104 protein-coding genes and 4 tRNA genes (2 of these 108 only partly in view) are annotated in these 115,343 nt (G+C 33.1%); 58 read left to right on the top strand and 50 right to left on the bottom strand.

Translation table 11 applies throughout. From position 1 onward, the window contains the following. A protein-coding gene (locus tag OLM51_RS01700; protein ID WP_264552697.1) for a polysaccharide lyase family 1 protein crosses the window boundary here: on the top strand, nucleotides 1-1,101 show its 3' portion. 141 nt of this gene lie to the left of the window's left edge; the window shows 1,101 of its 1,242 coding nt (coding positions 142-1,242); its start codon lies beyond the left edge, outside the window; it ends in the stop codon at nucleotides 1,099-1,101. Nucleotides 1,102-1,285: 184 nt separating this feature from the next. On the opposite strand, the gene OLM51_RS01705 is transcribed toward OLM51_RS01700, so the two are convergent. Continuing rightward, nucleotides 1,286-1,417, bottom strand: coding sequence for a hypothetical protein (locus OLM51_RS01705; protein ID WP_264552698.1), 132 nt, complete (start codon nucleotides 1,415-1,417; stop codon nucleotides 1,286-1,288). A 79-nt stretch (nucleotides 1,418-1,496) separates the two neighbouring features. Here OLM51_RS01705 and OLM51_RS01710 point away from each other — a divergent pair, with 79 nt between their 5' ends. Beyond that, nucleotides 1,497-2,252, top strand: coding sequence for a T9SS type A sorting domain-containing protein (locus OLM51_RS01710; protein WP_264552699.1), 756 nt, complete (start codon nucleotides 1,497-1,499; stop codon nucleotides 2,250-2,252). Between the two features lie 66 nt (nucleotides 2,253-2,318). On the opposite strand, the gene OLM51_RS01715 is transcribed toward OLM51_RS01710, so the two are convergent. Together OLM51_RS01715 and OLM51_RS01720 are read right to left on the bottom strand one after the other, a co-directional pair. Next, nucleotides 2,319-3,062 (bottom strand): hypothetical protein, encoded by a 744-nt coding sequence (locus tag OLM51_RS01715; RefSeq protein WP_264552700.1) that lies wholly within the window; start codon nucleotides 3,060-3,062, stop codon nucleotides 2,319-2,321. 113 nt (nucleotides 3,063-3,175) lie between these two features. After that, nucleotides 3,176-4,729, bottom strand: coding sequence for an aldehyde dehydrogenase family protein (locus OLM51_RS01720; protein ID WP_264552701.1), 1,554 nt, complete (start codon nucleotides 4,727-4,729; stop codon nucleotides 3,176-3,178). A gap of 182 nt (nucleotides 4,730-4,911) precedes the next feature. On the opposite strand from OLM51_RS01720, the gene OLM51_RS01725 reads away from it, so the two are divergent. Beyond that, nucleotides 4,912-5,871, top strand: a complete 960-nt coding sequence (locus tag OLM51_RS01725) for an MBL fold metallo-hydrolase (RefSeq protein WP_264552702.1) — start codon at nucleotides 4,912-4,914, stop codon at nucleotides 5,869-5,871. A gap of 132 nt (nucleotides 5,872-6,003) precedes the next feature. Here the strand turns inward: OLM51_RS01725 and OLM51_RS01730 are convergent, their stop codons facing one another. Continuing rightward, the gene (locus OLM51_RS01730; protein ID WP_264552703.1) at nucleotides 6,004-6,543 is read right to left on the bottom strand and encodes a 3-hydroxyanthranilate 3,4-dioxygenase; all 540 of its coding nucleotides are present in this window, start codon (nucleotides 6,541-6,543) and stop codon (nucleotides 6,004-6,006) included. 72 nt (nucleotides 6,544-6,615) lie between these two features. Further along, complete coding sequence (locus OLM51_RS01735) at nucleotides 6,616-7,707, bottom strand: endonuclease/exonuclease/phosphatase family protein (protein ID WP_264554262.1); 1,092 nt, start codon at nucleotides 7,705-7,707, stop codon at nucleotides 6,616-6,618. A gap of 217 nt (nucleotides 7,708-7,924) precedes the next feature. On the opposite strand from OLM51_RS01735, the gene OLM51_RS01740 reads away from it, so the two are divergent. From OLM51_RS01740 to OLM51_RS01750, 3 genes are all read left to right on the top strand, one after another. Then, nucleotides 7,925-8,824: a S66 peptidase family protein gene (locus tag OLM51_RS01740; RefSeq protein ID WP_264552704.1), complete on the top strand. Its 900-nt coding sequence runs from the start codon at nucleotides 7,925-7,927 to the stop codon at nucleotides 8,822-8,824. 162 nt (nucleotides 8,825-8,986) lie between these two features. Continuing rightward, the gene (locus OLM51_RS01745) at nucleotides 8,987-9,358 is read left to right on the top strand and encodes a YraN family protein (protein ID WP_264552705.1); all 372 of its coding nucleotides are present in this window, start codon (nucleotides 8,987-8,989) and stop codon (nucleotides 9,356-9,358) included. Nucleotides 9,359-9,477: 119 nt separating this feature from the next. Next, complete coding sequence (locus tag OLM51_RS01750; protein ID WP_155101600.1) at nucleotides 9,478-10,134, top strand: aspartate kinase; 657 nt, start codon at nucleotides 9,478-9,480, stop codon at nucleotides 10,132-10,134. Between the two features lie 126 nt (nucleotides 10,135-10,260). Here the strand turns inward: OLM51_RS01750 and OLM51_RS01755 are convergent, their stop codons facing one another. The 3 genes from OLM51_RS01755 to OLM51_RS01765 form a co-directional block, all read right to left on the bottom strand. Beyond that, nucleotides 10,261-10,815 (bottom strand): DUF5683 domain-containing protein, encoded by a 555-nt coding sequence (locus tag OLM51_RS01755; RefSeq protein ID WP_264552706.1) that lies wholly within the window; start codon nucleotides 10,813-10,815, stop codon nucleotides 10,261-10,263. 234 nt (nucleotides 10,816-11,049) lie between these two features. After that, nucleotides 11,050-14,412: a transcription-repair coupling factor gene (gene mfd, locus OLM51_RS01760; RefSeq protein ID WP_264552707.1), complete on the bottom strand. Its 3,363-nt coding sequence runs from the start codon at nucleotides 14,410-14,412 to the stop codon at nucleotides 11,050-11,052. Next, on the bottom strand, nucleotides 14,405-15,031 hold the full coding sequence (locus tag OLM51_RS01765; protein WP_264552708.1) for a hypothetical protein: 627 nt from the start codon (nucleotides 15,029-15,031) through the stop codon (nucleotides 14,405-14,407). The genes mfd and OLM51_RS01765 overlap by 8 nt, the downstream gene beginning before the upstream one ends. A 386-nt stretch (nucleotides 15,032-15,417) precedes the next feature. On the opposite strand from OLM51_RS01765, the gene OLM51_RS01770 reads away from it, so the two are divergent. Continuing rightward, nucleotides 15,418-16,356, top strand: coding sequence for an L-threonine 3-dehydrogenase (locus OLM51_RS01770; RefSeq protein ID WP_264552709.1), 939 nt, complete (start codon nucleotides 15,418-15,420; stop codon nucleotides 16,354-16,356). Between the two features lie 244 nt (nucleotides 16,357-16,600). On the opposite strand, the gene OLM51_RS01775 is transcribed toward OLM51_RS01770, so the two are convergent. Then, on the bottom strand, nucleotides 16,601-18,481 hold the full coding sequence (locus OLM51_RS01775; protein ID WP_264552710.1) for a M1 family metallopeptidase: 1,881 nt from the start codon (nucleotides 18,479-18,481) through the stop codon (nucleotides 16,601-16,603). Nucleotides 18,482-18,544: 63 nt separating this feature from the next. Beyond that, nucleotides 18,545-20,176: a S8 family peptidase gene (locus tag OLM51_RS01780; RefSeq protein ID WP_264552711.1), complete on the bottom strand. Its 1,632-nt coding sequence runs from the start codon at nucleotides 20,174-20,176 to the stop codon at nucleotides 18,545-18,547. A 301-nt stretch (nucleotides 20,177-20,477) separates the two neighbouring features. On the opposite strand from OLM51_RS01780, the gene OLM51_RS01785 reads away from it, so the two are divergent. From OLM51_RS01785 to OLM51_RS01800, 4 genes are all read left to right on the top strand, one after another. Next, nucleotides 20,478-24,746, top strand: coding sequence for a T9SS type A sorting domain-containing protein (locus tag OLM51_RS01785; RefSeq protein WP_264552712.1), 4,269 nt, complete (start codon nucleotides 20,478-20,480; stop codon nucleotides 24,744-24,746). 2 nt (nucleotides 24,747-24,748) lie between these two features. Next, nucleotides 24,749-25,441, top strand: a complete 693-nt coding sequence (locus OLM51_RS01790) for a hypothetical protein (RefSeq protein ID WP_264552713.1) — start codon at nucleotides 24,749-24,751, stop codon at nucleotides 25,439-25,441. Nucleotides 25,442-25,606: 165 nt separating this feature from the next. After that, a complete protein-coding gene (locus OLM51_RS01795; RefSeq protein WP_264552714.1) occupies nucleotides 25,607-26,956 on the top strand; it encodes a T9SS type A sorting domain-containing protein in 1,350 nt (449 codons plus the stop codon). Nucleotides 26,957-27,115: 159 nt separating this feature from the next. After that, nucleotides 27,116-29,491: a LamG-like jellyroll fold domain-containing protein gene (locus OLM51_RS01800; RefSeq protein WP_264552715.1), complete on the top strand. Its 2,376-nt coding sequence runs from the start codon at nucleotides 27,116-27,118 to the stop codon at nucleotides 29,489-29,491. 75 nt (nucleotides 29,492-29,566) lie between these two features. Here the strand turns inward: OLM51_RS01800 and OLM51_RS01805 are convergent, their stop codons facing one another. Both OLM51_RS01805 and OLM51_RS01810 read right to left on the bottom strand, forming a co-directional pair. After that, nucleotides 29,567-30,424, bottom strand: coding sequence for an MBL fold metallo-hydrolase (locus OLM51_RS01805; RefSeq protein WP_264552716.1), 858 nt, complete (start codon nucleotides 30,422-30,424; stop codon nucleotides 29,567-29,569). A gap of 81 nt (nucleotides 30,425-30,505) precedes the next feature. Beyond that, nucleotides 30,506-31,432 carry a hypothetical protein gene (locus tag OLM51_RS01810; protein ID WP_264552717.1) on the bottom strand — a complete coding sequence of 309 codons (927 nt, stop codon included), beginning with the start codon at nucleotides 31,430-31,432 and terminating at the stop codon, nucleotides 30,506-30,508. A 367-nt stretch (nucleotides 31,433-31,799) separates the two neighbouring features. On the opposite strand from OLM51_RS01810, the gene OLM51_RS01815 reads away from it, so the two are divergent. The 6 genes from OLM51_RS01815 (at nucleotide 31,800) to sufD (ending at nucleotide 36,766) form a co-directional block, all read left to right on the top strand. Continuing rightward, entirely contained in the window at nucleotides 31,800-32,129 is a 330-nt protein-coding gene (locus OLM51_RS01815; RefSeq protein WP_264552718.1) for a HesB/IscA family protein, read from the top strand. An 84-nt stretch (nucleotides 32,130-32,213) separates the two neighbouring features. Further along, the gene (gene sufB, locus OLM51_RS01820) at nucleotides 32,214-33,662 is read left to right on the top strand and encodes a Fe-S cluster assembly protein SufB (protein ID WP_264552719.1); all 1,449 of its coding nucleotides are present in this window, start codon (nucleotides 32,214-32,216) and stop codon (nucleotides 33,660-33,662) included. A 7-nt stretch (nucleotides 33,663-33,669) separates the two neighbouring features. Continuing rightward, nucleotides 33,670-34,158, top strand: coding sequence for a flavodoxin family protein (locus OLM51_RS01825; RefSeq protein WP_264552720.1), 489 nt, complete (start codon nucleotides 33,670-33,672; stop codon nucleotides 34,156-34,158). An 11-nt stretch (nucleotides 34,159-34,169) separates the two neighbouring features. After that, complete coding sequence (gene sufC / locus OLM51_RS01830; RefSeq protein WP_008466070.1) at nucleotides 34,170-34,916, top strand: Fe-S cluster assembly ATPase SufC; 747 nt, start codon at nucleotides 34,170-34,172, stop codon at nucleotides 34,914-34,916. Between the two features lie 47 nt (nucleotides 34,917-34,963). Continuing rightward, a complete protein-coding gene (locus tag OLM51_RS01835; RefSeq protein ID WP_264552721.1) occupies nucleotides 34,964-35,332 on the top strand; it encodes a four helix bundle protein in 369 nt (122 codons plus the stop codon). 117 nt (nucleotides 35,333-35,449) lie between these two features. Further along, nucleotides 35,450-36,766 carry a Fe-S cluster assembly protein SufD gene (gene sufD, locus OLM51_RS01840; protein ID WP_264552722.1) on the top strand — a complete coding sequence of 439 codons (1,317 nt, stop codon included), beginning with the start codon at nucleotides 35,450-35,452 and terminating at the stop codon, nucleotides 36,764-36,766. A 105-nt stretch (nucleotides 36,767-36,871) separates the two neighbouring features. Here sufD and OLM51_RS01845 read toward each other — a convergent pair whose 3' ends face one another. Continuing rightward, nucleotides 36,872-38,221 (bottom strand): serine hydrolase domain-containing protein, encoded by a 1,350-nt coding sequence (locus OLM51_RS01845; protein ID WP_264552723.1) that lies wholly within the window; start codon nucleotides 38,219-38,221, stop codon nucleotides 36,872-36,874. Nucleotides 38,222-38,441: 220 nt separating this feature from the next. Between OLM51_RS01845 and OLM51_RS01850 the strand changes: the two genes are divergently transcribed. The 7 genes from OLM51_RS01850 to OLM51_RS01880 all read left to right on the top strand — a co-directional run bounded on the left by OLM51_RS01850 (nucleotide 38,442) and on the right by OLM51_RS01880 (nucleotide 43,130). After that, the gene (locus tag OLM51_RS01850) at nucleotides 38,442-39,656 is read left to right on the top strand and encodes an aminotransferase class V-fold PLP-dependent enzyme (RefSeq protein WP_264552724.1); all 1,215 of its coding nucleotides are present in this window, start codon (nucleotides 38,442-38,444) and stop codon (nucleotides 39,654-39,656) included. A gap of 83 nt (nucleotides 39,657-39,739) precedes the next feature. Further along, on the top strand, nucleotides 39,740-40,093 hold the full coding sequence (locus OLM51_RS01855) for a hypothetical protein (RefSeq protein WP_264552725.1): 354 nt from the start codon (nucleotides 39,740-39,742) through the stop codon (nucleotides 40,091-40,093). A gap of 2 nt (nucleotides 40,094-40,095) precedes the next feature. Then, nucleotides 40,096-40,521, top strand: coding sequence for a SufE family protein (locus OLM51_RS01860; RefSeq protein ID WP_264552726.1), 426 nt, complete (start codon nucleotides 40,096-40,098; stop codon nucleotides 40,519-40,521). A 185-nt stretch (nucleotides 40,522-40,706) separates the two neighbouring features. Further along, nucleotides 40,707-41,117 (top strand): GxxExxY protein, encoded by a 411-nt coding sequence (locus OLM51_RS01865; protein ID WP_264552727.1) that lies wholly within the window; start codon nucleotides 40,707-40,709, stop codon nucleotides 41,115-41,117. Between the two features lie 88 nt (nucleotides 41,118-41,205). Continuing rightward, nucleotides 41,206-41,529, top strand: a complete 324-nt coding sequence (locus tag OLM51_RS01870) for an SUF system Fe-S cluster assembly protein (protein ID WP_017494560.1) — start codon at nucleotides 41,206-41,208, stop codon at nucleotides 41,527-41,529. A gap of 82 nt (nucleotides 41,530-41,611) precedes the next feature. Continuing rightward, nucleotides 41,612-42,121: a DUF2480 family protein gene (locus OLM51_RS01875; RefSeq protein ID WP_264552728.1), complete on the top strand. Its 510-nt coding sequence runs from the start codon at nucleotides 41,612-41,614 to the stop codon at nucleotides 42,119-42,121. 76 nt (nucleotides 42,122-42,197) lie between these two features. Continuing rightward, nucleotides 42,198-43,130, top strand: coding sequence for a DUF3078 domain-containing protein (locus OLM51_RS01880; RefSeq protein ID WP_264552729.1), 933 nt, complete (start codon nucleotides 42,198-42,200; stop codon nucleotides 43,128-43,130). 67 nt (nucleotides 43,131-43,197) lie between these two features. Here OLM51_RS01880 and OLM51_RS01885 read toward each other — a convergent pair whose 3' ends face one another. The 6 genes from OLM51_RS01885 to OLM51_RS01910 form a co-directional block, all read right to left on the bottom strand. Continuing rightward, nucleotides 43,198-44,235, bottom strand: a complete 1,038-nt coding sequence (locus OLM51_RS01885) for a hypothetical protein (protein ID WP_264552730.1) — start codon at nucleotides 44,233-44,235, stop codon at nucleotides 43,198-43,200. Nucleotides 44,236-44,332: 97 nt separating this feature from the next. After that, a complete protein-coding gene (hflX, locus tag OLM51_RS01890) occupies nucleotides 44,333-45,562 on the bottom strand; it encodes a GTPase HflX (protein ID WP_264552731.1) in 1,230 nt (409 codons plus the stop codon). A 159-nt stretch (nucleotides 45,563-45,721) separates the two neighbouring features. Beyond that, nucleotides 45,722-46,585: a hypothetical protein gene (locus tag OLM51_RS01895; RefSeq protein WP_264552732.1), complete on the bottom strand. Its 864-nt coding sequence runs from the start codon at nucleotides 46,583-46,585 to the stop codon at nucleotides 45,722-45,724. 139 nt (nucleotides 46,586-46,724) lie between these two features. Beyond that, a complete protein-coding gene (locus OLM51_RS01900; RefSeq protein WP_264552733.1) occupies nucleotides 46,725-48,074 on the bottom strand; it encodes a DUF5689 domain-containing protein in 1,350 nt (449 codons plus the stop codon). Between the two features lie 18 nt (nucleotides 48,075-48,092). After that, nucleotides 48,093-50,909, bottom strand: coding sequence for a TonB-dependent receptor (locus OLM51_RS01905; protein ID WP_264552734.1), 2,817 nt, complete (start codon nucleotides 50,907-50,909; stop codon nucleotides 48,093-48,095). Between the two features lie 194 nt (nucleotides 50,910-51,103). Next, entirely contained in the window at nucleotides 51,104-52,321 is a 1,218-nt protein-coding gene (locus tag OLM51_RS01910; protein ID WP_264552735.1) for an MFS transporter, read from the bottom strand. Between the two features lie 250 nt (nucleotides 52,322-52,571). On the opposite strand from OLM51_RS01910, the gene pth reads away from it, so the two are divergent. Next, the gene (gene pth / locus OLM51_RS01915) at nucleotides 52,572-53,198 is read left to right on the top strand and encodes an aminoacyl-tRNA hydrolase (protein ID WP_264552736.1); all 627 of its coding nucleotides are present in this window, start codon (nucleotides 52,572-52,574) and stop codon (nucleotides 53,196-53,198) included. Between the two features lie 138 nt (nucleotides 53,199-53,336). Continuing rightward, entirely contained in the window at nucleotides 53,337-53,945 is a 609-nt protein-coding gene (locus OLM51_RS01920; protein ID WP_264552737.1) for a superoxide dismutase, read from the top strand. Between the two features lie 804 nt (nucleotides 53,946-54,749). On the opposite strand, the gene OLM51_RS01925 is transcribed toward OLM51_RS01920, so the two are convergent. Together OLM51_RS01925 and OLM51_RS01930 are read right to left on the bottom strand one after the other, a co-directional pair. Next, complete coding sequence (locus OLM51_RS01925) at nucleotides 54,750-56,648, bottom strand: amidophosphoribosyltransferase (protein ID WP_264552738.1); 1,899 nt, start codon at nucleotides 56,646-56,648, stop codon at nucleotides 54,750-54,752. A 79-nt stretch (nucleotides 56,649-56,727) separates the two neighbouring features. Further along, nucleotides 56,728-57,651, bottom strand: coding sequence for a PfkB family carbohydrate kinase (locus OLM51_RS01930; protein ID WP_053472906.1), 924 nt, complete (start codon nucleotides 57,649-57,651; stop codon nucleotides 56,728-56,730). A 244-nt stretch (nucleotides 57,652-57,895) separates the two neighbouring features. Here OLM51_RS01930 and OLM51_RS01935 point away from each other — a divergent pair, with 244 nt between their 5' ends. Then, nucleotides 57,896-58,462, top strand: a complete 567-nt coding sequence (locus tag OLM51_RS01935; protein WP_264552739.1) for a hypothetical protein — start codon at nucleotides 57,896-57,898, stop codon at nucleotides 58,460-58,462. A 91-nt stretch (nucleotides 58,463-58,553) separates the two neighbouring features. Here the strand turns inward: OLM51_RS01935 and OLM51_RS01940 are convergent, their stop codons facing one another. From OLM51_RS01940 to OLM51_RS01950, 3 genes are all read right to left on the bottom strand, one after another. After that, a complete protein-coding gene (locus tag OLM51_RS01940) occupies nucleotides 58,554-59,444 on the bottom strand; it encodes an alpha/beta hydrolase family protein (protein ID WP_264552740.1) in 891 nt (296 codons plus the stop codon). Nucleotides 59,445-59,523: 79 nt separating this feature from the next. Continuing rightward, nucleotides 59,524-59,919, bottom strand: coding sequence for a hypothetical protein (locus tag OLM51_RS01945; RefSeq protein ID WP_264552741.1), 396 nt, complete (start codon nucleotides 59,917-59,919; stop codon nucleotides 59,524-59,526). Further along, nucleotides 59,903-60,490, bottom strand: a complete 588-nt coding sequence (locus tag OLM51_RS01950; RefSeq protein ID WP_264552742.1) for an RNA polymerase sigma factor — start codon at nucleotides 60,488-60,490, stop codon at nucleotides 59,903-59,905. Before OLM51_RS01950 ends, OLM51_RS01945 begins: the two co-directional genes overlap by 17 nt. Nucleotides 60,491-60,786: 296 nt before the next feature. On the opposite strand from OLM51_RS01950, the gene OLM51_RS01955 reads away from it, so the two are divergent. Beyond that, a complete protein-coding gene (locus OLM51_RS01955) occupies nucleotides 60,787-61,137 on the top strand; it encodes a DUF6249 domain-containing protein (RefSeq protein WP_264552743.1) in 351 nt (116 codons plus the stop codon). Between the two features lie 49 nt (nucleotides 61,138-61,186). Here the strand turns inward: OLM51_RS01955 and rnhA are convergent, their stop codons facing one another. Then, nucleotides 61,187-61,663 carry a ribonuclease HI gene (rnhA, locus tag OLM51_RS01960; protein ID WP_264552744.1) on the bottom strand — a complete coding sequence of 159 codons (477 nt, stop codon included), beginning with the start codon at nucleotides 61,661-61,663 and terminating at the stop codon, nucleotides 61,187-61,189. 135 nt (nucleotides 61,664-61,798) lie between these two features. Then, nucleotides 61,799-62,362, bottom strand: coding sequence for a phosphoribosylglycinamide formyltransferase (purN, locus tag OLM51_RS01965; RefSeq protein WP_264552745.1), 564 nt, complete (start codon nucleotides 62,360-62,362; stop codon nucleotides 61,799-61,801). A gap of 175 nt (nucleotides 62,363-62,537) precedes the next feature. On the opposite strand from purN, the gene OLM51_RS01970 reads away from it, so the two are divergent. The 19 genes from OLM51_RS01970 (at nucleotide 62,538) to OLM51_RS02060 (ending at nucleotide 84,758) form a co-directional block, all read left to right on the top strand. Then, on the top strand, nucleotides 62,538-62,774 hold the full coding sequence (locus OLM51_RS01970; RefSeq protein WP_007137004.1) for an acyl carrier protein: 237 nt from the start codon (nucleotides 62,538-62,540) through the stop codon (nucleotides 62,772-62,774). Nucleotides 62,775-63,019: 245 nt separating this feature from the next. Continuing rightward, complete coding sequence (gene fabF / locus OLM51_RS01975) at nucleotides 63,020-64,273, top strand: beta-ketoacyl-ACP synthase II (protein ID WP_264552746.1); 1,254 nt, start codon at nucleotides 63,020-63,022, stop codon at nucleotides 64,271-64,273. A 9-nt stretch (nucleotides 64,274-64,282) separates the two neighbouring features. After that, nucleotides 64,283-65,023 carry a ribonuclease III gene (gene rnc, locus OLM51_RS01980; protein ID WP_264552747.1) on the top strand — a complete coding sequence of 247 codons (741 nt, stop codon included), beginning with the start codon at nucleotides 64,283-64,285 and terminating at the stop codon, nucleotides 65,021-65,023. A gap of 125 nt (nucleotides 65,024-65,148) precedes the next feature. Next, nucleotides 65,149-65,637 carry an IPExxxVDY family protein gene (locus OLM51_RS01985; protein ID WP_213258526.1) on the top strand — a complete coding sequence of 163 codons (489 nt, stop codon included), beginning with the start codon at nucleotides 65,149-65,151 and terminating at the stop codon, nucleotides 65,635-65,637. A gap of 5 nt (nucleotides 65,638-65,642) precedes the next feature. Further along, nucleotides 65,643-67,076: a pyruvate kinase gene (pyk, locus tag OLM51_RS01990; protein ID WP_264552748.1), complete on the top strand. Its 1,434-nt coding sequence runs from the start codon at nucleotides 65,643-65,645 to the stop codon at nucleotides 67,074-67,076. Nucleotides 67,077-67,755: 679 nt separating this feature from the next. After that, a complete protein-coding gene (locus OLM51_RS01995) occupies nucleotides 67,756-69,426 on the top strand; it encodes an arylsulfatase (protein ID WP_264552749.1) in 1,671 nt (556 codons plus the stop codon). Nucleotides 69,427-69,493: 67 nt separating this feature from the next. Next, nucleotides 69,494-70,510 carry an HAD family hydrolase gene (locus tag OLM51_RS02000; RefSeq protein WP_264552750.1) on the top strand — a complete coding sequence of 339 codons (1,017 nt, stop codon included), beginning with the start codon at nucleotides 69,494-69,496 and terminating at the stop codon, nucleotides 70,508-70,510. Nucleotides 70,511-70,589: 79 nt separating this feature from the next. Next, nucleotides 70,590-72,212 (top strand): arylsulfatase, encoded by a 1,623-nt coding sequence (locus OLM51_RS02005; protein WP_264552751.1) that lies wholly within the window; start codon nucleotides 70,590-70,592, stop codon nucleotides 72,210-72,212. A gap of 108 nt (nucleotides 72,213-72,320) precedes the next feature. After that, the gene (locus OLM51_RS02010; RefSeq protein ID WP_264552752.1) at nucleotides 72,321-73,139 is read left to right on the top strand and encodes a hypothetical protein; all 819 of its coding nucleotides are present in this window, start codon (nucleotides 72,321-72,323) and stop codon (nucleotides 73,137-73,139) included. 91 nt (nucleotides 73,140-73,230) lie between these two features. Further along, nucleotides 73,231-74,703, top strand: a complete 1,473-nt coding sequence (locus OLM51_RS02015; RefSeq protein WP_264552753.1) for a DUF1254 domain-containing protein — start codon at nucleotides 73,231-73,233, stop codon at nucleotides 74,701-74,703. A 9-nt stretch (nucleotides 74,704-74,712) separates the two neighbouring features. Continuing rightward, nucleotides 74,713-76,113 carry a DUF2252 domain-containing protein gene (locus tag OLM51_RS02020; protein WP_264552754.1) on the top strand — a complete coding sequence of 467 codons (1,401 nt, stop codon included), beginning with the start codon at nucleotides 74,713-74,715 and terminating at the stop codon, nucleotides 76,111-76,113. Nucleotides 76,114-76,344: 231 nt separating this feature from the next. Next, nucleotides 76,345-76,929 carry a DUF4136 domain-containing protein gene (locus tag OLM51_RS02025; RefSeq protein ID WP_264552755.1) on the top strand — a complete coding sequence of 195 codons (585 nt, stop codon included), beginning with the start codon at nucleotides 76,345-76,347 and terminating at the stop codon, nucleotides 76,927-76,929. Between the two features lie 344 nt (nucleotides 76,930-77,273). Continuing rightward, on the top strand, nucleotides 77,274-78,290 hold the full coding sequence (locus OLM51_RS02030) for a helix-turn-helix domain-containing protein (protein WP_264552756.1): 1,017 nt from the start codon (nucleotides 77,274-77,276) through the stop codon (nucleotides 78,288-78,290). 68 nt (nucleotides 78,291-78,358) lie between these two features. Beyond that, nucleotides 78,359-79,324, top strand: a complete 966-nt coding sequence (locus OLM51_RS02035) for a transporter (protein ID WP_264552757.1) — start codon at nucleotides 78,359-78,361, stop codon at nucleotides 79,322-79,324. Between the two features lie 172 nt (nucleotides 79,325-79,496). Continuing rightward, nucleotides 79,497-80,573: a BamA/TamA family outer membrane protein gene (locus tag OLM51_RS02040; protein WP_264552758.1), complete on the top strand. Its 1,077-nt coding sequence runs from the start codon at nucleotides 79,497-79,499 to the stop codon at nucleotides 80,571-80,573. Nucleotides 80,574-80,848: 275 nt separating this feature from the next. Further along, a complete protein-coding gene (locus tag OLM51_RS02045; RefSeq protein WP_264552759.1) occupies nucleotides 80,849-82,045 on the top strand; it encodes an aminopeptidase C in 1,197 nt (398 codons plus the stop codon). A 662-nt stretch (nucleotides 82,046-82,707) separates the two neighbouring features. Next, the gene (locus OLM51_RS02050) at nucleotides 82,708-83,412 is read left to right on the top strand and encodes a TIGR04255 family protein (protein WP_264552760.1); all 705 of its coding nucleotides are present in this window, start codon (nucleotides 82,708-82,710) and stop codon (nucleotides 83,410-83,412) included. Nucleotides 83,413-83,416: 4 nt separating this feature from the next. Further along, a complete protein-coding gene (locus OLM51_RS02055) occupies nucleotides 83,417-84,007 on the top strand; it encodes a hypothetical protein (RefSeq protein ID WP_264552761.1) in 591 nt (196 codons plus the stop codon). 4 nt (nucleotides 84,008-84,011) lie between these two features. Further along, nucleotides 84,012-84,758 carry a hypothetical protein gene (locus tag OLM51_RS02060; RefSeq protein ID WP_264552762.1) on the top strand — a complete coding sequence of 249 codons (747 nt, stop codon included), beginning with the start codon at nucleotides 84,012-84,014 and terminating at the stop codon, nucleotides 84,756-84,758. A gap of 267 nt (nucleotides 84,759-85,025) precedes the next feature. On the opposite strand, the gene OLM51_RS02065 is transcribed toward OLM51_RS02060, so the two are convergent. Further along, nucleotides 85,026-85,415: a helix-turn-helix domain-containing protein gene (locus tag OLM51_RS02065; protein ID WP_264552763.1), complete on the bottom strand. Its 390-nt coding sequence runs from the start codon at nucleotides 85,413-85,415 to the stop codon at nucleotides 85,026-85,028. Nucleotides 85,416-85,690: 275 nt separating this feature from the next. On the opposite strand from OLM51_RS02065, the gene OLM51_RS02070 reads away from it, so the two are divergent. Then, nucleotides 85,691-86,383 (top strand): tetratricopeptide repeat protein, encoded by a 693-nt coding sequence (locus tag OLM51_RS02070; RefSeq protein WP_264552764.1) that lies wholly within the window; start codon nucleotides 85,691-85,693, stop codon nucleotides 86,381-86,383. 114 nt (nucleotides 86,384-86,497) lie between these two features. Here the strand turns inward: OLM51_RS02070 and OLM51_RS02075 are convergent, their stop codons facing one another. The 5 genes from OLM51_RS02075 to rseP all read right to left on the bottom strand — a co-directional run bounded on the left by OLM51_RS02075 (nucleotide 86,498) and on the right by rseP (nucleotide 88,939). Beyond that, nucleotides 86,498-86,794, bottom strand: a complete 297-nt coding sequence (locus OLM51_RS02075) for a GIY-YIG nuclease family protein (protein WP_264552765.1) — start codon at nucleotides 86,792-86,794, stop codon at nucleotides 86,498-86,500. A gap of 61 nt (nucleotides 86,795-86,855) precedes the next feature. Then, nucleotides 86,856-86,933, bottom strand: a tRNA-Asn gene (locus OLM51_RS02080). A gap of 393 nt (nucleotides 86,934-87,326) precedes the next feature. Further along, a tRNA-Asn gene (locus tag OLM51_RS02085) sits at nucleotides 87,327-87,400 on the bottom strand. 38 nt (nucleotides 87,401-87,438) lie between these two features. Beyond that, a tRNA-Asn gene (locus tag OLM51_RS02090) sits at nucleotides 87,439-87,512 on the bottom strand. Between the two features lie 86 nt (nucleotides 87,513-87,598). Continuing rightward, entirely contained in the window at nucleotides 87,599-88,939 is a 1,341-nt protein-coding gene (gene rseP / locus OLM51_RS02095) for an RIP metalloprotease RseP (protein ID WP_264552766.1), read from the bottom strand. Nucleotides 88,940-89,139: 200 nt separating this feature from the next. On the opposite strand from rseP, the gene OLM51_RS02100 reads away from it, so the two are divergent. Together OLM51_RS02100 and OLM51_RS02105 are read left to right on the top strand one after the other, a co-directional pair. Beyond that, nucleotides 89,140-90,210: an NADH:flavin oxidoreductase/NADH oxidase gene (locus OLM51_RS02100; protein WP_264552767.1), complete on the top strand. Its 1,071-nt coding sequence runs from the start codon at nucleotides 89,140-89,142 to the stop codon at nucleotides 90,208-90,210. A gap of 194 nt (nucleotides 90,211-90,404) precedes the next feature. Then, nucleotides 90,405-91,445, top strand: a complete 1,041-nt coding sequence (locus tag OLM51_RS02105) for a Gfo/Idh/MocA family oxidoreductase (RefSeq protein WP_264552768.1) — start codon at nucleotides 90,405-90,407, stop codon at nucleotides 91,443-91,445. A gap of 363 nt (nucleotides 91,446-91,808) precedes the next feature. On the opposite strand, the gene OLM51_RS02110 is transcribed toward OLM51_RS02105, so the two are convergent. Further along, a complete protein-coding gene (locus tag OLM51_RS02110; RefSeq protein ID WP_053472910.1) occupies nucleotides 91,809-92,420 on the bottom strand; it encodes a 50S ribosomal protein L25/general stress protein Ctc in 612 nt (203 codons plus the stop codon). Between the two features lie 123 nt (nucleotides 92,421-92,543). Beyond that, on the bottom strand, nucleotides 92,544-93,485 hold the full coding sequence (locus OLM51_RS02115) for a ribose-phosphate pyrophosphokinase (RefSeq protein ID WP_264552769.1): 942 nt from the start codon (nucleotides 93,483-93,485) through the stop codon (nucleotides 92,544-92,546). 287 nt (nucleotides 93,486-93,772) lie between these two features. Between OLM51_RS02115 and OLM51_RS02120 the strand changes: the two genes are divergently transcribed. Next, a tRNA-Leu gene (locus OLM51_RS02120) sits at nucleotides 93,773-93,852 on the top strand. Between the two features lie 508 nt (nucleotides 93,853-94,360). Here the strand turns inward: OLM51_RS02120 and OLM51_RS02125 are convergent. After that, nucleotides 94,361-94,717, bottom strand: a complete 357-nt coding sequence (locus OLM51_RS02125; protein ID WP_264552770.1) for a hypothetical protein — start codon at nucleotides 94,715-94,717, stop codon at nucleotides 94,361-94,363. A gap of 223 nt (nucleotides 94,718-94,940) precedes the next feature. Beyond that, nucleotides 94,941-95,492, bottom strand: a complete 552-nt coding sequence (locus OLM51_RS02130; RefSeq protein ID WP_264552771.1) for a hypothetical protein — start codon at nucleotides 95,490-95,492, stop codon at nucleotides 94,941-94,943. A 163-nt stretch (nucleotides 95,493-95,655) separates the two neighbouring features. Here OLM51_RS02130 and OLM51_RS02135 point away from each other — a divergent pair, with 163 nt between their 5' ends. After that, complete coding sequence (locus tag OLM51_RS02135; RefSeq protein ID WP_264552772.1) at nucleotides 95,656-95,925, top strand: helix-turn-helix domain-containing protein; 270 nt, start codon at nucleotides 95,656-95,658, stop codon at nucleotides 95,923-95,925. Nucleotides 95,926-96,332: 407 nt separating this feature from the next. Here the strand turns inward: OLM51_RS02135 and OLM51_RS02140 are convergent, their stop codons facing one another. The 12 genes from OLM51_RS02140 to OLM51_RS02195 all read right to left on the bottom strand — a co-directional run bounded on the left by OLM51_RS02140 (nucleotide 96,333) and on the right by OLM51_RS02195 (nucleotide 106,207). Continuing rightward, entirely contained in the window at nucleotides 96,333-97,031 is a 699-nt protein-coding gene (locus OLM51_RS02140) for a hypothetical protein (RefSeq protein ID WP_264552773.1), read from the bottom strand. 24 nt (nucleotides 97,032-97,055) lie between these two features. Beyond that, nucleotides 97,056-99,797 carry a hypothetical protein gene (locus tag OLM51_RS02145; protein ID WP_264552774.1) on the bottom strand — a complete coding sequence of 914 codons (2,742 nt, stop codon included), beginning with the start codon at nucleotides 99,795-99,797 and terminating at the stop codon, nucleotides 97,056-97,058. Between the two features lie 20 nt (nucleotides 99,798-99,817). After that, nucleotides 99,818-100,267: a hypothetical protein gene (locus OLM51_RS02150; protein WP_264552775.1), complete on the bottom strand. Its 450-nt coding sequence runs from the start codon at nucleotides 100,265-100,267 to the stop codon at nucleotides 99,818-99,820. Then, the gene (locus OLM51_RS02155; RefSeq protein WP_264552776.1) at nucleotides 100,264-100,536 is read right to left on the bottom strand and encodes a hypothetical protein; all 273 of its coding nucleotides are present in this window, start codon (nucleotides 100,534-100,536) and stop codon (nucleotides 100,264-100,266) included. Before OLM51_RS02155 ends, OLM51_RS02150 begins: the two co-directional genes overlap by 4 nt. Nucleotides 100,537-100,540: 4 nt before the next feature. Further along, a complete protein-coding gene (locus tag OLM51_RS02160) occupies nucleotides 100,541-100,822 on the bottom strand; it encodes a helix-turn-helix domain-containing protein (RefSeq protein WP_264552777.1) in 282 nt (93 codons plus the stop codon). A 111-nt stretch (nucleotides 100,823-100,933) separates the two neighbouring features. Further along, the gene (locus OLM51_RS02165; protein WP_264552778.1) at nucleotides 100,934-101,599 is read right to left on the bottom strand and encodes a hypothetical protein; all 666 of its coding nucleotides are present in this window, start codon (nucleotides 101,597-101,599) and stop codon (nucleotides 100,934-100,936) included. Nucleotides 101,600-101,734: 135 nt separating this feature from the next. Next, entirely contained in the window at nucleotides 101,735-101,953 is a 219-nt protein-coding gene (locus OLM51_RS02170) for a hypothetical protein (RefSeq protein ID WP_264552779.1), read from the bottom strand. 6 nt (nucleotides 101,954-101,959) lie between these two features. Next, complete coding sequence (locus tag OLM51_RS02175; RefSeq protein ID WP_264552780.1) at nucleotides 101,960-103,306, bottom strand: site-specific integrase; 1,347 nt, start codon at nucleotides 103,304-103,306, stop codon at nucleotides 101,960-101,962. A 356-nt stretch (nucleotides 103,307-103,662) separates the two neighbouring features. Further along, a complete protein-coding gene (locus tag OLM51_RS02180) occupies nucleotides 103,663-104,178 on the bottom strand; it encodes a hypothetical protein (RefSeq protein ID WP_264552781.1) in 516 nt (171 codons plus the stop codon). Then, nucleotides 104,163-104,582 (bottom strand): STAS-like domain-containing protein, encoded by a 420-nt coding sequence (locus OLM51_RS02185; RefSeq protein WP_264552782.1) that lies wholly within the window; start codon nucleotides 104,580-104,582, stop codon nucleotides 104,163-104,165. The genes OLM51_RS02180 and OLM51_RS02185 overlap by 16 nt, the downstream gene beginning before the upstream one ends. Further along, nucleotides 104,569-105,663, bottom strand: coding sequence for a hypothetical protein (locus tag OLM51_RS02190; RefSeq protein ID WP_264552783.1), 1,095 nt, complete (start codon nucleotides 105,661-105,663; stop codon nucleotides 104,569-104,571). Before OLM51_RS02190 ends, OLM51_RS02185 begins: the two co-directional genes overlap by 14 nt. Nucleotides 105,664-105,745: 82 nt before the next feature. Then, a complete protein-coding gene (locus OLM51_RS02195) occupies nucleotides 105,746-106,207 on the bottom strand; it encodes an OsmC family protein (protein ID WP_264552784.1) in 462 nt (153 codons plus the stop codon). Nucleotides 106,208-106,562: 355 nt separating this feature from the next. Between OLM51_RS02195 and OLM51_RS02200 the strand changes: the two genes are divergently transcribed. Beyond that, nucleotides 106,563-107,252 carry an NUDIX hydrolase gene (locus OLM51_RS02200; protein WP_264552785.1) on the top strand — a complete coding sequence of 230 codons (690 nt, stop codon included), beginning with the start codon at nucleotides 106,563-106,565 and terminating at the stop codon, nucleotides 107,250-107,252. A 177-nt stretch (nucleotides 107,253-107,429) separates the two neighbouring features. On the opposite strand, the gene OLM51_RS02205 is transcribed toward OLM51_RS02200, so the two are convergent. Next, the gene (locus OLM51_RS02205; RefSeq protein WP_264552786.1) at nucleotides 107,430-108,428 is read right to left on the bottom strand and encodes a GntR family transcriptional regulator; all 999 of its coding nucleotides are present in this window, start codon (nucleotides 108,426-108,428) and stop codon (nucleotides 107,430-107,432) included. 100 nt (nucleotides 108,429-108,528) lie between these two features. Between OLM51_RS02205 and OLM51_RS02210 the strand changes: the two genes are divergently transcribed. From OLM51_RS02210 to OLM51_RS02225, 4 genes are all read left to right on the top strand, one after another. Continuing rightward, nucleotides 108,529-109,581, top strand: coding sequence for an aldose epimerase family protein (locus OLM51_RS02210; RefSeq protein ID WP_264552787.1), 1,053 nt, complete (start codon nucleotides 108,529-108,531; stop codon nucleotides 109,579-109,581). Between the two features lie 47 nt (nucleotides 109,582-109,628). Next, a complete protein-coding gene (gene galK, locus OLM51_RS02215) occupies nucleotides 109,629-110,789 on the top strand; it encodes a galactokinase (RefSeq protein WP_264552788.1) in 1,161 nt (386 codons plus the stop codon). A 17-nt stretch (nucleotides 110,790-110,806) separates the two neighbouring features. Then, complete coding sequence (locus tag OLM51_RS02220; RefSeq protein ID WP_264552789.1) at nucleotides 110,807-111,856, top strand: UDP-glucose--hexose-1-phosphate uridylyltransferase; 1,050 nt, start codon at nucleotides 110,807-110,809, stop codon at nucleotides 111,854-111,856. Nucleotides 111,857-111,997: 141 nt separating this feature from the next. Continuing rightward, the gene (locus tag OLM51_RS02225) at nucleotides 111,998-113,683 is read left to right on the top strand and encodes a sodium/sugar symporter (RefSeq protein WP_264552790.1); all 1,686 of its coding nucleotides are present in this window, start codon (nucleotides 111,998-112,000) and stop codon (nucleotides 113,681-113,683) included. A gap of 110 nt (nucleotides 113,684-113,793) precedes the next feature. Here OLM51_RS02225 and OLM51_RS02230 read toward each other — a convergent pair whose 3' ends face one another. After that, on the bottom strand, nucleotides 113,794-115,044 hold the full coding sequence (locus tag OLM51_RS02230) for an NAD(P)/FAD-dependent oxidoreductase (RefSeq protein ID WP_264552791.1): 1,251 nt from the start codon (nucleotides 115,042-115,044) through the stop codon (nucleotides 113,794-113,796). Between the two features lie 101 nt (nucleotides 115,045-115,145). Here OLM51_RS02230 and OLM51_RS02235 point away from each other — a divergent pair, with 101 nt between their 5' ends. Then, nucleotides 115,146-115,343, top strand: the start of a protein-coding gene (locus OLM51_RS02235) for an HAL/PAL/TAL family ammonia-lyase (RefSeq protein ID WP_264552792.1). 1,323 nt of this gene lie beyond the right edge of the window; the window shows 198 of its 1,521 coding nt (coding positions 1-198); its start codon is at nucleotides 115,146-115,148; its stop codon lies off the right edge, out of view.

Here is a 115,343-nt window from a genome sequence, read left to right on the forward strand (position 1 = left end):
GATGTTGTAATTGAAAACACAAACAACGCATCAAGCTATGTGACTTTTGAAGGAATAGGAACCGACGCTGTAGCGAATGGCTGGGGAGTTCGTCTAAAATCGGCTTCAAATATTGAGGTAAGCAATTTAGGATTTATGAACTGCAACAGTACTGCCGGAGATAATGTTGGTATGCAACAAGATAACGATCACATCTGGGTTCACAATTGTGATTTATTCTATGGGAATGCAGGAAGCGATGCTGATCAAATAAAGGGTGATGGCGCATTAGATAATAAATCTTCAACTTATATCACTTTGTCTTATAATCACTTTTGGGATAACGGAAAAGCAAGTTTATTAGGTTTAAGCGAAGGAACTACAACTGGTTTATATATTACTTACCACCACAACTGGTTCGATCACTCAGACTCACGTCATCCACGTGTTCGTTATTACTCAGCTCACATTTATAATAATTATTATGATGGCGTTTCTAAATATGGCTCAGGATCAACGCTTGGTTCATCATTATTTGTAGAAGGAAACTATTTCAGAAACAGCAAACATCCGATGTTAACTTCCTTGCAAGGTTCTGATATTTGGGATGAAGCTAATCAGGTAAATAATGCCGGAACGATGGGAACTTTCTCTGGAGAAGCAGGTGGCTCTATAAAAGCTTATAATAATACTTTTGATGCTTCGAATGGAACAAATAATATGCGATTTGTAGCTTATAATGACCCAAATCCATTATACAATATTTCAGGAAAAATTAGTTCATCTACAGATTTTGACGCTTATGTTGCCACTTCAAGAGGTGAAACAGTAAGCAATACTATAAAATCTAAATCTGGCGCAAATACATACAATAACTTCGATACTGACGCAGCTTTATATGTAAAAAACCTGGTTATTGATCAACCGGCAACAGCTAAAACAAAAGTAACACAATATGCCGGACGTGTTTCTGGTGGGGATTTAAAATGGCTATTTGACAACAGTGTAGACGACACATCATCACTTGTAATAACAGCTCTTAAATCAGCACTTACAAATTATACTGGAGCTTTAGTTGCTATTCAAGGCGAAGGGAATCCCCAGCAAGTTCACAAACTCTAACTTCTACAGGTAATCAAAATCAAAGTGTAACAAGCGGAACAGCAATTGCTTCAATCGTATTTACCTGGGGCGGAGACGCTACAGATGCAACTGTAACCGGACTACCTGCATCAGGAATTAGCTTTGTAAAAAATACAACTGCAAAAACAATTACTATTACAGGAACTCCAACTGCTACTGTATCCTACTCTATCGCAACTACCGGAACAGGAACACCTGCAACTGCATCTGGAACTATAACGGTTACAGCAGCCGGAACACAAACTTTAACGTCAACTTCTAATAACAACCAGACTGTTACAAGTGGTACTGCCATAAATTCTATTGTTTTTACATGGGGAGGAAATGCTACAGATGCAACTGTAACTGGATTACCTGCATCTGGAATTAGTTTTGTGAAAAATACAACTGCAAAAACAATTACAATTACTGGAACTCCGACTGCTACCGTATCTTATTCGATTGCAACAACCGGAACTGGAACACCTGCAACAGGGTCAGGAACAATTACAGTAAATTCCGGAACACCAAGCGGAAACGAAATTCACAATTTTACTACTTCTGGAAAAACGAGTACTTTTTATTCGATAACAGGAAATATGAACTCTACTGATGGTTCTGTAACTTATGCCGGGTTAACTTTAACAGCACGCTTAAAAATAGAATCAAGTACATCAATTACCTATACAACAACTAGTGCATCAACATTAACTCTAGTTTTTGATTCTAATTTTACTGGTACAATAAAAGTAAATAACGTATCGTACACAGCTTCAGCCGGAATTGTTACGGCTTCAATTCCTGCAGGTTCAAACACAATTACTAAAGGATCTGTGGCAAATTTATTCTACATCGCTACTGAATATACAAGCGGAGCAACTTTAAGAATGGCACAAACAGCTGAAGTTACAGCAGAACCACAAGCTGCAAAAGCAATCCTATATCCAAACCCGGTTTCTGATATTCTATATGTTACGAAAGGAACACAAACTATAGAAAAAGTTTTGGTGTATAACATGTCGGGAACACTAGTAAAAAGTGCCGGAAAAGACCCAGAAAGCATTGATGTAAGCGGTTTAATTGCCGGGACTTACTTAGTGAAAGTTTATACCAATGATGGATCATTCAATCAAACTATTCTGAAAAAATAAAAAAACAAACTTTAATAACATTATCTCAAATGCAAAAGGCTTCCGAAAATGGAAGCCTTTTATTTTTTAAAAATTTTCTGATCCTGGCAGATTTTCTAAAACGATGTTTGGATTATCTTTTGCAAATAACATCTGCCGCTTCAATTGAAATTTTTTGATTTCATGTTTACTTGGTATGCTATCATTTAGCGTATTTGTTACTTCATGTTCAGCTACTCCTGTAACTAAATTATAATCACTGGACAAATGAGAACCTGCTCCGGCATTAAAAGTATGCATCTCTGTAAGAACTAAATCATTGTTCACATATTTGTATAATGTTTCTCTTGTACCAGCTGGCCCTCCACCACTCTGAAGCATAATGTGCAATACTTTATTCTCGATATAAATCTCCTCTGATGTATATATCTGGTAACCACTTTCTGTATATTCGGGATCAACAGCTTCCCAAGAAATATCCTGAAGTTTATACTCTCCTGTTTCCTGTTTTAAAAGAACTAAAACTGCACGAGAATCTTGATTATCATTCTCATTTTGTAATACAATCACAATGTCCTTAAGCGCATCATCATTAAGGAAGCCTTCCGCTTTCATTTTTATTATATAAGGTACACCTACAAAATCATCAGCAGTTTTTCCTGTTTTAGGAAATTCCGGGGCAGTAAATACTTCTTCATCTTCTGTTTCTGTCTCGTCAGGAATAGGCTGATATAAAGCATCCTTTTTTACTGATATCGCTTTTACATCTGTTTTTTTATTACAGCTTATAATAGTTACTGCAATAATTAAGAAAATCATTTTACATTTCATTATTAGAAATTTTTACTCAAACTTAAATAAAATCCCACAGAATTAAACTATAAAAAAAACCGCCTTTCCTAAATCAGATAGAAAAAGCGGTTTAGATTAAAAACTAAAATTATTTACAGATCAAATTTTATTCCTTGAGCTAAAGGTAAACTTGTAGTGTAATTAATGGTATTCGTTTGACGTCTCATATAGATTTTCCATGCATCAGAACCCGATTCACGTCCGCCTCCCGTTTCTTTTTCTCCACCAAAAGCACCTCCAATTTCAGCGCCTGAAGTTCCGATATTTACATTTGCAATTCCACAGTCAGAACCCGTAACCGATAAAAATCTCTCGGCTTCACGCAAATTGTTGGTCATAATTGCAGACGACAATCCTTGTGCCACTCCATTTTGAAGTTCAATAGCATTATCAACCTCTCCAGAATATTTAATTAAATATAAAACCGGAGCAAAAGTTTCGTGCTGCACAATTTCAAATGAGTTTTTAGCCTCTGCAATTGCTGGTTTTACATAACATCCGCTTTCGTAACCTTCTCCGGAAAGTACTCCTCCTTCAACGAGTATATTTCCTCCCTCGGCTACCACTTTATTTAAAGCAGTTGCATACATTTCAACTGCATGAGTATCAATTAGTGGTCCAACATGATTATTTTCGTCCAGTGGATTTCCAATGCGTAATTGCTTGTACGCAGCAACTAAAGCATCTTTTACTTTATCATAAATACTTTCGTGAATAATTAATCTTCGAGTTGAAGTACAACGCTGCCCTGCTGTTCCAACAGCACCAAAAACAGCACCAATAACGGTCATTTTAATATCAGCATCTGGCGTAACAATAATCGCATTATTTCCACCTAACTCTAATAACGATTTACCTAAACGACCTGCCACAGCCTGAGCTACAATTTTTCCCATTCTGGTAGAACCCGTTGCTGATACTAATGGAATTCGAGTATCTGCCGTCATTAATTCGCCTATTTTATAATCTCCATTAATCAAGCATGAAATTCCTTCCGGAAGATTATTTTCTTTAATAACCTGAGCAATTATATTTTGACATGCAATACCACAAAGAGGTGTTTTTTCAGAAGGTTTCCATACACATACGTCACCGGAAATCCAAGCCAAAGCGGTATTCCACGACCAAACTGCAACCGGAAAATTGAAAGCAGAAATAATACCCACAACTCCTAACGAATGATATTGTTCGTACATTCTATGTCCTGGTCTTTCAGAATGCATCGTTAATCCGTGTAACTGACGTGATAACCCAACTGCAAAATCACAGATATCGATCATTTCCTGAACTTCTCCATAACCTTCCTGCAGTGATTTCCCCATTTCATAAGAAACCAACTTACCTAAAGCTTCTTTATTCTGACGCAATTTTTCTCCAAACTGACGTACAATTTCTCCACGTTGTGGCGCAGGAATTAATCTAAAGCTTTTAAAAGCTTCTGTTGCAGATTGCATTACTTTTTCGTAATCCTGAGCTGTTGACATTTTTACCGAAGCAATTAATTTTCCGTCAACTGGTGAATAACTTTCTAAAATTTCTCCCGAAGAAAAATTCTGCAACCCAGTTGATGTTCCTTCATTTATCGATTTGATGCCCAATTTTTCCAGAGCCTCATTCATTCCAAATTGCGATGCTATTGTTGTCATTGTAACTTTTTTAGTTAAAATTGTTATATTTTTATGTAAAGATATTATTTCAAGCTGAATTTTGATCAAACCCAGCTGTTAAAATCAAAGTAAATTTAGGGTTAATAAATAGGATTAACTCTTCTTTGGCACAATTTATTCCCTGCAATTGATGAAATTTGCAGAAACAAAATTATATAATTATGAACATTTTTTCACGGTTTGCGATCTGCATCTTATTACTTTCGACAAATGCATTTTCTCAAAAAGAACAAAAAGCTTCTTTTCAGGTAGTTCCTCTGGGGATAAAAGGCGGAATCGATGAAAAAAATCTTTCGGCTTATTTAGTGGCTCCAATTAATACTAATGATTATATAAGTCTTGATGCCGGAACCATAAATGCCGGAATCGAAAAAGCTATTGAAAACAAAGTTTTTAAAGTTTCAATCAGCGAAGTTTTACGTAAATATATTAAAGGTTATTTTATTTCGCATGCCCATTTAGATCATGTTTCAGGTTTGATTATTAATTCACCCGCAGATTCATCCAAAACCGTTTATGCGACTGAAAAATGCATGCAAATGATGGAAAATCATTATTTCAATGATGAAACCTGGGCTAATTTTGGTGACAAAGGTCCCGGAAAGCCACTAAAAAAATATCATTTTCAGACTTTAAACTTTAGCGAAGAAACTCAGATAACTAATACAACAATGACGGTGAAAGCTTTTCCATTAAGCCATGTAAATCCGTTTGAGAGTACTGCTTTTTTAATTAAAAATGGAGAATCATATGTATTATACTTAGGTGATACTGGCCCTGATGCTGTCGAAAAAAGTAATAATCTAAAAGATTTATGGACGGCAGTTGCGCCTTTGGTACAAAACAAACAGCTTAAAGGCATTTTCATTGAGGTTTCTTTCCCAAACGAACAACCTGATCAGTTTTTATTTGGCCATTTGACTCCAAATTACTTAATGAAAGAACTTCATGTTTTAGAAGACCTGGCTGGAAAAGATTCTTTAAAAGGTTTTAAAATTATTGTGACTCATTTAAAACCTCCAACTAAAAATATTACAAAGCTTAAAGAACAGCTTAAAAATCAAAATGATTTGGGAGTGAAAATTATTTATCCTGAACAAGGGAAAAGGTTTGAATTGTAGTTTTTTTTAAACCACAAATTATAATTATTAAAGTGTGTAACACTATATACTTTAACTTAAAATACATCAAAAAAACAAATCCGACAGGTTTTTAAAAACCTGTCGGATTTACTATTTACAGCAAAATCAAAATTATTTTTTAGCTGTAAATCTTGGATCGGTTTCCATAACAGTTCCACAATTATTACAAGTTCTTAACTCTTCTGAATTATAGAAATGTTCAAAATGAGGAAGGAAATCTTTTTCAATATTATGCAATTCAAAATATACTTCATAAAGTTTGTGATTGCAGTTATCACAGTGCCACAGCAAGCCATCTGTGTATCCTAATCCGGCACGTTTACGTTCAATTACTAGACCTATTGAGCCTTCTGAACGAACCGGAGAATGTGGGATTTTAGCAGGATGAAGATACATATCACCCGCATTTAATTCCATTTCTTTGCGTTCGCCATCTTCCTGAATTACTACCTTGATACTTCCTTCCAGTTGATAAAAAAGCTCTTCAGTTTCATTATAGTGATAATCTTTTCGGGCATTTGGTCCCGCTACGACCATGACAATGTAATCGCCTGAATCAACATATAGATTTTTATTTCCAACAGGTGGTTTAAGTAATTGTCGGTTTTCTTCAATCCATTTTGTGAGATTGAAAGGTTTTGCTATAGCCATTTTTAAGAATGATAAATTTATGAGAAGCTAATTTAGTGAAAGTTTTCTGTAGAGACACACTGTAATACATTTCTACTTTTGATTTTCTTTTATTAAATAAATATAAACCGGAAAATGATCACTAAAACCGGCTTCAGTTAACGTATTTCTTAAGGGATATCCTTTGTATTTCCCATAAGTCTGAACCAGGTAAGATCTGTTGAAAATTCCTGCTTTCCAAAACTTAAAAGTCGAAAAATCAGATTTTATAAGCGATTCTGTCATTATAATTTGATCAAAAATATCCCATGAATCACGAAAAGCAATTGTCCCCATACCCTTATTCAGCATTTCTTCAAACGGATTAAACATTCCAAATTCCGGAACTTCTGCTTTCTTTCCCTTTGCTCCCAACACTGTTTTTATACTTTTATTAAATGGTCCATCATTTAGATCTCCCATTGTTATCACTTTTGCATTGGGGTTTATCTGTTGTAAAGAATCAATTATTTTTCTGTTTAAAGCTCCTGCAGCTTCCCTAAATTTACTTGAAGCTTTTTCTCCTCCTGATCTTGAAGGCCAGTGATTAATAATAATATGAATTTCTTCATCTTCTAAAAAACCGGTAACCAAAAGCTGATCTCTTGTAAAAACACGATCTTTATTCGTTTTCATTTCTACATCACCCAGATCTTCGTTTTTATCCACCTGAAGAACCGAATTGTTTTTGTAAATTAATAGCGGAATGTTCGAAAAAGACGTCGGTCTGAAATACTTTTTTTTGTAAAGAAGTGCAACATCAATTCCGCGCTGATCTGGTGAATCAAAATGTATAATTCCATAATCTAAATCTGCGATTTTTTCCTGCCTCACCAAATCTTCAAGTACGCCTCTGTTTTCCACTTCAGAACAACCAAGTAAAGTTGGTGAAACCGAATTCTCGGGCGTTCCAATCTCAGAAATTACCCTTGAAAGATTCTTTAATTTTTGCTCGTATTTTTCTTTTGTCCAATGCTGTGCTCCTGTCGGTGTCCACTCATCATTGTTTGTATTTGCATTATTTATAGTATCAAAAAGATTTTCGAAATTATAAAAGGCAACGGTATGAATGATATATTTTTTAGATTGCGCATTTAAAATATAAATTGCAAAAAAAACGACTAAACAAAAATGAAATTTAATAATTTACATGACTTAATTAATTTAAATCGCCAATTTAAACATATTGTAGGAAATTTCTTTTAATTTCTTGTTTTTAATATTTAAATTTGTCTCTGATTAATATTTAAACAGCTAAAAAACCATGAATAACCTACTTTATATCAAGAAACGTTTTGCATTTTGTCAAATCGCATTTCTTACTTTTGCTTTGCAAACATTCACCTGTCAATCTCAACAAAAAATGATAACACCACCTTACTTACAAAAAGGAGATACTGTAGTTCTTTTAGCAACAGCCAGAAAAAATATCGATGACAATTTAAAACCTACAATAGATTTGCTGCATAGCTGGGGTCTTGAGGCAGTAATTGGAAGTACGATTGGCCTTGATTACAATCAGCTTGCCGGAACAGACGAACAACGTGCTGCCGATTTTCAAAAACAATTGGACAACCCAAATATTAAAGCGATTTGGTGTGTACGTGGTGGCTATGGTACGGTTAGAATGATCGATTTACTTGATTTTACAAAGTTCAGGAAACATCCAAAATGGGTAATTGGTTTTAGCGATGTAACGGTTTTACACAATCACTTAAACACAATGGGCTACAAATCGATTCATGGTACAATGCCAGTGAGTGTAGCACGTAATACACCGGAAGCTATCAGCTCTCTAAAAGCAAGTTTATTTGGTGAGCCTTTATCGTATTCAGTAGCTCCGGATCCAATGAATCGTTTTGGAAAAGCAACAGGAGAATTAGTTGGCGGAAATCTTTCTATTCTATACAGCTTATTAGGTTCGCAATCTGCAATTGACTGTAAGGATAAAATATTATTCATCGAGGATTTAGATGAATATTTATATCATGTTGATCGTATGATGATGAATTTAAAACGCAATGGTTGTATCGAAAACCTTAAAGGAATTGTTATTGGTGCAATGACCAGCATGAAAGATAATGAAGTGCCGTGGGGAAAAAATGCACTCGAAATCATTGATGATGTAACTAAAAAATATAATATTCCTGTAATTTTCAACTTCCCAGCCGGTCACATTAGAGACAATAGAGCTTTAATAATGGGGAATACTGTTACAATTGATGTAAATGCTTCCGGAAGTACTCTTAGTTTCCAAAAGTAATTTTAAACTGGAATAATACAGTTTAAAAAAGCCAAAATACCACACATATATTCTCATAAAGACGCAAAGTCGCAAAGTTTTAAAGATATACTTTGCGACTTTGCGTCTTTCTATGCGTAAAAAAATGAACCTAACCTAAATCTTGACAACTTAAACAAATTTATGGCAAAACATAACGAACTCGGAAAACTTGGAGAAGATTTGGCGGCTTCATATCTTGAAGAAAATGGTTATAAAATTCGAGATCGAAACTACATTTTTCAAAAAGCCGAAATAGATATTATTGCGCAAAAAGATGATATTTTAGCCATAGTTGAAGTTAAAACAAGATCGAGTCTGGATTTTGGTTCTCCACAGGATTTTGTCAAGTCAAAAAAAATTCAGCTACTCATAAAAGCAGTAAATGCCTACATAAACGATAGGGAAAAGGATTTTGATGAAAATTTAAATATTCGTTTTGACATCGTTGCCATCCATAAAACCAAGGAAACATTTGCTATTGAACATCTTACTGACGCTTTTTATCATTTTTAACATATTTTTTCATTGTTATAATTGTAACAATTTGTTTTTTTATTTATCTTTGCAGAGATTTATAACATCAAATTAACTAAACCAACCCAATTAAGTTACAAAAAAAAAGAAAAAAAACTATGAAAACCGTTTCTTCCATCGTCGAAAATTACATTAAAACAAAACCCTTTTTACTAAATGCATTATCGCTCGGAATTATCAATTTAACTTCTTTGTCACGGAACATTATGACCGAACTGGAAAGTGAATTTGGTAAAGAGGTAAAACAAGGTGCAGTTGTAATGTCACTTAAAAGACTTACCGAAGAACTGGATTTTAAACTGAATCATAAAATCAATAAAGTAATTAAGAATATTGGTGAAATTACGGTTCGTTCTGAATTGACAGATTACACATTTTCTGCTTCAGAAACTGTTTTAAACAAACAAGCTGATTTAATTTCTGATATTAATGCTTTATCTGATATTTTTTACACCTCATCGCGTGGTGTAAATGAAACAAATATTGTGGTGAGCAGCAGTGTTAATCATCTGGTTGAAAAGCACTTTATGCGCGAAAAACTAATTCAGAAATTAGACAATTTAGCTTCAATTACTGTAAAACTTCCAAAAGAAAATATTGTAGTTCCCGGAATTTATTATTTCATTTTTCAGCGTTTAGCCTGGGAAGGAATTATTATAAACGAGGTAATTTCGACTTCAAATGAATTTACAATTCTGGTTGGAGAAGATCAGGTTGATGTTGCTTTTAAAGTTATTAAAGATTTGAAGAACTAATCTAAATTTCAAATTAAAAAATAGAATGGCGTATGAGAATTTCATACGCCATTTTTTATTTTTTCCTATCACTAATTCAGAAATTACTTCGCCTGTTCGTTTTCCTTGAGTTGTAACAATCTTTTTCTAAAAGTTATAACACAGAGTAAACCCAAAATCATTCTTTAATGTAATATCATTTTTTATCACAACAGGTTTAAATGCCAATCTTTCATCTACATTAAATTGTGATAAAGCAGCATCAACATTTGCATCGATGATATTTAAAACATAAAATCCAACAATAAACAAAGCCGATAAATCCCTGTTTCTCTGAAACTGCTTTTGAGCTGCAATCAATTGACTTTCACTTAATCCGGATAAAAAAGCTGAATGGCCAGATGTACCTTCTAGTCTGCTTTTATATTCATCTCTGTACAAATTGTATTTTTTTTGATTGTCAATATAGAAATAAGTACTCACACCAATTGCACCATAAACCAAAGGTACTTTCCAGTATTTTTTATTATAAAACTGTCCTAAACCTGGTAAAATAGCCGAATAAAATGCTGCTTTTGCAGGACGAAGGGGATCAATTGCTTCTGCTTTAAGGTTATCATTTAAAATGATTTTAGTTTTTTCCTGAGCGAAAACTGAAGTTAATCCAAAAAATAAAAATAGAAGAAGAAATTGATTCTGCATATAAAGTTGGCTTTGAAAATTTTGATCAAAGAAAACTTTTTAGTTCTAAGATTTTTCTTAAATAAATAATAAAGAAAACCTAATTTTTTATTTTGTTTGCCACGAATTACACAAATTAGCACGAATTTATTTTAAACAATTATGCCACAGATTAAAAGGATTTAAATGATTTTTTTAATCTTAATAATCCTTTTAATCTGTGGCAATAAAAATTCCTGTAATTCGTGGCAAACTTTACTCCTCAAACAACTCCATCAATTCCAACGCACGTTTGATCGATTTTACGTTTTCAAAAGTCAATAACAAACGTAATCCATTTACGGTTTGTTTTTCTTTCATTTTGCAAAGCGCATTTTGTTTTTGCACAAAATTCAAAACATTTCTAAACTTTACGGATTGGTAATAGTCTGACTGTTGATCTGAAACAAAATAACCAATCATTTTGCCTTGTTTTAAGACTAATTTCTCGATTCCGACTTTCGTAGCAATCCATTTTATTCTAATGCTGTTTAATAATGAGACTGCTTGTTTTGGCAATGGTCCGAAACGGTCAATAAGTTTTCTTTCGAATTCCTGTAAACCGGCTTCGTCTTTTATAGCGCCTAATTCGTTGTATAAAACCAAACGTTCCGATACGTTGTTGATATATTCATCTGGGAATAAAAGTTCAAAATCGGCATCAATTTGAATGTCTTTTACATACTCTTTCGTATCGATATTATTTTCTTCCGGATATAAATCCTTGAATTCGTTTTCCTTCAATTCTTCGATGGCTTCATTCATGATTTTTTGGTACGTATCAAAACCAATTTCATTGATGAAACCGCTTTGTTCGCCACCTAATAAATCTCCTGCACCACGAATTTCAAGATCTTTCATCGCAATGTTAAAACCACTTCCTAATTCGCTGAATTGTTCCAATGCCTGAATACGTTTTCTGGCATCTTCGGTCATTGATGAATACGGCGGACAGATGAAATAACAGAATGCTTTTTTGTTGCTTCGTCCCACACGTCCACGCATTTGGTGCAAATCTGATAATCCGAAATTATTAGCGTTGTTGATAAAAATAGTGTTGGCATTTGGAACGTCAAGACCACTTTCGATAATCGTTGTGGCTACCAAAACATCAAAATCTCCGTTCATGAAACCTAACATCAATTCCTCAAGTTTAGCACCGTCCATTTGTCCGTGACCAATCCCGACTCTTGCATTTGGAACCAAACGCTGAATCATTCCAGCCACTTCTTTTATATTCTCAATTCGGTTATTGATGAAGAAAACTTGTCCGTTTCGCTGAATCTCATACGAAATCGCATCACGAATAATCTCTTCATTAAAACCAACAACATTCGTTTCAATAGGATATCTGTTTGGCGGAGGTGTTGTAATTACAGATAAATCGCGCGCCGCCATTAACGAAAACTGTAGCGTTCTCGGAATTGGCGTTGCTGTTAATGTCAATGTATCAACATTTGCAGCAATAGTTTTCAGTTTATCTTTTACGTTTACACCAAACTTTTGTTCCTCGTCAACAATCAATAAACCAAGATCTTTAAAAACTACATTTTTGTTTACTAATTGATGCGTTCCAATTACGATATCAAGTTTTCCTTCGGCTAAGTCTTTTAAGGTTTGCTTTTTTTGTTTAGCAGTTCTAAATCTATTTAAGTAACCTACAGAAACCGGCATATCTTTTAACCTTTCGGTAAAAGTCCTATAATGTTGGTATGCCAAAATAGTGGTTGGCACTAAAACGGCAACTTGTTTACTATTATCAACGGCTTTAAAAGCAGCACGAATCGCAACTTCAGTTTTCCCGAAACCTACATCACCACAAACCAGACGATCCATTGGACGATCGCTTTCCATATCGGCTTTTACTTCTTGCGTTGATTTGGTTTGATCTGGTGTATCTTCGTAAATAAACGAACTCTCTAATTCGTTTTGCAAATAACTGTCCGGTGCAAACTGAAAACCTTTTTCTAAACGACGTTTTGCATATAACTGAATAAGGTTGAAGGCAATATGTTTGACACGCGCTTTGGTTTTTTGTTTTAAAATTTTCCAGGCGTTCGATCCTAGTTTATAAATTTTCGGCGGCGTTCCGTCTTTTCCGTTGTATTTTGAGATTTTATGAAGCGAGTGAATGCTTACGTAAACAATATCATTATCTGCATAAACTAGTTTTATTGCTTCCTGTGTTTTGCCTTCGACCTGAATTTTCTGCAACCCGCCAAACTTTCCAATTCCGTGATCAATGTGTGTCACATAATCGCCAACAGAAAGTGCAGTTAACTCTTTAAGCGTAATATTCTGTTTTTTAGAATATCCGTTTTTGATGTTGAATTTATGATAACGCTCAAAAATCTGGTGATCAGTATAGGCCGTTATTTGATTTTCTTCATCAATAAAACCTTGGTATAAAGGCAGTACAATAGTATGATATTGTTTTCGGATATTCTCTGAATTAGCTTCATCTAAAGATTCAAAAATATCATGAAAACGTTTTGCCTGAGTTTCATTCGAACAGAATAAATAATTCTTATATCCGTTGAAATGATTGTCGCTCAGATTATTCAGTAATAAATCAAATTGTTTGTTGAAAGACGGCTGAGGCTGAATATGAAATTCAAATTTCTTAGTCGTTTTATAAACCGGTTTTGACAATTCAACCACAGAAAAATCCAAAGATCGTTTTATAAACGAAGCCTGATTTAAAAATAATTGTTCCGGTGTGGCGTGTTTGATCTCCTTCGACAATTTCTCAAAAGCTTCTTCCGCCCTTGCAAATTGTTTGTCTAACTGACTAAAAAGCCCGTCGGTGTTTTGAATAAACAGTACTGTTTTCTCGGCAATATAATCCAAGAAACTTTCGCGATTTTCCTGAAATATCTTGTTTTCGACATTTGGGATAATCGTAATTTTTTTGTGTGTTTCGACAGATAACTGTGTTTCTACATCAAAACTTCTGATGCTGTCCACTTCGTTTCCAAAGAATTCAATTCTATACGGATGATCGTTTGAAAATGAAAAAACATCGACAATTCCTCCACGAACGGAAAATTCGCCGGGTTCTGTAATAAAATCAACTCTTTTAAATTCGTATTCAAATAAAACTTCGTTGATAAAATCAATCGAAATTTTGTCGTTTAAAGAGACTTTTAAGGTGTTTTTATCTAATTGCTGACGTGTGACTACTTTCTCAAAAAGCGCTTCCGGATAGGTAACAATTATGGCTGGTTTCTTTCTCGAATTAATTCGGTTTAAAACCTCAGCTCGAAGCAAAACATTGGCGTTGTCTGTTTCATCAACCTGATACGGACGACGAAATGAAGCGGGATAAAACAATACATCCTGCTCGCCAATCATCTGTTCGAGATCGTTTAAATAATATGCAGCTTCTTCTTTATTGTCTAAAACAACTAAAAAAGGAAGTTCTGTCTTTTTGAAAACAGAGCGGATTATAAATGAAACTGCAGATCCAAGCAATCCGCTAAGGTTCATTTTTATCTGATTTCCTTCCAGTAAACTTGTTGCAATCTGCTGTGCTTTAGGCAGATTATCATATGTAGTATATAGGGCGTTTTTACTCAACTTTAGGCAAATTTTTATCTGGATTATGCATTAGGGCCGGGTCAATATTTGTACTCTGAATTGCACGGGTGGTATCTAACATTCTCAGGAAATCTGCTTCTCCTTCTTCTTTTGGAATCTTGGCTTTTTCGACAATTTTATCCATTTGTCGTTCAAGTGAAACGATTTCTTTATTAATATCTCCAATTAAAAAGGTTACTTTTTCATCTGGAATTGCACTTAAATGAATAAACAAATCCATCATTTTAACCTTCGTTATCAAGATAGAAATTCGGCTTTTTATTGCCGGTTGATTAAGTTCTGATGGAATATTATTATTTAAAGCCATTGCTTTTTTTGAAATTGCTTTTGACTTTTTCTGGAATGCACCGATTGTTTTTCTTGGTTTATCTCCAAGTTCTTTTAAAAATTCTCTCCATTCATTCCATGAGCTTACTTTCTGTTCTGCAATCTCATTAATCGGTTCATCTATAAAAACCCAGGCTTTATTGATGTTATTAAAAATCTTTTCATTCTTTTTTGCTTCTTTTTCATTTTCAGCACGACGCTTTTCATCTTCATTTTGGCATGATTGCAATACAAAAATTAAAAGCAGAAAAAGAGATATTTTATATTTCATTTGGTAAAACATTAAGCGACAAAGTTACGAAGTAAATTTACAATTACGAATGCTGTTTTTTGCTAAAGATTCTATAAATCAGGTGAGTTTTTTTTGCCCACGGATTTAGCGGATTAAACAGATTAACACAGATTCTTTTTACTCGCCAAACTTTTTAAGTCAGTTTTTTTTGCCACAGATTAAAATGATTTTCTTTCTATATTCTGAATAGAACAATCTATAGAATTGTAATTAAATTCGTTCTTGAACTAAATTCTGCCTTAATACTCTCACAGAGAATAATCCAAAAAACAAACTTCATCCTTATTAAATTTATAATTTATGATTCTGAAAAGCAAAATTATTTGCGAAAACGTTATATTTGCGTTACTAAAAAACAACACGAAATGAATCCAAAAATATTGATCATTGGCGCTTGCGGTCAAATTGGGACAGAACTGACCCAAAAACTTCGCAAATTATACGGTACAGAAAATGTTATTGCTTCTGATATTCGAAAATTAAATACAGACGTTGTTAATTCAGGTCCGTTTGAGGTGGTCAATGCTTTAGATTTTAATCAGATTGAGCATCTTGTTGAAGTTCATAAAATTACCGACATTTATTTGATGGCGGCACTTTTATCTGCTACTGCCGAAAAAAACCCTGCATTTGCCTGGGATTTGAATATGAATTCATTATTTCACGTTTTAAATTTAGCTAAAGCAAAAAAAATTCAGAAGATTTTCTGGCCATCTAGTATTGCTGTTTTTGGTCCTACAACTCCAAAAGAAAACACTCCACAGTTTACTGTAATGGAACCTTCTACAGTTTACGGAATTAGTAAACAAGCAGGTGAAAGATGGTGTGAATATTACCACAATATTTATGGTGTTGATGTTCGAAGCATCCGTTATCCTGGTTTAATTAGCTGGTCTACGCCTCCGGGTGGCGGAACTACAGATTATGCTGTTGACATTTTTTACAAGGCTATTGCCGATAAAAAATATGAATGCTTTTTATCATCTGAAACAAAAATGCCAATGATGTATATGGATGATGCAATTGACGCAACCATTAATATCATGAAAGCTCCGGCTGAGGAAATTAAAATACATTCTTCATACAATTTAGCAGCAATGAGTTTTACTCCAACTGAAATTGCTAATGAAATTAAAAAACATATTCCTGAATTTACAATTACTTATGAGCCTGATTTCCGTCAGAAAATCGCGGACAGCTGGCCAGCAAGTATCGACGATTCTGAGGCTAGAAAAGATTGGGGTTGGAAACATACTTTTGATCTTGAAACTATGACCAAAGATATGATTGAGCATTTGAGCTAAATCAATAAGCTGATTTAGATTATAATTTAGATTTATAAAAAAATGAATAGCGTCCAACTTTAGTTGGATGGAAAAATAAATTACAACAAAAGGGCTTTAGCCAAAACTGTAAAAGGTTAGGCTAAAGCCCTTTTCATTAAAATCTAATTCCTCCAGTAAAACTGGAAGCTATCCAAAAAACTTTAAAACAAAAAAATCCCGTTTATTAATTTAAACGGGATTTTGTTATATTCATTTTTGAAGATTATTTCACTTCAAAAACATTATTTGCAGCTTTTACATCAGCCATTAATCCGCTTGGATCAATTGTGATTTTTTTGATTGCTGTTTTGTTTTTGTCAATTGTAAAACTATAGTTTTGTTGTGCCCAAGCCCAGTCTGCCAAAACTGTTCTTTTTTCGTTTGGATTCGGGTTTGGTTTGATAAAGTTCATCATTCTTAAAGGAACATAAAACGTTTCAGAAGTTCCATCAGTATACTCTACTTTCAAATCGATTGGCATTGGCATTCTTCCAATTCTTTCTAAAGTAACGGTAGTTTTTCCAGAATTATCAGCAACATCCTTAATTCCGTAATCAATTGTATTGGTTGTTTCAGCCCAGTCAATTAAATACCAATCCAATTCAGCACCAGAAACTCTTTCTGCAGTTCTCTTGATATCATTTGGAGTTGGGTGTTTGAATTTAAAATCGTTAAAATATCTTTTTAAAGTTGCATCAACATTTTCTTTCCCAATTACGTATTCTAATTGCGAAAGGAAGATACTTCCTTTTATATAAGATGAAATACTATACGGACGGTTTTCGTCATAACGATCTCCGTGAGTTGTTTGTGGTTGTTCTTTACCTGAGTTTACTAAACTGTAATAAGCAGCATAATTCCCTTTAAACGGATTTACTTCTTTCTTATCTCCTTTTAATTCATTCAAAGCACTGTCTTCGATGTAAGTTGTAAAACCTTCATCCATCCAAGGGTGTTTTGATTCATTTGAAGCCAGAATATGCTGAAACCAAGAGTGTCCTAATTCGTGTGTTGCTGTACCAAGAATTCCCTGAAGTGTTCCGTTTCCTAACATTAGAGTACACATTGCGTACTCCATTCCGCCGTCACCTCCCTGAATAAATGAATATTGTTTGTATGGATATTGTCCTACTCTGTGGTTGTAATAATCCATCACTTTTACCATTAATGGCTCTAACTGTTTCCAGTTTTCGGCCACTTTTGGGTTGTTTTTGTAAAAGAAATGCAAATCAACATCATTTGGTCCTTTTACAATATCATGTGCATATTCTTTATCTGCAGCCCATGTAAAATCATGTACATTTGGAGCGATAAAATGCCAGGTTAACGTTTTTGTTTTTTTAGGATAAACCACCGTTACACCAGCATCTTCATAACCATGTCCAATTGAATTTTTATCCTGTAAATATCCAGAACCTCCAATTGTGTAGTCTTTATCGATTGTAATTTTTACATCAAAATTTCCCCAAACGCCGTGAAACTCTCTTCCGATGTAAGGATCTGCATGCCATCCTTCAAAATCAAATTCGGCTAATTTTGGGTACCATTGTGACATTGACAATTCGATACCTTCTTTATTATTTCTTCCTGTACGACGAATTTGTTCCGGTACCTGCCCATCAAAATCTAAGGTAAATGTCGTTTTAGAATTTGGCAAAATTGGTTTAGCCAAAGTCACTTCCAGAATTGTCCCTGATGTTCTTGTTTGAGCAACAACCCCATCTTGCTTGAAGTTTGTAATCTTTAAAAAACCAATTTCATTTGGTTTTAAAGTCTCGATACGACTTTGTTTTACATCTTTTCCATCTGCATCTTTTATTTTATTCACCATTCTTCCATCTGGATCCTTTATTGTATGCAAACGAGCATCCATTTCGCTTCCAGGCTGAAATGCATTTAAAAATAAATGATAATAAACCTTTCTTAAAGTATCAGGAGAATTATTAGTATAAACTAATTCTTGTTTTCCTTTATACTGATAGTTTTTTACATCCATAGAAACCTCCATTTTATAATCAACATGTTGTTGCCAATATGGAGCACTTTGTGCAAAACCAGAGTTTAAACCTAAACTCAGAAAAGAAAATAATAAAATTTTTCGCATAGTTATTTTAATAAAAATGGAAGAGCTGCCGCTCTTCCATCGGATTACTGTTTTTTAACTTATTTATTTTTTTGACATTTTTTCAGCCATCAACAAAGCATTGTAAGCGTTGACCATTTTGGCTGTTCTTGATGATTCTACAGAAGAAACTGCCTCAGGTTTTTGATCTGGATTTGGGTTTTCACCTAAAACCACTTTTGAAGGAAGTGCAACTCCAGAGTCCATTAAAATCTGTTTTACCTGAGTCGCTTTTAATTTTGGATAATATGAAAATATCAGTGCTGCAACACCCGCCGCATTTGGAGATGCCATAGAGGTTCCTTGCAAATATTTGTATTTATTGTTTGGCACTGTTGCATAAATTTCTTCTCCAGGAGCAAAAACATCTACATTTATTTTTCCGAAATTAGAGAATCCTGCTACTACATTTTCTCCATAAGACTTATTAATTGCTCCAATTGTGATCACATTATCAGCAAATTCTTTTACGTTATCTTTTGAATCGTTCGGGTAATTGATATTTTTTGTTTCATCAATATTATAACCATCGTTTCCGGCAGCGTGAACAATTAATACATCTTTTTTTGCTGCATATTTAATAGCCTCATAAACCCAGTCTTTGTGTGGTGAAAAGCTTTTTCCAAAACTTCCGTTAATTACTTTTGCACCGTTGTCTACTGCATAACGAATGGCAAGCGCAATATCTTTATCATACTCATCTCCATCTGGAACGGCTCTTACTGTTAAGATTTCAACATTATTAGTAACACCATCTCCTCCTAAATTATTGCCGCGAACCTGAGCAATAATTCCGGCAACGTGAGTTCCGTGAAGTGCTTTTTCTTTGTCCGGACCAAAAACAACATTATTTCCATAATGATTGTCTTTAATATCTTCAGGATTATCTCCTACCACTTTTCTTCCGTCAAACTCTTTATTCAGATTATAATTAAGTTCATCATAAACCTGTTCTCTGTATTCTTCAAAATCAGCTTCGGGATCAAAAGTTGGTCCTGCATTTGTAAAAATCTGCGTCATGATTTTTTTACATTGCACAACTTTAGGATCAGTTGAAGTTACAGCACTTAAATCTTCAATTTTATAAGTCTTTTTATTAAGCTCTTTTTTGATTGTATTATGAACATCAAGTAAAAAATCTACTTGTTCTTTGTCTTTTATTGCTTTATCATATCTCTCGTTATATTGAGCTAAAGCATTTTTATATTCAGCAGAACCGTCGTCTTTCTTTTTAATAACACGTGTCATTTCAAGATTCTCGTGTACAGCCTCACCTAGAAAGTTCCATCCGTGTATATCATCTATAAAACCGTTTTTATCATCATCGATTCCGTTACCCGGAATTTCTTTTGGATTGGTCCAAATCATTCCTTTTAAATCTTCATGCTCAATGTCGACACCAGAATCTACAATACCAACGATTACCTTTTTACCGGTTTTCCCTTTCAGTAATTCAGCGTAAGCTCTGTCTACACTCATTCCCGGAATAGAATCTTTAATTAGATCTAAATGACTCCATCTCTTTAACTCATTTTCACTAACTGGAGCTTTTTTTACAACAGCAAGAGGAGCTTTTATAAAATTTTTAGAAGTTGATTCCTGTGCTTGTAAGCTTGCACTGCCTGCTAAAACTAATAAAGCAAAAGCAGATAATTTAATAGGTTTTATATAACTCATGTAATCTCGATTTAATATAAAGTTAAAGATGGGCCTAAATTATGATATTTTGTTACAAAAAACTAACTGTTAACACTGTGTTATGAAATTTATTTATCTCGAATAATCGCTAGAACGTAATCTGAAACCATTTAAAACCAAAGAACCTGGTAATTATATCTCAAAAAAAATTATCAATATGGGCTTTTCGACTTTAACACATTTATAGGAAGATTAATAAAACAACGGGGTTTACGGCTTCCCGTAAGGAATCTTCAGTTTTATTACTTACTCTTGCGCCATCTAATTTTAAACCCGTTCTATGAAAACAAAACTACTTTTGTTACTGTTTCTATTACATTTTTCTTCGTTTGCCCAGACCAACTTAGTTCCGAACGGAAACTTTGAAACCTGGTCCTCATCATCCCAACCAGACAATTGGTATCCCTATTTCAGTGGTTTAGTTTCTCAAAGCGCAGTAGCTCAGAATGGCACATCAAGCACAAATATGATGGTTGCCAGTGGAACATCTAATTTTATTAATAGCGAATATTTCCCTGTAACCGCAGGTAAAACGTATAAAGTGACTTTGTATCACAGAGCGGTAAAAGGAACATTCTCTTCTATCGATCTAAGTTTATATCATAAACCCAGTACTTTTAAGTCGGTAATAATTAAAAAATCTGATGCAACTTTTTCTACTACCGAGTGGAGAAAAATAGAATTTGAATATACACCAACTGTATCTGAAAGTATTGAAGTTGATATTTGGACTTATGGAACTCTTAATTCTGAAATTTTGGTTGATAATGTATCGGTTGTTGACATTGCAGATGTTCCTGTGCAATATACTTTGATTCCTGATATAAATTTTGAAAAAAAATTAATTGCTTTAAACATCGATTCTGGGACTCCAGATGGTAAAGTGCCGACAAACAAAATTAACAAAGTAACCAATCTTGATGTTTCTTACAGTTCAATTACTGACTTAACAGGAATTGAAGACTTTGTTGCTTTGACCAGTTTTTATACACTGCAAAATAAATTGGTTACGTTAGATGTTTCTAAAAATGTTAATTTAACAATACTACGCTGTGATAGTAACACCACTATCGAAACTTTAAATGTTTCACAAAACACAAAACTAACTCAATTGCTTTGTGGGAACAATAAAATAAAAAGCTTAAATCTATCTCAACTTACAGATTTAAGAGAGCTTTACTGTGACCAAAACCAATTAACTGCTATCGATTTATCTACCAATGCCAAATTAGAAAAACTATACATTAATGATAATCAATTAACTAAACTTGATTTAACTAAAAATCCTACTTTAAAATATTTAAACTGCAAGTACAACAGACCAATGTCTGAGCTTAATTTAAAAAATGGCAAAAACACACTGATCGATAAAAACAGTTTTTACGCTACAGAAAATACGAGCCTGACTTGTATTCTAGTCGATAATGTAGCGTATTCGAACACAAACTGGACTACCGGTAAAGATGTTTCTGTTGATTTTTCTTTGGTATGCTCTGAACCTGAATACACTCTTATTCCTGATGTAGAATTTGAGAAAAAATTAGTCTCTAACGGATTAGATCTTATACTAGACGGAAAAGTCTTAACGAGAAAAATTGCGGCGGCTCAATATTTATATTTAGAGAATGCTCCAATTACAGACCTTACAGGACTAGAGGTTTTTACCAGTTTAAAAAAATTAAGTTGCTTCAATATAAAAGCAAAAAGTATCAATGTTTCTAAGAACACTCAATTAACGGCTTTAGACTGTTCTGCTAATAATTTAGAAACAATAGATGTTACTGCTCTGGTAAATTTAAAAGAATTAAATTTATCTAGTAACAATTTGACTACAATTAATCTTTCTAAAAATCAAGCTTTAACTGACCTTTACTTAAGTAAAAATAAGTTAACAGAAATCAATTTATCAGCAAATAAAGCTTTGATCTCAATTAATTTCAACAACAATCCACTAAACCAAATTAATGTTTCAGAAAATCCTGCGTTAAAATATTTAAACTGTACAGATGTTTTAACTACAAGTCTGGATCTTACAAAAAATCCAGACCTACAATTTATCGATATTGAACGAAGTGAAATAACAAGTCTGGACCTTACAAAAAATCCAGAGCTGTCAACCTTAAACTCAAGCCAAACCTCGATAACCTCTTTAAACTTAAGCAATAACAAGAAATTAACAACATTAAAAACTTATGGAAGTTATTGGTCTTCTGGCAATGGCGGAGCTGGCTCACTAACTTCTTTAGACCTTAGTAACAATGTTTTACTTACCCATCTTGACTGTGGTGCTAATCAATTAACTAAACTAGATTTAAGTGCAAATACAAAACTAGAATACGTTCGTTGTTATGGAAATCTTATTACAGATTTAGATCTTTCTAAAAATACGGAGATAGTTGAATTATCATGCAATGACAATAAATTGAAAAGTTTGAATTTAAAAAACGGAGCTAATTCAAAAATAAAAACTATTCAATTTGCACTTAATCCTTCTTTAAGCTGTGTACAAGTTGATGACATCGCTTATTCTAGTACAAACTGGACAAAAAAAGATGTAACAGCAAATTTCAGTTCTGATTGTGCTTACACAACCCTTATTCCAGATGTTAAATTTGAAGAAAAGCTAATTGCACTGGGAATTGATACCGGAGCAAAAGATGGAAAAGTTTTAACTGCCAACATTACAAGTTTAACTTCTTTAGATGTTTCAACTTCAGGAATAACAGATCTGACCGGAATTAGTGACTTTATTAATTTAGAATCATTGACTGTAAGTGACAATAATTTAAACAAAATAGATGTTTCTAAAAACTTTAAATTAACAAGTCTAAACGTTGGAAAAAATCAATTAACTCAGGTGAATTTATCTAACAACAAAAACCTTCAGGCGTTTTATTGTAATGACAATTTACTTACGTCGTTAGATTTATCAAAGAATAAAAAACTAATTTCTGTTTCTTGTACAAACAACAAATTGATTTCACTAAATTTAAAAAATGGAAACAATATTGCTTCAGATGGCGTTGGTATTAGAAACTTTACCAGTAATCCAGACTTAAAATGTATTCAGGTTGATGATGAGACTTATGCTAACACAAAATGGGTTTCGTTTAAAGATGCTAATGCCGGCTATAGCTCAAACTGCGAATATGCTACTGCAATTCCTGATCCTAAATTTGAAGATAAATTAATCGCTCTCGGAATTGATTCGGGTGTAAAAGATGGAAAAGTTGCTACAGCTAACATTATTGATATTACATCATTAAATGTTGACAAATCTGAAATTTCAGATTTAACCGGAATTCAAGATTTTATATCTTTAAAAGCTTTATCAGCTAGAAACAATGCAATAAAAAATGTAGACGTTTCTAAAAATACTGAATTAACAAGTTTGGATGTATATGGAAATAACTTAACAACTATCGATGTCGCTAAAAATACTCTTTTGAAAAAGTTATTTACAGGCAATAATTCAATTTCCAGCATAAATATCACAAATAACATTGCTCTAACTCATTTAACATTTGAACTGACTAGGATTGAGACTATAGACCTTTCACAAAATAAAAATTTACTTTATTTAGATTGTACCAATAGTCCATTAAAGAGCTTAGATATTTCCAAAAATCCTCAGGTATATTATTTAAACTGCCAATATAATCAGTTAGAAAAATTAAATCTAAAAAATGGCAACAATACTCTAATGTCCACCAATAATGTAGCCTTCTATGGAAATTCAAAATTGTATTGCATTCTTGTTGATGATGTAAATTATGCCAACACTAATTGGTCTAATAAAAAATCTAGTATTGCAACTTTTAATACTGAATGTACAGGAGAACTAAATTTGCCTGCAAACAATTTTACAGTTGAAACGAAAGGAGAATCTTGTACAGGAGAAAATAATGGTGAGATTAGTATTGTTGGTAAAAATTCATTTGCATATGTTGCAACAATAAATGATAAATCGTACGCTTTTACAAACAACAGCTTAAAAGTTACTAGTTTAACTCCGGGAACTTATAAAATCAAGATCACTATTCCGGAGATGATTTTCGAACAAAACTTTACAGTAACTATTCCGAAAGGCGCTAACATTTCAGGAAAATCAAGCATAACTTCTAAAAATGTAGCTGTAGAAATTACCGAAGGGACTGCTCCTTTTACAGTATTTGTAGATGGAACTGAACAATTTCAAACAATAGATTCAAACTTTAATATAAACCTGGAAAAAGGTGGATTAATTGAAGTAGCAACAGCAAAAGCCTGCGAAGGTACCTTTTCTAAAAAAGTTTCTTCTGCAGAAATCGGAACAGTTCTTTCTGCGTATCCAAATCCAACATCTGATGCTATTGAAATTGAAATTCCAACAGATAAGACTGAAGTTATAATAGAATTATTCAGCTTCGGAGGCCAATTAGTTTCTCGTGGTACTTATAACATCGAAAACGGAAGAGTTGTCTTAAATCTTGCACATCAACCAGCCGGAATTTATGCCGCAAAAATCCATTTGGAAACTCTGGAATATATTAAAATTATAAAAAAATAAAAATGAAGAATCTTATATATCTTTCACTAATCAGCGCTTTGTTTATTTCTTGCGGAGGTGGTTCAGATGATCCTGAAACTCCAGCCGAAAACACGGCTCCAACTGTGCCTGCTTTAACTGCTCCGGTGGATAATAAACTTTGTGTTGATAACACTGTTTCTTTTCAATGGGACAGATCTACAGATGCAAACAATGATGCGATTACCTATCAAATTCAGGTAGCAAAAGACAATACCTTTGCCCAAATTGTAAAAACATTTGATGGAGCAGAAAACACGGCATCTTTTGTTTTAGACAAAAACACAGCTTATTACTGGAGAATAAAAGCAACAGATACAAAAGGTCTGGCAAGCGCTTATTCATCAGTTTATAAATTCTATACGTCTGGAGAAGCAGCTCTAAATCATTTACCTTTTGCTCCAGAATTGGTGTCACCAGCCTTAAACTCTGCACTAAGCACGACAACAGCTTCTTTAAAATGGAATGCTACAGATGTTGATGCTACAGATGTCTTAACTTACGATGTGTATTTTGGAACAGCAAATCCACCAACAGAAAAAGTAAGTTCAAACCTATCTGAGAAAACACTTGACGTTACAACAGTAGCCGCAAAAGAATACTTCTGGAAAATTGTTGTAAAAGACAATAAAGGAGGAGAAACGGTTGGACAGGTTTGGAAATTCAAAACCAACTAACACTTAATCATTACAATTAGTTAAACTAAAAAATCCCAATTTCATTCAGTTGAAAACGGGATTTTTTTGTAACATGCTGATTCCATATCTCTTAAATTATATCCTTCCATAAAAAAAATCTTTTAAAAATTGTATACTTGCATTAATAAATCCAAAATTAAATCTATGAGAGCAAAACTACTCTTGTTACTATTTCTATTACATTTTTCTTTATATGCCCAGACCAACTTAGTTCTGAACGGAAACTTTGAAACTTGGTCCTCATCATCCCAACCAGACAATTGGAATCGTTATCTCAGTGGTTTAGTTTCTCAAAGCTCAATAGCCCAAAATGGTACATCGAGCACAAATATGATGGTTGCTAGCGATACTTTCAATTATATTAATAGCGATTTTTTTCCTGTTACTGCAAACAAAACGTATCGCGTAACCTTGTACCACAGAATGGTAAAAGGAACATTCTCTTCAATCGATCTAAGTTTATATCATAAGCCAGGAACCTTTAAAGAAGAAATAATTAAAACATCAGATGTGACTTTTTCTACCACTGAATGGAAAAAAATCGAATTTGAATATACACCAACAGTTACTGAAAATATAGAAATTGATATCTGGACTACAGGATCTCTTAATTCTGAAATTTTAATTGATAATGTATCGGTTATTGACGTTGCCGAAGCTCCAGCACAATATACTTTGATTCCAGATGTGAATTTTGAAAAAAAGCTAATTTCTTTAGGAATTGACACAGGATTGCCAGATGGAAAAGTTTTGACTGAAACTATTGCTTCACAAACAGATTTAAATCTTTCACGTTCATCAATTAATGATTTAACTGGAATTGAAGATTTTGTATCATTAAAATTTTTAGACTTTTCTTATAACGATGTTACTTCTGTAAATCTTTCTAAAAATACAAACTTAATTACTCTAAACTGTTCTACAATTCTTCCCGCAGGTCTAGATGTTTTAGATCTTTCAAATAATACTTTACTGAAAGAATTATATTGCAGTGGAAATAACATGACCACTTTAGATCTTTCTAAAAACACTTTATTAACTAATTTAATTTGTAATAGAAGTCAAGTATTATTAAGTATTAATTTGAAAAATGGTAATAATAAAAACATGGATTTAAACAAAATTTCGTTTCCAATTCCAAGTTTAAAATGCATACAAGTTGATGATGTTATATATTCCAATGCTAACTGGTCATCTTTGAAATTGCCAACAACAACCTTTTCATTAGATTGCAATACTTTAGGTCTTGAAGATTCTGTTTTTGACAAAGTTGCTATCTATCCAAACCCAACAAGGGGCGAAGTTAGTATTAACAACATTACTTTAGACAAAGTAAATGTTTATAATGAATTAGGACAATTGGTAAAAACGTTTAGTTTAAATTCGGCAGACATTAATAATACAATCAACTTATGTGGTCTTCCAAGAGGCATTTACTATATTTATCTGATTAATCAGGACGCAGCCTCGGCCAAGAAAATAATTGTAGAGTAGTTTATAATTATTTTTAATCAAAAAATCCCATTTTCATTCAGTTGAAAGTGGGATTTTTTTTCTAACATGCTGATTCTATACTTTATGCTTTACGTCTTTCCGTAAAGAAAAATCTTTATAAAACTGTATACTTGTATTACTAAATCCAAAACTAAATCTATGAAAACAAAACTACTCTTGTTATTTTCTTTAATTTCATTATCAGGTTTTGCTCAAACTATTCCTTCATATGTTCCTACAAATGGATTAATTGCCTACTATCCTTTTGATAATAATGCAAATGATGTAAGTGGTAATCAAAACAATGGCACTGTTAACGGTGCAATACTTACCGAAGATAGAAATGCAAAACCCAATAGTGCTTATAGTTTTAATGGTATTAACAACTACATTGATGCTATTGTTACCAATATCCCAAAAAATAATGCCCCAAGAACAATTTCCGGATGGTTTAAAACGAACACTCCTAATACTGGTGAAAATCAGGATGTATGCATCTTTAATTATGGTACTTTATCAAAATTACAGAGAGTATCCCTTACCATTTATTCAAAAGCTTATCTTCAATCTGTAACTGGTCCTGATTTTACCAGTGACGATTTTTATGTAAATAACTATAATTACTTAAGTAATGACTGGTATTTTTTTACACTTACCTATAACGGAACCAAAGTATCATTATATGTAAATGGTGAATTTGTTTCAGAAAAAAATGCTGCCTTAAATACTACGAACAATCTTTTTAGAATAGGAAAACGAATTTCAGGAGATACAACTAATGAGTATTTTAAAGGTATAATTGATGATCTTGGTATCTGGAATCGTGTTTTGACTCCGGAAGAAATTTCGGCTATGTATACTCCTGGGGAGCAGCCTGCTTATACTTTAATTCCAGATCCGAATTTTGAACAAAAATTAATCAATTTAGGATTGGATAGATTTCCACTTGATGGAAAAATCCACACATCTAATATTAACACCTTAACTTCCTTAGATGTTAGTAAAAGCAATATTTCAGATTTAACAGGAATACAAGACTTCGTATCATTAACTGATTTGAATTGTAGTCAAAATTCATTAACAACATTAAATATAAGTAAAAATACCGCTCTGACTACTCTAGATTGTAATACCAATAGAATAACCTCTTTAGACGTAAGTAATAATATTGCTTTGCTTAATTTGAGCTGCTATTCGAATCAATTAACATCTTTAAATGTTAAAGCAAATACAGCGTTAACAAAATTAGATTCTGGTTCAAACCAATACACTTCTTTAGATGTAAGCTCAAATACTGCTTTAACATTTTTGGGATGTAATACCAGTCAATTAACCACTTTAGATGTAAACAATAATACCGCTTTAAAACTTCTGGATTGCCGTGAAAATAAAATAACCAGCTTGAATGTTTCTAAAATCACTGCATTAACAGAGTTGTATTGTCAGTCTAATCAATTAACAAATTTGAATATAAGCAAAAATAAAGTTTTAGAATTTGTAAACTGTTCAAAAAATCAGCTAACCACTTTAGATGTTAGCGCAAACACTACCTTAGTTGGTTTATATCCTAATTCCAATCAATTAACGAGTCTAAATTTGAAGAATGGAAACAATGATAAACTTGTATATCTAAACCTTAAAAATAATCCTGTTTTAACTTGTATTCAGGTTGATGATGTGGCTTATGCCAATACAAACTGGGAAAATAAAAAAGATACTCTCGCAAATTTCAGCTCAAACTGCCCTCAATATTCTTTAATTCCTGATGTTAATTTTGAACAAAAACTAATCGATTTAGGAATAGATACAGACGGTTTAAACGGGAAAATTACTATAGCAAATGCAAGTTCTGTTACAAATTTGGATCTTTCAAACAGTAATATAAAAGATCTAACCGGAATAGAATATTTTACTTCACTAATTACTTTGGATGTCAGCAAGAATCAATTGACATCTTTAGATTTAAGCAAGAATCTGGAATTAGAAACATTAAACGCTTCTTCAAATCAGCTTACCACATTAGATTTATCCAAAAATACTAAACTCACAATTGTATATGTAGTCAATAATCCTTTGGTTTATTTAAATCTAAGAAATGGAAACAATCGTAATTTTATTCTGCCATCAAATACTGGAAAAAAATCTGCTTCTGGATTATATACCACTTTCTTAGGACTTACTTCTCTTAGCTGTATACAAGTTGATGATGAGAATTATTCAAATACAAACTGGTCAAACATCAAAGAATCCACTACTACTTATTCTAATACTTGCAAAAGTCTAGGCATTGACAAATCTGAATTTAGTCAAGTCATTGTTTATCCAAACCCAACAAAAGGGGAAATAACGATTAATAATATTGCATTAGACAAAGCAACAGTTTACAACTCGTTAGGCAAATTAGTAAAATCTTTTATTTTAAATAATGCAAATACAAATAATACGATCGATTTATCTGACTTACCTAGAGGAGTTTATTATGTGTATCTAATCAATGGAGATGCCGCTTCTGCTAAAAAAGTTATAGTAGAATAATATCGATTAGTTAAATTAAAAAATCCCGTTTTCAGAACTTTGAAAACGGGATTTTTTATACGTAACGTATATCGTCTAAAGAATCTCTTCGCAAGTAAAAACTTCTTTTAATCGAACACCTTTTTCTGTGTGCTCAACCGTTATAATTTGATTATGCGCATCGTGTTCCAGAAATAAAAAATAATTATTGTCTGCTGCAGCGTTCAGGAATTTTGACTTTTCTGGCATTGTCAATAAAGGTCTTGTATCATACCCCATTACATAAGGCAACGGAATATGTCCTGCCGTAGCCAATAAATCTGCACAAAAAACAATGGTTTTGTCCTGATATTTAATATGTGGAATCATTTGTTTTTCGGTGTGACCGTCAACGTAATAAATTCCGAAATTCATTTCTTCAGAAAATCCAAAATCGCTGCTTGGTCTTTCAATAAAATTCAGTTGACCACTGTCCTGCATTGGCAAAATATTCTCCGATAAAAAAGAAGCTTTCTCTCGAGCATTGGGTTTTGTTGCCCATTCCCAATGATTTTCATTAGTCCAGTATTTTGCATTTTTAAAAGCCGGTTCATAACCCGTTTTATCAGAATTCCACTGAACACTTCCTCCACAATGATCAAAATGAAGATGTGTCATAAAAACATCTGTAATATCATCCCGATGAAAACCATATTTTGCCAGTGATTTATCGATAGAATGAGAACCCCAAAGTGAATAATAACCAAAAAACTTCTCTGATTGTTTATCTCCCATTCCGGTATCTATTAAAATCAGACGATTATTATCTTCAATAAGTAAACAACGTGCTGCTATATCTATTAGATTGTTAGCATCTGCCGGATTTGTTTTGTTCCAGATTGTTTTAGGAACAACACCAAACATAGCGCCTCCATCTAGTTTAAAATTTCCGGATTCAATTGGGTAAAGTTTCATAAGAATATATTTCTAGTAAGAAAACAAAACTAGGAAATACAAAACCTATATGCTAAAAATTCTTTTAAACTTTTACTGTATCTATTCTAATGTTATAGAGGAACTCCCCATGATTTCTTGTTTGTCGAAGAAATTGACAAAATAGGTTCCTTTTTTAAACTGGTTTTCATCTCCGTTCAGAACACCATAAGCATTGGTTGTTTTTCCCTGATAGTCAACTGCTACTAAAAAACTGTAAACTAAAGCTTTGTCATTTCCAAATTCTATCAATTTGTTCTCTCCTAAAACCGTATTCTTTTGGTCTAATACCTGAACATAGTACACTTTTTTCCCGGTTTTAGCAACCGAATTTCCATTTACAGAAAAACTGATCTTTAACTTTTGAGTGTTCTTTGCCTTAGCCGTTTCCAATTCCTTTCCTGAATTCTTTTCACGAAGAGCAATGACCTTAAAATTCCCCAGAGAAAGCTTTGAAGCATCTTTTAGAGTAGATTCCAGTTTTTTTTGCTTAGAAATCAACGTATCATTTTCGGCCTTTTGTTTGTACATAACCACATTCTGGCTTTCTATTTCGGTCAGTAAATTTTTATTTTGAGATTTTAACTTTTTAACTTCCACAACTTTTGCATCCAGCGAAGTTTTTAAATCTGAAAGTTGTTTACGATAAATTTTAATTTGTTCCGCCGAAGGATCTTTAGAGGCTTTAATAATTTCCATCAAATTCTCAATATTCTTTTTTTCAAGTTCTAATTCTTGCGAGAGTGCCGTTTTTTCAAAAATGGCAACATCATAAGCCAACTTTAAAGTATTTAAAGAATCGAGAATATTCTCCTGATCATGAGATGTTGTAGTAGTGGTAGGCCCTACAATTTCTAAATTATCATTTGTAGATTTGTCGATAATAAGATTTGGCTCATTGCTAAAAATAAAATATGTAGCACTAATTCCAAAAACAAAAACTACTGCAAAAAGTGCTTTAATCCAGTTATCCCTGTAATTTTTCTTCATAATTACTCATAATTTTCTGCAAAAGTACCACAAAATCATATTCAGGCACAGGTAAAAATACGGTATTTTAACTATTATGTTTGATTTATTGATAAATTAGCAGTTTTTACCTTACATTTTTGTAAGTTTCTTTTTAGTTCTTGCAGAAAAAAGAGATTTATTACAAATTTCTATCATCAAAATAACTTCTATCTATTTTAACATTTGTTATAATAATGTCAACCGTTATGGAAAAAGGTTTTTAAGTCGTATCTTTGCAAACCATTTCATTTGAACATTGATAGACAGCATTTTAAAATGTAATAATTTCATTACGGTTTTTTATAGCTCCTTAAAATGAAATAAAAAAATAAATACCATAAACACAATGATAAAAGTTTCTGATACAGCCAAAAAGAAAATCATCGATTTGATGACAGACGATGGTTTTGACGCCGCTCACGATTATGTACGTGTAGGAGTGAAAAGTGGTGGATGCTCCGGTTTGTCTTATGATTTAAAATTTGACAAAAACAAGGGAGAAGACGATAAAATATTCGTAGACAACGACATACAAATTGCAGTTGAAAAAAAATCATTTCTATATTTAGCCGGAACAATCTTAGAATTCTCTGGCGGATTAAACGGAAAAGGATTTGTATTCAACAACCCAAATGCTAGCAGAACTTGTGGCTGCGGAGAATCTTTTTCTCTTTAGTCAAAGTTCAACACTGTAAAGCCATAAAGCCTGAATTGACTTTCAATCTTTAGACTTTCAAATCTTAAGACAACATTAAATATAATGAGCAAATACACAGAAGACGATTTAAAAATCGAACTCGAAACCAAAGAATATGAGTACGGATTTTATACTAATATAGAATCTGAAACTTTCCCTATTGGCTTAAACGAAGAAATTGTAAGAGCTATTTCTCTTAAAAAAGAAGAACCTGAATGGATGACCGAATGGCGTATTGAAGCTTTCCGTGCATGGAAAGAAATGATTGAGCCAGAATGGGCAAACGTTCGTTATGAAAAACCAGATTTTCAAGCTATCTCTTACTATTCTGCTCCAAAACAAGTAGATCCAAATAAGACTTTGGATGATGTAGATCCGGAATTATTAGAGATGTACAAAAAACTTGGAATTTCTGTTGATGAACAAAAAATGATGAACAATGTCGCTATGGACATCGTTGTCGATTCTGTTTCTGTAGCAACAACTTTCAAGAAAACATTGGCTGAAAAAGGAATTATTTTCTGTCCAATTTCTGAAGCTATCAAAGAACACCCTGAATTAGTTAAAAAATATTTAGGAACTGTTGTACCACAAAAAGACAACTTCTACGCAGCATTAAACTCAGCGGTTTTCTCTGACGGAAGTTTCTGTTATATTCCAAAAGGCGTTCGTTGCCCAATGGAACTTTCAACTTATTTTAGAATCAATCAGGCAGGAACCGGACAATTCGAAAGAACGCTTGTTATTGCCGATGAAGGAAGCTACGTTTCTTACCTGGAAGGTTGTACAGCTCCAAGTCGTGACGAAAACCAATTACACGCTGCTGTGGTTGAATTAATCGCTCTTGATGATGCTGAAATTAAATATTCAACAGTTCAAAACTGGTATCCTGGAAACAAAGAAGGTAAAGGCGGTGTTTTTAATTTTGTAACCAAAAGAGGTTTATGCGAAACAAACGCTAAAATCTCATGGACACAAGTAGAAACGGGTTCTGCTGTAACTTGGAAATATCCTTCTTGTGTACTTAAAGGAGACAATTCAGTAGGAGAATTTTATTCAATTGCTGTTACCAATAATCATCAACAAGCTGATACCGGAACTAAAATGATCCATTTAGGAAAAAATACTAAATCGACTATTATTTCTAAAGGTATTTCGGCTGGTAAATCACAAAACAGTTACCGTGGATTAGTGCAAATTAGCCCTAGAGCTGAGAATGCAAGAAACTTTTCGCAATGTGATTCTCTTTTAATGGGGAACAATTGTGGAGCTCATACTTTCCCTTATATCGAAAGTAAAAATCCATCGGCAAAAATCGAACACGAAGCAACAACAAGTAAAATTGGAGAAGATCAGGTTTTCTATTGCAACCAAAGAGGTATTCCAACAGAAAAAGCGATTGCCTTAATTGTAAACGGTTTCAGTAAAGATGTATTGAATAAACTTCCGATGGAATTTGCGGTTGAAGCTCAAAAATTATTAGAGATCTCTTTAGAAGGTTCTGTAGGGTAATTTGAAGATGGAAAACAAAAAGGTAATCATTTTAGGTTCGTCCAGAAAAAATGGAAACACAACCAAAATTGTGGATGAAATTTCTAAAGATAACGGAATAGATGTGATTGATCTAAGTGATTATAATATTTCCTATTATGATTACGAAAGCAAAAACATAGAAGATGATTTTTTGCCATTAATTAAAGGAATCCTCGAAAAATACGACACTTTAATTTTTGCAACACCGGTTTACTGGTATAATATGAGTGGTATTATGAAAGTCTTTTTTGATCGTTTTTCGGATTTAATCCGAATTGAAAAAGAAACCGGAAGAAAACTAAGAGGAAAGAAGATCGGAGTAATATCAAACTCACATGAAGATGCGATTGAAGACGGTTTTTACTTTCCGTTCAAAAAATCAGCCGATTATTTAGGCATGAAATATTTAGGACACGCGCATTTTAATGCTAACATCCTAAACCAAACAACAAAAATAGAATTGACATTTATATAAAATAAAGAACAATGTTATCAATAAAAAACCTTCACGCCGCGATTGGTGATAAAGAAATCCTTAAGGGAATTAATATAGAAGTTAAAGCTGGAGAAGTTCACGCGATAATGGGACCAAACGGTTCTGGAAAAAGTACACTTTCTGCTGTTATCGCAGGAAACGAAAACTATGAAGTTACAGACGGAGAGGTTATTCTTGACGGAGAAGATCTTGCCGATTTAGCTCCGGAAGAAAGAGCACATAAAGGTGTTTTCCTTTCGTTTCAATATCCTGTAGAAATTCCCGGAGTTAGCGTAACTAACTTTATGAAAACAGCGATCAACGAAACTCGTAAAGCAAACGGACAAGAAGAAATGCCGGCAAATGAAATGCTGAAAGTAATTCGTGAAAAATCTGAATTATTAGAAATTGACCGTAAATTTTTATCTCGTTCTTTAAATGAAGGTTTTTCCGGAGGAGAGAAAAAAAGAAACGAGATTTTTCAAATGGCAATGTTAGAGCCAAAATTAGCCATCCTTGACGAAACCGATTCTGGTCTTGATATCGATGCTTTAAGAATTGTTGCAAATGGAGTTAACAAACTAAAAAGCGACAAAAACGCTATTATCGTTATCACACACTACCAACGTTTGTTAGATTATATCGTTCCTGATTTCGTTCACGTTCTTTACAACGGAAGAATCGTAAAATCTGGCGGAAAAGAATTAGCATACGAATTAGAAGAAAAAGGATACGACTGGATTAAGGCAGAGAATTAGTCAGTCATAAAGTCGAAAGTCAAAAGTCATAAAGTCGAAAATACAATATGGGTAAGTTCAAATCTTTTGAGGAAATAAATTCTTGGCAAAAATCTCGAATCTTCAATAAGAAAATATATTTGATTACTGAAAATCCTAATTTCAAAAAAGACTTTGATTTTGTTAGACAAATAAGACGTGCATCACTTTCTATATCATCAAATATTGCCGAAGGTTTTGAAAGAAATACAGACAAAGAGTTTATTTACTTTTTATATGTAGCCAAAGCTTCAGCAGGAGAAGTAAGATCTCAATTATATTTAGCTTTTGATTTAGAATATATTATAAAAGAAGAATTTGAAATGCTTTTAGAATCGGTAACAGAAATATCGAAATTATTAAGCGGTTTCATTAAATATTTGAGCCCAAAGTCATAAAGTCGAAAGTCATAAAGTCAAAAACTTTATGCTTTAATTCTTGACCTTTTGGCAAAAACAGTCGACAATCCTAAGTCTTTCGACTTTCGACTTTCGACTTTAAGACTAAACAACAAAATGGATTTAAAAGAAAAATTAGTATCGTCTTTTATGGCTTTTGAAGAGCGTGTTGATGTGCATTCAGATTTGCATGACATCCGCACAACTGCTATAAAAAACTTCGAAAATAAAGGTTTCCCAACCAAAAAAGATGAAGCCTGGAAATATACATCGCTAAATGCCATCTTAAAAAATGACTTTACGGTTTTTCCAAAGCAGGAAAATGCAATCGAGTTTAATCAGGTAAAAAAATACTTTTTACATGAAATAGACACTTATAAATTAGTTTTTATTGATGGTGTTTTCAGTTCGCATTTGTCTTCTACAACGCACGACGGAATCGATGTTTGTTTAATGTCATCGGCATTGACCAAACCAAAATATAAAATGATTATTGATAAATACTTCAATCAAATTGCAAGTAAAGATGAAAGTTTGACTTCATTGAACACTGCTTTTGCAAGCGAAGGAGCTTTTATCAATATTCCACAAAAGAAAGTAGCCGATAAGCCAATTGAAATCATGTATTTCTCAACTGGAAATGAAGCTGCATTATTGGTTCAGCCTAGAAACTTGATTATTGTGGGCGAAAATTCACATGTTCAAATTATCGAGCGTCACCAAAGTTTGAATGAAAATCCTGTTTTAACAAATTCAGTTACAGAGATTTTTGCTCAAAAACGTGCGATTGTTGACTATTACAAAATTCAAAATGATAATAGCGAAGCAAACTTAGTAGATAACACTTATGTTTCTCAACAACAAGAAAGTCATGCTTACGTTCATACATTTTCGTTTGGAGGAAATCTAACGCGTAACAACTTAAACTTTTACCATTTTGGCGAAAGGTTGACAAGTACGTTAAACGGAATTTCAATCTTAAATGACAAACAACACGTTGACCATTATACTTTAGTAAACCACGCGCAACCAAATTGTGAGAGTTTCCAGGATTACAAAGGAATTTTCTCTGATCGTTCAACAGGAGTTTTCAACGGAAAAGTTTTGGTAGAAAAAGAAGCTCAAAAAACAAATGCTTTCCAAAAAAGCAATAATATTTTATTGAGTGACAAAGCAACGATCAACGCAAAACCACAATTAGAGATTTTTGCAGATGACGTAAAATGTTCTCACGGTTGTACAGTTGGACAATTGGATGAAACAGCAATGTTCTACATGCAGTCTCGCGGAATTCCTAAAAAAGAAGCTAAAGCCTTATTGATGTACGCATTCTCAAATGCCGTTATCGAAAGCATCAAAATACCAGAATTAAAACAAAGAATTACTAAAATCATCGCTACAAAATTAGGCGTGAATTTAGGATTTGATTTGTAGTCGGGTTTTACCGCAAAGACACAAAGGTTACGCAAAGTTCGCAAAGGTTTATTACAAAACTTTGCGAACTTTGCGCTTTTTACTTAGCGCCTTTGCGGTTAAATTTTATTTTTTTACTGAAGAAATGACATCTTTCAAAAACCCATTAAAATCAAATCCTGGTTCTTCTTCCTTTACTCCCATTCTCACAATTACCATATCCAAAGACGGAATAATGGCCACCATTTGTCCTTGATATCCACTGCAGTAAAACATATCACGCGGAACATCCGGGAATTTTCCTCCAGCGTTTAGCCAAAATTGCGCTCCGTATTTTCCTTCTGAAGTATTAGTTGGCGTTGCCGTATATTTTACCCAGCTTTCGTCCAGAATTTGTTCTCCGTTCCAATTTCCTTTATGCAGATATAATAATCCAAATTTGGACCAGTCGCGTGGCGTTGCCCATCCGTATGAGGATCCAACAAAAGTTCCGCTCATATCTTGCTCTACAATCATCGAGTTCATTCCGATTTTATCGATTACGGCGCTATACCAAAAATCAAGGTATTCTTGTTGTGTTTTAAAATGCCTTCTTAAAATCAGAGATAATAAATTGGTTGTTCCAGAAGAATAATTCCAATGCGAGTTTGGTTTAAACTGAGCTGGTTTATCCAATTGTACTTTTCCCATATCTTCCGCCTGAAAAAGCATTTTTGTAGCATCACAAATGGTGCTGTAATTTTCTTCCCATTCCAAACCGGAATTCATATGTAGTAAATCATTAATTGTAATTATTTTACGCTCATCATTTTTCCACTCTGCAATTGGTGCCGGTTTATAAATATCAATTTTTCCTTGTTTTGCCAAAACGCCAAAAGCAGAACTTGTAATGCTTTTTGTCATAGACCAGCCTAAAATTTTACTGCTTTTATTAAAACCTGTATCGTATTTTTCGGCAATTAATCTGTCTTTATACAAAACCACAACAGCTCTTGTTCTTTTTGCTTTTCCACCATTTTTATCGAAAGAATCATCAACAGCTTTCTTTAATTTAGCGTAATCAACATTCGCGAAAGCGGAATCTTTTGACTCATTATTCCCATACGGAAAAGGAAGATTATTTTCTAATTTCGTTCTTTTTGGAAGCAGATACGGTTTTGAAACATCAAAATTATCATCAATCAAAGTTGCTCCCAGACCTTCTCGATAAATTGCTTTTCGTTCCTTTAATCCATAAACGGAGGCAACTGCAAACTTTCCGGCATTGTCAATTGAATTTTTAGCCAAATCAATCATATCAATATCATTGTCGGTTTTCTGAATTAAATCCAACGGTCGATTATCTAAAAAATGTCCAGAGGCAACACTTTTAGCTGAAAAACCAGAAATTAAATCCAGTTTCGGATAAGTCGTAAATCCGAAATACAAAAAGGCAAGAACCAAAACAAGCAACAGTACTTTGAGAAATTTTTTCATGATATGTCAGATATTTTTAATGCAATATAAATAATTTATCTTCACGATTTTAGAAGCCAAATTATAAATATGATTCAGATAATTCAAAAAACTCAATTGAATCTTACAGAATCAGCATTTACACTTGTAAACAATGGTATCATAAAAGGAAATTATAGAATTGCCTTATAATACAATTTTGTTTTAGTACTTTTGTAAATAGATTTTTTCTAAATAAGACATGCTAGATATTCAAAAAATAAGAGCTGATTTTCCGATACTTTCACAAACTGTAAACGGAAAGCCATTAGTATATTTCGACAACGGTGCTACTTCTCAAAAACCACAAATCGTGATTGATGCAGAAGTTAAATATTATCAGGAAATCAATGCCAATATTCATCGTGGCGTTCACACTTTAAGCCAGTTGGCCACTGATGCTTATGAGATTTCTCGTGGAAAAATAAAGGAACACATCAATGCAAAACATGCTCACGAAGTCCTTTTTACTTCTGGAACTACGCATGGAATCAACTTAGTTACAAATGGCTTTGCTTCTATCTTAAAACCTGGAGACGAAGTAATTGTTTCTTCATTAGAACATCATAGTAACATTGTGCCTTGGCAAATGTTATGTGAAAAGACCGGAGCAACCTTAAAAGTGATTCCGATGAATGAAGATGGCGAATTGATTTTATCTCATTTTGATGCTCTTCTTTCAGAAAAAACAAAAGTCGTTACGGTTAATCATATTTCAAATGCACTCGGAATCATCAATCCGATTAAATATATTATTGATAAAGCACATGCTGTTGGTGCTGCAGTTTTGATTGACGGCGCTCAGGCGGTTCCGCATTTAAAACCGAATGTTCAGGAATTAGATTGTGATTTTTATGCTTTTTCAGGACATAAAATGTGCGGTCCAACGGGAACTGGAATCCTTTACGGAAAAGAAGCGTGGTTAAACAAACTTCCTCCTTACCAAGGCGGTGGCGAAATGATCAAAGAAGTTACTTTCGAAAAAACTACTTACGCTGATCTTCCGCACAAATTTGAAGCAGGAACTCCAAATATCGCAGGCGGAATTGTACTAGGAACTGCCGTTGATTATTTAAACAACATTGGTTTCGAGAATATTCAGGCATACGAACACGAGCTTTTAGAATATGCTACAAAACGTTTGTCTGAAATTAAAGGTTTAAGAATCTACGGAACCGGAAAAGAAAAAGCTTCGGTAATTTCTTTTAATATTGATGGAATTCATCCTTACGATATTGGTTCTATTATTGACAAATTAGGAATTGCTGTTAGAACCGGACATCATTGTGCACAACCAATTATGAATTTCTTCTGTATTCCGGGAACAATTCGTGCTTCTTTTTCTTTCTATAATACTAAAGAAGAAATTGATTTAATGGTAGATGCCGTTAAAAAAGCACAAACAATGCTAAGCTAAAACATTTTTTTATGAGACTATTATCCTTACTTTTTTTGTCGATTTTTATTGTAACGGGCTGTTCAAGCCAAAAATCAACAGATATGACAAATACGAAAATTGAATATTCTGCACTTTCAAGAGGGTATTATAAAAAAATTGTAGTTCAGAATCAAACTGTTTCTGTTGTGAACGAAAGAGATCAGCAGCCAGTTGAAAGTAAGATTGATAATGCGAAATGGAAACAAATTGTAACTGAGTTTTCAAAAATTAATTTAGAAGAAATTCCAAATTTGAAAGCACCAACCGAAAAACGTTTTTATGATGGTGCAGCTATTGGAAATTTAAAAATAACTCAAAATCAAAAAACCTACGAAACTAAAGGTTTTGACAACGGTATTCCTCCAAAGGAAATTGAAAAACTAGTCAATTTACTGGTTGATTTTGTTAAAGAATAATTATGACAATAAAAGAGATACAAAACGAAATAATCGACGAATTTTCGATGTTTGATGACTGGATGCAGCGCTATGAGTACATCATCGAATTAGGAAAAAGTCTTCCTCTAATCAAAGAAGAATATAAAACTGACGAGAATTTAATCAAAGGATGTCAATCAAAAGTTTGGTTGCAAGGTGAACAAGTCGATGATAAGATTGTCTTCACTGCAGACAGTGATGCCATTTTGACTAAAGGGATAATTGCCATTTTAATTCGTGCATTCTCGAATCAAAAAGCATCAGACATCATAAATGCTGACACTGAATTTATAGACGAAATTGGATTAAAAGAACATTTATCAGCAACACGTGCCAACGGTTTGGTTTCGATGATCAAAAACATCAAAATGTACGCATTGGCTTTTGACGCAAAAAACAAAAATTAAAAAATTTTAAACCATATAAGTAATATAAGAAAATTTAAGTTTTGGTGCTTAAAATTATTGTATTGATAAACATAAGTTACATTATTAAGAGTATTTAAATGAACTTATATTACTTATATGGTGGAAAACAATAAATGTAAGTTTTATCTTTCTTTTTTATTTCTTATTATTGCTAAAAAAGGCAGATGATAACAAAGAAATATTTGACTGATTTAATTTATCAAGTTAACGGAGCAGCAATTGAAGTTCATAAAAATATTGGAGCCGGACTTTTAGAAAGTATCTATCATCAATGTATGATTAAAGAATTATCCTTAAGAGGAATTAATTTTCAATCAGAACTCAAAATACCTGTTGAATATAAAGGTCTGGAATTAGAGTCAGATTTAAGATGTGATTTATTTATTGAAAATTGCTTAGTTCTTGAACTAAAATCAGCTGATAAAATTATACCTATTCATATTGCGAAACTAATGTCTTATATGAAGCTTTTAAAGTCCCCAATAGGATTAATGATAAATTTTAATGTCACAAATATTTATCACGAAGGCCAAAAAACATACGTCAACGAATTGTATCGCTGGCTAGAAGATTAAAATATAAAAAGAAACCATAAATATTTATATAAGCATCCAATTTTAAATGAACTTATATAACTTATATGGTGAAAAAACAAAAATAACAATGGAACAAGAAATAGACACAAACGAATTAGGAGAATCAATCGTAAAAGTTTTAAAAGGAATTTACGATCCTGAGATTCCTGTTGATATTTATGAATTAGGATTAATTTACGATGTAATGGTTAATACTGATTACGAAGTAAAAATCTTAATGACACTTACTTCACCAAACTGTCCGGTTGCAGAAAGTTTACCAAGAGAAGTTGAGGAAAAAGTAAAAACAATCGAAAACATCAAAGATGTTGATGTTGAAATTACTTTTGATCCGCCTTGGAGTAAAGATTTAATGAGCGAAGAAGCAAAATTAGAATTAGGAATGCTTTAAAAATAGTCATAAAGTCCAAAGTCATAAAGTCCAAAATTTAAAAGCTTTATGACTTTCGACATTTGACTTTAAGACTTAAAGAATGGAAGAAATTATCAATAAAGTTGCCAATAGTGCTTTAGAAGTTTTTGATTTAGAGGATTATTATCCAAAAGGAATGCGAGTTCAGATTGATATTTCGCAATGGCTTTTGGAAGGTTTTTTATTGAAAGAAAAAGACTTTAGAGAACATCTTAAAAATCATGACTGGTCACAATACCAAGATCAATACGTTGCGGTAAATTGCAGTACAGATGCTATTATTCCTGCCTGGGCATTAATTTTAGTTAGTGTGCATTTGGCTCCTTTTGCCAAAAAAGTAGTTAACGGAACCATCGAAGACTTAGACGCAAGTCTTTATGAAGAAATCCTAAGTAAAATTGATTATTCTGTTTACAAAAGTAAACCCGTAATTGTAAAAGGCTGTTCCAGAAAGCCGGTTCCAATGCGCGCGTACATTTTGGCTACAACTTATTTACAACCTTTTGCAAGAAGTATTATGTATGGAGAAGCCTGTTCTGCGGTCCCTTTATATAAAGAATCTAAGAAATAACCTGCTTTTACAATCAATTAGCTCTTAATCTTTTATTGTTTTTAGTATATTTGTTTATACATCAAAACTAAAAATTATGAGAAAGCTAACCCTATTACTTTTCATTTTAGTAAACTTCACATTTGTACAAGCCCAAAATTCAGAAAAAGAGTTAATTAAGAATACTGAAAAAGCAGTAAAAAAAATTAACGACACTATAGAAGGAGAAGGCTGGAAAACAAAAGGAATTGTCTCTCTTTTATTAAATCAGTCCAGCTTTAATAACTGGATTGCCGGAGGTGAAGACAGCTTTTCCGGAACATTAGGAATCAATTATGATTTCAATTACAAAAAAGATGACGTGACCTGGGACAACAAACTTCTGGCATCTTACGGATTACTACAAACCAAAAATGCAGATTTCGAAAAGAAAACAGATGACCGATTCGAATTTAATTCTATTGTTGGAAAAAAGGCATTTGGACAATGGTATTACTCTTATTTCCTAAATTTCAGAACACAATTTACAACAGGCTATCTTTATGGTCAGGATGCAAACGGAAAAGAAATAAGGACTGAAAACACTAAGTTTATGTCTCCTGGATACCTTACAACTGGTCCTGGTATATATTGGACAAAAGATGACAACTTAAAAATAAACTTTGCTCCATTAACTTCAAAATTTACGTTTGTGGATAGCGCCTATACATCAGGAATTGGTTATGTTGATGGTGATTACTTTGGAGTGGATGCCAATAAAAGTATGCGTTATGAACTTAGTTTTTATGCTTCTGTATATTATAAGTTAGCCATTATGACCAATGTTACGGCCGAAAACACATTAAATCTTTACTCGAATTATCTTGAGGATCCGCAAAATGTCGATATCGACTACTCACTTAATATTGTCATGAAAGTAAATAAATACTTATCTGCTAATCTCTCATTTCAGGCGATTTATGATGATAATGCTTTTCAGGGATTTCAAACCAGAGAAGTATTTGGTTTAGGAGTTAACTTTGGATTTTAAGCTTTAAAATATTAAAAGAAAATGGCCGCAAAAGATGATTTGCGGCCATTTTCTTTTAATTATCAGATTACTTATTTATTTCATTGTGTGTAGATCTAACATTTAAAGTATTAAATTTATTTAAAAGCTTTTTCCCAGTCTCAACAAGGCTTTCTCCATCTTCTTTTTTAAAACCGTTTTTTATTAACGCTTCACCTTCAACAATCGTTTTCTCTGGCTGATCAAGATATAAATAAATTTTAGCAAGATTATAATGCACAGAATATCTTATCGTTTTATTCGTTTTACTAGATCCTGAATATTTTTCTTTTAGTGATTCCAGATATTTAATAGAAGGCTCTAATTCACTAGCAACATTATTAATTGGAGCATCTGCTTTCATTTCAGAAAGTTTCTTTGCAACCTGATCTATTGTTGTTTTATAAGTCTCACCTTCTTCCTTAGAAACTAATATTAAAAGCTGTTCATTAAGATTAATGGCCGTAAAACCAAATTTATCGTTTAACTTATTTTTAACCTGATTAAGCGAACTTTCTACATACTCTCCTAATCTTTTATTATAGTAAGCCGTTTCGTTCTTTTTATTTTGTGCTTGCAAGTATGGCAAATCATGATTTTCTACGGATTTATAAGGAATCGTTTTAGAAAAATTTAATTCTTCATCAATTGCTGTTTTCTTTGAATTCTCGAGTTTGAAGTACGTAATTTTGGCATTTCCGTTTCCCGTATAATTTGTTACAATAGTAAACATCTCAAACGCTCTTTCTAAAATTCCATCTCTATTTTTTTCCTCAACCGTTTTCTTTTCGATTTCTTCATTTTTTTTCTGAAAATCCAATAAGTTAACTTCTACATTTACCGTTGCGGAATCTGTCGCTCTTTTCCAGCCATATAATTTAATATAGTCCGCTAGTTGTTTTGTGTTTTTAAAACCTTCAATAGAACCCGCAGTTTTAACTTTAACATTAAATGTTCTAAGCGCTACCGGAACATAAACTGAAGGAAGATCTTGATAATTTACATAAAACTCAACAGGTGTTAATTCTGTTTTTTGAGAATAAATAGAAGTGCAAACCAAAAGCAAAAGAAGCGATATTTTTTTCATGAGTTGTATTAAATTTATTATTAATTAGCAATCATAAATATAACACTATTTAAAAAAAACACACAAGTTTTAAATAATTTAACTTATTTCTTAAACTTTACTCTTCTTCTTTCTCTATTGCATCTTTATAATCCGGATACAAAAATTTATTGTAAGGAAATCTGGTTATGTGAATCTGGCGAACAGCTTCGTAAACAATTTCTCTAAATTCCTCGAAGTTTTCTTTTTGTGTTGCCGAAATAAATAAAGCCTTATCTTCTCCAACATTACTCATCCAGGTTTGTTTCCACTCTTCAAGTGTGTAATGTTTTCTGGTTCTTTCTGTAATTAAATCATCTTCATCAATAGTCAAATGTCTGTAAGCATCGATTTTATTAAAAACCATAATTACCGGCTTATCATTGCTTTTGATTTCCTGCAAAGTCTGATTTACCGATTCAATATGATCCTCAAAATCCGGATGCGAAATATCGACAACATGCAAAAGCAAATCAGCTTCACGAACCTCATCAAGTGTACTTTTAAAAGAATCAACCAATTGTGTTGGCAATTTTCTAATAAAACCAACAGTGTCAGAAAGCAAAAATGGCAGGTTTTTAATCACCACTTTACGAACTGTTGTGTCTAATGTTGCAAACAATTTATTTTCAACAAAAACATCACTTTTACCGATCGCATTCATCAAAGTCGATTTACCAACGTTAGTATAACCTACTAAAGCAACACGAACCATTGCTCCACGGTTACTACGCTGAATACTCATTTGTCTATCGATCGTCTTGATTTTTTCTTTCAGTAACGAAATTCGGTCACGCACAATACGTCTATCTGTTTCAATCTCTGTCTCTCCCGGACCACGCATACCGATACCCCCTTTTTGACGCTCAAGGTGTGTCCATAAACCAGAAAGTCTTGGCAATAAATAGATACATTGTGCCAATTCTACCTGAGTTCTTGCATAAGAAGTCTCTGCTCTCTGCGCAAAAATATCAAGGATCAGGTTGGTTCTGTCCAGAATTTTACAATCTATAATTCGCGAGATGTTTTTTTGCTGCGACGGCGATAATTCATCATCAAAAATTAAAGTCGATATATTATTTTCTTTTACAAAAAGATTGATTTCATCTATTTTTCCCGTCCCCATGAAAGTCTTCGGGTTTGGGCGTTCCATTTTTTGCGAAAAACGTTTAATAACCTCACCACCAGCGGTAAAAGTCAAAAACTCTAATTCGTCAAGATATTCGTTAAGTTTTTCCTCACTTTGATTCTGAGTAACTATACCAACAATGGCTGTTCTTTCAAAATTTATAACTTCTTTTTCTAACATAGCTTTGAATAAGGTGCAAATTTAATGATTTGTAAGACACTAAGCCTTATAGAATTTTGTTTTTAAGTTCTTATTGGGAATTATTCTGCATCGTTTAAAAAAAACAAACCCTTTAAAAAAATAATTTCTAAAGGGTTTATGCGAATTTGTAATTCAGTTTTATTCGTAAATAAACGTTTTTTCAGTTTTTACGATTCCATTTTCTTCAATTTGTGAACAGAAAATTGGGAAGTTTAATTTGTTGTATTTATACTTTCTGCTTACAGCCACAAGCGCTGTAGAAGAAGGGCTAAAATTCATTTCATTATTATACGATATATCCTCAAAAGTAAATTCATCCTCATGATATGAAATCATTGGTACAATTACTTTATAATTATCGCCAAAAAGGTTCTGAACAATTAATTGATCTACAGATTTTTTATCATCATAAGTAAACGTTTTAGAGATTTTATCTCCAACTAATCCTTTATGTTTCGAAACATTATCGTTAACGTAAACATATTCGATTTTACCAATAATTTGTTTGTTTTTGTCTCGTGAAGTACGTCTCACAATTATGCCATTTTCAACAATATATTCAATGTCATCAAGCAAATTCTGATGATTTGTACTCTTTTTTGTAGTCACTTTTATCCTTGCACCTTCATAACCAAAAGTCACTACTTTTGTAATATAATCAGGTCCTTCCTGATATTTTTTAACAAATTTAGTGATGTTATTATCTGCATTATAAGTGTAATTTATAACTTCTTTCCATTCACTTCCAACTTTGTCTTTTACGGTCATGTCCAACAATCCGCTTTTATTATAAAAAAAGTGCTGAACAACATCAGAAGTTGTAATGGTTTGTATCTTCCCGTCTTTAAACACAACGGTTTTGTTTACAATTTCACCATCTTTAGAATTTTGGTAGTTTGTTTTTACAATGTTAATTTGCTTTAATCGAACAGGAGTATCTTCCTGACTGTGCAGCAAAAATGGGAATACCATCGTGATGATGGCGATAAAGTAGGTCTTCATGTGGTATTTGTATTAATTTGGGATGACCAAAATACAAAATTCTGCCAAAATTAACAGTTTAAATCTGAAAATTTACTTCCTTTTTTACTATTTGCATCAAAAAGAGAATCTATTTTATATTCTTTACAACAAAACAAGTTTATTTTTCTCCAAAAATTTTAACGTCATCAACCATAAATGCCCCATTTAGAGTTTTATCTTTTCCAGAGCCAACATATCTAAATGCAATATAAATGTTTCCCTGATAAGCTGATAAATCTATTCCCCCAGAGCTCATAAAAGCTCTTGAAGGCGTGGATAATGAAGGAACCTTAGCATCTAATTTTATCCATTTTGCTTTAGTAATACTGGAACCATCAAAATTTGTTGAAACATAAACTTCGAGGGTATTTAAAGGCGAATCTAATTTTAAATCGTGCTGTGCACTTCTAAAAGACAGTATAGCATTTTTATAATTTGTTAAATTAATTTTTGGAGAAACCAACCATGCAATATTTTCTGCTGCTGTGGTGCTTGTAGTATTAAACTCTGCATAACCATTTCCGGCATAAACCATACTTTTCCATAATTTAGCAGCTTTCTCAACTATATTACTCCAGCCTGGTAATACAAAGTTTACATTGTTTTTAACTGACTGAAAATCTTCAGCAAAAACAGGCGTATTTCTTTTTTCATTCATTACAATATCGCTTTCAGATCGAATCATCAATTGATAATCAGAACCAAACTTGGTTAGAATCCCTCTTACTTTACCACTGCCTTCAGGAACAAAATGATCTGCAAATTTTGCATAACCGCTTGTTCTAAAAATAATTTGGTTACCTGATTTGTCTCTCAAATTCCAATTGGTTGACCCACCTACATTATTTGATTCTTCAAAATAATGACGACCTAGAGCTGCTTCAGTAAACTCAACATCGTTTAATTCTATAAGAGTATTTAACTTATCATCAGAAAGTGCTTCTTCGATAGAAAGTGATTCTACTAATTCATTTTCATCAACAATTGTACACGATGCATGTAATACCTCTTTAATTTCATTTTGCGAAATTCGCCCAATTGTTGGATCTCCGGCATTACTTACATATAAAGTTCCAATCCTTAAACCTCCAAAATACAAATCGGTAAATTGGTTTTTAAGTTTTATATAAACTTTATTTCCAATTCTGTAATCAATATAACTATTTGACATATCGATTGGCACACTAAAGCCAATTGCAGAATTTTTTGAAGATGGTTTTGTCTGAAATGAAATGCTTTTGAAAAAATTCCCCTCTTCATCACTTGAAACAACAAAGGCTTCTATGACATCATCATAAAAATATTGTTTTGCTACATTTCCAGAAAGATCATAAATTTTTTCAACTGTTTTGTTTACCACAAAATCTGGTTGTGTACATTCTAACTTAGGGTTTTCAATTTCATTATTGCAACTGCAAAAAGACAGTAATGATAAGATAAAAAATAAATTTAACAGACTCTTTTTCATGATGGTAATTTTTCAGTTTTATAACCCAATTGTAAGATTTAAAAAATAAGTTCGTCCGTAACCATAATAATATTTTGGCCCAAGAGAAGGAGTTCCACTGGAAACATCCTGATTTAATGCTCTAAAATTTGCATTTCTGGCTTGTTCAAAACCTCCCGTCTTATATGCTAAATCCAAAACATTATTTACGCTGGCAAAGAGACCGACATACTTTTTATGTGCACGCCATGATTTTCCTCCATTTATATTTAATAAAGTCACAGGATTAAATTTTTCTTGTTTTAATAATTCATTACCTCTTTCAGAAGTTGCCTCTGGAAATGGAAAGCCATTTGCTGAATTAATATAGAATTGTTGTGTTCTAGAAATTGGAGAGACATCAATATAACTTTCTGCTAAATAATTAATATTGGTTCCTATCCACCAAAATTTTGGGTCGCGATACTCTAATCCTAATGAATAAGCCTGCTGCGGAGTTCCGGCTTGTTTATAATTTTTAAGGTAAGAAGGGCCAAAATCAAAAGTTACAGGGGTATTGGTTCTGGCTATATTTGCATCGTTTGTAATTGTAACATTTGGGTTACTATTATAAATATAACTTCCGTATGCAGCTGAAAAAGTAGTTTTTAAAGTAGATAAAATTTGGTATTCGAAACTTAATTCTGTTCCAGTATTTTTTTTATCCAAATGCGTTAAAGTCTGACTTACAAAAGCATCCACCGCATCGTAACCCGCTCCCTTGTTAAAAATTCCTTCAGCATAAAAAAAAGAGGTTTGCGATGTGTTTTTAATTAAAGTGTAATAAGTGGTTAAACGCAATTTCAGTTTTGGAGAGTGATAAACATAATTAAGCTCGGCGCTGGTAATATTTTCACTTTCAATACCATCAATGACCGTATTATTTAAGCGTGAATTAGAAAACGTATTTCGTAACGAAGGCGCACGTGTGAGATGAGCTCCATTAAAATACAACAATTGTTTCCCTGAGATTTTATATGTAAATCCACCTTTAAAACCAAAGTTTTCAAAATTGACTTTTGCACTTTTTCCTAAAGAATTTGTTGGATAAAGTCCGTTCTGATACAATCCTTCTCTTTGATAATCTGACACTGAATAAGATTGCGCCAAATAGAATTCTGTTTTATTATACGAAAATTTAAACTGTGCAAAAACATCTAAAACATTTGCCAGAAGATTATAATTATAGCCATATGTATCTCCTTCTTTCACTTGCCTGTTCGGATTTTGCAAATCAGATTGTGAAAGACTACCTTTATAAAACGGATCAATATCTTCAAAATACGCTCCACCTAGAAGATCCAGTAAATACTGAAAATTATGAGACTTTAGATTCCGAAAAGTAAATCCTCCATCAAAAGAAATATTAGGAGTAATTTGCTTATTTAGATTTGAATTCAGTGCAAAAGTTCGATCATCAGTTCTGTCTTCGTACAGAACATAATGACTTTTTGCAGGTTCGTAACCATTTTTATCAGGTTTTTGATTTGCAAAATATATTTCGTTCCAATTAATCTGAGGATTTGCAAGAAATGCAATTCTATTTTTTTCTGCCTTTTCATAATCCGGTGTAAAGTCACCGGAAAACTCCCCTTTGTCTTTTGCGTAAAGAGAACTAAAATAACTTGGCATCTTTTTATAATAAACAGGATCCGGACTATCTGCATTTTGATAATCCAAATTACTGTTGCCTACTTTTCCAAATTGATACATTGCGCTCGAATTCAGGTTTGTTTTATCATCAATTTTAAAATAATGATTGAGCATAAACAGCGGCTCTTCGACATTCTTCACTCTGGCATTTCGTTTTTTATCATGCTGATATCCCCAATACGAATTGTACTTTTCACCCATAAAACTGGTCACTTCATTAGTATTTGGAGAATTTTTTCCACGGGAATTTGGTGTATAAAATCCGGTAAAATTGAGTGAGTTTCTCTTATTTAGTTGTTTTTCTACACTAATAAAAAAAGAATCGGCATTAAAATTTGTTCCTTCAAAATAACCTTCGTCTGCCCATCTTTTTCCTGCAGAGACTACATAAGCCCAGCCCTTTGCATTCATTCCGGAAGCATACGTTCCAATCGCACGCAAACTATAGGTTGTATTGCTTCCGGAAAAGGTCAACTGCGTTCCTTTTCTATATAAAGAAGCTCGTGTAAATATCTGCTGCGTTCCTAAGACACCTCCAAAAGTATAATTTGAAGCTGCCGTTCCAACTGAAAATTCCTGATTTCGAAGTACATTATTTAATCCACCCCAGTTGTTCCATTGCGGTCTGCCGTCGTAGATTTTATTCATGGTCATTCCGTTGAGCATCATGGTTCCATTTTCGCTGTCTAAGCCACGAATCCGAAATCGGGCCTGTCCCCAATTAAATGCCGAAGCCTGCATAAAAGCATCTTTTGAAGATTGTAAAAGCCCGGAAGTCATTTCAGATGAACTATTGTCATCAGACAAATCACTGTCTAATAATGTGATCAATGCCGCTGGGACTTCATCAGAATAAATATCTTCCAACTGCAATACTCCCAGATATACAATCTGACCAAAATTAGACTGAATTTTCAGCAATAAATCTTTACAGTCCTGACTGTGAACTAAAAGCAGCTGTTCACCCTCTATAGGAGAATGCAGTTCAAATTTGCCACTTTTAGAAGTAAGTTTTGTTATAGAAGAATTCTGAATACTTACTACAACATTCTCCAAAGGATTTTGTGTTTTGGCATCAACAACAACTCCTCTAAAAATTGTTTCCTGTGCAAAAACAAAACTAAAAGGCCCTAAAATAAAAAAGACGATGTATTTTTTAACCATTTAAAATCCAATTTACTTTGAAAATAATTTTAGGATGACAATCCTTTATTCAAAAGATAAAATTGGTTTTTGGAAAAGTAAATTTTAAAACGAAAGTGTTACTGCTTTAAATTCAAATATATACAAAATATTTAATATTAAATAAATTCTTACAAATTTTATTTAGCATTAATCAAAAATAAAAACAATTATAATTATGCTTCTACTCTAATTTTAGAAACCATAAAGGCGATCAGAACACCAAAAATTCCTATAAAGGCAAAAGAAAACTGTAGTCCAAAGTTTTGAGCAATATGACCAATTACTGGTGGTCCCATTAAAAATCCTAAAAAACTAACGCTTGAAACTATTGTTAAAGCTTCTCCTGGTGGAACAGTTGGATTTTTTCCGGCCAAACTATAAACAGTCGGAACAATCGTTGCAACACCCAGACCAACTGCCATAAATGCAATGGTACAAGGAACAATATAAGGAAGAAAAACAGCTGTAAAAAGCCCGGCAGAAATCATAACACCACTAATTTGCATCACGCGTTCCCTACCAAATTTATTAATAAGACCATCGCCTAAAAATCTTCCGCTGGCCATCATAATCATAAATGAGGTATATCCTAAAATTACTAAAGGCCCGGGAGCTTTTACAATATCTTTAAAATAAACACCACTCCAGTCAAACATTACGCCTTCGCTTGCCATACTGCAAAAACCAATAACTCCCAACCAGATTAAAGTGGCATCAGGTTTTGCAAACAATTTCTTTTTCTCTGTATTATGTTTGATTTTTTCTTTGGCTTTAACCAAAAATTTAAAATTAAAGGCAACCATTAACAAGACAACTCCGCCTACAATTAAAAAATGATGTAATGGAGATAAATGCAAAGCCAGCATTCCCAACCCTACCAAAGCCCCTGTAAATCCGGCAAAGCTCCACATGCCATGAAAAGAAGACATGATTGTTTTTCTAAAAAGAACTTCGGTATAAACGCCTTGTGTATTTACGGCTATATTGGCCAAATTTCCGAATAAACCAAACAAAAATAAACCCACAGATAATTGGAAAGCCGTTGTTGCCAAACCTAAATTGGCCAGACACAATACGTACATAATTAAAGAAAAGATCAAAATTCGATGACTTCCAAATTTGGTAACCATTTTTCCTGAAAAAGGCATGATTACCAATTGCCCCATTGGCAGCGCAAAAAGTATAGATCCCAAATCACCTTCGGTTAAGTGCAAAGCTGTTTTAATATCCGGAATTCGGCTTGCCCAGGTGGCAAAACTTAAACCCATTCCAAAATAAAACATTCCAACCGCAAAACGAATTCGGTTTAAATAAGAAGCTTTTGCTTCTCTGTAAACTTTCTTAATTTTTCCTTTGGTCTGAAAAAGTTGTAATGGATTGAAATTGATCAAAATTATCTCGTTTTGGGATTATATCATAAAAGTACAAAAATCCTTTTTTATATATCTATCCTAACTGGTTCTTCCCTTATTTATATCGTTATTGTTTATAATTTGAGACCCATTTTAAAAAAAAGCTTTATCATAAACTCATCCAAAAATATTTTCATAAACATATAAAAAACAATTTCATGATCGACTACACTTCATATTTCCCAATTATCTAATTGTTCAATTCTCGAATTAACCCTATTTTTGCCTTATGATAAAATGGATAACAAAACTGTTTTCATCAACACAAAAAGAAGAGAACATAGACAATATGAAAAAATATTTAATCGTAGGACTTGGTAATATTGGAGCCGAATACGTAAATACAAGACACAACATTGGATTTAAAGTACTTGATTTTTTAGCTAAAAAAGAAGGTCTTTCATTTGAAACGGTAAAGTTGGGTGCTTTGGCTGAATATAAATTTAAAGGCAGAACTTTTTTCCTTCTGAAACCAAATACTTATATGAATCTCAGCGGAAAAGCTGTTAAATACTGGATGGATAAAGAGAATATTCCATTAGAAAACATTTTGGTAATTACCGATGATTTGAATTTATCTTTTGGAACTATCCGAATTAAACCTAAAGGAAGTGATGGAGGTCATAATGGCCTAAAAAACATCAATTTGGTACTGAATACACAAAATTATACCCGTTTTAGATTTGGAATCAGTGATCAGTTTAAAAAAGGGCAACAAGTTGATTATGTTTTAGGTGACTGGGACGAAGATGAAAAGGCAAAATTGACTGAACGTCTTGAAGTATCAGCAGAAATTATAAAATCCTTTGGAACTGCCGGATTAGAAAACACGATGACAACTTTTAATGGAAAATAAAGATTTACAAGTATTTAAGTCTTTAAAAACCAAATTATCAATTTATTAAATGGAATAATAACCAAATAGTATTTTCAATTCCAAAGTTAAATGTCTAAATTTGGATAAATTATTATAAATCCTAAAAATCATAATATCATGGCTTTTGAATTACCACAATTACCTTATGCATATGATGCATTAGAACCACATATTGATGCTCGTACAATGGAAATTCACCATTCTAAACATCATAATGCATACACAACAAATCTTAATGCAGCTATTGCAGGGACAGATTTGGAAGGAAAAACAATCGAAAATATCTTAATCAACTTAGATAAATCAAACGCTGCAGTTCGTAACAATGGTGGAGGTTTTTACAACCACAATTTATTCTGGACTGTAATGTCTCCAAACGGAGGAGGATTACCAACTGGTGATTTATTAGCAGCAATTGAAGCTTCTTTTGGTTCTTTTGAAGAATTTAAAGCAAAATTTGCTAAAGCCGGAGCTACACAATTTGGTTCAGGATGGGCTTGGTTATGTGTACAAAAAGGTGGAAAATTAGATGTTTGCGGAACTCCTAATCAAGATAATCCATTAATGCCGGAAGTTGGTTGCGAAGGAACTCCAATTTTAGGTATGGACGTTTGGGAACATGCTTACTACTTAAACTACCAAAACAGAAGACCAGATTACATCGAAGCTTTCTTTAATGTTATTAACTGGACAGAAGTTGCAAGAAGATTTGCTTTAGACAAATAAGAGAATAGAGTAAAGATTATAGAATAAAGATTATAGAACAAAGAGAAAAGACGGATAACGTAGTGTTACCCGTCTTTTTTTGTGATTTATATTTTTTCTTTGTTCTATAATCTTTATTCTTTGCTCTAAAGAAAAAAAAGAAAATAAAAAAGGCGAAATCTCTTTCGCCTTTTTTGCCCCAAATCTACCATAAACTTAACCTACTAATGTTATGGTTCAGTAAATGTATGGCAGCTATTTGTAGCAAAAAAACTTTTTAGATGAATGGTAAATATATCCGATTAAGTTAAACCAGGAGAGAGTGAAGAGTCGAGAAAATAGATTATAGAATATAGATTATAGAACATAGAAAAAAGATGAAAGACCGAAATACAATGTGTCTATTTTTTATCTGTACTTCTTTTTTGTCTATATTCTTTGTTCTATATTCTCTAAAAAAAAAAGAAAATAAAAAAGGCGAAATCTCTTTCGCCTTTTTTGCCCCAAATCTACCATAAACTTAACCTACTAATGTTATGGTTCGGTAAATGTATGGCGACTATATGTAGTAAAAAAACTTTTTAGATGAATGGTAAATATTTTCGATAAAGTGATTCTAGCAATCTCTTTTATAAATACTTATCTGAATAAAATAAAAAAGGTGGAATTGCTTCCACCCTTTTTGCCCCAAATCTACCATAAACTTAACCTACTAATGTTATGGTATTTCAAAAGTATCATTGCTTTTCATTTTCACCAAACAAACAGGATGAACGGCAAAAAAAACCGATGAAATGCACAAATTAACCTTTTATTAGTATTTTATTAATACGCTCTTGCGTCTTTTCCCTCATAAAAATTCATAAAAGCTCTGTTTACAACTCGATTTCCTCCCGGAGTTGGATAATCTCCTGTAAAGTACCAGTCTCCTAAATTTTTAGGACATGCAATATGTAAATCTTCTACTTTTTGGAAAATAATTTTTACTTCTGCTTTAATCTCAGGAGAGCTTAACATCTCTGCGATTTTATCTGAAATCTCTTCTGGTGTAAATTGATCGTAGATTGCTGTTACATAATTCACAACATCTTTATCTTCAAAGTTTTCCTGTGCTTTACATTTAGCATAGACCTCGTCAACTATATGATATAGATTTCTTTCTTTTAATAAAGTTAAAGCCGCTCTAAAAGCAACAAGTCCTTCTAGTTTTGCCATATCGATTCCATAGCAATCCGGATAACGAATTTGTGGCGCTGATGAAACAATTACAATACGTTTTGGATTTAAACGATCCATCATTTTAATGATACTCATTTTTAGCGTTGTACCACGAACAATACTGTCGTCAATAATAACTAAATTATCTTCTGGTTTAATGACACCATAGGTAACATCGTAAACGTGAGCCACTAAATCATCACGACTACTATCTTCTGTAATAAACGTTCTAAGTTTTGCGTCTTTAATAGCAACTTTCTCTGTACGTATTTTTACAGCTAATAATTCTTGTAATGTTTCAGTTGTAAGTGTGTTTCTATTGGCTAAAATATAATTGTTCTTTCTCTGATTTAAGAAATCCTGTGCCGCTTCGACTAAACCATAAAATGAAGTTTCAGCTGTATTTGGAATATAAGAGAAAACTGTATTATCTGTATCGCTGTCAATTGCATTAAGAACGGCCGGTAAAATTAATTTACCTAAGTTTTTACGTTCCTGATAAATTTCGGCATCGCTTCCTCTTGAGAAATATATTCTTTCAAACGAACATGCTTTTTTAACAGTTGGTTCCAGAATTTGATTCATGGTAACTTTTCCGTTTTTCTTGATAATCAAAGCATTTCCCGGATCGATTTCCTGAACACTTTCAAAAGGAACATTAAATACCGTTTGAATAACCGGACGCTCAGAAGCTACAACCACAACTTCATCATCTTGGTAGAAGTATGCCGGACGAATTCCTGCCGGATCTCTAAAAACAAAGGCATCACCATGACCTAATAACCCAGCCATTGCGTAACCACCATCTAAGTTTTTAGCCGAACGTGTTAATATTTTTGCAATGTCCAAACGTTCTGCAATTACCGGAGAAGCTTCTCTTTTTGAATACCCTTCAGCTTTACAGTCTTGATACAATTGCATTACTTCTTTATCAAGGAAATGACCAATTTTTTCCATTACCGTAACAGTATCTGCCATTTCTTTTGGATGCTGTCCAAGCTCAACCAGATTTTCGAAAAGCTCTTTAACGTTTGTCATGTTAAAGTTTCCGGCTAAAATCAAATTACGGTGCATCCAGTTACTTTGACGTAAAAAAGGGTGAACACTTTCAATGCTGTTTTTTCCGAAAGTTCCATAACGAACGTGTCCTAAAAATAATTCTCCAACGTATGGAATTTGTGATTTTATTTTATCGACATCGTCACCAATTTCAGGATTCGCTTTTAATTCTTCGCTGATTCTCTCATTGATTTGTTTAAAAACATCTTGTATTGGCTGCGAATGATTTGAACGAACTCTGCTGATGTAGCGTTGTCCAGGTTCAACATCAAGTTTAATGCTTGCAAAACCAGCACCGTCTTGTCCACGGTTATGCTGTTTTTCCATCATTAAATACATTTTCTGAATTCCGTAAAATGCAGTTCCGTATTTTTCTTTATAATATTCAAGCGGTTTAAGAAGTCTAACTAAGGCTATACCACATTCGTGTTTTAAAGCGTCGCTCATTGTTTTTGTTTTTGTGTGTTGTGTAAGTTGTGTGTATTAACGTAATAAAAAAGCCCCGTGTTATCGAGGCTTTCGGGCATTATATTTCTATGTCAAACTGAGTTAACGACTTAAATTGCTGTAATCGAATCGCTACTTCTGCTTTGCTTAATGTCTCCATCCTTTCAGTTCCAAATTTCTCTACGCAGAACGAAGCTAAATTTGAACCATAAATAATTGCATTCTTCAAATTGTTAAATGAAATATTTTCACTTTGTGCAATAAATCCAGAGAAACCACCTGCAAAAGTGTCTCCTGCTCCTGTTGGATCAAAAACATCTTCTAATGGTAAAGCTGGTGCAAAAAATACTTCTCTATTGTGGAATAAAAGTGCGCCGTGTTCTCCTTTTTTGATCACCACATATTTTGGTCCCATATCCTGGATTTTGGCAGCCGCTTTTACTAATGAATATTCACCAGAAAGTTGTCTTGCTTCTTCGTCATTGATTGTAATAACATCTACTCGTTTAATAACGTCTAAAAGTTCTGGAAGAGCGCAGTCCATCCAAAAGTTCATAGTGTCTAAAACTACTAACTTTGGTTTTTTCTCTAATTGATCTAAAACACTACTTTGTACTAATGGGTGTAAGTTTCCTAACATCACAACATCAGCGTCTTTGTAGTTTTGAGGAACTTTTGGCTGAAAATCTGCCAAAACGTTTAATTCAGTAACCAAAGTATCTCTAGAGTTTAGATCGTTGTGGTATAAACCACTCCAGAAAAAGGTTTTACCACCTTTAACAATTTCGATACCAGAGATATCGATATTTTTTGAAGTCAATAAATCTAAATGTTCTTGAGGAAAATCGTCTCCAACTACAGAAACAATAGCCGATTGCAAGTTAAAAAAGGATGCTGATAAACCAATGTACGTTGCAGCACCACCTAATATTTTATCTGTTTTTCCGAAAGGAGTTTCAATCGCGTCGAAAGCAACCGTTCCAACAATCAATAATTTATTCATTTTATGAATTTCGAATTAGGGTGCAAAGATACTCTATAAGTTGCAATATTGCAATGGTTTAGGTTCTCAAAATTTTCTTAAAAAAAGAATGCCTTTTTCGGGGTCAAAACTATTGTAAATGAGTAAATTATAGTAATTCATTCTGAATGCTCAAAATAGGATTATCAGAATTAAATTGCAATATTTATTTTGAGAAAAACGCTGAATATTTTTGCTAGTTTTGTTTCAACACCAAATCTCATTTATGAAGAAAATTATACCTTTAATAATATTGTTTTGTCTTTTGATTTCCTGCGAAAGAAAAGAACCTAATTTTTCTGAGGAAATGATTGAAAAGTTAGCCCTTAGAGATAATGAAAAAGATGAATTATATGCATTTATTCCTTATGGATTTTCAGATGTCTATTTGATGACAAATCATAATGATATTTTCATGACAACTGAAAATTTTCTATATGCGTCTTACAAGCTGTACTATTCAAAAAGCTATAAATCTTACAAAATATTTTTAGAAACTTTTTTAGATGAAGATTTTGTATTTGATGAAAATTCTCGACTTATTATCGAAAAGAAATTTAAATTAAATAAGAAAATACAAAAAGAATATACTCAATTAGGCTTCGAAAAATTTCTGAAAAAATATTCGAAACCATCTTATAATAAAGGACAATTTGAACTTAAAAAAGCAATTATAGAATCAGAAGAATATTCTACAATTAGCTATTTGCTGTATTTAAACCGATATGATATCAGTTTTAATGATCCGCAAGTGAGATATTATATAAGAAAAAGAGAAGATTCTTTTAAATAAAAATTACAACTCAAACTTCTTATCAAAAGATTTTTTTTTAGAAAATTCAAAATATGTTGTCGTGACTGTTAACGATATTTTCTATCATTTTTTATTTATGATTCTTTAGTTTGTTTATATTTTTAATCCAATTGATAGCATCTTTCATAGGCTCTTCATCGTCTGAAAAAGCTGTATTGTGACCCAAGTTTGGGAACAATTTATATTCATAATGTTTTCCTTTAGATTTTAATTTATCAAGATATTCGATTGATAATTTCACAGGAACTTGGATGTCTTTACCACCAAAAATCCAGATTCCCGGAATTGATAATTTAGCAAGAATACCTTTGGGATCGGTGTCAACAAACTCATATTTATCAGGGTCATTGAATACATGTTTTCTTGCCTCCTCTTCGGAGTGTGTATCCCAAAACTTTTTATCTCCATTTGTATAAAATTGGAATCTCAATTGTTCTTTAACCGTTATAAGCGCTCCGCTAAATATGGTCATAAATTTGACTTCCTTATTTTTTTCTGCAGCCAATGGAATTATCCATCCAGCTTGACTACCTCCAATGAGACCTATTGATATTTTATTATTTGATAGAGATTTAGATAAAGTATTTACGGCAGCACTCGCATCTAAAGACAAAAGATTTAGGTTTGAGAAGTCAACATTGTTAGTTCCCACTTCAGGCCCGGCATATATCCCAGCTGATTCTCCGACTCCACGTTTATCATACGTTAAAACTGCAATTCCATTATTGGCTAGAATTGTTGCAAAGTCTATCATTCTTTTTTCTTGTCCAGATCCGTGAACAATCACAACGGCCGTCTGTATATTGTTAGGTGTAAAAACGGTTCCGGCGAGTGAAATTCCTTCACTAACAAATTTTATTTCCTTAGTAGTAAAGTTGGGTGGAAGTGCTGATGCATAACTAGTGACAAAAAACAGTACTATTAAGAGCGAATTCGTGTATATTTTTTTTGCTTTTAGCATGCTATTAAAAATTACAAGTTTATTTTTTATTTTTAATTCACAATTATCAATGTATTCTTTTTAATTGATTTTAAATTTTTTACAACTGATACTTCTTGTCAAAATAATTCTTCAAAAGACCAATTTGAATTAAAATCATAAAAGGAACTATTAAAATAGCGTACAATAAAGTTTTTGAAATATGGATTCCGGAAACGATTGCCGAAATCTTATCAGTGTACGATTTTCCTATTTCTATATTATTTTCTACCCCAGCAAAAAGAGTATTGTAAATTACTAAAAGAACTACTGCCACTCCAATAAACACCCACATTGATGTTGAAATCAATGGTTTGTAAGGTTTAATTTTGGCTTTTTCAGCAACAAGAATTTGCGACATTAAGTTTGAAGTAAAGTCAACAGATGGCGATTGCAAAGTATTTTCGGCCATCATTTTCTCAATAAGATTTTCTAAATTTTTATCTTCCTCTTTCATAACACTCTACTATTTCCGGTTCTAACTGCTTTTTTAAAATTACGGCTAATTTTTGTCGGCTTCTAAATAATTTCACCTTGACATTATTAGCGTTTATATCCATTATTTTGCCAATTTCTTCTAAATTCTGATCTTCAAAATAAAATAAAGTCAGTAAAAAATTATCTTCTCTCGGCAACAAATTTAAACAATTCTGAATGGCCTGCTTTCGTTCTTTATCTTCTAAAGCGCTCAAAGCATTGTCCATTGTTTTGACTAAATGCGATGAAAATTCATCTATCGAAATATTTAAATCTTCTTTTTTGTTTTTCTTTAAACGGTCTAAACAAGCGTTATAAGCAATTTTATAAATCCAGGTTGAGAATTTAGAATCCCCTTTAAACTTACTCAAAGAATTATACACTTTAATAAAAGTATCTTGTGCAGCTTCTTCGGCTTCTTCTTTGTTTTTAACCATTTTGAGCGACAATGTAAAAATCATATCCTTATAACGATCCACCAGCACGGCAAACAAATTTGTTTCTCCCTGCAGGATTCTATCGATATAATGCTGATCATTTAAAGTACTCATATTATATAGGACGACAGTTTGTTATTTTAGGTTACAAGAATTTTGAAAAATAAATTCCAAATTTTAATTGGGATGAAATACCAAAAATCAAATTCCAAATTTCAATTGACACAATTATATATAGTGAACTTTGTCAAAGTTATGGTGTGTAAAATAATTTAGCAATCAAAATTAATTGATTATCAGCAACTTTTGGGATTTGGAATTTAAAAATTGAAAATTTCATCTAAATGTTGTAACCTCAAATAAAAAGGTGTCGTCATATGGAATATCAATCAATTAAAACAATATAAATCATGGGACCAGAAGTATTAGTACCATTTAGTTTTTGCGCAACAATCTTCGGGATTGTCTATCTTATTTATTCAACAAGAAACAGAGAACGTCTGGCTCTTATAGAAAAAGGCGTTGATGCCAGCATATTTTTAAAAGGAAGAGCCAAAGGCGGTTCTGCCTGGAAAATCTTTGTTGTAAATCTTGCTTTCTTATTAATAGGTAGCGGTGTTGGAATTTTTATTGCTTTATTAATTACAACTTATACGTCATTAAATGATGGAGCGGTTTATCCTTCAATTATTTTTGTAATGGCTGGTATTGGACTTTTAGTTGGCTTTAAAACGGCAAAAGATTTAGATAAAGAAGAATAAAAATGCATCTTCGTACAAAAAAAAGCATCAAATATTTGATGCTTTTTTTTTATTCTTTAGATCCTATTGTTTCATAATAAACATCTACAGAAAGCTTAGCCTGCTGTGATGCCATTACAGCCAATTGATCGCAGCGTTCGTTTTGAGGATGATTATTATGCCCTTTTATCCATTTAAAATCAACCTGATGTTTGCGGTAAGAAATTAAAAACCTTTTCCACAAATCGGGATTTTTACGACCGGCAAAATTCTTTTTCTCCCAGCCTAAAACCCATTTTTTCTCCACAGAGTCTACTACATATTTAGAATCAGAGACTACTAAAACTTTCATATTTGGCTTCTTCAATTTTTCCAAACCAACAATTACAGCCAGAAGCTCCATTCTATTATTAGTAGTTAAACGAAAACCTTCATAGAATTCTTTTTTATGTGGCGTGCCAACCAACTCCATTACTACACCATAACCTCCATTACCCGGATTTCCTTTTGCAGCGCCATCTGTATATATATGTACTTCGTGATTCATTTTTTTATTTTTCACCATATAAGTAATATAAGTTCATTTAATTCTTACCGCTTATATTTCTTTATCAAAATGGCGATAGTTTTTAAACGACCAACTTATATATGCTTATATGACTTATATGGTTTATTTTTTTTTTTATTCTTCCAATAATCTATGAATAATCTCAGGAAAATGTTTTTGTTCTAATTCGTGAATCTTCTCGGCTACAGTTTCCGGAGTATCTTCCTCCGTTAAGGCTACGTTTGCCTGAAAAATAATACCGCCTTCATCGTAATTCTCGTTTACATAATGAATCGAAATTCCGGTTTCCTTTTCCTTATTATTTACTATAGCTCTGTGTATGTGCATACCATACATTCCTTTACCTCCATAATTGGGCAAAAGCGCAGGATGAATATTAATTATTTTATTTGGATATTGCTCAATTATGTTTTCCGGAAACTTCAATAAGAAACCTGCAAGAACTATCAAATCCGGGTCGATTTCCTGTATTTTTTGTAATACATTTCTTTCTAAAAGTTCATTTTTTGAGAAGATTTCGACTGGAATTTGATGATTTTTTGCTCTTTCGATAACTTTTGCCGAAGCATTATTTGTAAAAACAGAAACAACCTTTGCAATTTCAATTTTCGAAAAATATTTTATAATGTTCTCCGCATTAGTTCCTGATCCTGAGGCAAAAACGATGATTTTTTTCATAAAAGAGTTAATTTTAATACTGCAAAAAACGGAATAAAAATCGAAAATAAATAGCTTTAAAACGGCTTTCTTGAAATTAATTTTATAAATTAGTGTTACATTTATAAACTAAATCGTGGTTTTAAAATAAAGTTTTTTATTTTTGCCAACAAATTAAATTCTAAAATTAAAGATTATGTCAGACATTGCATCAAGAGTAAAAGCGATTATCGTAGACAAATTAGGTGTTGACGAAAACGAAGTTGTAACAGAAGCAAGCTTCACTAATGATTTAGGAGCTGACTCATTAGACACTGTTGAGCTTATTATGGAATTCGAAAAAGAATTTGATATTCAAATTCCAGACGATCAAGCAGAAAACATTGCTACTGTAGGTCAAGCTATTTCTTATATCGAGGAAGCTAAAAAATAATAATACCACACCCGAATTTTAAAAATTCCAAATTTGAATGTTCAAATTCCAAAATTGGGATTTGTTTTTTTGAAAAATTGGATTTTCTAAAAATCGGGTGTTATTATTTTTTTTAAAATTTAAATTTCGATTGATTTTCAATCAAAAAGATATATTTATTTGTAATACCACCCATGGCTCTTAAGTAATAAAACTGTTAAGAAAGCGTGGGTTTTATTTGTTTAAAGACACAAAATACATAATTTATGGCATTAAGGCGAGTTGTGGTAACAGGATTAGGTGCACTTACTCCTATCGGGAATAATATCCAGGATTATTGGAATGCACTTGTGAATGGAGTAAGCGGAGCCGCTCCTATCACATATTATGATACAGAGAAGCATAAAACGAAATTTGCCTGCGAAGTGAAAAACTTCAATATTGAAGATTACATGGATCGCAAGGAATCTCGTAGATTAGATAAATTTGCTCAATATGCAGTTGCTGCCAGTGATGAAGCTATCAAAGATGCTGGACTTACAGATGATAATGTCGACAAAACAAGAGTTGGTGTTATTTGGGGAGCAGGAATTGGAGGTTTAGAAACTTTCCAGGAAGAAGTAATTTACTATGCTAAAGGTGATGGAACTCCAAAGTTCAATCCGTTTTTTATTCCAAAAATGATTGCCGATATTGCTCCTGCGCATATTTCTATGCGTAATGGTTATATGGGTCCAAATTATACTACTGTTTCTGCATGTGCATCTTCTGCAAATGCATTAATCGATGCCTTCAACTACATCCGTTTAGGAATGTGTGACATTATTGTATCTGGTGGTTCAGAAGCTGCCATTACTATTGCAGGTATGGGAGGTTTTAACTCTATGCATGCTTTATCAACAAGAAATGAAAGCCCGGAAACAGCTTCAAGACCTTTTGATGCAACCAGAGATGGTTTTGTTTTAGGAGAAGGAGCAGGAGCTTTAGTTCTTGAAGATTACGAACACGCAAAAGCCAGAGGAGCAAAAATTTACTGTGAAATTGGTGGAGGCGGAATGTCATCTGATGCTTACCATTTAACTGCACCTCATCCGGAAGGAATTGGTGTTATCGCAGTAATGAAAAATACATTAAGAGACGCAGGAATGAATCCTGAAGATGTTGATCATATTAATACTCACGGAACTTCTACTCCATTAGGAGATGTTGCTGAGTTAAAAGCGATTAGCGCTGTTTTTGGTGATCATGCTAAAAACATCAATATCAATTCTACCAAATCAATGACAGGACACTTACTAGGTGCTGCAGGAGCTATTGAGGCAATTGCTTCAATCTTAGCAATGAAGCACGGAATTGTTCCTCCAACGATTAACCATACTGTTGTAGACGAAAAAATTGATCCGTCATTGAACCTTACTTTAAACAAACCTCAACACAGAGAGGTAAATGTTGCAATGAGTAATACTTTTGGTTTTGGTGGACACAATGCTTGCGTATTGTTTAAAAAAATTGCTGAGTAATTTCTGTTTATGAATATTATCAAAAAAATATTTTCTAAATCCCGTTCTCTAGAAGACGGGATTTTTTTTGACACTATTCAGAAAATTCTTGGTTTTCAGCCTTCAAACATTGAATTTTACCGAAAAGCTTTTACTCACAGGTCATCAAACAAGCTGGACGAAGCGGGTCATCCAATAAATTATGAACGTTTAGAATTTTTGGGAGACGCTATGTTAAGTGCCGTTATTGCCGCACATTTATTTAATAAGGCCCCAAATGGAGATGAGGGTTATTTAACAAAAATGCGCTCTAAAATAGTAAGCCGTGAACACTTAAACGAACTCGGTAAAGATTTAAATTTAGTGCGATTTGTAGAAAGTAAAGTACCTGTACAGCACTTTGGAGAAAACATACACGGTAATATTTTTGAATCACTGATTGGCGCTATCTATCTGGACAAAGGGTACTCTTATTGCGAAAGATTTATTCAAAAAAGAGTCATTACACCTTATGTCGATATTGCAAGACTTGAAGGAAAAGTAATTAGTTACAAAAGCTTAGTTATCGAATGGTGTCAGAAAGAAAAAAGAGTTTTTCATTATGACATTTTCGAAGATAACGGTATTGACGGACAACGCTTATTTGGTGTAAAATTAAGCATAGACGATAAAGTAATCGCAAGAGCGCGAGCAACTTCGAAAAAGAAAGCAGAAGAAAAAGCATCCCAACGTGCTTATTTTGCATTTCAAGAAAAAATTGACAAGAAATAACTACAAGAATGCTGTAATTTTCTTAAGGCTATATCGTTTTCGTTTATAAATTAACAAAAACATCCAGCTGATAACTATTGATGCTCCGTTAGAAATAGTATATTTACAACTTGATTTTTCATGACATGGCTATTCATAGATTGGATTTAGACGAATTTGACGAAATTGATTATTATTTAATGGCAATTCATACTTCATTAGAAGATTATCGATTGGCCTATTTTATCAATAAAAACCTTCCGATTAACTTAAGTAAGAGCAAAAACGAGATCCATGCTCAAACAAAAGAAGGCGAGGCAAATTTTTCGAGATTTTATTATTATGATTCTGAAAAAGCTGTTTCATGGAATTTGATTCAGAATAAAAATGAGATCATTTCCGTGAGTACAAATGATTTCCAGAATTTGTTTTCTAATGAAACAAGTGAGGTTTCTACAACAATTCATTTACTTCCTGAATTCAAAAAAGTAGATTTTTTCCTGAAAATTGAAAACAGCGAAGAGGCTGTCGATTTTTCAGAAATTCAACAACATTTAAATTCAATAGAAAGTGTTGCGGCTGTTTATGCTGTGGACACCAATAAAATAAAATCAAAAAACAATCTAATTTTTTAAAAAAAATGTTAACAAACAAGAAAACCAAAATTGTTGCTACACTTGGTCCCGCATGTAGTACGAGAGAGATTATCAAGGATATGATCGAGGCAGGGGTTAATGTGTTTAGAATCAATTTTTCGCATGCTGATTACGAAGGAGTAAAAGAAAAAATCGATATTATTAGAGGCTTAAACGAAGAGTTTGGTTATACTACTGCAATTCTTGGTGATTTGCAAGGACCAAAACTTAGAGTTGGTGTAATGGAAGAAGGTACTGTTGTACATGATGGAGACGAAATTACTTTTACAACTGCAGAAGATATTATCGGAAATGCAAAAAAAGCATTTATGAAATATCAGAATTTCCCAAATGATGTAAATGTTGGAGAGCGTATTTTGCTTGACGATGGTAAACTTATTTTTGAAATTGTTTCAACAGATAAAAAAACAGAAGTTGTTGCTAAAGTTATTCAAGGTGGAGAATTAAAATCTAAAAAAGGGGTTAATCTTCCAAACACAAAAATATCTTTACCGGCTTTAACCGAAAAAGATATTGCTGATGCTATTTTTGCAATTGAGCAAAAAGTAGACTGGATTGCACTTTCGTTCGTGAAAACGCCACGCGATTTACAAGATTTACAAGAATTGATTGCGAAACATTCTGATGTTAAAATTCCAATTATTGCTAAAATTGAAATGCCGGAAGCTCTTGAGAACATGGATAAAATTGTAGCATATTGCGATGGTTTAATGGTGGCTCGTGGAGATCTTGGAGTTGAACTTCCTGCTCATGAAGTTCCATTGGTTCAAAAAGACCTGATCAGAAGAGCAAAAACTGCCAGAATTCCTGTTATCGTTGCTACTCAAATGATGGAAACAATGATTACAAGCTTAACTCCAACAAGAGCAGAAGTTAATGACGTTGCAAACTCAGTAATGGATGGTGCAGATGCTGTAATGTTGTCTGGAGAAACTGCTACAGGTAATTATCCGGTACAGGTTATCCAGAGAATGACACAAATTTGTGAAGCAGTAGAAAATTCTGAACTTATTCATGTTCCACAAAACACACCTCAAATTAAAACAAAACGTTTTGTTACTAAAACAGTTTGTCATCAGGCAGCTTTGTTAGCAAACGAAATTGAAGCTAAAGCTATTTGTACCTTAACAAATAGTGGTTATACCGCTTTTCAAATTTCAGCCTGGAGACCATCTTCTGCACATATTTTAGTATTCACTTCAAACAGAAGAATCTTAACACAATTGAATTTGTTATGGGGAGTTAAATCTTTCTTCTATGATAACGAAGAAAGCACTGATGATACTGTTACTGATGTAAACAGAATTGCAGTTGAAAAAGGTTATGCTACAAAAGGAGATTATTTGATTAACCTTGCAGCAATGCCAATTAAAGATAAAGGAATGGTTAACACCATGAGAGTTTCTGAAATCGAATAATTATTTTCTACATATTTACAAAAAGCCACTTATTAAAGTGGCTTTTTTTTTATTATCTGTCTCGTCCTAAAATAAGTTGACACTAAATCAGCTTATTTTGAAAAACAAAGTGAGCACTCGCAAAATCTTATTACCCCTAAACAAAAAGAGGTTATTTCCTATAATAATACCCCAAAATGGTACCGCGGAAAATAGTTTAATACTATTTTTATGTGTTTTTTCTATCAAAAAGAACATTTTCCTTTGTAACTAATCTGATTTTGAGATAATTATGTTTAGCTTTTTGGTAAAAAAACTAGACAAAACTGCCCGTCTATTTACATGAGCCAAGCTCCCAAAAATAAGTTGCAAGTATTTGATATTCAAATTTTTAAAATGTTTCATTTTATAAAATGAAACATTTTGGTGCAAATTTTAAAATTTTGTTGTTTCATTTTATAAAATGAAACAAGCTCAGTCCGATAAAACACTATTCTTCGCTTATTTATTAGTTAAATTTGAGAAACTTAAAAAAAAGTTAAAAAATTTTCGTTCCAAATTTGAAACAAAATGAATTTGAAACATATCCAAAAAATGCAACCTGTCTGGAGATATGTTTTTTAAAATTTGTGCTTTCCACATTATTTTTTTGAACCATTAAGCTCACATATAACAAAAATTATTAACGAATCTTATTACCATGAAAAAAAGTAATTTCAGAAATGCAATACTGCTCTTTGCATTGGCCTGCTTTGCCGCTCCACAGATAGAAGCCCAAAATGCAAAAAAACCGAATATCTTAGTCCTTTGGGGCGATGATATTGGAACTACCAATATTAGCGCCTATAGCGATGGACTTATGGGATATACCACACCCAACATTGATCGTTTAGCAAATGAAGGGCTGCGTTTCCTTCATTATTACGGAGAACAAAGCTGTACTGCAGGACGTGCTGCTTTTTTAACGGGACAGCATGGTCTTAGAACAGGACTTACAAAGGTTGGTTTTCCGGGAGCACCAATGGGAATGAGTCAGTTAGATCCTTCAGTTGGTGGAATAATGAAGAATTTAGGATATGTAACAGGTCAGTTTGGTAAAAATCACGTTGGAGATCGTAACGAAAGTTTACCAACTGTCAACGGCTTTGATGAATTTTTTGGTAATCTGTATCACTTAAATGCCGAAGAAGAACCAGAATTGCCAGATTATCCTAAAGATCCGGAGTATTTGAAAAAATTTGGACCAAGAGGAGTTTTAAAATGTACAGCAACAAATGTTGATGATGCGACAACAGATCCTAGATTTGGAAGAGTAGGAAAGCAAAAAATTGAAGATACCGGAGCACTTACTAAAAAAAGAATGGAAACCGTTGATGACGAAACATCAGCAGCAGCTATTGATTTTATCAAAAGACAAAACGCTGCGGGCAAACCATTTTTCTGCTGGTTTAATGCTACTCGTATGCACCTTCGTACACACGTTAGAAAAGAACACAGAGGAAGATATACACATGGAGACAGTGAATATATTGATGGTATGATCGAACATGATGAAACTATCGGAAGCATTTTAAAAGCTTTAGACGAGTTAGGAATTGCAGATAATACTATTGTGGTATATTCTACAGACAATGGCCCTCATATGAACACATGGCCTGATGGAGCCATGACACCATTCCGTTCAGAAAAAAATACAAACTGGGAAGGAGCTTTCCGTGTACCTTGTATCGTGCGTTGGCCAGGACACATTAAACCAGGAGTAACTACTGAATTAATGAGCCATAATGACTGGATTCCTACATTCGCTTCAATTGCAGGCGAGCCAGATATCGTAAATAAACTTTTAAAAGGTTATTCTGCAAACGGGAAAACATATAAGGTTCACTTAGATGGTTTTGATCAAAGTAAATTTTTAGAAGGCAAAACACAAAAAAGCGCCAGAGATAAATTCTTCTATACAGATGATGATGGTCTTTTAGTTGGTTTGAGAGAAGGAGATTATAAATATGTTTTTGCTGAACAACGGCTAGAAGGAACATTGGGAGTTTGGGCAGAACCTTTTACAAAACTTCGTCTGCAAAAAATATTCAATTTGTATCAGGATCCTTTTGAAAGAGCCGATATAACTTCAAATACTTTTTGGGACTGGCAACTGAATCACGTACAATTAATGTATGGAGCAATTCAGGATGTGGTTGTTTTTGCAGAAACATTTAAAGATTATCCACCAAGATCAATTCCACCAAGTTTCTCAGCTTATACTATTATGGAAGAAGCTATGAAAGATATCAAGGCAAAACAATATATAGAAAAAAATGTGATGCCTAAATTAAAAGAAGAAGCAGAAGATACTTCAAAAAAGAAAAAATAATTTATTGAACATTAAAGAAGACAGGGTTTATTAAAACCCTGTTTCTTTTCATTTAAAACTATTTGATATGCAAAAAAAAATATTACTAATCCCTGCGATGATTTTTTTATTTATTTCATGTAAAAAATCTGAAGAAGGTACAACAGTTAATCCAAAAGATAGTACAGAAAGTACTGTAACCAGTGGTGATCCTTTACCTAGTTGGAATGACGGAGCTTTAAAAAAAGATATTATTGCATACGTTGAAAAAGTAACTAAAGAAGGAAGCCCTGATTTTATTCCGATAGAAGATAGAATTGCAACCTTTGACAATGACGGAACACTTTGGGCTGAAAAGCCTTATGTTCAAGAGCTATTTGCTTTTTATCGAGTTAAAAAAATGGTAGAAGCAAATCCTGCTTTAGCACAAAAACAGCCTTTTAAAGCTGTTGTAGAAAAAGACAAAACTTTTTTTGAAAAAGGAGGAGATAAAGCACTTATAGAATTGGTTGCTGCAACTCATACCGGAATGACCGAAGATGAGTTTGAAGCTTCTACAAAAGAGTTTTTTGCTGGTGCCCAATATCCTGGAAAAAATGTTCCGATAAAACAAATCAGATACCAACCTCAATTGGAGCTTTTAAATTATTTGCGCGCAAATGGTTTCAAAACTTTTATTGTTACTGGTGGAACGGTTGAAGTTGTCAGAGCAATATCTCAGGATTATTATGGGATCCCAAAAGATCAGGTTGTTGGAACTTCATTCAAATATAAATTTGACGATGCTAAAAATGCAATCTTAAGAGAACCTGCTTTAGATCATTTTAATGATAAAGAAGGAAAACCTGTCGGGATACAATTGCATATTGGCCAAAGACCAGTTTTTGCCTGTGGAAACGAAGGCGGAGCCGGAGATCTTGCCATGTTAAGATATTCTCAGGGAAATAAATATCCCTCTTTTCAATTGATTGTAAACCATAACGATTCTATAAGAGAATACAATTATCAGGAAAAAGATAATCTGTCGCTAAGCACTGCTGCAAAATACAAATATCATGTAATCAGCATGAAAGATGACTGGAAAAAAATATTCCCTGACAAATAATTAGAATTTGAAATAAAAATAGCTTTTCTGCCCTAAAATTTTAGAATTAAAGATTGTATAATTTATTCCTAAATACCACATGAAAACAAATTTTAGATCAATCAAATCAGCCAGTCTCCTGAAGACTTTTGGCTTGCTTTTTTGCTTCTTGATAGCCAGTCTTGGTTATGCTCAAAAAAGCCCAAATATTATTATTTTATTATCAGATGACACCGGATGGGGAGATTTAGGTCCTTATGGCGGTGGAGAAGGTCGTGGAGCTGCAACCCCCAATATCGACCGCATGGCAAACGAAGGAATGCAGTTTTGGTCATTTTATGGCCAGCCGAGCTGTACACCCGGAAGAGCAGCTTTGATAACAGGAAGAATTCCTAATCGTAGCGGTATGACAACCGTTGCGTTTCCTGGTGATGGAGGAGGACTGCCTAAAGCCGAATGGACATTAGCCTCTTTATTGAAACGTAAAAACTATAGTACCTTTTTTGCCGGAAAATGGCATCTTGGAGAAGAAGACTATTCAATGCCGATTGCTCAGGGCTTCGATGTCATGAAAAATGTAACCTTATATCATTTAAATGCATATACGTATACTGATCCGGAGTGGAATGCAGACATGCCAGAGGATATTAGAGCAACTTGGGTCAAAGGAACCAAAGGCGCTTTAGAGGGAGAGGCTGGAAAACCATACAGAGAAGTTAGAAAAATAGACGGAAAAGTAATTCCGTTTCTAGATCAATATACAGAGGAAGAATCTATAAAATGGCTGAAAGAAAATGGTAAAAAAGATAAACCATTTTTTATGGAAATCTCTTTTGCAAAAAATCACCAGCCAAATTTACCGCATCCTGATTATGCAGGAAAATCTGCAGGTAAAAATAAATACGCTGATTGTATTGTTGAATTAGATTCAAGAATTGGTCGTATTATGGATGAAGTTCGTAACATGGGAATTGCCGAAAACACTTTAATAATCTATACTGTAGATAATGGAACCTGGCAGGATGTTTATCCGGATTGTGGTTATACTCCGTTTAGAGGAACAAAAGGAACAGATCGCGAAGGCGGTAGCCGTATTCCAACATTAGCCTGGTGGCCTGGAAAAATCAAAGCAAACAGCAAAAATAACGACATTTTAGGAACACTTGATTTTATGGCAACATTTGCCGCCTTGTCAGGACAAGAATTACCAACGGTAGACAGAGATGGTAAACCTACAATTTTTGATAGTTACGATATGTCGCCGGTTTTATTTGGTACAGGAAAATCAAAAAGAACAATGTGGTTTTATTTTACAGAAGATGAATTATTGCCGGGAGCAATAAGAATTGGAAAGTTCAAAGCAGTCTTTAATTTACGTGGTGATAACGGACAAGCAACAGGAGGTTTAGCCGTAGATTCTAATTTAGGTTGGAAAGGAGCTGCGAGTTACGTAGCAACTGTACCACAAATATTTGACTTATGGGCAGATCCGCAAGAGCGCTATGATTTATTCATGAACAACTTTACAGAAAAAACCTGGTTCTTGCCAACTGTTCAGAACATTATTGGAGAATTTGCTAAAACCTATGAAAAATATCCACCTCATGTAGTACAAAGTAACCTGTATCCTGGGCCAATTACTATTGATAATTATTTAAAACTTAAAGATGCACAAGAGAAATTAAAATCCATATCAACTGCTAAAAGAAGCGGTGGAGGGTGATAATTAGCTGGTTATAAATTTTAAGAGTTAAAAAACAAACAGCTTTTACAAGTTTAAAAGTTGTTTGTTTTTGATTTTGGAATAATTAAAAATCAGAAAAGAAAAATTATGAAACTATCTTCCACTTTGATTAAATCTTTATTTGCGACGTTTTTTTTTCTTTTAAATTTTAGTGCATCTGCCCAAGAAGAGCCAAAAGCAGGGACTAGCGCACAGGAACTCGCCGATAAAATGGCAAATCCGGTTGCGAGTTTAATTAGTGTTCCGCTGCAAAATAATCTCACTTATGGGATCGGTGCTTATAATGGATCGAAATATCAGATCAATATACAGCCCGTTGTTCCTTTTAAATTAAGTGAAAATTTAAATTTAATTACACGTTATATTCTTCCCGTTGTAGATCAGCAGGATGTTACAGGCGAAAACACACATGAATTTGGCTTAAGTGATGCAACAGTAACCGCTTTTTTTGCTCCTAAAACTAAAGGAATAATACTAGGCGTTGGTCCTGCTTTTTTAGTACCAACCGCTACTGAAAAATTTTTAGGAACAGAAAAATTCGGAATTGGACCAAGCGTTTTAGTCATGCATCAGGGAAAAGGACTTTCTATAGGTTTTTTAGCCAATCAAATTTGGTCTGTAGCAGGAAATGCAGACAGAACAGATTTCAATCAGTTTTACACCCAACTATTTCTAACACATAGTTATAAAAGTGGGGCCAGTTTAGGTATTACCTCAGAAATTACACAAAACTGGCAGGGAAATACAACCCTTATAACCGTTAGTCCAAATGTTGGAGCCATTACAAAATTAGGTGGTCAGACCATGCAATTTGCTGTTATGCCTTTAATTCCAGTAGTAGGACATTCAAGCATAAGACCAGATTGGGGATTAAGAGCCGTGGTTGCATTTATATTTCCCGGATAGTAAATCATTGCTCTTATTAAAAAACATAATTTGTTTTAGACTAAAAAAATTAGAGTAATCGAAAATTTACCAATTTATAATAAACGATATTATGAAAAACAAAAGCATTATTTTTTTAGCAATTTTTTCTTTGATGTTCAATATTGGATGCGAAAAAAAGACCTCAGAAAATGTTGCATCAACAACAGTTGCATCGTCCGGAACTGAAATAAAAATGGATGGAGAATTGCCTTCAAAAGAATCCATTCCGGCATTATTTGACGAAATGGATTTTCAACAGGCAACACAATGCTATTTGTGGGCATTACCAATTGTCGGTTTTGCCGAATGGCAATATCAACATTATAAAACCTTTAAGGCATCAAGTAACGACCTTGTTCTTTATAATTCATATGCCGATCGTTTAGGAATTTTGACTGCCAATGCAACAACTCCCTATATATTGACATTCATTGATCTGGCAGCAAATGGACCAACGGTTATCGAAATGCCAGCAGGACGAACTGCAGGTGGTTTGGCAGATTTTTGGCAAAGAGAACAGGCAACCATTGGAGAAATGGGACCTGACAAAGGAAAAGGAGGTAAATATATTTTAGTGCCACCAACTATGAAAGATTTTAAAGCCCCTGGTTATTTTATTGTTCCCTGCAATACTGTTAATATGTTCTTTGGTTTTAGAACACTTGATCCAGATCCAAAAGTAACCGAAACGTTATTGAAACTGGTAAAAATTTATCCATATGCACAACGAGCAAATCCAACTCCAACAAAAGTAGTTAGTCCTCCTGCAGGAAAAAAATGGCTCGGAATTCCGCCAACCGGAATTGCTTATTGGGAACGTCTTCATGCTATTTTACAAAATGAACCTGTAGAAGAACGTGATCGTTTTTTTATGGCATGGCTTAGAAATCTCGGAATAGAAAAAGGAAAACCTTTTGCTCCGGATGAACGTCAGAAGAAAATTTTAATTGCGGCTGCTGAAAAAGGACAGCAAATGGCAATGGCAAATTCTTTCGAAAAACGTTTTGCAGATGTAAAACACTGGCCAGATAAACACTGGGATTATGTCCTGATTATGAAAAATGCATCGCAACATGCTGCTACTTATGATGAGTTTTTTGAGAGAGCTTCTTATTTCTATGAAGCAGTTACTTATTCCCAAGCTATGATGTCCAAAACACCAAATGTGGGTCAGGCGTATTTAGGAGCTTATTATGATAATGAAGGAAATTGGTTAGACGGAGCTAAAAATTACACTTTAAATGTTCCTGCAAATCCTCCAGCCGTGAATTTCTGGTCTATTACGGTTTACGATTCGGCTACTCGTTGTTTGATTGATAATCCGCAACAAAATGCCGATTTATCTTCCCGTAAAGATTTAATAAAAAACACTGATGGTTCAGTTGATTTATATTTCGGGCCAAAAGCTCCTGCCGGAAAAGAGAAAAATTGGGTACAGACTTTACCAGGAAAACATTGGTTTACTTATATGCGTTTTTATGGTCCTACTGCAGCTTACTTTGATAAAAGCTGGAAAATGGATGACATTAAAGAAGTGAAATAAATAACTCTGATGACCGAAAAAACTACAGATAATCCCGAAAGTTTCTTTGATCGATTAGCATCAAAAGCAGAACGCTATGATAATGGTGCAGCGATCAGGAAAGAGGTGTCTCGTTCTTCTCATCAGGAATGGACACCGCCCGAAAACCGTGAAGATCCTGTTGATATTTTGATTCAGACAAGCATTGGAAGACTTGAAAATTTATTACCCATTCGATATCGAAGAATGATCGAATCGCCATTTGCCTTTTATAGAGGAGCAGCAGCAATTATGGCAGCAGATTTAGCAAATACACCAAATACAGGAATACAATTGCAACTTTGTGGTGATTGCCATTTAATGAATTTTGGCGGTTTTGCAACTCCCGAACGCAAATTGGTTTTTGATATTAATGATTTTGATGAAACATTTCCCGGTCCGTGGGAATGGGATCTAAAAAGACTGGCAACAAGTTTTGCAATTGCGGGAAAATGGCGAAAATTTTCTGCTAAAGACTGTAAAGAATTTGCATGGCATGTTGCCGACAGTTACAAACGACATATGCTCGATTACAGTAAATTATCGGCACTGCAAATCTGGTATGCCGATATTGATCTGGCAGAACTTATTGATCTTGGAAAAGATGAAGAACTAAAAGAATTTCAGCAGAAACGAATAAAAAAAGCAGCCGAATCTATTGCGCATGAAAAAGAGTTTGCAAAAATGACTTATCTAGATGGAGTCCGTGCCAGAATCAAAGATGATCCTCCATTGATTTATCATCCTTCGGGAACTGAAGAAAGTTATACTTTTAGAGAAGCCAAACAGGTTCATAAACGATATATAGAATCACTTCCGGAAGACAAACAAGTTTTGTTAAGCAGATACACTATGCATGATTTTGCCGTAAAAGTTGTAGGCGTAGGAAGTGTGGGAACACTCTGTGGAATCAGCTTATTAATGTCGGCTACCGGAGAACCTATTTTTTTGCAGTTCAAGGAAGCCAGAAAGAGCGTCCTAGAACCAAATGTAAAAATTAAGGGAAAGTATCCTCATCAGGGCGAACGAATTGTAATGGGGCAAAAATTAATGCAGTCAGCGCCAGATATGTTCTTAGGCTGGACAAATGATGATAAAGGCAAATATTTCTATATCCGTCAGCTTCGGGATACCAAGATAAAACCGGTTATAGAAATAATGAAAGCCGAAAATATGGCAGATTATGCCAAAGCCTGCGGCTGGGCACTGGCCAGAGCACATGCAAGATCTGGCGATCCCTCACTATTATCCGGATATATTGGGAATAACAATGAATTTGCTAATGCAATTTCTAAATTTTCAATTTTATATGCTCATCAAAATGAACTGGATTACAACAAAATGGTTGAAGCTGTAAAAGAAGGAAGATTACCAATTTCGGCAGAAATATAATTTTCAGTAATTAAAAAAAGTAAACAATCCTCTTATTTTACGCAAGATTTTTTTTACTTCTTTATGTTAATTAAATAAAATAATATATCTTTGAGAGAGCATTAATTCACTGTTTAATAGTTCTTTGTAATTACTTTACAATTATTTAACACGATTTATCGTTCATTCAAGATTTACCCAGATTTTAATACATTCGAGTTACAAGTTAATTATTAATTTAAATACCAAAACATGAATATTAAAAGAACAAATCTTCGCCTATTCCCATTATTAATTTTGGGCTTACTTTTTGGTTGTGCGCCAACAGTAAAAGTAACAACAGATTATGATCACGCAGCAAACTTCAGCGAATATAGAACCTTTACTGTTTATGACCTAAAAGCTCAGGAAGGTCAGGTAAATCAACTAAATGCAGATCGTGTTGCAAAATCAATTCGTGCCGAAATGACTGCCAAAGGATTTAAAGAATCAACAGACAATCCTGATTTAAAAGTAAATGCAGTATCTATATTAAAAAACAAAACACAAGTTACAGCCGATACCAATTTCTACGGTTACGGTGGTATGTACAGACCATACGGATATTGGGGCGGTGGCGCCATGATGGGTGGCGGCACAACAACGTTTAACAGTTACGATTATGTTGATGGCTCCCTGGTAATAGACATTGTATCTACAAAAACAGGAAAATTAGTTTGGCAAGGTATCGGAAATGCTCAAATTGACAGCAAACCAGATAATCCTGAAGAATTTATTGCCGGTGCTATCAAAAAAATTCTCGAAGGATTCCCTCCTGGATTAGCAGTAAAAAAATAACCTACAATATTACTCCATAAAAGCCATATACTTATCTGTAAACAGATAAGTATAGGCTTTACAAAAAACTGTCCCGCCATTACTTTCTTTTAAATTTATTTTTAAGAAAGTGCAATACATTAAATTAAATTTTAAGCCTATTACATATGCTGGATATAGTACTTTCTCTTTTCTTTTTTATCGCAACAATGGTTGGCTTTGCAACATCATTTATGATATTGTTTTCGCGAAAAAATTACTCAAAAAATTTTTTTCTGGGACTATTCTTGTTTAGTCTCGCCGTTGTTAGTATTTATAATTTTTACTTATCAGCAAATGTTTTTAAAGTTTTTCCAGATCTCTTTATGATCACAAAATCTTTTATCTTTCTTGTAGCGCCAAGTGCTTTTTTATATGTCCGAAGCGTTTTATTTCAGAATCGATTGTTTCATAAATACGACTGGTTACATTTCCTGCCATTTCTAATTTATTTTAGTTTAACGCTCTGTGTCTGGATTGGAAATTTTACAGATTTACAATTATTAGAATTTCTTTCCGGCAAAATACAGAGTCCTTTCTCCATGTTGAGTCTTACAATATGGTTACTGTATGCTTTCTGCCAAACGATGATGATTTTAAACTATGACTTAAAAAAATTTAGAGAAAATCACCTTAACAGAATTAAAATACTCAACTGGATTCGTCTTTATAACCTCATGATTTTGTTTTTGTTTTCGACACTTTTTGTACATTATTTTTTGATGAACAAAGTAGATAGTATCGATTTCTCCTGTTACATATTAATTTCATCTGTTCTTTTATTTACAGTAGGCTGGTTATATTTTAAGCCTCAGATTTTTTATGATAATAACGAAAAGGATGAAACAGAGCATGTGTTTGAAAATTTTGATATTGTCGAGGATCAGTCAATGACTATAAAAATAAATGAAACCAAAAGCGCTTTACCGTTACCCAAAGAGTTAACAGACGAAAAAAAACAACTTTATCTCTCTAAACTGGAAAGCATTTTTGAATTGGAAGAGCTTTTTCTAAAAAAAGATCTGGTAATTCGTGACATTTCTAATGCTACCGCAATACCTGTACATCACATTTCCAGTTTAATCAACTCAGAATTCAATCTTCATTTTCAGGATTATGTTAACCTGAAAAGAATTAAATATTTTAAAGAAAAAATAAACGATCCCGAATGGAAAGAACTATCTCTCGAAGGTATGGCCTGGGGATCTGGTTTTAAATCAAGAACTACCTGCTTTAGAGCTTTTATAAAACACACAGGAAAATCTCCTTCTGAATACTTTAAAGTAATCAGAATTAATCCTGATGATGAAAACACCTATTATTTAAATCAATCCTCAAATTGATAAGCAATTAATTTACAGTGTTTCGTAGCGATTATTTCTAAAGCAATAATAAATTTAAAATAAAAATGATGAGCACCAAAATTGATACACAAGCCCGTAAATCCTTTCTATTACCAATTTTATTATTAACAACCTTTTTTAGCCAGGCACAACTTAAAGGAGGTCATATTCTTGGTGCCATGGGATTGCAATCCGGAACTCAGACACCTGCAAACACACTTAGTGTTTATGTTCCAAATTATATTTACAGCGCTTCATCACTGAAGGATTCAAATGGAGACAAAGCAATTGTAAATCCAGATTTAACCATGTATTTAGTTGGTGCGGGAGCATCTTATGTTAGTGATTATAAAATTTTAGGAGCTAATTACGGAGCAACAATTTTACTTGCTTTTGCAGCCAATACTATTCAGGGAAATAATGCCAATGTTGATAATTCGCTGGCATTTACAGATATGTATATAGTTCCTGTACAATTAGGCTGGCATCGCAAAAGGGCTGATTTTGTTTTTAGTTACCAAATGTACCTTCCAACAGGAAAATTTACAGCAGGCGCATCAGACAACAGCGGTTTAGGAATGTTCATGAATGAATTTTCGGGTGGAACAACTTTGTATTTTAATGACAAAAAAACCATTCATTTTTCGACTTTGGCATCTTATGAAATGAACGGGAAAAAGAAAGATACTAATATAAAAACCGGAGATATTTTAAGCATTGAAGGCGGATTGGGGAAAACATTTTATCAGATGAATGCCGAAAAAACAGCTCCCTCAGGAATTTTTAATGCCGGTTTAATTTACTACATGCAATACAAAGTAAGTCATGACGAAATTCCAGTTCCGGTTCTTGGAGTTGTTCAGGGGCATAAAGATCGTGTTGGCGGCATCGGAGCCGAAGTAAATTATTTTAATATCGGATACAAAACTTCGGCAGGATTTAGATGGATAGCAGAGGTTGATGCGATAAACAGATTTCAGGGAAATACATTTTTTATCACATTAGCACACGTATTTAGTTTAAAAAAAGGATAGTTATAAAAGACTTAAACGCCGATTCTTTATTCGTGTAATAAATTTAAATACAATTTTTAGGATGGAAAAAAATATTCGACTTACCTCCGATAAGAAAAGAGCAAATTTCCTCCGGAAAATTATTCTGATCAATCTTCTTTTACTTTTATCATCTTCTGTGGTAGGGCAAAAAATGAAAGTCAGTTTAAAAGATTCATTAGACGGAGCTGTAGATTTGAGTGATTTTCTTATTTATGCCAACGGATTTATAGTCATACCCACCATTATTACAGAACCGGCCGTAGGAGGATTTGGAGTTGCGGTCGCCCCTATTTTTCTAAAAAAGCATGCACCGGTTATTGAAGAAGATGGAAAAAAACGTTTTATAAACCCCGATATTACAGGAGGAGTCGGAATGTATACGGCAAACAAAAGCTGGCTTGCCGGTGGTTTTCGATCTGCAACACTTATAAAACCTAAAATATTGTATCGCGTTTTTGCAGCTTATGGCGATATGAATTTATCTTTTTATGCCAATAATCTACCCAATCAGGCAGATCAGGAATTTAAACTCAACTTTAAATCTACAATCTTTTACACACAGTGGCTCAAACAATTTAAGAATGCAAAATGGAGCGCAGGGCCGCAATATTTACTTTTAGACTCTAAAATAAATCTGCCGGACTTCAATCTGCCACCACCATTTGTAGATCCAAAAGACATTAAAAGCACCGTAAGTCAGCTTGGGGCAGCACTTCAGTTTGACGGGCGCGACAATATATTTACCCCCGATAAAGGAATAAGGATACAGTCTGATTTTTTCTGGTCAGATAAAGCATTAGGGAGCGATTATAATGCCTGGCGCATTAATTTATCAGCAATTGGCTATCATCCCATAACTCAAAAACTAATTGGCGGACTCAGGATAGAAGGAGAGCAGGCGTTGGGGAGTCCGCCTTTTTATCTTAAACCCGGAATTAACTTAAGAGGGATTCCGGCAGCAAGATACATGGGAAACACCAGTATTGTTACCGAAGGCGAGTTACGTTGGGATTTGTACAGACGATGGAGCTTAATGGGCTATGGCGGTGTAGCAAGTGCATTTGACGATTGGGACAAAGCCTTTGCAAAACCAGTAGTTTATAGTTACGGAACCGGTTTTAGATATCTCCTGGCACGAAAATTCAAACTCCGAATGGGTGTTGATGTCGCCCGCGGTCCCGAAGAATGGGCCTATTACATTGTTTTTGGCAGCAACTGGATGAGATAATGCTCTAAAAAATACTGTAAATCCCCGATAACACAAGTTGTCGGGGATTTTTTATTTTCAGCGCTTATTAGTTATTTTATTCTCAAGCATTTTCATCTTTCTTCCTTAAAAACAGTTTATTCTGATTTTACTTATTTTGTAAGTTTTTAATTCACAATAAAAACATTATATAAAGATTAACGGAAAAATAATAGTTTTTTTACTTAATATTTAATTGTTTTGTAACAAAAATAAATTTCTGACTACTAATTGGTCAACTATTTAAATTATTGATTATGTATAAAATTACAATGAAATCAGTTTTCGTAGCATCTGCTTTTTTAGTAGGTGTAAGTAGCTGTTTTGCGCAAGACGTTTTAGTAAATTCATTAAAGCTAAATGCAAGTGATAAAAGTAAAGAAGCTTTTAAATTCACAGAGGTAGTTAACTTAGGAACAACGTCGATTAAAAATCAGGGTTCATCTGGAACTTGCTGGAGTTATGCATCAAACTCATTTTTAGAGTCAGAAATGATTCGTTTAGGAAAACAACCGGTGGAGTTATCTCAGGTTTTTTCTGCAAGAAATGTATATGTTGACAAAGGAGCAAATTATGTACGTATGCATGGCGCTATCTCTTTGGGAGATGGAGGTTCGCTACACGACGTAATTAATATGTACAAAAAATACGGAAGCGTTCCAAGAGAAGTTTACACAGGATTAAACTACGGAACAGATAAAAACAAATTTGGCGAAATGGCTGCTCTTATCGAAGGAGTTTTAACAGCTGTGGTTAAAAATCCTAACGGAGAGTTAACACCAAACTGGCAAAAAGCATACGCTGCTGTTATTGATTCTTATTTAGGGAAAGTGCCTGAAAATTTCACATACAAAGGAAAAAACTATACTCCACAATCTTTTGCTAAAGAAGTAGTAGGTATTAACCCGGACGAATATGTTGAAATGTCTTCTTTTACAACTTCTCCTTACTACCAAAAAACAACTTTAATGGTACCGGACAACTGGTCATTAGATCAGGTTTACAATGTAAAAGTAAACGACATGACAGATGTTATCGACAATGCATTGAAAAAAGGATATACTGTAGCCTGGGCAACAGACGTAAGTGAGAAAAGCTTTAGCTGGAAAAACGGTGTAGCTTATGTACCAACAAAGAAATTTGACGACATGACGGCCGAAGAAAAAGCAGATATGTTTAACGGACCAAAAGCTGAACCGGAAATTACTCCAGAAATGCGTCAGGCTGCGTTTGACAATTACGCTACTACAGACGACCACGGAATGCACATTATTGGTCTTGCAAAAGATCAAACCGGAAAAGAATATTATATCGTAAAAAATTCTTGGGGAGAAACAAACGACTACAAAGGTTTCTTGTTTGTAACCAAAAATTTCGTAAAATATAAAACTACTGCCTTAATGGTAAACAAAGGTGGAATTCCTGCTGATATCGCTAAGAAATTAGGGGTGTAATTTAAACCTGTTTTTATAAAATAAAGAAAGCGCTGCAATTTTTGAATTGTGGCGCTTTTTTTAGTAAATTTATGAGTCATTTGGATAATAACCTTTGTGTAAATGCAGAATAAGACATAAACAATGACTTTCCTGAAGCCGGTAAAAGATTCAAAATGTTATTGATAATATAGCGACAAAATACGAAGCACTAGAGAATTTGTGATGCTTTTTTGTTTCGCAGATGTGATTTTCTTGAGTCAATTCTGTCTAAATCTATAAAATAACGTTGTTATAAATTCATTTTGAAAACTGACCGAACATATATGTTAAAGGGCTTGACAAGTCATTAGTATTAAATAAATATATGTATATATTTGACGTCGAATTAAACTAATGAAACAGATAGATTTCTACTGGCAAATGTAAAAATACCGACAATCAGTTTATATTTGTTCGAATAATGTTTAATTAAGAATATAATTTTTATTTCAGTAATCAGGTATTTTTACTTTATTACTGAAATAACTGTAAAATATTTCCTAACGCATGCACGTTTGATTAAATTAATATATATATTTATCATATAATTATAACGGTAATAAAACACAGTTAATCGATTTTATTTGAATATTTTATATTTCATATTTAATGTGTACTTTTGCAACCTTTTAAAATAAGTAATGTATCCAACAAAAATTACACCTAACCCTTTGGTTAGTTCAACAATTGAAATAAGATTCAAAACGGAAATAGAACATAGCTCTATTTTCAAATTATTTTACGGTAAATTATCAGATGCTTTGCCAGAATTTGAAAGCACTACTTTACCACGAGATATAAGGATTAAAAATCCTGAGTTAAAATTGTATCCAGATTATGTTTTTTCAAATGATGATTATTCAGTTTCGTTTAATGAAAATTTCATCAGTTTTGAAAATATAACGGAATATAAATTATGGAAAAATTACAGTACTAGCTTTAAAGATATTTTATCACTTATTTTAGGATCTAAGGTTATTGATACCATTGATAGAATAGGAATTAGATATCAATCAAAATTTAGTGTAGAGAATTTCGCTACAATATTAAAGGAAGTACCTTCAATGAAAATTGATGAGTTAGAAGAGAATTTTGTATCGTACACAACGAAAATATTGTCTGAAAATTTTGATTTGTTAGTGCAATTAAAAAAAGATATTACTGAAAACACATTTAATAGTGAAGAAACGAAAGGACATTTAATCGATATCGACGTGTCAATATCGAACAATGTTGAGCATGCGGATATAGTTAATTGCATTGAATCTGGTCATTCACTATTAAAAAGAACTTTTTTTGGATTACTAAAAGATGATTTCATTAAGACGTTAAATCCGGAATATTGATATTATGCCATATTTACAAGACATTCCTGCTGAATATAGAACTCTTTCAAGACGTGATCATTTGAAAAGAATTGATCATCTTATGTCCACAGAAGGAATAACTAAGATTCTTAATTATTCTAATTTTAGTGGAGAAAATGAATCTATAGAGCATACAAACTCATTTAAACAAGACAATCATTTTAGTTTTTTTCATAAGGGAAATATATTTGTTATTTTTGGGAAAAATTCTGAGAAAAAAATATATTTTGAAAATATTAAGAAAATTGATGTTAAAATTCAAGAAGAAATTCAATTATCAAGTATTAATAAAGAAATTTTTGCTGATTCACTAAGTAAATTACAAAATGACCTTGCTCACTTAAGTTTTAATGATATTGCTGTAGAATTCGTAGATAATGAATCTATCCATTTTGCATTAAATTTTGATGGCGAAAAATTATTGATGATTGATAAATTTATCAATCCTGCATTGCATGGGTTGAACGAAAATCAAATTTTTTATTCCTTTTTTATTAACAGAAACCTTATATCTAGTAATGTCGTGGAAATTTCAGACTTTGTTAAAAAATTTCAATCTTACATTACACTGTAAATTTTTGAAAATAATAGGAAAAATTGATTACCCAGAATCAATTCTTCCAAAAGAGAATTTCTCTAATGAGATAGATTTTGATTTGTTATTAGCATCTAATAAGAATATATATTTATTACGCAGATCGGATAAATCTTTAGAACAAACTTTTCAATTATTTGGAGGAAGTTATTTGTTACGACTTGATGCTATTTCAAATGAGAGATTACCCAAATTATCACTTAATTTACTTGGAGCGTTTTTTAAAAAAGAACATTTAAAATACATTGTAGCTCATAATAAACCAGGAGGTAGTAAATGGCGAGATAATAAAAGAATTTCATTCAAAAACTTTTTCAAAGACTATAAAGTTGCTGAAGTGGGTTGCGAGATATATTTGCATGCAAATAATATTGATGGTAAAACTTTTCCTTTTCCTTTTCCATATAGCAAAGATAATGCTAGAGTAGTTCGTGAATTTGAAAAAGCTGTGGGAGGTGGAGTTTTGGAACCAGTGAAAGATCCTAACGATCCTGCAAAATTATATTATATGGTTTCTGGTACAATAAAACTAATTCACGACCCCTTGGTTTTAAATTATTGGCATGTAGAAATGATTAGTAAGAACTTTAATGAGAAAGAAGTTAAATCTGCTTCACCAGTTTGGACTCAACCGTTTTTTAAGAGTATTATGAGACATGTTATCCGAGTTAATGCATATCATAATGTTGATGAAACAGGGGTTATAAATCAAAATGTTTTTTTAAATTAATGAAGCTTTAGATGACTCTAAATAATTATAAAAAAACCGCCTTATTTCAGGCGGTTTTTTTATAATTAAGATCAACATAATTGACGACTTTGTGTTTTCCAATAACTAACTATAATATTTATCTTTTTTGTTTTTATTGAAAATTTCATGAATGAGTTTAAGAAAGAACTTGCAATATTTGTTTAAATTTATAGTTTTATGTATTGCTAAATAAATATTTTGCTTACAGTTTAAGGGGTTTTAGATTATATATTTTCAAAAAGAATCCTACTTCCCTTTCATCAATTTCTCCAAATACTCAACCTTATCTTTCTCTGCCTGAACCAAACGCTCATAAAGTTCTACAACTTTATCAAGAGGATTGAAATTACAGTGGTATGCATTTCCATTAATAACACTTCCGTCATTTAATGTATTTCCAATAATATTTAAAACCGCTTCTTCAGAGAAATTTTTAATTCCTTCAACAGTCACGCCCAATATTTCGGCAATTGCCTGAAGTTTTTCATCATCAATTGTTTCGCTGTTTTCAATAGCAGAAACCGTTTGCTGGCTCGTGCCTAAAGCCTGCGCCAATGCTTCCTGCTTCATATCACGAAGTTCACGAATACGGCTTATTTTTCGCCCTATATGATTTGGTTTTGTTAGTGTGCTCATAATTCAAAGATATTTAAAAATTCGTGAAAAATTATTGGTCTCGTAAAATACCATTGCACAATTGTACAATACATTTTCTGTTTTTTGGGGACAACACAAAAATACAATTTTTCGCACGGTAAATAATCGATAGAAAAACAATTTACAGTTGCCCAAAAAGCAAATTGTACTCTTTGTCGTCTTTATGCGCAATTCATAGTAAAAACAGAGCTAACAGCAACAAAATCAATACCTTTATACAACATTAAATCACAAACCCACTTAATCAAATTCTAATGAAAACTTATGCAACACTTTTACTAGCGATTGTATTTGTTTTTCCTTTCACCTGTTTTTCTCAAAAACCAACAAACGCAACTAAAAGCCCAGAAAATGGAAAAACAAAACTAACACCGGACAACAAGAACGACGAAGAACTTGTTATAGCAGCATACTATGTTGAGGAAACGATCAATATGACCTTCGGGAGAAGAATAACCAAATACGAAGTCTCAAAACTCGATATGGTTAATACATATGATCTTGGTCCTAACAATACCAGAACAGTAACTCCAATTTACAGAAAACCAAAAGCAAAACCAACAGAAGTTCCTTTAATGGCCAAAATAGGTGTCGATGTGCCCAACGAAACTGTTAAGCCCGTTAAGGTAGAAGTAGCACATGTAAAAGAGGCTCCAAAATACATTGACATAGACATATCTCGCACGTACGAGAAAGTTTTAGACAAAGGGTACAAATCTGCCGATATGCTTAAAAAAGTGGCTGATAAATCGTATTTTGATGGTAATATGGATGAAGCCGCAAAATACTACGGAGAACTCTTAACTATGTCTCCTAATTTAGAATCTATATATTACTATCGTTATGCCGAATCATTGAAAGCCACTAATCAAATAGATAAAGCCAATGAAATGATGGTATTGTTCGAAAGTAAAAATCTAACCAGCAAAGTAGCTGCTAAAAAGTAATAAAGAGTTAAACTTTACATTTTATGCAAAAAAAAGACTATCGTAATGATAGTCTTTTTTTTTAAGCTCCTTCCCTTTCCCGAGAACCAACCCCGAAAGCCTTCGGGGCTCTGATTAACAATCAGTATTATATTTTTCCAGAAGTTTATTTGATATTTCTGGATATTGAACCAAATTTTCAATATAAATTTTGCTCTTCATATTTTTGATATGTCTTTCTATAGAAAGTGCCTGAGTTTTATTTGTACAACTTAAGCTAAAGAACAATACCCAGTCATTTGCATTTGCAGTAAATTTATTTGGAGGTGAATTTCTATGAAACTCCAATCTCACATCAAAATTAGATGTGTAACCAATATAATATCGATTAAGCTTTTGAGAATGTAAAATATATACAATGTGATTAATCATTGTGCTTCAAAAATATCATTTAAAATTTATACGTATTATTTAATTAGCTCTCTCTTTCCCGATAGCTATCGGGAGAACCAACCCCGAAAGCTTTCGGGGCTCTGATTAACAGTCAGATGCTCTAACCAACTGAGCTAAGGAGGAATCACCTTAAAGGTAAATATGTTTGCTAAAAAAAGTTGCTCCCCCTTTTTCCCGACAGCCATCGGGAGAACCAACCCCGAAAGCCTTCGGGACTCTGATTAACAGTTATTACTTCCCCAAAAAAAATACCACTTACTAATTGTAAGTGGTATTTATTAAGCTCCTTCCCTTTCCCGAGAACCAACCCCGAAAGCTTTCGGGGCTCTGATTAACAGTTATTACCTCAAAAAAAAATACCACTTACTAATTGTAAGTGGTATTTATTAAGCTCCTTCCCTTTCCCGAGAACTATCAGGAGAACCAACCCCGAAAGCTTTCGGGGCTCTGATTAACAGTTATTACCTCAAAAAAAAATACCACTTACTAATTGTAAGTGGTATTTATTAAGCTCCCCCTCTTGGGCTCGAACCAAGGACCCTCTGATTAACAGTCAGATGCTCTAACCAACTGAGCTAAGGAGGAATCACCTTAAAGGTAAATATGTTTGCTAAAAAAAGTTGCTCCCCCTCTTGGGCTCGAACCAAGGACCCTCTGATTAACAGTCAGATGCTCTAACCAACTGAGCTAAGGAGGAAGTTGTTGCTCTTTTTAGCGAGTGCAAATATAAAACTATTTTTAGTTTCTCAAAAACATTTTCACTCTTTTTATTGATTTTTTTTTCTACTTCATAATTGCCTTATAAATGTCGTTACCGTTTGCAAACAAAAGCAACGCTATAAGTAATACAAACCCAACCATTTGGGCGTTTTCAAGGAATTTATCACTTGGTTTTTTACCACTAATGATTTCATACAATAAAAACATCACATGTCCGCCATCAAGTGCCGGAATTGGCAATAAATTCATTACTCCAAGCATAATTGATAATAAAGCAGTGATTGACCAAAACACTTCCCAACTCCATGAACTTGGAAAAATATTGTAAATCGCAGCAAAACCACCTACTTGTTTGTATGCTTTAGTCTCCGGATTAAAAATCATTTTTAGTTGTTTTCCATAACCCACTAATTGATCTTTCCCTTTTTGAAGTCCAACCGGAATTGACTCTGCAAAACTATATTCTTTTGTACTTATTTTATAGTAACCTAATTTTTCTAATGACTGCATGTCTAAACCACCTGCAAGAACTCCTAAAGTCCCCTCTGCAGAAACTTTCAACTCAATTGGAGTCTCTTTTAAATCACGTAAAACAACAGCCGGAATCGATTTTCCTTTATTAGCGGCTAAAATCACTTTCGCTTCATCAAAATATTTAATTTTTTGTCCGTTAAGAGAAAGAATCAAATCTTTTGGCTTTAAATTCTGATTTGGAGATTCTTCGGCAACTTTTCCAATTGCAAAAGGTCTGCGGATATCAATAAGAACACCTTTTTCAGTTTTAGAAAGCTGATCTACAAAATCAGTTGGCATTTTGATGGTTTGCTGCTGTCCGTTTCTTTCAATCAAAACTTCTTTAGCCATAATGACATTCATATTCATCTCCTTATCCATATTTTCTACAGATTTACCATCAATAGAAATGATTTTATCACCTGTTCTAAAACCAGCTTTAATCATAACAGGATTATCTATTGCAACCCCATCTTTTAAGTCAGCGTTTGCAATATAAGTATCCCCATAAGCAAAAGCCATTCCTATATATATAATAAAAGCCAGGATAAAGTTTACCGTAACACCACCAAGCATAATAATTAAACGTTGCCAAGCCGGTTTAGAACGAAATTCCCACGGTTGTGGTGGCAAAGCCATTTGTTCTTTGTCCATGCTTTCGTCGATCATTCCCGAAATTTTTACATAACCTCCAAGCGGCAACCATCCGATTCCGTATTCAGTTTCGCCAATTTTCTTTTTTAACAGCGAATATTTAACATCAAAAAACAAGTAAAATTTTTCGACTCTGGTTTTAAACAATTTTGCAGGGATAAAATGCCCTAATTCATGAAGAATAATAAGTAAAGATAAACTCAATAGAAATTGAGAGAGTTTGATAACTATATCCATTTTGTATTTTTAGTTCGTATTTAACGCACAAAAGTAACGTTTTCTGATTTAATTTAAGACCGCAAGATAATACTTAAGGTTTTAAATGTTTGTTAATTAATAAAGATTTAGATTTCTCCTTTTATAAGGATGCCGTAACTTTACTTTTTATAAGGTTACCCTGTTCCATTGGTAGCACAAAACCATTAAAAGTTACAATTATGGCTTCACAATTATTTTCTCCTATAACTTTAAAAAACATTACTTTAAAAAATAGAATTGCTATATCTCCAATGTGCCAGTATTCGGCCGAAGACGGATTTGCAAATGACTGGCATCTGGTTCATTTAGGAAGCCGCGCGAGCGGAGGCGCCGGACTTATTATTCAGGAAGCGACGGCAGTTTCTCCAGAAGCCAGAATTTCTCCTGCCGATTTAGGAATCTGGAAAGACGAGCACATTGAAAAATTAAAACAAATCAACACCTTTATTGTTTCCCAAAATGCAATTCCTGGAATCCAGTTAGCACATGCCGGACGAAAAGCAAGTGTTTCTTCTCCATGGGAAGGAAATAAAAAATTAGATTTTGCTCAAGGCGGATGGCAGACAGTTGCACCAAGTGCAATCGCATATCACGAAAACGAACCTTTTCTTCCGGAAGCCCTGGATAAAAACGGAATTCAAAAAGTAATTTCAGATTTTAAAACTGCAACAAAAAGAGTAGTTGAAGCCGGATATCAGGTTCTGGAAATTCATGCTGCACACGGCTACCTTTTACATCAGTTTTTATCGCCACTTACAAATATCAGAACAGATGAATATGGAGGAAGTTTTGAAAACAGAATTCGTCTCACAGTAGAAATCGTAGAAGCTGTTCAAACAGAATGGCCTTCAAGTTTGCCTTTAATCGTAAGGATTTCGGCGACAGACTGGGCAGAAGGAGGATGGAATTCTGACGAATCTGTTCAGCTTTCAAAAATACTAAAAGAAAAAGGAGTAGATTTAATCGATGTTTCTTCCGGCGGATTGGTTTCTCATCAAAAGATTTCGCTTGGACCGGGTTATCAGGTCCCTTTTGCAGAAAAAGTAAAAAAAGAAGCAGACATCTTAACAGGAGCTGTTGGTTTAATTACCAATGCGAAACAAGCTGAAGAAATTCTAAATAAAGGTCAGGCCGATTTGATTTTGTTTGCAAGAGAATCATTGAGAAACCCAAACTTGCCTTTGGATTTTGCAAAAGAATTAGATCACGATATTCAATGGCCAAAACAATACGAAAGAGCGAAACTATAATTTGTTTGGCCACAGATTAAAGGGATTTTTTTTAGTTTTTTTGCCACGAATTTATACAAATCACCACGTTCAAAAACTTAAAATAATTCGTGTAAATTAGTGAAATTGATTCGCCTGTTCCCTTCGGTCGAGTCGTGGCAAAAAGAAATCCTTTTTAATCACATTAATCTGTGGCCAAAAAAAACCAAAAAAACATGCAAAAAATAAAAACAGCACTATTATCATACGGAATGTCGGGAAAAGTTTTTCACGCTCCGTTTTTAGATATTCATCCGGGTTTTGAATTATTAGGATCCTGGGAAAGAAGCAAAAAACTCATTCAACAAGATTATCCAGAAGTAAAAAGCTATCATTCCATCGATGATTTATTAGCAGATGATGTTCATTTGGTTATCGTAAACACCCCCGTAGGAACACATTATGAATATGCAAAAAAAGTACTTCTGGCCGGGAAACATGCCGTTGTAGAAAAAGCATTTACAACAACCGTGGCCGAAGCAGAAGAATTAGCCCAAATTGCAAAAGAGAAAGGACTAAAACTAGCTGTTTTTCACAACAGAAGATGGGACAGCGACTTTAAAACAGTTCAAAAAATTATTAATGACGGTGTTCTGGACGAATTAGTCGAAGCCGAATTTCACTTTGATCGTTACAATCCTTTATTAAGTCCAAAAGCACATAAGGAAACTGCCAATGATGGCGCGGGAATCCTGAAAGATTTAGGTCCGCATTTAATAGATCAGGCCGTTTGTTTGTTTGGCTCTCCAAAATCAGTTTTTGCTGATATCAGAATCACACGAGAAAATTCTTTGGTTGATGACTGGATCGATTTATTATTGATTTATGAAGTTTTCAGAGTAAGATTGAAAGCCGGTTTTTTTGTGAGAGAAGCCAATCCTGCTTATACCATTCATGGTAAAAAAGGTTCTTTCTTAAAACCTCGCGGCGATGTTCAGGAAGATAATTTAAAAATTGGAGAAAAACCTAATTTAGAATCCTGGGGAACAGAGTCTGAAGATTTACAGGGTCTTCTGCATACCGAAATTGACGGAAAGCCTGTTCGCGAAAAGATTCCCACACTACAAGGAAATTATTTTTCGTTTTTTGATGGTGTTTACAATTCCATTACCAACAATATTACAGAACCGGTTACCGCACAAGACGGTGTTAAAGTAATGCAGATTATTGAAGCTGCAATTGCAAGTAATACTGAACGAAAAGTTATTAATTTATAATTTCCGTATTAACTACTTCTGAAAAAATATACTTCTCGCTAGCCCTGACAGCAGCGGTATCCTTTTTATCCGCTTTTTAGCGGATGAAAAGATATAGCGAATGGCAGGAATGTCACGTCTTCTGAAAACGGAATTTTCTGCTCCTAAAAAAATTAGATAATAAAACCATTGATAATTGTTTACAAAGGGCTTCGACTCCGCTCAGCCTGACACTCCTATTATTTGTCAGGCTGAGCGAAGTCGAAGCCTTTTCATAACAAAATGCCTTAGTACCTCAGCACCTTAGTCCCAAAGCTTCGGGATAGAAGTAAAAAAAAAGCCCCAATCGTAAGATTGAGGCTTTTTGTATAGAGTTGAAAAAAATTATTTTTTCTTTCCTTTTGCAGGAGCTTTTGCAGCTTTTGCAGCTTCTTGAGCAGCTTTCATAGCAGCACGAGAAATTCTTACCTGAGCAACAACTGTGTTGTCTGGGTGCATAATTTTGTATTCTGGAGCACCAACTTTAGTAACGTATAATTTGTTACCCATTTCAAGTGGAGTGATGTCTGCCTCAACAAAATCAGGAAGATTTTTAGGTAAAGCTTTAACTTTTAATTTACGAGTGTTAAGACGTAAAACACCTCCTGCAAGAACACCTTTAGATGTACCAACGATTTTCACAGGAACTTCCATAGTGATTTCTTTATCATCAAATAATTGGAAGAAATCAATGTGTAAAATTTTGTCAGATACCGGGTGAACCTGAATATCTTGCAAAATTGCATTGAATGATTTTCCTTTTCCAAGCTCAATCACAACTGTGTGTGCATTTGGAGTGTAAACCAAGTTTTTGAACGCTGCAGCGTCTGCTGAGAAGTGTACTGCCTGATTTCCTCCGTATAACACGCAAGGAACCGCTCCAGCATTACGTAAGGCTTTAGTTGACACTTTGCCCACGCTTTCTCTTTCTGATCCTTTAATTGTAATCGATTTCATTGTAAAAAAAATATAGTTATTAAATAAATATTCTTGTTTGCTTTAAGCTTTAGGCACTAGGCTTTAGGCTTTTTTTGTAATTGTGAAATAGCTTATAGCTTAAAGCCTAAAGCATATAGCCTTTTACATTATAAATTTTCCACTAATGGAATTGTTGTGGTGCACCATGTGCATAACTTCGGCAAAAAGAGGTGCACAACTCACTACTCTAATTTTGTCTGAATGTCTCTTTAACGGAATAGAATCTGTAACGATTAATTCTGTTAATTTTGAGTTTTCAATTTTTTCATACGCATTGCCAGATAATATAGCGTGTGTACAAATTGCTCTTACGCTTAGTGCTCCTTTTTCGATCATTAGGTCTGCAGCTTTTGCCAAAGTTCCTCCTGTATCGATCATGTCGTCTACTAATATTACGTTACGTCCTTTTACTTCACCAATTAGCTCCATAGTGTCGATAACGTTGGCTGCTTTTCTTTGTTTGTAACAGATTACTACATCTGATTCTAAAAACTTAGAGTAAGCATATGCTCTTTTTGAACCTCCCATATCCGGAGATGCAATAGTCAGATTTTCTAACTTTAAACTTTCTACATATGGTAAAAAGATTGTAGATGCAAATAAATGATCTACCGGTTTTTCGAAAAACCCCTGGATTTGATCTGCGTGTAAATCCATTGTCATTACTCTTGTTGCTCCGGCAGCATCTAATAAATTAGCTACTAATTTTGCTCCAATCGGTACTCTTGGTTTGTCTTTTCTATCTTGTCTTGCCCAACCAAAATAAGGCATAACAGCTGTAATATGTCTTGCTGATGCACGTTTTGCCGCATCAATCATTAATAACAATTCCATCAAATTATCTGCAGTTGGAAATGTTGAGCACACGATAAAAACGCGTAATCCTCTTATTGACTCTTCGTATGATGGCTGAAATTCTCCATCGCTATACGTTGACATCGTTACTTTTCCTAACGGAATTCCGTATTGTTCTGCAATTTTTTCTGCAAGATAAACACTTTGTGAACAAGCAAAAATTTTAGCTTCTGGTTCTAGGTGCGACATTATAATTGTTGTTTTTGCTCCGTTGCGCTTAGTACAATTTTTCTTTATCCTTCTAGGTAAAGCTAAATGCGTATAAATGCCTCGGATGTAGTTAGTTGTGTGTGCGTCGTTTTAACGAGGTGCAAATTTATAAAATTTATTGAACACTGAAAGGAAATATTTAAGTATTTTTATTAGAATTTTTAATTTTATTTTTTACATTTGCACCGTGTTAAAGGAATGACAGTATTTATGACTTCATTCTATTGCGTTAAAATGATCGTTTAGATTGTTTTTTCGTCTGCTAAGCCCGGATGGCGGAATTGGTAGACGCGCTGGTCTCAAACACCTGTGGGAAACCGTGCCGGTTCGACTCCGGCTCCGGGTACATTAAAAGTCTGTAATAGCGTTGTTAGTCAACGTTTTACAGGCTTTTTTTATTTCATTTGCCCGCTATTTGCCCGACATTTCGAGAAACACTAAAAAAAACATACATTTGTGATGGTTTACGATGCCAATTATAAACCAACGTTTGAACAACGCAAAACGGGAGCTTGAACAACTCCCGTTTTTTTATGTGGCAAGGTTTTGAAACGCGAATATTTAGATAAGAAATTTATCAATAGGTTCTAATTTATCCAGCTCTTGACCTAAATAATCTTCGTTATCTATCGACTCTCAAAATTCTTTGTTTCATCGCGTGCGCGTAGTGACTTCAATAAAGTCTTCATTTCCTTATGGATCCCGAAAACTCTTCAATACTCTTACATACGCGTAATGACTGGGAAAAAACCTTTATCTAATTATAGATTCCGAAACTCTTCCAGACCTTTGTTTTAGAATGAACAATAGAAATAAAAAAAGGCGTTCCGGAATGGTTCGCCTTTGTTTTAATCTTAAATGCTTTTTTTCATTAAATAGTGGTAGACATTTTGACCTCCGAGTGATATTATGTTGGATGTTACAAAACTATATCCTTGCGAAGACATGAAGTTTAAGGCATCTATCATTGAATTGAACACTAAACCTTCTCCTTTTTCATCTTTTAAAAGAGTAGCATCCGTATTGCTGGAAAAATACTTCGTCTTTTGGCCTATGTCAATTGTAATTGTAAGCTTTGAGGACATTAACTTGGAAGTTCCTACTATTTGTAAATATTGCACATCCAAATCTTTAATGGGAATTCCATTAATTGTTTGACCAAAACTCACGAAACCTAAAAGCAAAGCGAAACTTAATAATATTTTTTTCATTTTTTATGATTTTAATTAATTGATTCAAAACTAATCTTTTCTACATACAGTTAAAAACGGTTTTCCGTAACATCTTCAGAAGCTGCGACTTCAATTCCTTATTGACTCAAAAAACTTTTTATTACTCTACGTGCGTAATGACTTCCGAAAAACCTTCATTTACTTATGGACTCAAAAAACTCTTCATATCCAATTACCGATCGAAATTTCTACTTTCTAAATTTTATTGTTTGATATCATCAATAAGTTTCTTTGCTTTCAAAATGAAATCTGAAATTTCCATTTTTTTTAATCGCATATCGCATGCAATATCTCCATAGTTGTCACTTAGTTCACCTTTTTTATCTTCATTCAGATTATTATACGCAGCCATATCTATGCCCAGGAGGATATAATCTATTTCATAAGGTAAATAAAACTCATTTTCAAGATCTGCTAAACTACGTGAAAAAGTTAAAAACTCTTCTTTTTTCTGGTCAGTTTCAAAATAAATTTCAAGCTCAGAATCTGAAAAAGATTTATTATTCATAACACTGTTGATTGCTTTATGATAGATATCTATGTCAATAAAAAAACTTGATTTAAAATCTAAGCACATCTTGTTTGCCATACAGGCAACCCTTATTAGATTTAATATTTCAATACTATAACCAAATGATTGTTTTTCCTCCGAGTAAAGAAAACTTTTCGTGTCTAATACCATAAATGAATTATATTCTCTTTTCTCTAAATACCCTTTCGGGGTAACTTCTGCTTGATTTCTTGTAAGTACCATTTCTTATTTATTTTGTGTTTATAATTAACTATCAGTTAAATAACTGTGTTTCAAATGTAAGCAAAAATCAAAAACAAATTAACTAATAGTTTATTTTATTTTAAAATAATTAAACCAATAGTTAAATCATGTATATTTGCTAAACTATTTACAATATTAAATTATGAGTATTTTAAAACTAAAAGAGTTATTAATTGAAAAAGGAATAACAAGCAAAGAGCTTTCTGAAAAAGTAGGCGTTTCAACTACTAGTATCAGTCAAATAATTACTGAAAAGCAACAACCTCGGTTTGAATTATTAATTAAAATTGCTGAGTTTTTGGATGTAGACATTAAAGACCTATTCAATCCGACAAAATCATCTGAAACGGAAACTGTTTTTGTTTTTCGAGACGGAATTTATGTTCCTATAGGAGAATTAAAAAAAGAATAATCTGGAAAAACTAGTATTTAATCAAGTAACCAGCTGCTTCAAATGTCAGCTATTTCTTTCTGTTTATTATGGACTGAAAAAACTCTTCATAATCTTTCATTACGCGCGTGTAGTGACTTCGAAAAAGTCTTCTGAGAAATAAAAATCTGGAGATATTTGATCACAATCTAGGAATTAAAAAAAACGACAGGAATAACAAGGTTTTCTAAGAGGGAGCATCATTAGTTCCCTCTTTTTTCTTTTTTTTCGGAACTTTTTTCTTTTTTAAAACTCTCTTTTAAGATATTTTTTTTAAAAGTTCTTTTTAAAGATTCTTTCTAGAATATCTTTTTATAGGTCGTGTAGTTTTAAAAAATAAATAAAAACAAAATATAAATAATAGACAAAAACTCTTATTATAGCTCGTGTTATGCTCGTGTTGTTTTTAATTGCTCTAACACTTCTTTCAGCACTTCTTTTTCATATTCCTTGTATTGCTTCTCTTTAGTTGAATTTCTACGTTTTTCTGCTTCTAAAATCAACTGTTTGAGTGTTATCTTAAAGCTAACATAAAAACCTCTTGTATGTCGTGCATAAGTAATCAATCCCCAATTATTACGTAATGCTATTTTAATTTTTTTTGTTTGATACTCATTTGCATACTTTTTGACTTCTTTAGATAATTCTGCAATCTCATTTATTGATCTTATTTTGCCATCCATCCTTGCCCATAAAAACAAATTAGTTGCTTTGTGATACGGTTTGGTCCCTATAATACTTTTAATACCCAAAAAAGCCAGTAAGCATATTTTATCAAATTCTGTTTTATCATTATTATAGAAATCCCAAAATATAGAAATACTTAAGCCTACTTTAGGGGAGTTAATTGGCAAACTGTCATAAAGACTTTTTCCATTATCAAATACTCTTTCATAGCTCCCCAACGCTATGGCATAATATTTTGAACTTGATTTTATCTTTTCTAGCTCAGAACCATATTCTAACTTTAATGAGTTTTCATAAATGGCATAGGCAATAATATTATCTAATACTTTGCGGTCATCAACAAGAAAAGATTGCAGTATCTGTATCGGAAAATTAAAATAACGTTCATCTTTTTTTATCATGACCTCATCTTTATCTGTTCTAATTTAGGTCCATAAGTCTGCACCATCTACAATTCTAAGATATTCTCCTTGTTCATAATTTATATCTGTTACCGCAACTTTAGGAGCTGGCAGACTCTTATTTGCTTCAGCTACTTTGGCAGCTAATAAATCATAATCAATATCTTTTGCATTAGTTGTTTGAGTATTTTTATACATATTCACAACAGATGATGGTAAAAATTGACTTGAAAAATCAATTCCCGCATTGGCATTCATTGCGCGAAGTAAGTCTCTATTGTTTGCAGTAGCCTTTGCAGTTATAACCGATTCTCCTTTTGAAAGCATGGCCGGAATACTGTCGCTAGTTCCGGTACCTGGTCCATCTAAATCAACTGCTCCTTTAGCTAATTTAAGCCCTGATATCTTTGCTACAGTAGCAAATCCAGTAGCAATTGTAACCCCAGCAACTATTCCGCCTAAAGGATAAGCATAATCTTTCAAAGCTCTAGTTGCTCCAACCAAAGTATTTATTGTAGCTTCTGCGATTGCCAAAGCTTTAAAAGCTACTGTATTTTCTTTAAACAACCCTGCAGCTTCACTTAGCGTTTTTGCAATAACTTGCAGCTTCACTAATTCAACCTCTTTACGCAATTCAACTTCAGATTTAGCATATTTTTTATTTATCAACTCAATACTAGCGCCATTTTTTTCAGCTGCTTTAATTTCAATCAATCTTTCCTGTTCTAATTTTTGAATTTTCAAATCCAGATCTTCTTGATTAATAGCTATTTTATTTTCTAAATCAATTGCTCTTCTATCAATTTCAGCAAGTCTTTTTTCTTCTTCAAGAGCTTTCTTTTCCTCTGCAAACCTATCATCTATTGCTTTAATTTCAGAATTATACTCCTCAGCATTTATCTGCCCCTCTTCTAATCTTTTTGTCTGAAAGGCTGCTTCAGCCTCTGATATGCGATTTAAACGATCTATTTCTTGTGCAACTAGCTCATCAGTTAGAAACTTATTAGCATCAAGTCTTATCTTATTGTTGGCTAAAAAAGCCTGTAATTCTTGATCCGCAATGGTTATAACAACATTTGCCTGAGCTCTTAAGAAATCATTTTTGATATTATTTTGATCTGTTAGAAGTTTAAGCTTATCTATTTCCGTTTTTTTGGTAGCATCAAATTCCAGTTGAGCAATTTGCAATTTCTTGTCTCGAATTTGCTCTTCATATTTCAATGCTTCAGCTAATGATTTTGCACGAATTCCCTGTTGAGAAATAAATAATTCAAGCTCTGCTTTTGCTTTTGCTGCATCATCATCTAATATTTTTTGTAATGCTTCTTGTCTTTTTTTCTCTGCTTCGAGTGCATCTTGAGCTGCCTTTTCTCTTTTAGCCTGGGCGTCTTCATAAAGTTTATCTTGTGCATTTTGATTTTTCTCTAAACGTTTTGTTGATTCTGCATCAATGGCAATTTTACCAAGTTCTGCTTCCTTTAACATTTTAAGTTCTTCATCAGTAATTTTACCTAAGTTTAATAGGTAAGTACCGTAAGCAATTGTATTACGTTTTAGGTTTTCAAGTTCAGTACTTGACAAAGAGCCTTTGATTCTTGCGGCTTCTATTGCTTGATCTAATGCGGCTTGTGCATTAGCGGAACGTTGTTTGTAATTTGCTGTTTCGATTGCCTCTGCTTTCTGCAAAAAAGCAATTCTTTCTTTTTCGGTAAGGGTTCTGTTTTTTGATTTGACTATCAACTCATCATATTGTTGGGCCGCTTTTGCATTTGCAACCTCTTGTGAATTTTGTAAGTCAGCTAGATCTTGTTGAGCTGCTTTTAATTTAGCTGCATCCCTTGCGGCTTTAGCCATATTATCTCCTAAATCTGAAAATGCTTTTCCAGAATCTTGTGATGAATCAAATAACGATGCAAGCGCTTGCTGAACAACCCTAATTGCTGCACCAAAAGCAGCCATGCCTTGCTCTATTTTATCAACTAATGGATCGAATGTTTTGAAGTAACTAATTAGTAGAGCGATTGCAACTACAATAAGTCCAATTCCAGTAGCTGCAAGTACCAATGAAAAAATTCTCATTGCACCGGCTCCTAAGTTAGTTGCAATTGTAAGTGCCTTTTGAGATGCTGTCATTCCCTCAGTTCCATCGGCAGCATTTCTCATGTTTTTTGCAGCTTCAACAATACCATTTTTCAACGGAACAAATAAACTTGAAGTTTGTTTTAATGCATCTCCGATTGTTTTTAATTCACCTCCAAACAATCCTGTTTCTGCAACAGCATCTTTAATGGCTGATGTATAATCCCCAATCCCTATTTTTTGCTTTTCGAGTTCCGAAACATTTTCTTTTATAAATTTATCATTTGCATCAATTTTAGCATTTAACTCATTTAAAATTTCTAAATGATTCTCATCTGCAATATTTAATTCATTACGAATTTTTTTGAGTTCTGCATTATTATTTTTTGCATCTGTAATAGATTTATTTTGTTGATCTAATGCCAATGATATTTTTTCATTAACTGTTAAAAATTCTCTATTAGCATTAAGCAAATTAACGAGTTGCTTCTGGTTCATGTTGTATTCTCCGGAAAGTTTTGAAACTTTAGCGGAAATCTGTACATAAGTATCACTTGATGTGTCCCCGGCTTTTTTCAATGCAGCCTGAGCTTCACGTGCTTTATCAAGCTCTGTTTTTAATGAGGCTGATTTTGCAATGATGGCCTCAACATCAATATCTAATTCTATAATTTTCCTCTTATCCATATTGTAAAAAATAATTGTTCTTAATTTACAAATGCGTTAAACCAATCGTAAAACTGAGTAAAGTTCCGAATAACAATATAAACGCCTCCAGCTCGTTCAATTTGTTTTTGATATTCAATTTGATCTTTACTTTGGTAATTATCCCTAGTACCTTCGCACTTAATTTCAATCTTGATGCTTCTGCCTTTTATGGTTGCCGAAATATCAGAAGTGCCTACTTGGCCGCTCCCTTTTATCCATTTTGTTTTGCCGTTGAGGTTTATTTGTTGGCCAGTAGAATTTATTCGCTCAGCTTGATAATTATTTAAATTCACAAAATCAATTACACAACGAGTCAGATCGTTTGTTTTATCATCTCTGTAACTTTGTTTTGGTGGATAAGGGAAATTAGGATACTGCTCCTTAGTTCTTTTGAGTGCCAATGCTTCTAGGGCTTTTACACTTTCTGGTTTAATGTATCTTGTCTTCATTGTCCAGGAATATTAGTTTGCCTTGAAGGTTCTGGAAAGAGATCCGGATTAGTCGAATAAATTCCAACCCTGTCACTTCCGGTTATTTTGCATCTACGATAACCTACTAATGCAATACGGTTCTCCTTTCTAAAAGTCCTAACGTATCTGCAAATGTTTTCACGCATTATTTCGGTTTCTACATCGACTTCTTTCATTGTCTTTGGAAACTCAAAAAAAGAATTAAATACCTTGGCTAATTGGTCCTTTGGAGTTTTGTCCGTACTCATAGCCCTATTCATTCAAAGGTTTCAAGCTTTCTTCGATATCAGAACGTAAGAAGTAAACACGGGATCCAAGTCCTAGTGGTTTTAGCTTTTTTGATTTGCACCAATTGTGAATAGTAGATAAATCTACACTAAACATTTGGGCCACATCTTGACGGGTCAAATATTCGTTTGGTTGTTTTGGCGTGAAATGTTTTAGAAATTCTTCTAATTGATTTTTTACTCCAGCTGCTATTTCGCTTTTGAGTTCTTCAGGTGTAGTTTGTATAAATTGAACAGTTGCGCTCATAACTAAAATGTTTAATTGTTATGGTGCAAATGAATTGAAACAAAACACCCACTAACTTACCAGTGGTGTATTAGTGGGTTTAAATTTTAACATTTTTAAATTTAATTACGTTTAATCTTTTCTTTTTATCCAGTTCAATAATGAGGTTTCTAAAGTATTGATTACCGGTGTTAGTTCTTTGGTTCTATTTCTAACTTGTTTTAGTTTATCGCTTTTATCAAAATCTTTAACATTGAAAAAACGTTTCATTTTTTCAAACACTATTGCTTCATTTTTGACTTTACCAATATAACCACTTTCAATTAAGGCTTTTGTAAATTCAGAAAAATCTAAAGTTGATCCTTGCCAATCTATTGTGTTGATTATTGACGTATCGATTGATGTTCCAGATTCTAATTTTTTATCTTCCAAAAAGGTTATTATTTTAGAAAAACTTTTGCCTAGGTTTTCAGCAAGTTCAAAGTCAAAATGAAAAACTTCAGCTTCCTTTTCAATATGTTTACTCTCATGATCAACAAGCTTACCGCCTACATAGCGCGTTCTTATCTTATTAAGTATTTCATCAATTAGATTTTCCCCTGTAAGTTGAGGCTTTGTATAATGCTTATTAGATGCTTCAGGTAGAAAAACAATTACATTTTCCAAACAATGATTATAAAGTCTTATTTGTTCGTTACAAAAGTCAACCTCATCATTGTCTTCGTATGCCTTTAGAAAGTTTGTTAACTCGCTACTATAGTTCTCTTTGAAGTTTTTAAATGTGTAATAAATATTCATAATGATGCCAGTTTTAACTTTTGAACGTGTTATATTTTTTCTTTTTCTAAAATTGTATTTGTCTGTATGAGTAATATATTATATTACTCGTCTGCTTAATACTCAATACTTTTTCAAAACAAAGTATTAGTCAATCTATTTAGTCAAACTAGCTAATACTTTTAATTTCAGTTCTGGAGATAATTCAAATTTGCCCTTTCGGGTGGAGTTGGAAGCTCCCAAACTATCCAACTCCTGTTTTAAGTAACTCTTACGGCTAGTAATTGAACTTAATCCTTGTTTAAAAAGCTCTTCCTGAATTTCTAACTCTTCAAGCTGGCTTTTTAGGAACTTTATTTTTTCTTTTTTATTCATCTGCTTTTAGTTCTCAGTTCCATTTTTTATTACTTTCATTTCTATTTTTTTGTTTTTGTGCATATCATTGTAAAACTTCATAAATAAGTCTGCATTTTCGTCTTTATCTTCTGGAGCATTAATGTAGACTCTAAAAATAGATTCTTTGCTATGGCCGGAAATACCCATTAAAACGGGAGTGGGTATTTTTTTGTAATAGTTAGTACAAAACGAACGCCTAAAACTATGTGTTGTGATTAATTTATGTTTCTCGTATAAATCGAATTTTTTGCGACCGGTTTCGGAATCAAATATTTTGCCCTCTGTCAATGTATTTATTTTGGCGGTTTCACAAACCTTTTTAATATGGTCATTTAGTTTTTGTGTTGTGATTTTATAAGGAAAACTGTTTTCGAGTATGTCGATAACATGGGGAGCAATTATTCCTACAGTAACAGCCTTTTTCGTTTTCTGCTGTATTAGATCTAAATACATATTTCCACCTTTGTATCTAATATTGTCCTTTGTAATGCTCAACAAATCCCCGCCCCGTTGTCCAATTTCACAGCCAATTAATAACCATTTACGAGCGTTTTGGTGTGCTTCGCTTTTTATGTCCGCCTTCTTAATTTCGTCCAACTCATCAAAAGATAGAGTTTGAATATATCGATCGTCATCGCTTTCTGATGCAATCGTTATTTGTTTTGCATACGAATTAACTTGGAGTCCTTTGTTTTCTGCTTCGATGCAAACAGTTTTAATGTTTGCAATATGTTTTGAAGCTGTATTTACGGCATATTTTTTAGTTTTAAGCAGCCAATGTTCAAACTTATCTATTAAAGCTTGATTAATATCTATAAAATGCACTTGCTTTTTAATATTGACCTCATATTCCTTTAGTATGTTTTTTGTTGATATGTAGCTATTTTTACGACTAAGTGAAAGTCCATGTTTGTAACCACCTTTTACTTTTACTTTCCGGGTATCTGCCGTATCTATTATATTTTGAATGTAATTTACAAGTACTCCCTCATCTGTTTTTTCTATACGTTTAAAACATTCGTTAATTTTTGACTCCAACCAAAACGTATCTATTACGATACTTTCGCCCATATCAATGTTAATACTCTTAAAAAGGAACGACTCCAATTTCTTGAGATTATTAAATATAATTTTGTTTTCGGAGTTGTTTTGTTTAGGGAAGTTGTCTCCTTTTTTAGGCTTTTCCTTTTCGGGAGTATTCCAGTCTTTCGGGTTAATTGAAAAACCTGTATTTAATTCTAAATCTTGTTTACCTCTTCCTAAAATAACACGGACCTTAATCGATACGTTTTTGTTTGCGCTACTTCGCAATCTGAATTTAATTGATGCCATATTTTAGTATTGAACGATTGAACAATACAAATCTAGGTGTTCTGTAAGATATTTCCAAAAATTGCCCGACATTTGCCCGACATTTTTACTATCGAATTAAATTTTATTCAGTTTCATTCTATAGGTATTTGAACTCAATAAATGATTTAGCTATTGTATTTGTTGAGGTTATAAGTTGATTTCGTAGTTTTTTCAAGAGTTGGTAAAAACAACAAATTGAATGGTTTCTATTCCGGCTCCGGGTACGTAAAACCTCTTCAGCAATGAAGAGGTTTTTTTTATGCCTTTTTTCCAGATAGCTTCAGCACTACTCTTACATGTTTATTGAATAACCCACATCATATTGTTTAGATATATTACTTTTTCGAGTCATTTATTTCAATAATGATTTTATTAAAAACATGATAATATTTAATATTTAATTTATCGATTTCTCTTTTAGTCGAAATACTAAACAACAATGGTACATTTCCTCTATAATTTGCAGTATATTCTGGGGAATTGGTAAAAAGTTCTCGTAACTCAACATGAAACTTATTTAAATCTCGAATTTCAACCCCATAAATATCTCTTAAATATCTCAATAGATGATTCTTTTTTATATTTTCTATTTTAAACCATCTTGTAATATTTTTAGGTTCTAATGTTCCTGCGTATGCTGATTTGACACATTCATCATAATCAAGTCTTAAATCTTTTATTTCAGATATAAAATGATCCTTTAAAACTCTTTTGTTTGTTAGCTTATTCTGAATAGTTTTTACAATCCAATAAGCTAATGCTGAATTCACAATAATGGCTAAAACATCAATTATATTCGAAAAATCAAGATTCCAGTTAAAAACAAAAACAACTTTTAAGGCATCTCCCATACCTCAAACTTTAATGCATCATTAATTAACCTATACCAAGGTTTATGAACTTCTGTAACGATTACTTTATCGTTAGCTTTTCTCCTCTCTTCCCATTGATTATAAGTTTCATTTTCTATCATCTTAATCCAATGAGGCTCATCATTTGAAATTATAACTACGTATTCTTTAACCTTTTTTAATGTGAAATCATACACTAAATTCCCGAAAGCCTCATCTAAAAATGAAGACGCATAAGCATCAACATCGTCTAAGTCAATTGTCAATTTTTCTTTTTTGTCGTATGCATTTTTAAATGCGTCATTGAGAATTTTATGATAAAATTCTTCACCTGAAAACTCACTGATTGTACAGTGTCTCAATCCTGGATATTCATCAAAGTCAAATACTCTAATTTTGTTCATCACAATTAATTGAATTTATTACACATTCCTTGTTCATTTCCCATTGATATAAAGTTCCTTTAAATCTTGAAGAGCCGACACGAAATGTTGCGGATTTACTTAAATCACCAAAATGCAAAATTACATTATTTGTTAATACTATTAAATTTTTTAAAATACCCTGTTCAAAATTTACTCTCACCGAAGGCAACCCTTTATTTCTATTTTCTTCTTGAGTGCTTGAACCATATTTTTGTAAAAATGCCCCTTTTAAGACGTCAAGTTTTGAATTAAACCTTAAAAGGTTTGTTATTAAAGCTTTATTAGAAATATAAAGAGTATCCAATATACCTTTTCCAACATCTGTAACAGTAAAATAAACTTTGTCATCTGTAAACTTAACCCCTAAAAGCCATTGCTTGTCGATAGTATTGGCATGTTCAATACTATTTGCACAAATTTCCAACAATACTGTTTTAATTGGTTTAATGTTTTTTCTAGTTCCTGTAAGGTGCTCTACAACATCTTTAATTAATTCAGAAATTTTTTTACTCTCTGTTTTCGATAATTTTCCAGAACCCTTTTCAAAAAATATCAATTTCGATTTACCATAATCGGGAAATTTTTTATTATTTAAATCTACCATATTTGTTAAAAAACCCGACTCAATAATATAATTTCGACATTTTTCATTGTCAGGGAAATCACCTTGTACGTCAATTCCTCTACTATTCAAGTCATCTGTTATAGCGGTTAATGCACTTATAGCAGCATAATCAATACTTTCTACATCTTTTAAAGATATTTTTACTTGTTTAACATTTCTGGCTGAATAGATAATACTATCTTTTCCACGTATTTCTCTAAAAAAAGCCAAACAAGATTCTGTATTGTCAATTAATCTAAAATCTTTTGGAGCATACGTAGCAAAATTATATTTTTTCTTTTTTATAAAACCTTTAGAGAATGATGGAACCATTCTCTTTAATGATGTCTTTTGCTTAAAATTACCCTTTTTTCTTTTCCTTTTAGCTCTTTCTTTTTGTTTTAACTTACGTTTATGATATCGTCTATAATCTTTTTTTGTATAACATTTTTTCATAGTAACTTAACTCATATCAGACAAATATATAATAATTGCTTTTTCATTTCTTATTCTAATATATAATTTTAAGTATAAATCACTAAACCTCACAACTCGCCTCATGCAAAACAGGAAAATTGCAGGAATTGGCAATAAAGCACAATTGATTGGCCTTAAAATGTAACTCCAGAGCCAATTCAACCTGATCAGGATTTGAAATTTTTACTTTCGGATATAATCTAACCTCAACGAAACGCCCGCTTCCATCTGCAGAAACTTCGAGTGTTGCTTCGGCATTGTCGGAATATTCGAGAACTTCTATTCCGCTTTGAGAGCAAACATATAAGTATGACATCATATGACAAGAAACCAAACTACTCAGCAATAAATCCTCCGGATTATATAATGACGGATCACCTTTGAAAGCTTTTGCTGCAGAAACATCTAAATTTGGTTTTCCTTCGATTTTAATTTGATGCGTTTTACTGTAGAACTTTTTTAATTCTTCAGATGGATTTTCTTCCGAAGTCCAGTTTAGCTGTGCTTTAAATAAATGTTTCATCTCGCTAAGTTATGATTTTTATAAACTGCAAATAAATTAATCTTGTAAAGGCACAGAATGACCAACAAAATAAAAACTTTGCGCCTTTGTGACTTTGAGATTAAAAAAAAACTCTTTAGTTATGCTAAAGACTAGTCCCTAAATAATTATTGATACTCTTTTTCTTTTATTCTAAAAAACGACTTAATTTAGCCAACGAAAACGATTGCGAAGAGGGGTTTTAAGGTTTATAACCAAATTAAAATTGTCTTTTTAGGTACTAATTTGTCCTATAACAAATTAAGTGTATAATACACATTAATGAAATTGTAATACAAAGTTAGGAAGATTAATATTTACCAATAAAAACAAACATATGCTAAACAATTATAGCTCTGCTGACAAAATTTTATTAGCAGTAGATTGCATTATTTTTGGATTTGACAAAGAAGGATTAAAAATACTTTTGATCAAAAGAGATTTCGAACCCGAAAAAGGAAAATGGTCCCTGATTGGCGGTTTCCTAAAAAGTGATGAAGTATTAGATAATGCCGCAACCAGAATTTTGAATACCTATACTGGTTTAAACGATATTTACATGGAGCAATTATATGCTTACAGTGAAATAGATCGTGATCCTGTCGAAAGAACCATTTCGGTTTCTTATTATGCATTGATTAACATTGAAAACCATAATGCCGAATTAATAAAAAATTATCATGCTCAATGGTTTAGTGTTACCGATGCACCAAATTTAATTTTTGACCATAACGAAATGGTGAATCATGCCATTAAAAGATTACGCTACAAAACATCCATAAAACCTATTGGCTTTGAATTGCTTCCTGAAAAATTTACGATGCGTCAATTATTAGAATTATACGAAGCTATTTTAAGCAAGGAACTGGACAAAAGAAATTTTATCAGTAAAATTAATTCTTTAGAAATCCTGAATAAACTGGAGGAAAAAGACAAACAGTCCTCTAGAAAAGGATCTTATTTGTATACATTCAATAAAGAAAAATACGAAGAGAAATTGTTGAATGATTTTGTATTGAATTTATAAAGAAGTTTAACCTGTGGATTGACACAGATTTTATTTTTCACTGAAAAACTAATTAAAATTTTTCACGCAGATTTAGCAGCTTTCAAACTAAAATAAATCTGCGTAAAAAAAAAGGCTTTTCAAACAATAAAAATCCGCACTAATCCATTTAACCTGCAAAATCTATGGACAAAAAAACTACAATGAATTTCGCATAATCAAAGCCGATTTATTTTCGATTTGCTCCTTTTTCCCTTTTAGTACCATTTCTGCCAAAATTTTCCCCATGGTTTCAAAATGAGTTGAAATAGTCGTAATACCATTTGCAACAATCTTTTTTAATGGGGTTTCATTGTATGAAATAATTCCAAAATCACTGCCTAATTTTAGATTATGATTTCTGGCATTTTCAATTACATGAACCAGTTCACGATCTGTTGGAATAATATATAAATCGCCACTGGTAATTTGTCTGTCACCAAATTCGCTGATAATTTCATATTCAAAATTATACTTTGCACAAAACTCCTCAAATCCTATTTTCATACCGAGCGGCTCTCTAAAACCCGGAAAAATTAAAATTAATTTTTCATACTTGTTCAATCTCGCTTTGCCATTCTGCAAACCTTCAAATATATCTTTTTGGTGGTTTTGATAAATTGCGGGATACATTTTTAATTCCGGATTAGTTTGATCCAGAATAATAACTTCATTTACTGGTAGGGTTTTTATACAATCCGTTATATCAATTAAATTAGTTGGCATAATGATATACTTGGTATAATTCCCATTACTGTCGTTTATGAGCTTTTTAAAAACCTGAACATTGAAATGATGAAAAAATATATCGACCTGAACATTTTTTCCAATATTTTTTAAAAACGAATTATAGATATCTTCTTTAAAGATATTTAACTCATCAAACAGTAAAAAAATCTTCTGCTTAATTGTAGTTTCAACACTTTTAACATAATAGCCTTTACCGGGGATGGCATAAATGATTCCTCTTTTCTTTAATTCATCATAAGCCAGTAAAACTGTATCCCGGGATAATGAAAAAGCCAGACACACTTTATTTACAGATGGAAGCCTGTCGCCTTTTATCAATTTTTCTTCATCAATAGCTTTTTCAATTGAAAGAATAATCTGTTTATACTTTGGTAAACCAAGATTATTTTGAATAGAGATAATGTTCATGAAATGTGTTTTTTTGTGCAATATACAAAAACTGGTAGGCACTGGTATGTAAAAATAAAAAATGTTTCTATTTTTGAATTTCACTTTTGGCAAAAATAGTATGGAAATAAAACATATCTCTCAATTTGAAGACAAATCTGCTTATAAATCTTTTGGTTTAACCTCTGATAACGAAGAAATTCTCTCTTTTGAATTATCAAATAAAAGCGGAATGAAAGTTCAGTTAATCAATTATGGAGCAACTGTAACTTCACTAAAAATACCTGTTGACGGAAAATTGATAGATGTCGTTTTGGGCTTTGATACTTTAGAATCTTATCTGGACTCCTATAATTTACCAAGTGCCCCCTATTTTGGAACCACTGTTGGCCGTTATGCCGGAAGAATCAATAAAGGCCTTTTTAGTTTAAATGATAAAACTTTTCAATTGGCCGGAAACAATAATGGTAATGCTTTGCACGGAGGAGATACTGGTTTTGGAAAAAAAGCATGGAATGTAACCAATTTAACTGCTGGCGAAAATCCTTCTGTAACATTTAGTTTACTAAGTGAGAATCTGGATCAAAATTATCCCGGCGCTTTGCAAGTGGAATTAAAATATACTTTAACAGAAGCAAACGAATTGCAGCTTGAATACAAAGCAACAACAACCGAAGACACTATTGTAAACTTAACTCATCACAGTTATTTTAATTTAAACGGACATGATTCAACTGTTCTGGATCAGGAAATGTCTATTGTTTCAGATAAAATACTCGAAACTGATTCCGAGAATATTCCAACCGGAAAATTTACCCCGCTTTCTGATCATGCTTTCGATTTCAGAACCGCAAAAAACTGTCCCGCTTCTATCGATAATTCATTTGTAATTGAACCTTCAAATGAAGTTGTTGCAACCTTATACAGTTCAAAAACAAAACTAAAAATGAGTGTTTATACCGATCAGCCAAGTGTACATATATATGTAGGCGGAAATTGCTTTGATATTTTGAAAGGAAAAGAAGATGCTGTTTATCATGCCACAAGTGGTATCTGTTTTGAAACTCAAAATTTCCCTGACGCGCCAAATCACAAACATTTTCCTAATACTGTCTTGAAAAAAGGCCAGGAATATCAGCAAAAAACGGTTTACAAATTTGAAACTCTAGATTAGTTCTTCAATTGAAAGAACTAAAAAAATACTATTACAATCACAAAATAATGAATGAAATTCTAATACAAAATACCACCTCTTTTTTTGAGAATACTTTTGGATCTGCTCCACAAAAAATTGTTCTTTCTCCCGGAAGAATCAATATTATCGGAGAGCATATCGACTATAATGACGGTTATGTTTTACCGGCTGCAATCGACAAAATAATTTGTTTTGCTTTTGAAAAAAACAATACTAAAAAAGCCAAAATAATTGCCATCGATTTAAATGAAGAATTCGAAATTGATTTGACTGAAAAAGCAGCATTAAATGATGCTGTATGGACCAACTACATTCGTGGTGTTATTAAACAACTACAAGATAATGGCTTTTCATTTGAAGGTTTTAATTGTGTTTTTAGCAGTAACATTCCGGTCGGATCCGGATTATCTTCTTCGGCAGCTTTAGAGTGCGGAATGATTTTCGGAATCGTGGCACTTTTTGATTTAAAAATAGAAAAGAAAGACATCGCATTATTAGGCCAAAAAGCAGAACACTGGGTTGGTATTAACTGCGGAATTATGGATCAGTTCTCCAGTGTACATGGTCTTGAAAATAAAGTAATTCAGTTGGATTGTAACACATTGGATTTTGAATATCATAATGCCGATTTCAGAGATTATTCTTTAATCCTGATGGATAGTAATGTAAAACATTCGCTTTTTACTTCAGAATATAATACAAGACGAATTGAATGCGAACAAGGTTTGTCTATTATAAAAACTCATTTTCCTGAAGTAAAAACGTTTAGAGATTGCAAAGAAGAACAACTTTTAAGTATTCAGGATAAAATAGATCCAACCGTTTTTAAGAGAGTACACTATGTTGTAAAAGAAATTAACCGTGTTATTAAGGCATGCGAGGCTCTGGACAAAGGAAATATAGAACTTTTAGGACAATTACTTTTTGAAACGCATTATGGCTTATCGCAGGAGTATGCCGTGAGCTGTGAAGAGCTGGATATGCTAGTAGATACTGCAAAAGCTGATGATGCCATAATTGGCTCCCGTTTGATGGGGGGCGGATTTGGCGGCTGCACTATAAATTTAATTAAAAAAGGTCACGAAAATGAGGTAAAAAGTAAGTTTTCAAATCTTTATTTAAATACATTTGGAATTGAATTAAAATTCTATGATGTAAAAATCTCAAACGGAACAAAACTACTTTAATATCACAACTAGCAAAAATGAAAAATTTCGACATTAACGAAGATCCTCACAGACGATTTAATCCTTTATTAAACGAATGGGTACTAGTTTCACCTCATCGTGCAAAACGCCCTTGGCAGGGACAAAATGAAACCATAGCTACAGAGGCTTTGCCAAAGTACGACTCAACCTGTTACTTATGTCCGGGAAATGTTCGTGCTAACGGAGTGAGCAATCCGAAATACGAAAACAGTTTTGTTTTTGAAAATGATTTTGCAGCCATGAAACAGGACGAAATTATTTTTGAAGAAGATATTAAGCATACTTTTTTTAAAGCCATCCCTGAACAGGGAATTTCAAGAGTGGTTTGTTTTTCACCAAGACACGATCTTACCTTGCCTGAAATGGAAATTGACGGGATTGAAAACATCATCAGAACCTGGCAAAAAGAATATACTGATTTAGGAAATATTAAATACATCAATCACGTTCAGATTTTCGAAAATAAAGGAAGCGTGATGGGGTGCAGTAATCCGCACCCACACGGGCAAATCTGGGCACAATCATCTTTGCCAACTCAGGTTGAAAAAACACAGAACAGTTTAAAAGCATATTTTGATAAAAACAACAGAACCCTTCTTAAAGATTACCTGGATGCCGAATTAAAATCTGGCGATCGTATTGTAATCGAAAATGATCATTTTGTTGCTTTGGTTCCGTTTTGGGCAATCTGGCCTTATGAAACCATGATCATAAGCAAAAGATCTTTTGGCAAAATCACCGATTTAACTGCTGAAGAAGCTACTGCTTTTGCTAAAATTCTAAAACAGCTTACAACAAAATACGACAATTTATTCAGTACTTCTTTCCCGTACTCATCTGGAATTCATCAGGCGCCAACAGATAGTTTAGAACATCCAGAATGGCATTTTCATATGCATTTTTATCCGCCATTATTAAGATCGGCAACGGTTAAAAAATTTATGGTTGGTTACGAAATGCTGGGCGAATCACAACGTGATATTACTCCTGAAAAAAGTGCTGAGATTTTAAGACAACAATCAGACGTTCATTATAAAAGCTTATAAAACCAATTTAAAAAATAACAGAATAAAAAACACCTATTTTGTTTTAACCAGATAAAATAGCAGAAACCGGATTTTGAAATTTTTCAAAATCAATATTAAACAAACAATCACCTATACTAATTTTAAAAAATACTACTAACAATGAACCAGAACCTCGCTTTCGCAGATTATGCGGTTTTTATTATTTATTTTATCGTAGTTTCTGCCTACGGTTACAGTGTTTACCGCAAACGTAAACAAGACGAACACGATGCTAAAGCTTATTTCCTGGCCGAAGGAAATTTAACATGGTGGGCTATTGGAGCTTCGTTAATTGCCTCAAACATCTCTGCAGAACAATTTATCGGAATGAGTGGTGAAGGTTTCTTTTTAGGAATTGCTGTTGCTGCTTACGAATGGCTGGCAGCTGTTGCTTTGATTATTGTAGCCGTTTGGTTTATCCCTGTTTATCTTAAAAACAAGATTTACACGATGCCTCAATTCTTAAAAACACGTTATAACGAATCTACTGCTTTGATTATGGCAGTTTTCTGGTTGTTTTTGTACGTTTTTGTAAACTTAACTTCTATCCTTTATTTAGGAGCTGTTGCTATTAATGGTTTAGCAGGTGGAGAATATCTGCATGTTATTATGATTGGATTGGCAGTATTTGCTTTGGTAATCTCTTTAGGAGGAATGAAAGTTGTTGCATATACAGACGTTATTCAGGTTGCCGTTTTAATTATTGGTGGTTTGGTTACTTCTTATATTGCACTTACTACAGTTGGAAGATATTTTCATGTGGGTGAAAATGCAATCGCCGGATTTCAGGTTTTAATGGAAAAAGCTCCGGAACATTTCAAAATGATTATCCCAAGACCAACAGCGACTTCATCTCAGCTTGAGATCAATAAATATTTAACTTTCCCTGGTTTGATGTCTTACGTAGCCGGTATCTGGATCATCAACTTAAACTACTGGGGATGTAACCAATACATTACACAAAGAGCTTTAGGTGCCGATTTACAAACTGCACGTACAGGTATTTTGTTTGCTGGTATGTTAAAATTATTAATGCCTTTAATCGTAATGTTACCGGGTATAGCTGCTTACGTTTTATACCAAAACGGACATTTACCACAATTAGTTGGAGGAAAAGACGGCGCTTATTCTGCTGTATTAACGTTCTTACCTACTGGTTTAAAAGGACTTTCTGTCGCTGCATTAACTGCTGCAATTGTTGCTTCATTGGCAGGTAAAGTAAATAGTATCTCAACGATCTATACTTTAGATGTACATAAAAAATACATCCAAAAAGATGCCGGCGAAAAACAACAGGTAAACATTGGTAGAATTGCTGTATTTGCTGCAATGCTTTTGGCTGTATTGTTTACATGGAATGACCTTCTTGGAATTGGTGGTGTTGGTGGATTCACCTACATTCAAAAATATACAGGTTTCATTAGCCCCGGAGTTTTCGCAATGTTCTTCCTTGGTATGTTCTGGAAAAGAACTACTGGAACTGCGGCAATCGTAGGAGTAATTTTAGGATTTGTTTTATCTGTTTTATTTAATGAGTATGCACCAATGTTATTCGGAAATGAAACATTATTATATACCGCTTATTCTAATGGCAAAGGTGGTTTCGAAATTCCGTTCCACATTTGTATGGGATTGTCTTTCTTCTTTACCATGCTGGCAATGATCGGAATCAGTTTTGCAGGACCAAAAGTAAATCCTAAAGCATTTGAAATTGACTCTGAAATGTTTAAAGTAAAACCACAAACTACAGTTTTAATCGTAATTACATTATTGATTATTGTGGCGTTGTATGTTAAATTCTGGTAGTATAATTTTTTACTATATTATTTTTTGAAGATTAAAAGGCTGTCTAGTTTTAGACAGCCTTTTTTTTAATAAAGTTATATGGTATATTTTAGCCATAAAAAAAGCCCTGATTATTCAGGGCTTTGTTCTTTCTGCATATTCAGTAAATATGCCATATTTGCTATTACGTGATCGTGTTTCTTTACAAAAGGGTTTTCCTCATTCCAGACATAACCCGCCAAAACCGAACATATTTTTTCTTTTACTTCAGGATTTTCAGGTTGGTGAAAAAACAGCGTTTGCAGATTTCCTGTGTACCATTCCTGTACATACGTAGTAAAAACGGCAATACCACGTTTCATATATTGCGTAAACTCAACTTCCCAATCAACAGGAATTCCTTGCGATTCTTTCAGATATAATTTTGCTGCCAGCATTCCGGATTCTGTGGCAAAAGCAACTCCGGATGAGAATACCGGATCTAGAAATTCAGAACTGTTTCCGGTTAAAGCAAAGCCATCTCCGTACATTCTTTTTACCGCTCTTGAATAATTTTCGAGTTTTACAGGCTCGAATAAAAACTCCGTTCCGGCAAATCTCTTAATATAATAATCAGACTTTTGGATGGCATTTCGCAACGCTTCAGCATTGTCTTTATTTTCAGAAAGAGAATTGATAAAATCTGTTGGGCCAACAACTCCTAAACTCGTATTTCCATTCGAGAACGGAATTACCCACAGCCATACTTCGGTTTCCAGAATATCAAAAGAAATCTGAGTTCCCTCCTCGCCTTCCTCTCTGTTTATATCTTTTACATGCGTAAATATCGAAGAATGCGGATCTAATTTTGATGGTGTATCCAAATCTAAAAGTCTAGGCAAAACACGTCCGTATCCGCTGGAATCTACTATGAATTTGGCGTGAATCTCTTTTAAATTTCCGTCTGCATCTTTCACAATTGTTTTCGAATTTTTTCCTTCAAAAGAAACTTCCAAAACTTCTGTTTCAAATTCCAGATCAATTCCTTTTCGAATTACTTCCTGTGCCATTGTATTGTCAAAATCAGCTCTGGGTACCTGCCAGGTCCAGTCCCAGCCTTCTCCAAATTTCTGACTAAAATCAAAAACACATATTTCTTCTCCTCTTATAAAACGAGCGCCAAGCTTTTTTTCAAAGTTCATTGCATTGAGCGCATCATAAAGTTCAGCTTCAGCAAAATGATCCATAACCCTCGGAATAAGGCTTTCGCCAACCACAAGTCTTGGGAATTTTGCTTTTTCTACAACCTTTACCTTTACCTTATTTTTATGTAGATACGATGCCGAAACACATCCTGAAGGTCCTGCACCAATCACTAAAACATCAACAAACTCCTTTGTCATAATAAAAATGTTATGAATTATTAACTTACATTTGCCATCATCAAAATAACTACATTTATTTTGATTAATAAAATTAAATTAGCACAACCAAAAACGATTTAATGAATACAATTAATGAATATTTAAGTTTAGCAGAATTCGAATCTATTATATTTGGAAATAACAAAGTTACAATAAGTGATGTAGTTCTAAACAGGGTAAATGAAAGCTTTAACTTTCTAAAAGAATTTTCAGGAAACAAAGTAATATATGGTGTAAATACTGGCTTTGGACCAATGGCTCAATATAGAATTAAGGAG

The organism is Flavobacterium sp. N2038, from assembly GCF_025947185.1.
Lineage (GTDB): Bacteria > Bacteroidota > Bacteroidia > Flavobacteriales > Flavobacteriaceae > Flavobacterium.

What these genes read in the sequence shown, in the direction of transcription:
- OLM51_RS01705 (WP_264552698.1), bottom strand. Translation starts at nt 1,417, where the DNA reads ATGGCAGTACCACTTGTAACAGTCTGGTTGTTATTAGAAGTTGACGTT.
- OLM51_RS01715 (WP_264552700.1), bottom strand. Translation starts at nt 3,062, where the DNA reads ATGAAATGTAAAATGATTTTCTTAATTATTGCAGTAACTATTATAAGC.
- OLM51_RS01720 (WP_264552701.1), bottom strand. Translation starts at nt 4,729, where the DNA reads ATGACAACAATAGCATCGCAATTTGGAATGAATGAGGCTCTGGAAAAA.
- OLM51_RS01725 (WP_264552702.1), top strand. Translation starts at nt 4,912, where the DNA reads ATGAACATTTTTTCACGGTTTGCGATCTGCATCTTATTACTTTCGACA.
- OLM51_RS01730 (WP_264552703.1), bottom strand. Translation starts at nt 6,543, where the DNA reads ATGGCTATAGCAAAACCTTTCAATCTCACAAAATGGATTGAAGAAAAC.
- OLM51_RS01740 (WP_264552704.1), top strand. Translation starts at nt 7,925, where the DNA reads ATGATAACACCACCTTACTTACAAAAAGGAGATACTGTAGTTCTTTTA.
- OLM51_RS01745 (WP_264552705.1), top strand. Translation starts at nt 8,987, where the DNA reads ATGGCAAAACATAACGAACTCGGAAAACTTGGAGAAGATTTGGCGGCT.
- OLM51_RS01750 (WP_155101600.1), top strand. Translation starts at nt 9,478, where the DNA reads ATGAAAACCGTTTCTTCCATCGTCGAAAATTACATTAAAACAAAACCC.
- OLM51_RS01755 (WP_264552706.1), bottom strand. Translation starts at nt 10,815, where the DNA reads ATGCAGAATCAATTTCTTCTTCTATTTTTATTTTTTGGATTAACTTCA.
- OLM51_RS01765 (WP_264552708.1), bottom strand. Translation starts at nt 15,031, where the DNA reads ATGAAATATAAAATATCTCTTTTTCTGCTTTTAATTTTTGTATTGCAA.
- OLM51_RS01770 (WP_264552709.1), top strand. Translation starts at nt 15,418, where the DNA reads ATGAATCCAAAAATATTGATCATTGGCGCTTGCGGTCAAATTGGGACA.
- OLM51_RS01775 (WP_264552710.1), bottom strand. Translation starts at nt 18,481, where the DNA reads ATGCGAAAAATTTTATTATTTTCTTTTCTGAGTTTAGGTTTAAACTCT.
- OLM51_RS01780 (WP_264552711.1), bottom strand. Translation starts at nt 20,176, where the DNA reads ATGAGTTATATAAAACCTATTAAATTATCTGCTTTTGCTTTATTAGTT.
- OLM51_RS01785 (WP_264552712.1), top strand. Translation starts at nt 20,478, where the DNA reads ATGAAAACAAAACTACTTTTGTTACTGTTTCTATTACATTTTTCTTCG.
- OLM51_RS01790 (WP_264552713.1), top strand. Translation starts at nt 24,749, where the DNA reads ATGAAGAATCTTATATATCTTTCACTAATCAGCGCTTTGTTTATTTCT.
- OLM51_RS01795 (WP_264552714.1), top strand. Translation starts at nt 25,607, where the DNA reads ATGAGAGCAAAACTACTCTTGTTACTATTTCTATTACATTTTTCTTTA.
- OLM51_RS01800 (WP_264552715.1), top strand. Translation starts at nt 27,116, where the DNA reads ATGAAAACAAAACTACTCTTGTTATTTTCTTTAATTTCATTATCAGGT.
- OLM51_RS01805 (WP_264552716.1), bottom strand. Translation starts at nt 30,424, where the DNA reads ATGAAACTTTACCCAATTGAATCCGGAAATTTTAAACTAGATGGAGGC.
- OLM51_RS01810 (WP_264552717.1), bottom strand. Translation starts at nt 31,432, where the DNA reads ATGAAGAAAAATTACAGGGATAACTGGATTAAAGCACTTTTTGCAGTA.
- OLM51_RS01815 (WP_264552718.1), top strand. Translation starts at nt 31,800, where the DNA reads ATGATAAAAGTTTCTGATACAGCCAAAAAGAAAATCATCGATTTGATG.
- sufB (WP_264552719.1), top strand. Translation starts at nt 32,214, where the DNA reads ATGAGCAAATACACAGAAGACGATTTAAAAATCGAACTCGAAACCAAA.
- OLM51_RS01825 (WP_264552720.1), top strand. Translation starts at nt 33,670, where the DNA reads ATGGAAAACAAAAAGGTAATCATTTTAGGTTCGTCCAGAAAAAATGGA.
- sufC (WP_008466070.1), top strand. Translation starts at nt 34,170, where the DNA reads ATGTTATCAATAAAAAACCTTCACGCCGCGATTGGTGATAAAGAAATC.
- OLM51_RS01835 (WP_264552721.1), top strand. Translation starts at nt 34,964, where the DNA reads ATGGGTAAGTTCAAATCTTTTGAGGAAATAAATTCTTGGCAAAAATCT.
- sufD (WP_264552722.1), top strand. Translation starts at nt 35,450, where the DNA reads ATGGATTTAAAAGAAAAATTAGTATCGTCTTTTATGGCTTTTGAAGAG.
- OLM51_RS01845 (WP_264552723.1), bottom strand. Translation starts at nt 38,221, where the DNA reads ATGAAAAAATTTCTCAAAGTACTGTTGCTTGTTTTGGTTCTTGCCTTT.
- OLM51_RS01850 (WP_264552724.1), top strand. Translation starts at nt 38,442, where the DNA reads ATGCTAGATATTCAAAAAATAAGAGCTGATTTTCCGATACTTTCACAA.
- OLM51_RS01855 (WP_264552725.1), top strand. Translation starts at nt 39,740, where the DNA reads ATGACAAATACGAAAATTGAATATTCTGCACTTTCAAGAGGGTATTAT.
- OLM51_RS01860 (WP_264552726.1), top strand. Translation starts at nt 40,096, where the DNA reads ATGACAATAAAAGAGATACAAAACGAAATAATCGACGAATTTTCGATG.
- OLM51_RS01865 (WP_264552727.1), top strand. Translation starts at nt 40,707, where the DNA reads ATGATAACAAAGAAATATTTGACTGATTTAATTTATCAAGTTAACGGA.
- OLM51_RS01870 (WP_017494560.1), top strand. Translation starts at nt 41,206, where the DNA reads ATGGAACAAGAAATAGACACAAACGAATTAGGAGAATCAATCGTAAAA.
- OLM51_RS01875 (WP_264552728.1), top strand. Translation starts at nt 41,612, where the DNA reads ATGGAAGAAATTATCAATAAAGTTGCCAATAGTGCTTTAGAAGTTTTT.
- OLM51_RS01880 (WP_264552729.1), top strand. Translation starts at nt 42,198, where the DNA reads ATGAGAAAGCTAACCCTATTACTTTTCATTTTAGTAAACTTCACATTT.
- OLM51_RS01885 (WP_264552730.1), bottom strand. Translation starts at nt 44,235, where the DNA reads ATGAAAAAAATATCGCTTCTTTTGCTTTTGGTTTGCACTTCTATTTAT.
- hflX (WP_264552731.1), bottom strand. Translation starts at nt 45,562, where the DNA reads ATGTTAGAAAAAGAAGTTATAAATTTTGAAAGAACAGCCATTGTTGGT.
- OLM51_RS01895 (WP_264552732.1), bottom strand. Translation starts at nt 46,585, where the DNA reads ATGAAGACCTACTTTATCGCCATCATCACGATGGTATTCCCATTTTTG.
- OLM51_RS01900 (WP_264552733.1), bottom strand. Translation starts at nt 48,074, where the DNA reads ATGAAAAAGAGTCTGTTAAATTTATTTTTTATCTTATCATTACTGTCT.
- OLM51_RS01905 (WP_264552734.1), bottom strand. Translation starts at nt 50,909, where the DNA reads ATGGTTAAAAAATACATCGTCTTTTTTATTTTAGGGCCTTTTAGTTTT.
- pth (WP_264552736.1), top strand. Translation starts at nt 52,572, where the DNA reads ATGATAAAATGGATAACAAAACTGTTTTCATCAACACAAAAAGAAGAG.
- OLM51_RS01920 (WP_264552737.1), top strand. Translation starts at nt 53,337, where the DNA reads ATGGCTTTTGAATTACCACAATTACCTTATGCATATGATGCATTAGAA.
- OLM51_RS01925 (WP_264552738.1), bottom strand. Translation starts at nt 56,648, where the DNA reads ATGAGCGACGCTTTAAAACACGAATGTGGTATAGCCTTAGTTAGACTT.
- OLM51_RS01930 (WP_053472906.1), bottom strand. Translation starts at nt 57,651, where the DNA reads ATGAATAAATTATTGATTGTTGGAACGGTTGCTTTCGACGCGATTGAA.
- OLM51_RS01935 (WP_264552739.1), top strand. Translation starts at nt 57,896, where the DNA reads ATGAAGAAAATTATACCTTTAATAATATTGTTTTGTCTTTTGATTTCC.
- OLM51_RS01940 (WP_264552740.1), bottom strand. Translation starts at nt 59,444, where the DNA reads ATGCTAAAAGCAAAAAAAATATACACGAATTCGCTCTTAATAGTACTG.
- OLM51_RS01945 (WP_264552741.1), bottom strand. Translation starts at nt 59,919, where the DNA reads ATGAAAGAGGAAGATAAAAATTTAGAAAATCTTATTGAGAAAATGATG.
- OLM51_RS01950 (WP_264552742.1), bottom strand. Translation starts at nt 60,490, where the DNA reads ATGAGTACTTTAAATGATCAGCATTATATCGATAGAATCCTGCAGGGA.
- OLM51_RS01955 (WP_264552743.1), top strand. Translation starts at nt 60,787, where the DNA reads ATGGGACCAGAAGTATTAGTACCATTTAGTTTTTGCGCAACAATCTTC.
- rnhA (WP_264552744.1), bottom strand. Translation starts at nt 61,663, where the DNA reads ATGAATCACGAAGTACATATATATACAGATGGCGCTGCAAAAGGAAAT.
- purN (WP_264552745.1), bottom strand. Translation starts at nt 62,362, where the DNA reads ATGAAAAAAATCATCGTTTTTGCCTCAGGATCAGGAACTAATGCGGAG.
- OLM51_RS01970 (WP_007137004.1), top strand. Translation starts at nt 62,538, where the DNA reads ATGTCAGACATTGCATCAAGAGTAAAAGCGATTATCGTAGACAAATTA.
- fabF (WP_264552746.1), top strand. Translation starts at nt 63,020, where the DNA reads ATGGCATTAAGGCGAGTTGTGGTAACAGGATTAGGTGCACTTACTCCT.
- rnc (WP_264552747.1), top strand. Translation starts at nt 64,283, where the DNA reads ATGAATATTATCAAAAAAATATTTTCTAAATCCCGTTCTCTAGAAGAC.
- OLM51_RS01985 (WP_213258526.1), top strand. Translation starts at nt 65,149, where the DNA reads ATGGCTATTCATAGATTGGATTTAGACGAATTTGACGAAATTGATTAT.
- pyk (WP_264552748.1), top strand. Translation starts at nt 65,643, where the DNA reads ATGTTAACAAACAAGAAAACCAAAATTGTTGCTACACTTGGTCCCGCA.
- OLM51_RS01995 (WP_264552749.1), top strand. Translation starts at nt 67,756, where the DNA reads ATGAAAAAAAGTAATTTCAGAAATGCAATACTGCTCTTTGCATTGGCC.
- OLM51_RS02000 (WP_264552750.1), top strand. Translation starts at nt 69,494, where the DNA reads ATGCAAAAAAAAATATTACTAATCCCTGCGATGATTTTTTTATTTATT.
- OLM51_RS02005 (WP_264552751.1), top strand. Translation starts at nt 70,590, where the DNA reads ATGAAAACAAATTTTAGATCAATCAAATCAGCCAGTCTCCTGAAGACT.
- OLM51_RS02010 (WP_264552752.1), top strand. Translation starts at nt 72,321, where the DNA reads ATGAAACTATCTTCCACTTTGATTAAATCTTTATTTGCGACGTTTTTT.
- OLM51_RS02015 (WP_264552753.1), top strand. Translation starts at nt 73,231, where the DNA reads ATGAAAAACAAAAGCATTATTTTTTTAGCAATTTTTTCTTTGATGTTC.
- OLM51_RS02020 (WP_264552754.1), top strand. Translation starts at nt 74,713, where the DNA reads ATGACCGAAAAAACTACAGATAATCCCGAAAGTTTCTTTGATCGATTA.
- OLM51_RS02025 (WP_264552755.1), top strand. Translation starts at nt 76,345, where the DNA reads ATGAATATTAAAAGAACAAATCTTCGCCTATTCCCATTATTAATTTTG.
- OLM51_RS02030 (WP_264552756.1), top strand. Translation starts at nt 77,274, where the DNA reads ATGATCACAAAATCTTTTATCTTTCTTGTAGCGCCAAGTGCTTTTTTA.
- OLM51_RS02035 (WP_264552757.1), top strand. Translation starts at nt 78,359, where the DNA reads ATGAGCACCAAAATTGATACACAAGCCCGTAAATCCTTTCTATTACCA.
- OLM51_RS02040 (WP_264552758.1), top strand. Translation starts at nt 79,497, where the DNA reads ATGAAAGTCAGTTTAAAAGATTCATTAGACGGAGCTGTAGATTTGAGT.
- OLM51_RS02045 (WP_264552759.1), top strand. Translation starts at nt 80,849, where the DNA reads ATGTATAAAATTACAATGAAATCAGTTTTCGTAGCATCTGCTTTTTTA.
- OLM51_RS02050 (WP_264552760.1), top strand. Translation starts at nt 82,708, where the DNA reads ATGTATCCAACAAAAATTACACCTAACCCTTTGGTTAGTTCAACAATT.
- OLM51_RS02055 (WP_264552761.1), top strand. Translation starts at nt 83,417, where the DNA reads ATGCCATATTTACAAGACATTCCTGCTGAATATAGAACTCTTTCAAGA.
- OLM51_RS02065 (WP_264552763.1), bottom strand. Translation starts at nt 85,415, where the DNA reads ATGAGCACACTAACAAAACCAAATCATATAGGGCGAAAAATAAGCCGT.
- OLM51_RS02070 (WP_264552764.1), top strand. Translation starts at nt 85,691, where the DNA reads ATGAAAACTTATGCAACACTTTTACTAGCGATTGTATTTGTTTTTCCT.
- OLM51_RS02075 (WP_264552765.1), bottom strand. Translation starts at nt 86,794, where the DNA reads ATGATTAATCACATTGTATATATTTTACATTCTCAAAAGCTTAATCGA.
- rseP (WP_264552766.1), bottom strand. Translation starts at nt 88,939, where the DNA reads ATGGATATAGTTATCAAACTCTCTCAATTTCTATTGAGTTTATCTTTA.
- OLM51_RS02100 (WP_264552767.1), top strand. Translation starts at nt 89,140, where the DNA reads ATGGCTTCACAATTATTTTCTCCTATAACTTTAAAAAACATTACTTTA.
- OLM51_RS02105 (WP_264552768.1), top strand. Translation starts at nt 90,405, where the DNA reads ATGCAAAAAATAAAAACAGCACTATTATCATACGGAATGTCGGGAAAA.
- OLM51_RS02110 (WP_053472910.1), bottom strand. Translation starts at nt 92,420, where the DNA reads ATGAAATCGATTACAATTAAAGGATCAGAAAGAGAAAGCGTGGGCAAA.
- OLM51_RS02115 (WP_264552769.1), bottom strand. Translation starts at nt 93,485, where the DNA reads ATGTCGCACCTAGAACCAGAAGCTAAAATTTTTGCTTGTTCACAAAGT.
- OLM51_RS02125 (WP_264552770.1), bottom strand. Translation starts at nt 94,717, where the DNA reads ATGAAAAAAATATTATTAAGTTTCGCTTTGCTTTTAGGTTTCGTGAGT.
- OLM51_RS02130 (WP_264552771.1), bottom strand. Translation starts at nt 95,492, where the DNA reads ATGGTACTTACAAGAAATCAAGCAGAAGTTACCCCGAAAGGGTATTTA.
- OLM51_RS02135 (WP_264552772.1), top strand. Translation starts at nt 95,656, where the DNA reads ATGAGTATTTTAAAACTAAAAGAGTTATTAATTGAAAAAGGAATAACA.
- OLM51_RS02140 (WP_264552773.1), bottom strand. Translation starts at nt 97,031, where the DNA reads ATGATAAAAAAAGATGAACGTTATTTTAATTTTCCGATACAGATACTG.
- OLM51_RS02145 (WP_264552774.1), bottom strand. Translation starts at nt 99,797, where the DNA reads ATGGATAAGAGGAAAATTATAGAATTAGATATTGATGTTGAGGCCATC.
- OLM51_RS02150 (WP_264552775.1), bottom strand. Translation starts at nt 100,267, where the DNA reads ATGAAGACAAGATACATTAAACCAGAAAGTGTAAAAGCCCTAGAAGCA.
- OLM51_RS02155 (WP_264552776.1), bottom strand. Translation starts at nt 100,536, where the DNA reads ATGAGTACGGACAAAACTCCAAAGGACCAATTAGCCAAGGTATTTAAT.
- OLM51_RS02160 (WP_264552777.1), bottom strand. Translation starts at nt 100,822, where the DNA reads ATGAGCGCAACTGTTCAATTTATACAAACTACACCTGAAGAACTCAAA.
- OLM51_RS02165 (WP_264552778.1), bottom strand. Translation starts at nt 101,599, where the DNA reads ATGAATATTTATTACACATTTAAAAACTTCAAAGAGAACTATAGTAGC.
- OLM51_RS02170 (WP_264552779.1), bottom strand. Translation starts at nt 101,953, where the DNA reads ATGAATAAAAAAGAAAAAATAAAGTTCCTAAAAAGCCAGCTTGAAGAG.
- OLM51_RS02175 (WP_264552780.1), bottom strand. Translation starts at nt 103,306, where the DNA reads ATGGCATCAATTAAATTCAGATTGCGAAGTAGCGCAAACAAAAACGTA.
- OLM51_RS02180 (WP_264552781.1), bottom strand. Translation starts at nt 104,178, where the DNA reads ATGGGAGATGCCTTAAAAGTTGTTTTTGTTTTTAACTGGAATCTTGAT.
- OLM51_RS02185 (WP_264552782.1), bottom strand. Translation starts at nt 104,582, where the DNA reads ATGAACAAAATTAGAGTATTTGACTTTGATGAATATCCAGGATTGAGA.
- OLM51_RS02190 (WP_264552783.1), bottom strand. Translation starts at nt 105,663, where the DNA reads ATGAAAAAATGTTATACAAAAAAAGATTATAGACGATATCATAAACGT.
- OLM51_RS02195 (WP_264552784.1), bottom strand. Translation starts at nt 106,207, where the DNA reads ATGAAACATTTATTTAAAGCACAGCTAAACTGGACTTCGGAAGAAAAT.
- OLM51_RS02200 (WP_264552785.1), top strand. Translation starts at nt 106,563, where the DNA reads ATGCTAAACAATTATAGCTCTGCTGACAAAATTTTATTAGCAGTAGAT.
- OLM51_RS02205 (WP_264552786.1), bottom strand. Translation starts at nt 108,428, where the DNA reads ATGAACATTATCTCTATTCAAAATAATCTTGGTTTACCAAAGTATAAA.
- OLM51_RS02210 (WP_264552787.1), top strand. Translation starts at nt 108,529, where the DNA reads ATGGAAATAAAACATATCTCTCAATTTGAAGACAAATCTGCTTATAAA.
- galK (WP_264552788.1), top strand. Translation starts at nt 109,629, where the DNA reads ATGAATGAAATTCTAATACAAAATACCACCTCTTTTTTTGAGAATACT.
- OLM51_RS02220 (WP_264552789.1), top strand. Translation starts at nt 110,807, where the DNA reads ATGAAAAATTTCGACATTAACGAAGATCCTCACAGACGATTTAATCCT.
- OLM51_RS02225 (WP_264552790.1), top strand. Translation starts at nt 111,998, where the DNA reads ATGAACCAGAACCTCGCTTTCGCAGATTATGCGGTTTTTATTATTTAT.
- OLM51_RS02230 (WP_264552791.1), bottom strand. Translation starts at nt 115,044, where the DNA reads ATGACAAAGGAGTTTGTTGATGTTTTAGTGATTGGTGCAGGACCTTCA.